Below are 83,357 nucleotides of genomic sequence, written 5' to 3' on the forward strand. Positions count from 1 at the left end.
CTTGGCATCGACCTCGGGCCGGGCGAGGTAGGTGAAGAACTGCGACACTGCCTTGTATTCGGCCGGCGTGCGCTTGGGCGAGGTCATCACCCAGAAGGCGGCGCCGCCGATGATGCTGTTCTTCGGGCCGTCCTTGGCAAATTCCGGCCAGTAGGGCAGCGGAGCGGCACCCCAGGCGAAGGTCGCCTCCTTCAGGATGCGGCTGCGCAGGCCCGACGAGGCGTGGATCATCGCGCATTCGCCCGACGGGAACAGGGCGTCGGGCTTGTTGTCGCGGCCGCCATACTTGAACAGGCCATCCTTCTGCATGTCGATCAGCGTCTGGACATGCTTGACGTAGAGCGGGGCGTCGATCTTCAGCTCGGCGTTCAGGCCGCCGAAGCCGTTGGCCTGGCTGGCGAAGGGCGTGTTGTGGATGGCGCCCAGCTGTTCGAACTGCGCCCACACCGGCCAGGCGGTGGTCAGCGGGCAGGTGGAGCCCGACGCCTTCAGCGTCTTCGTCGCCTCGATCATCTCCGGCCAGGTCGCCGGCGGCTTGTTGGGATCGAGGCCGGCCTTCTGGAAGGCGTCCTTGTTGTAGAACATGATGGTGCTGGAGCTGTTGAACGGCAGCGCCATCATCTTCCCGTCCTTGGACGAGTAGTAACCCTTCACCGCCGGGATGTAGGCGTCGGCGTCGAAGGACGCGCCCGTCTCCTGCATCAGCTGGTAGACCGGCTTCACCGCCGGACCGGCGGCCATCATGGTGGCGGTCCCGACCTCGAACATCTGCACGATGTGCGGCGCGTTGCCGGCGCGGAAGGCGGCGATGGCCGCCTGCATCGTCTCCGGGTAGCTGCCCTTGTAGGAGGCGTTGACCTGGACCGCCTGCTGGCTGTCGTTGAAGTCCTTGGCGATCTGCTCCAGCTGGCCGCCCAGCGGCTGCGGCAGGCCGTGCCAGAAATCGATCACGGTCTTCTGTTGCGCGAGAGCCGAGCCCGGCAGTGCGGCGGCGAACAGCAGGGCGGAGGTGGCGGCGGCGCCCGACAGGAGGGCAAGCTTGCGGCGGGTCAACATGCGGTGGGTCTCCCTATCCCGGTATGGTTCGCGGTTGTCATGAGGGCAACGGGTTGCCGTCCCGCGACGCTTTCGTGAAGTTTTGGTGGCAATCGCAGACGCCGCTGCACACGCCAATGCGCGCGACGTTGTGTGCGATTGCGAAAAAGACCGGCAGCGCGATGATCGCTTTCGAAACTGTTTGGTTGCTCTAACCGTCACACTGCGCACGCATACGCGGGTCTGTCAAGACGCCGCATTACAGTTTTATGACGTGAAAATCGCAGCGATGGAATGTTGCAGAGCGAAAACGCGCAAGTGCGGAACGGCTAACGCGGGCAGACGGCATCCGGACGGCGGACGGACGGTAGGGCCCCCGCCCGTCCGGCCATCAGGCTGCGGCTCAGCAGGCGGCGCAGGGCGGTCGGATCGCAGGGCTTGTGGACCAGGGGAAAGCCGCTGCGGTCGACGCTGCGCAGCCGGTCGGGATCGGTGTCGCCGGTGACGATGACGCCCGGTACCCGCCGGCCGCAACGGGCACGGACCGCCTGGATGGCGTCGATGCCGGTCTCCGGCCCCGACAGGCGCAGGTCGGACAGCACGAGGTCGGGCGCAGCAGCGCCGCCCTCCAGCCCGGCGCAGGCTTCGTCGATGCCGCGGGCGGGGATGACCGCATAGCCCCAGCCACGCAGCAGCAGCCCGATCCCTTCAAGCTGCACCGCGTCGTCCTCGATCACCAGCACCGTGCGGGTTTCCATGGGTGTGGCAGCGGCGAAGGACGACTGGCCGGCCGCCGGCTCCGGTTCGCTGTCGCCGGAGTCGTCGCCCGAGCGGTCGCCGTCATTGCCGGCCAGCGGCACCTCCACCGCGAAGACGGAGCCCTTGCCGAGCCTGGAGCGCACCGTCACCGGATGCCCCAGCACCTGCCCCAGCCGCCGCACGATGGCGAGGCCGAGGCCCAGACCCTGCTTGCGGTCGCGCCCCGGATTGCCGAGCTGGTGGAAATCCTCGAAGATCACGGCATGGTTGGACGGGTCGATGCCGACACCGGTGTCCCACACCTCGATGCGCAGGAACTCGCCGCGCCGCCGCGCCGCCAGCAGGACGCCGCCCTTCAGCGTGTAGCGCAGGGCGTTGGCCATGATCGGCCGCAGCAGCCGCTCCATCAGCGCCGGGTCGCTGGTGATGTGGGCGTCGAACGGGTGGATGTTGAGGCGCAGGCCCTTCGCCTCCGCCTCCGGGCCGAATTCCTCCAGCATCTTGGCGAACAGTTCGTCGACCGGGAAGGTCTCCGGCTTGGCGGTGACCAGCCCGGCCTCCAGTGCCGAGACTTCCAGTAGGGCGCGCAGCAGCGCCTCGCCGCCGAGGATCGCCTGCTCGAGCTTGTTCGCCAGCTCGATGGAGGCCGGATCGGTCAGCCGGCCGCTCAGCAGATGGTGGAACAGGTGCATCGCCTGGAAGGGCTGGCGCAGGTCGTGGCTGGCGGCCGACAGGAATTTGCCCTTGGCGGTGCGGGCGCGCTCGGCATCGGCGCGGGCCTGTGCCGCCTCCGCCCTTGCTTCCGCCAAGGCGGCGGCCCCGGCATCGGCGACAAGAGCCACCGCGCCGGTGCGGCCATCGGCGTCCGGGACGGGCGTCAGCGCCAGCATGCAAGGAAAGCCGGGAAGCGGTCCGGTGGTGGAGGCAGGCGTGCCGGTCGCCATCACCCGCCGCCGCAGCCCGTCGAGCCCTTCGGCCGTTTCGGCCGGCAGCCCGGCCTCCGCCAGCGACAGCCCCTCCACCCCGCCCGGCGCATGGCCGATCAGGGCGGCGAAAGCGGGATTCGCCACCAGCACGCGCCCATCCTCGCCAAGCAGTGCCTGGGGAGAACCGTTGGCCGACAGCAGGGCGTCCAGCCAATCCTCACGCGTCGGAGTTTTTCCAGGGATGAGGGGCATGGCATGTACTCGGCAAAGCTGAAGGGAAGACCGACCGCAGGCAAACGAACATATGAACTGGCGGCAAATGGGAGGCCTACAGACCACCGCGTTACCTCTGCTTTATCTTGTGCCCCGATCGATCGTGTCAAATGTGACCTCAGTCGACCCCATAGGCCGGGATCGTTCGAAAGCCCTAATGCTTTAAGCCGAAATCGGGCCGCGGCACCATTCCGACAAAGGGCGGAGGACGCTTCCGCAGCCGGCGCCGGCCGCGCTATAAGACGGCATGGTGCAACGCCTCCCCGCCCTATTGCGTCGCCGCAAGCGGTCCGCCGCCCGGCCGCCCCAGCCGCCCCGCGCGCTGGAGATATCCGGCCTGCCGATTCCGCTGGAGCTGCGGGAAAGCGCGCGTGCGACCCGCATGACCCTGCGGGTCGATGCCGGGCGCGGGCTGGTCCAGGTGGTGGTGCCGGTCGGCGTGTCGGAAACCGATGCCCGCCAGTTCGTCGGCCGGCATGACGGCTGGCTGCGGGCGCGGCTGGCGGCGATGCCGCCGTCCCTGCCCTTCGCCGACGGCGCCAGCGTGCCCTATCTCGGCATCGAGCATGTCATCCGTCACGACCCTGCCATGCGCGGCCCGACGCGCATCGAGGACGGCGCCCTGCTGGTCGGCGGACAACCGGAACACGTCGCCCGCCGCGTCCGCGATTTCCTGACCGCGGAGGCCAGGCGTGAACTGGCGACCCGCGCCCGGCTGAAGGCCGCGACCATCGGTGCCCGCGTCGCGGCGGTGACGATCCGCGACACCAAAAGCCGCTGGGGCAGTTGTTCGTCCACCGGCCGGCTATCCTTCTCCTGGCGGCTGATCCTGACGCCGGAGCCGGTGCTGGATTATGTGGTCGGGCACGAGGTGGCCCATCTGCGCGAGATGAACCACTCGCCGCGCTTCTGGGCGCTGTGCGCCAGCCTGACCGACGGCAGCGGCGTGGATTGGCCGCGGGCCTGGCTGAAGGCGAACGGCACGCGGCTGCTGCGGTACGGGTGACGCCCGCCACCCGATCCGACGCCCAACCCAACGCCGAGCAAAGCGCCTAGCCCACCGGTTCGGCCACCCGCGGCTCGGCTGCGGCGGCATCGCGCCGGACGAACTCCAGGAAATCCTCGTAGGGCATCGGACGGCCCAGCAGATAGCCCTGGCACTGGTCGCAGCCCATCTCGGCGAGGCAGTCGTACTGCTCCTCCGTCTCCACCCCTTCGGCCAGCGTCTGCATGCGCAAAGACCGCGCCATGCCGATGATCGCCTCGGCGATGGCGCCGCTGTCCGGGTTGCCGGCGCGCAGGCCGCTGACGAAGCTGCGGTCGATCTTCAGCTTGTCGACACGGAAGCGCTTCAGATAGGCCAGCGAGGAATAGCCGGTGCCGAAATCGTCGATGGCGACCGGCACGCCCAGCTCGCGCAGCCGCGCGAAGGTTTCCGACACCACGTCGGACTCGTCCATCAGGACGCTTTCCGTCACCTCCAGCTCCAGGGCCGAGGGCGGGATGCCATAGGCGGACAGCCAGCCGGCCACCCGCTCCGCCAGTCCCGGACGGCGCACCTGCACCGCCGACAGGTTGACGGCGATCAGCAGATCGTGGTGGCGCAGCAGTTCGGCCGCGCGGCGGCAGGCCTCGCCCAGCACCCAATCGCCCAACGGCAGGATCAGGCCGGTATCCTCGGCCACCGGAATGAACTGGCCGGGCATGATCAGCGTGCCGTCGGGCTGGCGCCAGCGCACCAGCGCCTCCGCCCCGATCAGCCGGCGGCCGTCCATGGAGAACTGCGGCTGGAAATGCAGCTCCAGCTCGTTGTTGGCGAGCGCCCGGCGCAGGTTGCTTTCGGTCCACATCCGGTCGGAGGCGCGGCGGTTCAGCTCCGGCGTGAAGAACTGGTAGGTGGCGCGCCCGGCCTCCTTCGCGGCATACATCGCCATGTCGGCGCTTTTCAGCAGCCCGTCGATGCCGGTGCCGTCGTCGGGGTAGATGGCGATGCCGATGGAGGGCGTGACCTGCAACTCGTGCCCGTCGATCAGATAGGGTTCCGACAAGGCGTGCAGAACCTTGCGGGCGACGATGCCGGCGGCGTCGGAGCTGTCCATGTCGCCGATCAGGATGATGAACTCGTCGCCGCCCTGGCGGCTGACGGTGTCGCCCGCCCGCACGGTGGCGGTCAGCCGCCCGGCCACCTCGCGCAGCAGGTCGTCACCGACCTGATGGCCCAGGCTGTCGTTGATCGTCTTGAAGCGGTCGAGATCGACGAACAGCAGCCCGACCCTGGTGCCGTGGCGCCCGGCGGCCAGCATGGCGCGCTCCAGCCGGTCGCGCAGCAGGAAGCGGTTGGGCAGGTCGGTCAGGAAATCGAACTGCGCCAGATGGCGGATACGCTCCTCCTGCGCGCGGGTCGCGGTGATGTCGCTGAAGGCGGCGATGTAGTTGGCGACGGCGCCGTCCTCGTTGCGGACCAGCTTGACGCTCAGCCACTCCGGAAACACCTCGCCGTTCTTGCGGGTGCTCCAGATCTCGCCGGCCCAATGGCCGTTTTCGCGCAGTTGCACCCACAGGTCATCGTAGAATCCCGGCGGGTTGCTGTCGGAGCGCAGGAATTCGGGATTGCGGCCCAGCACCTCGTCCCGATCGTAACCGGTGATGCGGGAAAAGGCGTCGTTGGCGGCGACGATCTGCCGATGTTCGTTGGCGACGAACATGCCCTCCGCCGCGTTGTCGAACACCTTGGCCGACAGGCGCAGCTGCCATTCCGCCCGCTTGCGCTCGCTGATGTCGCGGGCGATGGCCGAGTAATAGACGTCGCCCTCGTAGGTGATCCGGCTGGCGGTGACCTCCAGCTCCAGCGTGCGGCCGTCGGCGGTGCGGTAGGCGGTCTCGTAATGGCTGGCCGCGTCCTCGCCCTCGGCGGCGAAGCGCTTCAGCAGGTCGGCCTGCCCCATCACGAGGTCTTCCAGCGTCCCGCCCAGGGCCTGGCAGCCGAAGGGATTGATGTAGGCGATGTGCAGGCCGGCGTCGGCCAGCACGACGATCTCCGACACATGGTCGATGAAGAAGTTGGCGAGATACAGCTGGCGCGCCCGTTCGCGCAGCATGCTGTCGCTGTGCCTGACCCGCAGCTGATAGCCGCCGACGATGCGCCGGATCCAGCCGGTGACCAGCCATGACACGCCGACCGAGGCGGCCAGCGCCACGGCCAGCACCGCCACCGTGGTCCAGACCCGCTGGTTGACGCCGCGACTGATCTCCGCCCGGCGGACCTCCATCTCCTTGCCGACATCGTCGATGTAGAAGCCGGCGACCAGGATCCAGCCCCAGACGCTGGGGGCCGAGACATAGGCCATCTTCGGCGTCGGCCGCGCGGTGACCGGGTGGATCCAGTCGTAGCGCAGCTCGCCGCCGCCCTGGCGTCCGAGTTCCAGCAGCCGGGTGACGAGGTCGCGCTCGGTCTTCCACGGCAGGTCGCGGGCATTCATCCCCTCCGACGCCGGAGCGGTGGGCGACAGCAGCACCTGCCCGTCCTGGCGCAGCACCCCGACATAGCCGGTTTCCCCGAAGCGGAAGGCGCGCAGACGCTCCAGCGATTCGTGCTGCAAGCGCGCCTCCACCGCCCCCAGCGCGTCGCTGGCGCCGATCACCCAGTCATAGGGTTCGAAGCGGCGGACGAAGGCCAGCTTGTCCACCGCCGATCTGTCGCTAGTTTGAGCCGGATCGTCCGGCATGCGCCAGCGATAGCGGGCGAAGCCGCGCAGGCTGGGATCCTGGACCGCCCGCATCAGCTCGCGCATCACGGCGGCCCCCTGGGGATCGGGGGCGGAGAAGGGAGAGGTCCCCTCCCGCGACGGGTCGACCGGCATCAGCACCGATTCGCCGTTCAGGTCGTTGATGAAGTAATAGCCGCGCCCGCCGGAGAAGCGCAGCGGCCGCAGCGTCTGCTTGATCGATTCCTTCACCGACGCTTCGGGCAGGATGTCCTTTTCCCGGTCATGGACGCTGCGGGCGATGGAATAGGCCTCGTCGACCTGGGCGCGCAGCTGCTCCTTCAGAAGCGGTTCGACGCGGGAGCGCATGTAGGCGAGGTAGGACTGCGCGTTCTCCACCTCCTGCACCAGGGCCTGATGCTGCTCCTCGACATAGCGCGCCTCGCTCTGCTGGAGGTCATGCTCCAGGTCGGCCCAATGCTGCCAGACGAAATAGAGGCCGAGCCCGAGGACGAGCGCCGACACCAGCGCCATCGACGCCAGGAATTGCAGGCGGTAGAGCCGGGCCTCGTCGGACGAGCGCGACGGCGCACGGACCAGCTCGGCGACGGGGTCGGACAAGAAGGGCTCCCTTCGAATGGCCTGTTCGGTGGAACTCGCGGAAACCAGCAGGGCCGGTCCCGACGCGCTGTGCAAGTGTTGCTTAATGCTCGCGCGGATTCAACTGCAAGCAAATCAAATCCACCCGGGCGCGACTCTTTGACTGTTTTCCTCGCGCATGGATGGACGGCGACGTTCGGATCCGCATGTCGACAGGGAATTGACGGAAAGTCCGCCCGCGCAGCGTTAGGCGCGGATTCCCTTAGGCTGGCAAGGATTCGCCCATGAAGATTAATGCCGCCGGCAGCGGAGCGGGCAGGCAAGCCGGTCGGGCGGACGGATCGGGCCATCGCGAGGCTTTAAAACGCCCCCCGGCACCGCTATGGTCGCGCGCGCGTGCCGTCAGACCCGCAGCCGCTCCTTATTCCAGCGCCAGCATCCTCCGGAGAGTGCCGATGATCCCCCGCTATACCCGCCACGAAATGGCCCGCATCTGGGAGCCGGAAAACCGCTTCCGCATCTGGTTCGAGATCGAGGCGCACGCCTGCGACGCGCAGGCCGAGCTGGGCGTGATCCCGAAGGAGGCCGCCAAGGCGGTGTGGGAGCGCGGCAAGTGGGAGATCGACCGCATCGACGAGATCGAGCGCGAGACCCGGCACGACGTCATCGCCTTCCTGACCAACCTCGCCGAGTATGTCGGTCCGGAAGCCCGCTTCGTCCACCAGGGCATGACCTCGTCGGACGTGCTGGACACCTGCCTCGCCGTCCAGCTGACCCAGGCCGCTGACCTGCTGCTGGCCGACATGGACGCCCTGCTGGCGGCGCTGAAGCGCCGGGCCTACGAGCACAAGAACACCGTCACCATCGGCCGCAGCCACGGCATCCATGCCGAGCCGACGACCTTCGGCCTGAAGCTGGCCGGCCACTACGCCGCCTTCGCCCGCGGGCGCGAGCGTCTGGTCCAGGCGCGCCGGGACATCGCCACCTGCGCCATCTCCGGCGCCGTCGGCACCTTCGCCAACATCGACCCGCGGGTGGAGGAGCATGTCGCCGCCAAGCTCGGCCTGTCGGTCGAGCCGGTGTCGACCCAGGTCATCCCGCGCGACCGCCACGCCTTCTTCTTCTCCGTGCTGGGCGTGATCGCGTCGAGCGTCGAGAATCTGGCGACGGAAATCCGCCACCTCCAGCGCACCGAAGTGCGCGAGGCGGAGGAGTATTTCCACCCCGGCCAGAAGGGCTCGTCGGCGATGCCGCACAAGCGCAACCCGGTCCTGTCGGAGAACCTGACCGGCCTGGCCCGCATCGTGCGCTCCGCCGTCGTCCCGGCTCTGGAGAACGTGGCGCTGTGGCACGAGCGCGACATCTCCCACAGCTCGGTCGAGCGGATGATCGGCCCCGACGCCACCGTCACCCTGGACTTCGCCCTGGTGCGCCTGACCGGCATGATGGAAAAGCTGGTGGTCTATCCGGAGCGCATGCAGAAGAACCTGGACGATCTGGGCGGGCTGGTCTTCTCGCAGCGCGTCCTGCTGGCCCTGACCCAGGCCGGCATGAGCCGCGAGGACAGCTACAAGGCGGTCCAGCGCAACGCCATGCAGGTGTGGGAGAAGGGCGGCAACTATCTGGACCTGCTGTCGAACGACGCCGACATCGCCAAGCACATCGGCCGCGACAAGCTGGAGCCGATGTTCGACATGACCTACCACACCAAGCATGTCGACACGGTGTTCAAGCGCGTGTTCGGCGAATAACGGACATTTCCTGTTGAATGAGGGGCGTCCGGGCCGTTACGGCGTCTTCCGCAGGGCGGCAAAGACTTGCCGGTGGATGACAAACGGCCCGGCCGCACCTACTCTATTCCGATAAGCGTGTGCCCGGGCGGGGCAATCCTGAACAGAGCGAGGACAGACCCATGGCGATGGAAGCCGCCACGATCGAAAAGCTCATCAAGGAGGGCATCCCGGACGCGGTCGTGGAGATCGCGGACCTGCGCGGCGATGGCGACCACTATGCCGCGCTCGTCACCTCCGCCGCCTTCAAGGGCAAGAGCCGGGTGCAGCAGCACCAGATGGTCTACGCATCCCTCCAGGGAAAGATGGGCGGCGAACTGCACGCCCTGGCGCTGACCACCGCGGTGCCGGAAGGCGCCTGACGCAAGGTGCCTGAGGGCGCCTGATCAAAGTTGCAACGGACAAGGCCCCGGCGCCGCCGGGCCTTAATCGGAAGGGTTATCAGGTCATGGTCGATCAGAACGTCGTCGAGCGCATCGAGCAGGACATCAAGAACAACGATGTCGTGCTGTACATGAAGGGGACCCCGGTGTTCCCGCAGTGCGGCTTCTCCGCCGCCGTCGTCCAGGTGCTGAGCCACACCGGCGTCAAGTTCAAGGGCGTCAACATCCTGGAGGATCCGGGCCTGCGCCAGGGCCTGAAGGAATACTCGAACTGGCCGACCTTCCCGCAGCTCTACGTCAAGGGCGAGCTGGTCGGCGGCTGCGACATCGTCCGCGAGATGTACGAGTCGGGCGAGTTGCAGACCCTGATGGCCGACAAGGGCGTCGCCACCGCCGCCTGACCGCAGCGCCGGTCCGGTGAAGTACGGAAAAGCCCCGCTCCGGCGGGGCTTTTTCATGCCCGGCGCCTTTTCCAGCCTGGGCACCTTTGCTGCCAGACACCAGGATCACGGGCAGCGATGCCGGCCGCGCAGTCCGGCCATGCCCGGCGGCCTGCTGCCGGATTGCACAAACACTGTGCTAAACGGACGGTATGGCTCAGACCCCGCCGCCCGCCCAGGCCCCGACCTCCACAACCGCCGCGTTCGTCGCGGCGCTTGCCTCCTACCTGATCTGGGGGCTGGTCAACCCGGTCTTCTTCAAATCCCTGGGCGACGTCGGCGCGGTGGAAATCGTCGCCCACCGCGTGGTCTGGACCGTGGTGCTGGTCGGCATCGGCGTGCTGGCGACCCGCGGGCCGGCGGCCGTCGTCGCCGCGGTCGGCAACTGGCGCCGGCTGGGCATTCTGGTGGTCACCACCCTGCTGGTCACCGTCAACTGGACCGTCTTCATCTGGGCGGTGGTGAACAGCCGGCTGGTCGAGGCCAGCCTGGGATATTTCATCAACCCGCTGGTCAATGTGCTGCTGGGCGTGCTGTTCCTGAACGAACGGCTCAGCCGCGGCCGGATGCTGGCGGTCGCCATCGCCGCGGCCGGCGTCGGCAGCCTCGTCGTCAGCTATGGCGCCGTGCCCTGGGTCGCGCTGTCGCTGGCGCTGTCCTTCGGCTTCTACGCCCTGGTGCGCAAGAAGGCGGCGATCGATCCGGTGATCGGCCTGCTGGTGGAAACCGCCCTGCTGCTGCCGGCGGCGCTGGGCTATCTGCTGTGGCTGGGCAGCGACGGCGCTTTCGGCCATGGCTGGGGGGAGAGCACCCTGCTGGTGCTGGCCGGACCGATGACGGCGGTGCCGCTGGTGCTGTTCATGATCGGCGCGAGCCGGCTGACCATGACCACCCTGGGTCTGCTGCAATATGTCGGGCCGACCGGACAGCTTCTGCTGGGCGTGCTGGTCTATGGCGAAGCCTTCACCCACAGCCACGCCATCGCCTTCGCCTGCATCTGGGTGGCCCTGGCCGTCTTCACCGCCGACGCGGTGCACAGCCACCGCGCCACCACCCGCGCAGCAGCAGCAGAGTAGGTCTCAGCGCGGCGTCAGGCCATGGGCGATGGTGTGGGCCAGCGTGCCGACCATCGCGCAGATGCCGGCATCGTCGCGGCCGAACACCACCTGATCGAGGAAACCCAGCCCGAAGCTGAGCGTCGCGATGCCGGCCGCCACATTGGCGAGGTCGGCATCGGCGGCGATGGCGCCGCGCTCGCGATAGCCCTCCAGCCGTTTCATCAGGCAGGGGATGCGGCTCTCCGACAGGGTGCGCGCCATCTCGTCCGCCACCGCCTGATCGACCAGGGCGCGGGCCAGCACGACGCGGGTGAAGTCGCGGCATTTCCAGCTGTGCTTCAGCTGCGCGTGCAGGAAGCGGCCAAGGTCGGTTTCCAGATCGTCGTCCGGCGGCGGCAGGTCGCAGCCGCCCGCTTCCTCGCGCCAATAGCGTTCCACCACCGCCAGCAGCAGCCCGCTCTTTCCTGAGAAATAGCGCTGGATCAGCTGTTCGTTGACCCCGGCCCGCCCGGCGATCTCCCGGGTCGTCGCCGCGTCGAAGCCACGCTCGGCGAACACCACCTTGGCGGCGTCGAGCAGCGCGCTTTCCGTCGCGGCGCGGTCGCGCTTGCGCGCCCCGCCCTCGCAGGCGCCCTCGGTGCCGTTTCCGGGGCAACAGCCGTCGGCGTCATTGCTTGCGTCCAAGACCCGTCCCTCTCCAGTCCGCCCCGCCGCCGTCATGACGGGCCGCTTCACGATAGGCAGCGTCATGGCGGGCGGCCTCATAATAAGTATGCAGATACATACTTGACAAGCGGCAGGTGTCGGTTCAAGTATGTACTCACATACATACAAGCCGATTTGCCCAACAGGGGGTAGTCCAGTCATGCCGCACAGCACCGCCACCCCGGATCTGTTCACCCCGCTGCGCCTCGGCGCAATCGAACTGCCGAACCGCGTCGTCATGGCGCCGATGACCCGCAGCCGCGCCGGCGACGGCAACTGCCCGACCGCGCTTACCGCCGAATATTATGCGCAGCGCGCGTCCGCCGGCCTGATCATCACCGAGGCGACGCAGGTCTGCGACACCGCCCAGGGCTATCCCAACACGCCGGGCATCCACACCGACGCCCAGACCCTGGCATGGCGCGCGGTGGCCGACGCGGTGCACACGGCCGGCGGGCGGATCGTCACCCAGCTCTGGCATGTCGGCCGCATTTCCCACCCGCGCTTCCAGCCGAACGGCGCCGCCCCGGTCGCCCCGTCGGCCATCGCGGCGAAGGGCCAGCTCTACACCGGCGCCGGCATGGAGCCCTTCCCGGTTCCGCGCGCCCTTGAAACCGCCGAGATCCCCGTTCTGGTCCGGCATTTCGCCGATGCCGCCAAGCGCGCCGTCTTCGATGCCGGCCTGGACGGCGTCGAGATCCACGCGGCCAACGGCTATCTGATCGACCAGTTCCTGCGCGACAGCACCAACACCCGCACCGACCGGTATGGCGGGACGGTGGAGAACCGCTGCCGCTTCCTGCTGGAGATTCTGGAGGCCACGGCCCATGCCGTCGGTGCAGACCGCATCGGCGTCCGCCTGTCGCCGACCGGCGTGTTCAACGACATGAAGGACAGCGACCCGCTGCCGCATTTCCTGGCGATCGCCAAGGCGCTGAACCCCTTCAACCTCGCCTATCTGCATGTGATCGAGGGCAAGCCCGGCCACCACATGGCCCCGCCGGAAGGCGCGCCGCACGTGGCGTCCACCCTGCGCGCCGCCTACAAGGGTCCGTTCATCCTGAATGGCGGCTACAGCCGTGGCGATGCCGACGCAGCGCTCGCCAATGGCGAGGCCGATGCGGTCAGCTTCGGCGAGGCCTTCATCTCCAACCCGGACCTGCCCGTGCGCTTCCGTGCCGGCGCCTCGCTGGCCGAACCGGACCGCACCACCTATTACGGCGGCGACGCCAAGGGCTACACCGATTACCCGGCGCTGGAATCCATCGCCGCCTGACAGGTTTGCGGCCCCGAATTCCGCCCCCCGAATCCCCAATCGGGAATCCCCAATCGGGGCCGCAATTCCTCTCGACGTGAGAGAGCGCGTCGTGAGCGCGTCGTGAGACGCAAATCCCCCCTCCCCCCGGCCCGGTTCCCCCCTGGGCCGGGGGGCTTTTTTTGTGGGGCCGCCTTATCGGGCCGGGTCGCTCACGCCGCCCCGCCCTCCAACCCGCGGGCAAGTGCCGCGATGGTGCCGTAGCCGACCTGATCGGCCGGGTCGATCTCCGCCATCTTGGCGAGGATCGCCAGCGCCTTGTCGCGGTTGTGGCGGCGCAGTTCGATGAAGGCCAGCGCCTTCATGGTGAACAGGAAGAAGCGCGCCGGTCCGGCCACCGTCCAGTCGGTGGAGCCGGCGGTCAACTGCGACCAATCGGACGGAAAGCCGCCCTGGAGTGCCGCGGCATCCAGCCCGATGCGGGCCACCCGCTCCGCCTCCCCCAGCTTCTTGCGGTTGAAGTAGAATTTGTAGAGCGCATAGAAGACCGGCAGCACCCGCGGTCCCTTGCGGTGGGCCTCCCACAGCAACGCCTCGCAGGCGTCGGGCACGTCGCGGGCCTTCACCGCCTCCTGCAAAAGCTCGTCGATCTGTTCGGGCACGTCGCCGAAGGCCATGCGGCCGTTCGACATCCGGAGTTCGATCGGTTCGTCGCTCATCGCTTCCCTCGCCTGAATTTTTCCGCTGCTGCAATCAACCATCCGACGCACCGACGACGCCCCCATGGTAGGCGCAGGGGCGCCGGGAAAGACCACATTATTTTTGTGCGGCGAAGTGTCGCGGCTGTCGCGAATCCGACACGCGCCAAACCCGACAAAACCGTTGGCAGGCGAAACATTGTCGGACTTTTGCCATACCGACTCAACCATACAATCCTTTTATTTCAATGGTTTGCAAATCTGGCACACCCCTTGCTTATGTCTCCTCAGATTGGCCGGCACATCCGGCAACGCGGCTTGAGGAGGCGGGACATGGTGACTCTGACGGATGCGGCGGTCTCCACCCTGGAACGGGTCCTGGCGAAGTCCGGCGGTGCGGCCGCCGGCCTGCGGATCGCGGTGACCGACGGCGGCTGCGCCGGCCTGAAATACCAGATGGGCCTGGAGGCGGCGGCCGGCGACGACGACACGGTGCTCAGCTTCGGCCCCGTCACCATCTTCGTCGACGCCAACAGCCAGCCCTTCCTGTCGGGCGTGGTGGTCGATTTCGTCGAGGGCATCGAAGGCTCGGGTTTCAAGTTCGACAACCCGAACGCGACGAGCAGCTGCGGCTGCGGCAAGTCCTTCTCAGCCGGTGAAGGCGGTGGCGGCTCCTGCTCGACCTCCTCGTCCAGCTGCGGATCGTCGGCCCCCTATTCGACCCACTGATCCCGTTTTCAGACAGCTCTTCCCCTAGGCGCGCACCCCACGGAAAGGCAGCAGCGACATGTGGAACTACACCGACAAGGTCAAGGAACACTTCTTCAACCCGAAGAACTCCGGTGTCCTGGACAGCGCCAACGCGGTCGGCGAGGTCGGCTCCATCACCTGCGGCGACGCGCTGCGTCTGATGCTGAAGGTCGATCCCGACACCCAGATCATCCTCGACGCGAAGTTCCAGACCTTCGGCTGCGGATCGGCCATCGCGTCCTCCTCGGCGCTGACCGAGATGATCATCGGCAAGACGGTGGACGAGGCGCTGGTCCTGACCAACCGCGACATCGCCGAGTATCTGGGCGGCCTGCCGCCGGAGAAGATGCACTGCTCCGTCATGGGCGCCGAGGCTCTGCGCGCCGCCATCGCCAACTACAAGGGCGAGGAGTGGGTCGACGACCATGAGGAAGGCGAGCTGATCTGCAAGTGCTTCGGCATCGACGCCGCGATGATCGAGCGCGCGGTGACCGTCAACGGCCTGACCTCCCTGGAGGAGGTCACCCACTACACCAAGGCCGGCGGCTCCTGCCAGACCTGCCACGAGAAGATCGAAGAGGTGCTGGAAGCGGTGATGGCCAAGACCGGCGCGCTGAAACCCGCCGCGAAGCACACCCCCGGCACCGTCGGCCTCGACGCCATCAAGCCGCTGCCGGCCAAGCCGGAACCGGCCGCCGCGCCCAAGCTGACCAACGTGCAGCGCATGCAGGCGATCATGGGTGCGATCGAGGAGATGCGTCCGCAAATCCAGCGCGACGGCGGCGACGTGGAACTGGTCGACATCGACGGCAAGGACATCTACGTCCGGCTGACCGGCGCCTGCTCCGGCTGTTCGCAGTCGGCGGGCACCATGATGGGCGTGCAGATGAAGCTGGTCGAGGCGCTCGGCGAGTTCGTGCGGGTCAAGCCGGCGTCCCTCATGCCGGCCCATGCGGGCTAAGGGGAGGAACCGGCGATGACCATTCCGAACGTGACCATTCCCAACCGGGGCGTCTATCTCGACAACAACGCCACCACCCGCGTCGACCCCGACGTGCTGGCGGAAATGCTGCCGCTCTTCACCGAGCATTTCGGCAACCCGTCCTCGATGCACGCCTTCGGCGCCGCGGTCGGCGGCAAGATCGAATGGGCGCGCAAGCAGGTCCAGGCCCTGCTGGGCGCGGCCCATGACAGCGAGATCATCTTCACCTCGGGCGGCACGGAAAGCGACAACACCGCGATCCTGTCGATCATCGAGGCCTATCCGAAGAAGCGCGAGATCGTCACCAGCGTGGTCGAGCACCCCGCCGTGCTGGCGCTCTGCGACTATCTGGAGAAGAAGCGCGACTACAAGATCCACCGCATCCCGGTGGACAACAAGGGCAACCTCGACATCGACGCCTACCGGGCGGCACTGTCGGATCAGGTCGCCATCGTGTCGATCATGTGGGCCAACAACGAGACCGGGACGATCTTCCCGATCGAGGAGCTGGCGCAAATGGCCAAGGCGGTCGGTGCCGTCTTCCACACCGACGCCGTCCAGGCGGTCGGCAAAATCCCGATGAAGCTCGCCGACAGCGCCGTCGACATGCTGTCGCTGTCCGGCCACAAGCTGCACGCCCCCAAGGGCATCGGCGCGCTGTACGTCAAGCGCGGCCTGCGCTTCCGTCCGATGCTGCGCGGCGGCCACCAGGAACGCTCGCGCCGCGCCGGCACCGAGAACGCGCCGGCCATCGTCGGCCTGGGCGCCGCCGCCCACCTCGCCCTCACCCACATGGGCGAGGAGAACACGCGGGTGAAGGCGCAGCGGGACCGGCTGGAACAGGCGATCCTGGCTGCCGTGCCGGCCTGCTTCGTCACCGGCAACCCGGACCACCGGCTGCCCAACACCTGCAACATCGCCTTCGAGTTCATCGAGGGCGAGGCCATCCTGCTGCTGCTGAACGAACAGGGCATCGCCGCATCCTCCGGATCGGCCTGCACCTCGGGGTCGCTGGAGCCGAGCCACGTCATGCGTGCCATGGGCGTGCCCTACACGGCCGCGCACGGCGCCACCCGCTTCTCGCTGTCGCGCGATACCACCGACGCCGAGATCGACCACGTCATCGCCGTGGTGCCGGGCATCATCGCCAAGCTGCGCAGCCTGTCGCCCTATTGGCAGCAGGACGTCGCCAAGCCCAAAGAGTTCGCACCCGTTTATTCCTAACACCGGAATCGCAGGCCGGGTCGGTGGCCCGTCCCGGCACCCCGCCCGACGACACCCCGTCGGGGCGGGTCCCCGGCCCGGCCTGCGACACTTTTCAAAGGGGACAGGTCTTCCCCGCGCGCGAGGTGCCCCCATGCCCACCACCTTCGCCACCATCAACGACACCACGCTGCGCGACGGCGAGCAGACCGCCGGCGTCGCCTTCACGCTCGACGAGAAGATCGCCATCGCCAAGGCGCTCGACGCCGCCGGCGTGCCGGAGCAGGAGATCGGCATCCCCGCGATGGGCGAGGAGGAGCGCGAGGGCATCCGCGCCGTGGCGTCCTTGGGGCTGAAAGGCCGGCTGATGGTGTGGTGCCGGATGCACGACGCCGACCTGAAGGCGGCACTGTCCTGCAACGTCGGCTTCGTCAACCTGTCGATGCCGGTGTCGGACATCCACATCACGAAGAAGCTGAAGCGCACCCGTTCCTGGGCATTGGCCGAGATCGAGCGCCGGGTCAAACAGGCGCGCGACCATGGGCTGGAGGTCAGCGTCGGCGGCGAGGATTCGTCGCGCGCCGACATGGATTTCCTGATCGCCGCCGCCACTGTGGCACAGGAAGCCGGCGCGCGACGCTTCCGCTTCGCCGACACGCTGGGCGTGCTCGACCCCTTCCAGACGCGCGCCTGCATCGAGCGGCTGCGCCGGGCCACCGACCTGGAGATCGAGATCCACGCCCATGACGATCTGGGCCTCGCCAACGCCAATTCGCTGGCCGCGGTGCTGGGCGGCGCCACCCACGTCAACACCACGGTGAACGGGCTGGGCGAGCGCGCCGGCAATGCCCCGCTGGAGGAGGTGGTGGTGTCGCTGAAGCACCTCTACCACATCGACACCGGCGTCGAGACGCGCTCGCTCGGCACCATCAGCGATCTGGTGGAGCGGGCCTCCAACCGGCCGGTAGCGGTCAACAAATCCATCGTCGGCGCCGCCGTCTTCACCCACGAGGCCGGCATCCATGTCGACGGGCTGCTGCGCGACCGCAGCACCTACCAGAATTTCGACCCGGCCGAGGTCGGGCGCGAACACCGCATCGTGCTGGGCAAGCATTCCGGCACCGCGGCGGTGAAGCTGGCCTATGAGCGGCTGGGCATCGCGTGCGACGACGCCACCGCGCAGGCGGTGCTGCCGCGCGTCCGCGCGCTTGCCACCCGCGCCAAGCGGCCGCCGACGGCAGAGGAACTGCACGCCTTTCTGGAGGCGTCGACATGAGCAAATCCGCCTCCGGTACCGGGATCGTCGCCCTGCTGCGCGAGGATGTCGCCTGCGTCTTCGACCGCGATCCGGCGGCGCGCAACGTCATCGACGTGCTGACCTGCTATCCCGGCATCCATGCGCTGGTGATCCACCGCGTCGCCAACGCGGCCTGGCGACGGGGGCTGCGCTGGCCGGCGCGTTTCCTGTCCTATGTCGCCCGGGCGGTGACCAACATCGACATCCACCCCGGCGCCCGCATCGGCCGCCGTTTCTTCATCGACCATGGCGCCGGCGTGGTGATCGGCGAGACGGCAGAGATCGGCGACGACGTGACGCTCTATCACGGCGTGACGCTGGGCGGCACGTCCTGGACCAAGGGCAAGCGGCACCCGACACTGATGGACGGCGTGCTGGTCGGGGCCGGCGCCAAGATCCTGGGACCGATCACCGTCGGCGCCAACGCGCGGGTCGGTGCCAACTCGGTGGTGACCAAGCCGGTGCCGGAGGGCATGACCGTGGTCGGCATCCCCGGCCGGGTGGTGCGGCCGGAAGCCTATCGCCAGCTGTCCGATCCCCATCTTTCCAATCACGGCATCGACCTGGAACATCACCTGATGCCCGACCCGGTCGGCAAGGCCATCGCCTGCCTGATCGACCACATAAACCGCATCGAAGCCCGGCTGGAGGCCCACACCGCAGCGGAAACGTCACAGTTTCCTGCTAAAAGCATCCGCCTGTCGGAATTTCGCCTGAACGACATACACAGCGATATACGTTTGGACGGAGTGGCCTGCAGTTCCTGCGGCAACATTTGCGACCAGGAGGGGTGCGCCCCCTCGCCTTCCACCCAGCAGCACGCGTGAGGAGCCTTCGACGATGAGCGATTTCACCGACGACCTCGACGATCTGGAAACCGCGGAAGACTTCCTGCGCTTCTTCCACGTCACCTACGACCAGCGTGTTGTGAACGTGAACCGCCTGCACATCCTGCAGCGCTTCCACGATTACCTGTCCGACGACATCGGCATGGAAGGTCTGGACGACGAAGGCACGGCGGCGCGCTACCGTTTCCATCTGGAACGCGCGTACCAGGATTTCGTCGTCTCCAACGCCATCGCGGAGAAGACCTTCAAGGTCCACAAGGAAGAGGCGCGCAAGATGGCCGACCGCTTCGTCCCGCTGGACAGCCTGCTGGGCACGCCGGTCGGCTGACAGCCGGCGCCGTCCGAGCGAACGAGGGGGGCGCGCCTGGCGCGCCCCCTTTGTCGTCAGTGGATTTTGCTCTCGTTCGGGCTGCCGTCGCGCCGGTAGACATGGACGTGGTAGGCCGCCATCGGATTTTCGTCGAGATAGCGGAGCAGCTCCTGCTCCGTTCGCTGCGTGGCGCTGCGGATCAGCACCTGCCACGCGGGCTCCATCGTCGCGCGCATGGTCTCGCTGTGCGGCAGCATGATGAAGCCGGCCCATTCCGGGTCGAAATCGGCCAGATAGCTCTTGGTGTAGTGCTTCATCATCGCCGCGTCGTTGACGTTGACGCTTTCCATGTTTTCGAAACAGACACGCAGATCCATCGCCGGTCTCCTCATGCAAAAAGGTCGCAAACCCGCCGATAGCCCCCGCCCAACAGCCTGCAAGGGACGGGTGCAGGTCCGCGATGCTCGCTCGTGAAAACAGCCGTAACAGTGAGATGGTACGCCGCAGGTGTGAAAAACAAGGGATCGTCGACAGCCCAGGCGACGCTTTTCCACCGTCACCCATGCAAGGGGCGCAGGCTGCACCATTGGTCATAACCCCGCGTTTTCAGGTTCGCCGATTGCACGAGTCCTGTAAAATCGCTGTGACACTCCTTACGCGATCACGATGACCGACCCCTCGCCTGCCTCCGACACTCCCATCCGCATCCTTATCGTCGAAGACGAGAGCCTCGCCGCCATGGCTTTGGAGGAGGTTCTGGGCATGCTCGGCTTCGTCGTCGTCGGGATCGAGGACAATGCGGACGATGCGGTCGCGGCGGCGGAGCGGCTGCGTCCGGACATCGTGATGATGGACATCCGCCTGCTGGGGCCGCGCGACGGGATCGAGGCGGCGGTGGCGATCCGCAAGCGGACCGGCATCCGCTGTATCTTCACCTCCGCCTTCGGCGACCCCGAAACCCGCCACCGCGCCGCCGAATGCGATCCCTTCGGCTTCGTCCGCAAGCCCTACTTCCCGGCAGAACTACAACGGGCGCTGAGTCAGGCGACGGAGACGTTGCAGGGCCAAGTTTAGAAAAGCGTCGGCGCAGGCCTTCTTCCCAAACACAAATCGGCCCCCGCGCGTCGCCGCGCGGAGGCCAACCGGTTCCGGAGGAAGACAACGAAAGACCGGATCAGCCGAACTTGTAGCTGATGCCGTAGCCGCCGCGCGGGTAGTCCCAGGCGATGTTGCCCTTGTCCTGGCAGACGACGCGGCAGGTGCCGCATTCCAGGCAGCCGTCGGTCACCAGCGTCACGCCGCCGGTCTCGTTCTTGCTGTAGCAGGCCGCCGGGCAGCAGAAGGTGCAGGCCTGCCGATCGCAGCTCTTGCACGCCTCCTCGCTCTTGATCTGGATGTGCGGGCGGCTCTCATCGACGATGTAGCGGTTCTGATAGAGCTTCTCTTCGACCTTGACCACAATGCTCATCGCACGGCCCTCACCAGCTTGATTGCGTCACCGACCAGACCCATCACCGAGCGGCGCTTGACGAAGGCCTTCATGATCGCCTTCTCCTTCGTCTTCTTGTCGACGCTGTCGACGGTGAACCAGTTGTGGGCAGCCGCAGTGATCTCGTCGGGGTAGGCGCCGAAGAACTGCTTGTTGCCGTGCATGATGCCGGGCAACTCCCGGTACTTCTTCAGGTCCTTCATGATGAAGCTGTCGTCCAGCTTCTTCTTGTAGGCGGCGAGGTTCGATGCGGTGAAGCCCTTGCCGGCCGCCTTCAGCTCCAGCACCGTCTCCGCCGCCATGCGGCCCGACGCCATGGCGAGGTTGGAGCCCTCGCGGTGGGCGGCATTGTTGAAGTGGGCGGCATCGCCGACCACCATCCAGCCGTCGCCGTAGAGCTGCGGGATCGCCTTGTATCCGCCTTCCGGGATCATGTGGGCGGCGTATTCCTTCATCTCGGCGCCTTCGATCAGCGGCCGGATGACCGGGTGCTTCTTCAGCTCCTCCAGCATCCGGTAGGGCGGGCAGTCGCCGTTCTTGAAGTCGGAGATCAGGCAGCCGATGCCGATCGTCAGCGATTCCTTGTTGGTGTAGAGGAAGGCGGTGCCGACCATCCCCTTGGTCACCTTGCCCATGATCTCGATGACGACGCCTTCGTCCTCCTTGATGCCGAAGCGCTGCTGGATCAGCTCCGGATCGATGAAGAGGATTTCCTTGACCGCCAGCGCCACATTCTCCGGCGCGGCCTCGTCCTGCAACCCGGCGCGCTTGGCGAGCAGGGCGTTGACGCCGTCGGCCATGATGACGACGTCGGCGTGAATCTCGCCGCCTTCGCGGTCGGTGCGAACGCCGATGACCTTGCCCGACGCATCGCGGATCAGTTCGGTCACCGTCGTCTCGCAGATCTGGAGACCGCCGACCTTGCGGATCTGCTCGCCCCACCATTTGTCGATGTTGGCGCGGATGATGGTATAGCGGTTCGGCTTGTCGCTGTTGAAGGCTTCCGAGCGGTAGTTGGTGCCGACGTAATTGTCGTCGCCCAGCAGCCAGACGCGCTGTTCGATGATGTGGCGCTCGGTCGGGCAATCGTCCCGGAAGTCCGGGATGATCTTCTCCAGCTCATGGGCGTACATGATGCCGCCCTGGACGTTCTTGGCGCCGGGATACTCGCCGCGCTCAAGCTGAAGCACTTTCAGCCCCTGCTTGGCCAGCGTGTAGGTCGCGGCGTTGCCGGACGGGCCGGCACCGATGACGATGGCGTCGAACTTTTCGACCATGTCGACAGGCTCCTTTCTCGTCCGGCGGTCAGCCGGCCATGCGGTTTACGGAGAGCCGGCGGCCGAAGGCATCGGTCAGCGCCGGCAGGATCTTCAGTGCGTCGCCGACCAGACCCAGATGGGCGAAGTCGAAGATCGTCGCATTCGGATCGGTGTTGATCGCCAGGATCAGGTCCGACTTCTCCATGCCGACCCGATGCTGGATGGCGCCGGAGATGCCGGCGGCGATGTAGAGCTTCGGCCGCACCGTCTTGCCGGTCTGCCCGACCTGACGGTCGTTGCCGGCCCAACCGGCCTGGACCAGCGGGCGGGTCACCCCGACCTCGGCACCCAGCACCTTGGCGAGGTCGAAGACCAGCTTCATGTTCTCGACCTTGCCCAGCCCCTTGCCGGCCGACACGATGATGTCGGCGAAGGCCAGCTGCGCCTCGTTCTGCTCGCGGTCGGCGATGAAGTTCAGGACCTTGGTGACGATGTCCTCTTCGCGGAGATCCGGCTGGATTTCGATGACGCGGCCGGTGCGGGCGTCGTCGCGCTCCGGCATCGCCATCACGCGCGGACGGACGGTGGCCATCTGCGGCCGGTAGGCCAGCGTCTGGATGGTGCAGAGCAGCGTGCCGCCGAAGGTCGGCCGGGTGGCGGCCAGCGAGCGGTTGTCGGCGTAGATGTCCAGCTCGGTGCAGTCGGCGGTCAGGCCGGTCGCCAGCGTGGTGGCGATGGCGCCGGCCAGATCGCGGCCCAGCGTGGTGGCGCCCAGCAGCACGATCTCCGGCTTGTGCGTGTTCACCACGTCGGTCATCACGCGGCAATAGGGGTCGGTGCGGTAGTCGGTCAGCGCCGGGTCGGTCACCTTGTAGACGATGTCGGCGCCATAGCTGATGGCGTCGCCGCAGATGCGGTTCAGGTCGGGGCTTTCGGCACCCAGCACCACGGCGCCGACCTCCACCCCCAGCTTGTCGGCCAGCTTGCGGGCTTCGCCCAGCAACTCCAGCGACACGGAGTGGACGATGCCGCGCTCCTGCTCCACGATCACCCAGACGTTCTGGTAAACCTTCAGGTGTTCGGGAAGCTGGAACTTGCGGCCCTGGGGCTTGCTCGGTTCGCTCATCGTCGGGTCTCCCGCGGATGGATCGTCAAAGCCCGGCCGCGGCGCGGGCGAGCAGGTCGCCGGCCAGCTTGGGCTGGGCGGCGAAGATGGCGTCGATGGCGGCGGCGGCCATCGCGTCGGGGGTATCGGCATCGGCGACGATCATCTTCGCCTTCTCCGCCCGCGGCTTCGGCACGAACACCTTCGACACCACGGTCGGCGAGCCCTTCAGGCCGACGCGGCCCTCCTCGGCGCCGGTGAAGTCGCGGCTCCAGGTCTTCAGCTCGTAGCGGGCGGCGCGGAACAGATCGTCCATCTTGCCGAAGCGGATGGTGTTGGTCCCCTCCAGCATGGTGATCATGCAGGGCAGCTTGGTCTTGAGCACCTGCACGCCGCCTTCGGAGCGGCGCTGCACCACGATCTCCTTGGACGCGATGTCCAGATCCTCGATCTTGGTGATGTAGGTCAGCTGTTCGAAGCCGAGCCGGGTGGCGATGCCGGGGCCGACCTGGGCGGTGTCGCCGTCCACCGTCTGCTTGCCGCAGAAGACGATGTCGACCGGATCCTCCTCCGCCAGCTTCTGGATGGCCGAGGTCAGGGCGTAGGAGGTCGCCAGCGTGTCGGATCCCGCGAACTTGCGATCGGTCAGCAGCACCGCATCGTCGGCCCCGAGCGACAGCGCCTTGCGCAGCGAGGTCTCCGCCATCGGCGGCCCCATGGTCAGCACGGTGACGCGGGCGCCCACCTTGTCCTTCAGCCGCAGCGCCTCTTCGAGCGAGAACAGATCGAAGGGGTTGATGATGGCGGGCACGCCCTGCCGCATGATGGTGTTGGTGACGGGATGGATGCGGATCTGGGCGCTGTCGGGCACCTGTTTGATACAGACGACGATGTGCATCCCGTTCTCCTTGGCTTCCGCTCTCGCTGTGACGCGCATGTGGGTTTGGGGCCGGCACCGGGCCGGGATACACCCCAGACAGCAAGCAGCGTGCCAGCCGGCAGAGACCGGCCAAGCCACGGGAAACACTGGAGATTTTCAAAAGTCGGAAAGCGCCCTCCCCGTGTCGCAAAGGCGACAAGGGGACGCGCATGTCGGTTTCGCTACAGCCCCGGCGGGTGCGGACTCAGACCGTCTCGATGTGGGCGACGACCCGCTCCAGCTCCACGCCGACGCGGGCGACCATGTCGGCGATGCCGTCCAGCCGGTGGTCGATCACCGCCAGCTCCACCGCATCGGCGGCGGCGGCGAGGTCGCGGGCGCCGACGGTGCGCGAGGAGCCCGCCAGCTTGTGGGCGGCCTGCCGCACCTCGTCCCAGATCTCGCCGGCCAGTGCGTCGACCAGCCAATGGTGCGAGGCGCTGTTGGATGTCACGAACTCGCCAAGCAGATGCCGGACGAACTCGCTGTCGCCGTCGAACAGCGCGGTCAGTGCCTCAAGGTCGAGCGGCGGCAGGTCGGCGATGGCAAGAGCGGGGGCGGGAGTAGGCCGGGGCGAGGGCTGCGATTCCGGTTGCTGCAACCCGCCGGTCGCCGGCTCCTTGTTCTGCAACGGATCGTCCAAATCCTCCCCCTCCCCGGTTTCGCCGTCCGCCGGCGGCAGGAAACGGTCCACCACCCGGCGCAGGTCGGCAAGGCTGACCGGTTTCGCCAGCGTGTCGTCCATGCCCGCGAGAAGGCAAAGCTGGGCCTCGTTCTCCGTCGCGTTGGCGGTGATGGCGACGATGGGCAGGCGAACACCGCTTTCCCCCTCTGCCGCGCGGATGCTGCGGGCCAGTTCCATGCCGTCCATCTCCGGCATCTGGCAGTCGGTCAGCAGCAGGCCGTGGCCGCCGGCCCGCCACAGGGCCAGCGCCTGGGCGCCGTCCTCCGCCGTCTCCATCACATGGCCGAGCAGGGTCAGCTGGCGCTGGATGACCTGGCGATTGGTCGGATGGTCTTCCGCCACCAGGATCAGCCGGCCCCGTGCCCGTGCCTCCTCCACCGTGGGCAGGCGGCGGCGGCCGGCGGCCGGGGCGGCGGGCTCCGGCGCGGGTTGCCGGTCGGCGCGCCCGCCCTCCCCCACCGCCATCCGGCCGGCGGCGGCCAGGACGGCGCGGACCAGCCCGACCCGGCGCACCGGCCGGCCGAGCACCACCGTGCCGGCCCCTGAGGCCCCCAGTTCCGCCGCATCGCCGGAACTCAGCGCGTCGCCGCCGATCACCACGCGCCCGCGCACCCGGCCGCGCGGGTCGCGGTCCAGCGCCGCGGTGTCGCTGCCGAGCGTCGAGACCAGCACATCGCAGGCGGCGGTCGGCAGCAGGGTGCGCAAGGCGGCGGCGGCGTCGGCCGCCTCCACCACCTGGGCTCCGTCGGCGTTCAGGTAGCGGGCGAGAAAGCCGCGCTCCTGCGCATCCGCCGCCAGGAGCAGGACGGTCACCCCCTGCAGCGGGGCCCGCTGCGTCACGGCCAGCTCGTCCACCGCAACCAGATCGGCGGCGAAGGTGAACCAGAAGGTGGAGCCGACATTGACCTCGCTGTTGACGCCGATGTCGCCGCCCATCAGTTCGGCCAGGCGCCGGCAGATCGACAGCCCCAGCCCGGTGCCGCCGAAGCGGCGGGTGGTCGAAGCCTCCGCCTGGGTGAAGGGACGGAACAGGCGGGTCTGGTTTTCCCTGGAGATGCCGATGCCGGTGTCCGTCACCGCGACGCGGATGATGACGCGGTCGCCGTCGAAATGCGCCAGTTCCACCCGCACGGTGACCGAGCCGGACTGGGTGAACTTCACCGCATTGCCGGCGATGTTGAACAGCACCTGCCGGATGCGGACCGGATCGCCGACGACCTCCGCCGGCAGGTCGGGGTCGATGTAGGTGACCAGCGACAGCCCCTTGGCCCTGGCACCCGGCGCCAGCGTGTCGGCCACCCCCTCCACCACATTGGCGAGCGCCACCGGCACCCGTTCCAGATCGAGCCGGCCGGCTTCGATCTTGGAGAAGTCAAGGATGTCGTTGATGATGGTCAGCAGGGCGCCGGCCGATTCCCGCACCACACTGACCAGCTCGCGCTGGTCGCCGGTCAGGCTGGTGTGCTCCAGCAGTTCCAGCATGCCCTGGATGCCGTTCATCGGCGTGCGGATCTCGTGGCTCATGGTCGCCAGGAACAGCGACTTCGCCTGGTTGGCCGCCTCCGCCTCCGACCGCGCCGCCTCCGCCGCCACGCGCGCCGCAACCAGATCCTGCGTGCGCTCCGCCACCTGCCGTTCCAGGCTGCGGTTCAGCTCGGTCAGTTCCTCGTAGAGGTGGACATTGTCGAAACCGATGGCGACCTTGGCGCAGAACACTTCCAGCAGCCGCCGCTCGTCGGCCGTCAGGGCGCGACCATGCCCGAGATAGACCACGGTGTCGTGCCGGCGGGTGGCGGAGCGGAAGACCAGAACGCTGTGCCCGCGCTCATAGCGGTTGCGGCCATCGGCCAGCGCCGCGATCACCGCCTGTGCCGCGTCGGGCGGCAGCGCCAGGAAGAGCGGGATCCCTTCCATCCCGACATGGCAGCCGGCACCGCCCAGCACCAGCGGCTCCGCCGGCCGCGGCCCGTCGCACAGGCGGCTGACCAACGCCACCCCGCCCGCCCCCCCGCCCGAAGTGGGCCCATTGGCGGGCGGACAGACGCCGACGATCTGGGCCACGGCATGGCGGACGAACTCCGCCATCGTCCGCTTGCCCAGCAGGGTGGAGGAGGAATCCAGGATGCGCTCCAGCCCCTCCCGGTGATCCTCGATGGCGGTGATGTCCTGATAGCCGCGCAGCGCGGCGACGACGGAGGTGAACAGCTTCTGCGCCGTCAGCTCGGTCTTCGATTTGTAGTCGTTGATGTCGTAGCTGAGGATGACGTCGCGTTCCGGCGCCTGCCCCGGCTGGCCGGTGCGCAGGATGATGCGCACACGGCGGTTGCTCAGCTCGCTGCGGATGTAGCGGACCAGCCGCAGCCCGGCGTCGTCCGATTCCATCACGACGTCCAGCAGGATCACCGCGATGGCCGGGTTGTCGCGCAGCACCCCGCGCGCCTCCGCCGCGGTGGCGGCCGACAGGAACTGCGCCGGGCGTCCTTCGAAGGTGAAGCCGCGCAGCACCATCTTGGTGGTGGCATGGATGGCCGGGTCGTCGTCGACGATCAGGATCAGCCAGGGTTCGACCGGCTCCGCAGCCTCGGCAACCGCCTCGACGGCGGGCTCCTCTTCCGCGAACAGGAATTCGTCGCTCATCACGGTCCCCCGGCGAACTTGCCGCGCTTTTTCCACCCCGACGCGCAGCCCAAAGCGCTGGCGACCTTAGCATAGGTCGGGGAATGACCGCCAGTCGGCCCCCCTCCGGCCGCCATCGGGTGGCCATCGGGCGGAAACGGTGGATTTGCCCGGCGGCAGCCGCCATGGTGGCGCCGTTTTCCATCGCGCATGTGCCGTCATGAACCTGCTTGCCTGCATCCACGACAAGGCCCCGCTGATCGAGGCGCGGGATCCCGACCTGGGCGACCTGTTCCCGCCCGGCTTTCTCGACCTGTACGAGGTGCACAGCTACCGCAACGCCGCGCGCATCCTGGCCCATGCCTGCACGGCCGAGTTCCGCGAGATCACCGAACGGCTGATGGAATTCCGCATCCGCACCGAGGACATCGTGGCGTCCGGCGGCAACAAATCGCAGATCGCCAAGACGATGGAGCGGATGCTGAACCCGCTGGGCTGGAACGAGACGCGCATCCGCGGCGACCTGTTCATCACCAAGATGATCGTGACGCACGAGGAGAAGCGCCGCGTCGCCGGCAAGAACCGCGGCCAGACCGTCACCGAACAGCGCCAGCGCGAGGAGCTGTACAAGGTCAACGGCTTCATCGACGGGCACAAGATCGACTTCGTGAAGGGGCGGGTGTCCTTCGACCTGGAATGGAACAGCAAGGACCAGACCTTCGACCGCGACCTCTACGCCGCCCGCACTTTCTACGAATGCGGCATCGTCAATGCCGGCGTCCTGCTGACCCGCAGCGCCGAGTTGATCCCGCTGTTCACCGAGGTGGCGCGGCGGGTCGAGATGAAGAACTTCCAGAACAAGTACGGTGCCAGCACCACCTGGATGAAGAAGCTGCTCTACCGCCTGGACGCCGGCCGCGGCGGCGGCTGCCCGGTGCTGGCGCTCGGCATCCGTCCGGCGCTGGTGTCGGATTTCGACGAATGGAAGGACAGCCACCCGGTGGTGCGGCAGACGGCAACCTTCGACGTCGACACCGGGGCGGAGGACGAGGACGATCTGTGGTGAGGACGCCGGGGAGCGCTGACCAGGGCCCTCACCGGCCTTCTCACGCGAACTTGCGGTCGGTCAGCAGCAGCCGCACCGCGAACCCCAGGAACAGCACGCCGGCGATGCCGTCCAGCGCCGTGCGGACGCGCGGGCTGGACAGGACGCGCCGCGCGGCGCCGGCACTGAGCGCGGCGATGCCGACCAGATAGAGACCGCCCAGCACCGAGATGATGTTGCCGAGGATGAAGGTCTGCAACGCCACATGACCCAGCTCGGGGGCGATGAACTGGGGCACGAAGGCCAACTGGAACAGTATGATCTTCGGATTCAGCAGGTTGGTCAGCAGCGCCTGGACGAAGACGCGGCCCGTGCCCGCCGGGGCCGGGGCCTCGATGGACGGGGCGGGCTCGGCACCGCGGCTGGCCCAGACGCTCCACAGCGACCGCAGGCCGATCCAGGCGAGATAGGTGCCGCCGGCATAGCGCAGCAGGTCGAACAGCGACGCCGACGCCGCGATCAGGGCGGAGATGCCGGCGGCGGCCAGCAGCGAATGCACGGTGTTGCCGACGCAGATCCCGATGGTGGCCACCACGCCCGCCTGCCGGCCATCGGCGATGCTGCGGGTCAGCACCAGAAGCGAATCCGGTCCCGGTGCCAGGACCAGCACACAGACGGCGACCATATAGAGTTGCAGCAGATGGAGGTCGAGCGGCAGGGTCATCGCGGGACGGGCCTTCGGGCAAGAGGCTTGATCGAGCGGGCTCAGGCAGGGGGCTTGGGGTGCTCAGTCGGGCCAGCGGCGGTGGATCCACAGCCATTGCGCCGGCTTGTCGCGGATCCAATCCTCCAACAGACGGTTCAGCCTTTCCATAAGAATTCGCGCATCCGCATTGCGGTCGCCGCTGGTCGGGTATTCCTCCGGCGGCAGGACGGTGAGGCGGAAATTGGCACCCTCCAGCCGCTCGGTCCGTGTGGGGCAAAGCGGCAGGTTCAGCTTGATGCCCAGGACGGCCGCCGCCGGAGCGGTCATCGCGTCGCGGCCGAAGAAGGGCACCGGGATGCCGTCGTTCATCTTCTGGTCGATCAGCATGCCGACATGGCCGCCCCTGGTCAGATGGCGCAGCAGCATGCGCGCGCCGTCCGGTCCCTTGGGGATCTGGGGTCCCGACGCCACTCCGCGCAGCTTCAGCAGCAGCTCGGCGACGATCGGGTTGTTTGGGGCGCGGTAAACCGCACCGACCTCCAGCCCATGCAGGCGGGCGGCGACCGGCTGCACCTCCCAGTTCGCCAGATGGCCGGTAACGATGATGCCGGCCTTGCCGTCCTCGCGCAGCCTGTCGACGTGTTCCGCGCCGACCACCTCGACCCGCTCACGGCCGATCTGCTCCAGATGCGGGTATTCGGCGATGGTGCGGCCGAGATTGTCCCACATCCCGCGAACGATCGCCTCGATCTCCGCCCTGCCCTTCTCCGGAAAGGCGCGGGTCAGATTGCGCCGGGCACGGCCGCTGTTGGGCAGCCACGGCCCCACCGTCCGTCCGATCCAGCCGCCGAGCGCCGACGCGCGGTCGAGCGGCAGCGCCCGGAACAGCCGGCAGATGCCGTGGACCAGCATTCCCTCCACCGGGTAGCCGATCCGGCGCGTCAGCCATTTCTGCAACGGGCTACGCGGCTTGGCCATCGGGGCTTCCTTTCAGCGAAACAGGAGTCAGCAACGCGGCGAGCGCGCTCTCGTCCGCCCAGCGCACCGACACCGGCAGGACGGCGATCTTCGCCCGCAACTCCGGCGGCAGGCGGACGGCGTCCTTGGCAGTGGTGACGGGCAAGGCGCCCAGCGCCGCGGCGCGGTCGATCAGCGCCGCCACCTCGGCCGGGCGGTAGGGATGGTGGTCGGCGAAGGGCACGCGCTCCGCGATGCGGGCGCCGAGCGCCTCCAGCGTCGCGAAGAATTTCTCCGGCCGGCCGATGCCGGCGAAGGCCAGCACGTCGCGGCCAACCAGACGCGCGGCGGCCTCCGGATCGGGCTCCAGCCGGGCCGCCAGCACCGGGCGTCCGCCGGCCAGCGCGGCAAGGCCGTGGCGGTCCTCGCCCAGGATCACCAGCGCATCGGCGCGGGCGAGGCCGTCGGCCACCCGTTCCCGCAGCGGCCCCGCCGGCACCAGCCGGCCGTTGCCGAAGCCGACCGCACCATCGGCCACGATCAGCGACAGATCCTTGTGCAGGGCCGGGTTCTGGAACCCGTCATCCATGACGATTGCCCCGGCACCGGCGGCAACCGCGCGCTCCGCCCCGGCCAGCCGGTCGCGCGCCACCCAGCAGGGCGCCGCCCCGGCCAGCAGCAGCGCCTCGTCACCGACATCGGCGGCGGCGTGGCGGCCGGGATCGACCGCCAGCGGACCGGCCTCCCGCCCGCCATGGCCGCGGGTCAGCGCATGGGCGGCGACGCCGCGGGCCTGCAAGGCCGCGATCACGGCCAGCCCGACCGGCGTCTTGCCGGCGCCGCCCGCCACCAGATTGCCGACGCAGACCACCGGAACGCCGACCCGGCGCGGAACGGTCCCGGCGATGCGCCGCCGCCCGGCCAGCCCATAGAGCGCCCCCAGCGGAGCCAGCAGGGTGGAGGCGAGGCCGGGCGGCCGGTACCAGAAGGCGGGGGTCTTCACGGCGGCGCGTCCCCTCAGGCAGCCGTCCGGATGCCGGCCGCGCCCAGCACCGGAGCCAGCGCCGCCAGCGCCCGGTCGATGATCCGCCGGTTGTCCGCGGTCACCCGTGCCGCACCCGCGACGATGCGCTCGCGCGCCCGGTCATCGGTCAGCAGCCGGCGCGCCTCGCGGGTCAGCGCCTCGCCATCCGCCACCGGCAGGGCGCCGCCGGCAGCCTCCAGCATGTGGGTGATCTCGCCGAAATTGAACATGTGCGGGCCATACAGAACGGCACAGCCGAGCTGCGCCGGCTCCACCGGGTTCTGTCCGCCATGGGGGATGAAGGACCCGCCCATGCACACCACCGGTGCCGCACGGTAGAACAGCCCAAGCTCGCCCATGGTGTCGGCGACATAGACGGCATGCTCGGGCCCCGGCAGGAGATGCCCGGAGGTCCGTTGAAGAACCGGCAGGCCGCGCGCCCGCATCAGCTCCGCGATGGCGTCGCCGCGATGGGCATGGCGCGGGGCGATCACCGTCAGCAGGCCGGGCAGCAGCGGGGCCAGCGCGGCATGGACCGCCGCGGCGATTTCATCCTCTCCGGGGTGAGAGCTGGCGAGCAGCCAGACCGGCCGGCCGGCCAGGGATGCCCGCAGCGGCTCCATCGAATCGGCGACGGCGGGGGGAGGCTCGGCGGAGAATTTCAGGTTGCCGACGCTGGCGACGCCGGAAGCGCCGAGCCGGCGCAGCCGTTCCGCATCGCCTTCGGTCTGGGCCAGCGTGACCTGGAAGGTCGACAGCAGGCCGCCGATCAGCCCCGGCGCGTTGCGCCAGCGCGAAAAGCTGCGTTCGGACATGCGGGCATTGACCAGCGCCGCCGGGATGGAGCGGGCGCGGATGCCGGCCAGCAGGTTCGGCCAGATCTCCGATTCCGTCCACAGCACCGCGTCGGGCCGCCAATGGTCGAGGAAACGCTCGACCGCCCCCGGCAGATCGACCGGCACATACTGGTGGATCGCGCGCTGCGGAAGCCGCCGGCCCATCAGCTCGGCCGAGGTGACGGTGCCGGTGGTCATCAGCACGGTCAGGTCGGACGCGCCGTCCAGCAGCCGGCCAACCAGCACGAGGACCGAGTTCGCCTCCCCCACGCTGGCCGCGTGGATCCAGACCAGCGGACCGGCCGGCCGGGCTTGCGATGCCACGCCGAACCGCTCCGCCTGGCGCACGGGGTCTTCCTTGCCGGCGGCACGGCGCCGGTCGAGATAGAGGCGCACCGCCGGCCCGGCAACGGTCGTCAGGCCACGGTAGAGGGAATGCAGCATCAAGGTCCGGAACAGGAAACGTACGACAACGGGCGCGTTGCCGGCACCCCTGATACGGACCACCGGCGACGCGCCCGGCGGCACCTTAGCACGCGGCAACGGTTCCGTAACAGGGGCCGGTGCGACGCAGCCCCCTGACCGCCACACACCCCGTTCAGGCAAACGGCCGCAGGTTCGACAGGAACTGTTCGGCCGAGCGGCGCCAGGAATAGCCCAGCGCATAGTCGCGGCAGGTCTGCGCCGGGATCGCCAGCGCCCCTTCGACCGCGCGTTTCAGATCCTCGTCCAGGCAGCCGGCGCCGGAGCCGTTCACCACGTCCAGCGGTCCGGGCACCGGATAGGCCGCCACCGGCACGCCGGATGCCAGCGCCTCCAGCAGCACCAGCCCGAAGGTGTCGGTGCGGGACGGGAAGACGAAGACGTCGGCGGCGGCGTAATGCCTCGCCAGATCCTCGCCATGCTTGGCGCCGACCCAATGGACGGCCGGATACTTGCGCTGCAACTCCTCCCGCGCCGGGCCGTCGCCCACCACCACCTTGGTGCCGGGCAGGTCAAGACGCAGGAAATCCTCCAGGTTCTTTTCCACCGCCACGCGCCCGACATACATCGACACCGGACGCGGCAGATCGAGGAAGTCCTTGTCGCGGGGCCGGAACAGCTCGGTGTCGACGCCGCGGGTCCAGCGGCGGATGTTGGCGAAGCCGCGGGTCGTCAGCGCGTCCTCGATGGTCTGGGTCGCCACCATCACCGCCGAGGACGGCTTGTGGAAGCGGCGCACCACCGCATAGGACAGCGCCAGCGGGATCGGCGCGCGGTCGCGCACATATTCGGGAAAGCGGGTGTGGTAGGCGGTGGTGAAGGGCTTGCCATGCTTCAGGCAATAGGAGCGCGCGGCAAAGCCGAGCGGCCCTTCGGTGGCGATGTGGATGCAGTCGGGCCGCAGGCCGTCGATCATCGCCCACAAGCGCCGCTTCGCCCCAAGCGCCAGCCGGATTTCCGGATATGTCGGCATCGGCAGGGTGCGGAAGCGGTCGGGGCCGATCACCTCGACGCTGTGGCCCATCGCCTCCAACTCCCCGCGCACGGTGCCGATGGTGCGCACGACGCCGTTCACCTGCGGGTGCCAGGCATCGCTGACGATCAGGATGTTCACGCCGCTTCCCGTTCCTTCGCCGTGAGTTCCTTCGCCTTGATCTTGCCGCCGGTGGGGCTGCTGCTGGGGCCGGTGGTGGCAAGCCGCTGCGCCATGACCTCCGTCCAGTGGATGATTTCCAGCGCGCCACTGTCGTGCTCGACCAAGGCGGTGCAGGACTCGACCCAATCGCCGTCGTTGCAATAGAGGATTCCTTCGATGTCGCGCATCTCGGCGGTGTGGATGTGGCCGCAGACGACACCGTCGACCTTGCGGCGGCGGGCTTCCTCGCCCAGGGCTTCTTCGTATTTGCCGATGAATTCGACCGCTGTCTTCGCCTTGTGCTTCAGGTAGGCCGACAGTGACCAGTAATTGAAGCCGAGCTTGCGGCGCACCCAGTTGAACAGGGTGTTGACGTGCAGCAGCGTGACGTAGGCGTGGTCGCCGAGCAGGGCCAGCCACTTGGCGTAGCGCACAACCGCGTCGAACTTGTCGCCGTGGGTGATCAGCAGGCGGCGGCCGTCGGCGGTGGTGTGGACCCATTCATCCACCACATGCACGCCGCCGAATTGCAGCCCGACATAATCGCGCGCCGCCTCGTCGTGGTTGCCGGGGATGTAATAGACCTCCACCCCCTTGCGGGCGCGGCGCATGATCTTCTGCACAACGTCGTTGTGGGCCTGCGGCCAGTGCCAGCTTTTCTTCAGCCGCCAGCCATCGACGATGTCGCCGACCAGGAACAGGTGATCCGATTCGGTGTGCTTCAGGAAATCGAGAAGCAGTTCCGCCTGACAGCCGCGCGTTCCAAGATGAACGTCGGATATCCAAATGCTGCGGTAACGCTTGACCGCTGGGACGGCGTCCATCTTCCGCTCCGTCGTCGCCATGGCCGATGGCCATCAAGACAACTGCCGTATAAAGGAAAGAGGCATGCCTTGACAACGATTTGAAACAGCCGCACCTATTCGACACAAAGATTTGGGCTATCGTCATACCGTCGCAGTTTTACTGTAATGGAACCGCCGCAAGCCCTTCACTGTTCTGCAACAGAAGGCGCCTCTGGCGCCGGTCGAGGAGAGCGAATCGGTGCGCGACACGGTTCTGGTGGGCGAAAGCCCGGCGGTTGGCACGGGCAGCGGCGAGGATGCGGCCATCGACGTGCGGCGGCTGCTGATGATCCACAACCCGACCGCCGGCGGCCGGCGGGCACGGCGGCTTCGCGCGGTGGTCGCCCGGCTGGAGGCGCACGGCATCGGCGTCACCGTCAGGCCGACCGGCAGGCGCGGCGATGCGGAAGAGTTCGCCCGCGCGGCCGATCCCGCCGATGTGGATGCGGTGGTGGCGGCCGGCGGCGACGGCACCATCAACGAGGTCATCAACGGGCTGGCCGCCCATGCCGAGGCGGGCCGGCCGCTGCCGCTCGGCATCGTGCCGATGGGCACCGCCAATGTGCTGGCGGCCGAACTGGGCCTGACGATGGATGCGGAGCGCATCGCGACGGCGATTGCCGGCGGGCGGCTGACGATGATCTGGCCGGCCCAGGCGAACGGGCGGGTGTTCTCGCTGATGGCCGGGGTCGGGCTGGACGCGCGGGTGGTGGAGCGGGTCGACCCCAGGGTGAAGCGGCTGATCGGCAAGGGCGCCTATGTCGCCGAGACGCTGGTGCAGCTGGCGACGCGGCCCGATCACCGCTATCGGGTCACTCTGGACGACGGGGAGGCACAGGAACTGGCGTCGGTCATCGTCGCCAAGGGGCATTTCTACGGCGGCCGCTTCATCTGCGCGCCCGATGCGCGGCTGACGGAGCCGGAGCTGCATGTCTGCCTGTTCCCGCGCGGCGGGCGGCTGAACGCGCTGCGCTATGTCTGGGGCGTCACCGCCGGGCGGCTGTCGCGCTTTCCGGACTATCGGGTGGTGACGGCCAGGCGCGTGCGGATCGAGGGGCCGGCCGGCGACGGGCTGTTCGCCGACGCGGTGCAGGGCGATGGCGACGTGCTGGCGCGGCTGCCGGTGGAGATCACGCTGACGGGGTGGCGGTTGCCGGTGCTGGCAGGGTGAGGGTTTCCGATCACTTTCCGATCACCGGGACGGCGGCAGGCCCCGCGCCGCCCGCGCCTGCTCCTGCAACGCCACGTAATGGTGCCAGACCAGCCGCGCCGCCAGCGAGCGATGGGGCCGCCACGGCTCCGCCACCTCGATCAGCTGCCTGGCATTCGGCTTGTCCGCCCAGCACTTCAGCCGCTGGACGCCCAGCTGGATCGCCAGGTCGCCGATGGGCCAGATGTCCGGCCGGCCGAGCGTGGTCATCAGATAGACCTCCGCACTCCAGCGCCCGATGCCTTTCAGCGCGACGAGTTGGGCAATCGCCTCCTCGTCGGGCAGGTCATGGATGATGTTGAAATCGAGCCGGCCACTCGCCACCGCCTCGGCAAGGCCGCGGGCGTAGCCGATCTTCTGGCGGGAGAACCCGCAGGCGCGCAAGCTGTCGTCGTCGAGCGCCAGGATGGCGTCGGGGGTGACGGTGCCGCCCAGCCGGTCCCGCAGCTTGGCCCAGAGCGCCAGCGCCACCGTGGTGGAGAGCTGCTGCTCCATCACCATGCGCAGCAGGCCGACGAAGCCGGTCGGCCGGGTGAAGTCGCGGATCACCGGACCGCCGACGCGCAGGCATTCGGCGAAAATGGGGTCGAGCGCGGCCAGATGTTCAACGCTCATCTGCCGCGCTCCACTCCAGCAAACCGCTCAATCGAGGCTGACGGCGGATCAGGCCACCAGCTCGATGGCGTAGTCCTCGATCACGGTGTTGGCGAGCAGCTTGCTGCACATCGCCTCGACCTCTTTGCGGGCGGTCGCCTCGTCGGTGCTCTTGAGCTGCAGCTCGATCACCTTGCCGGCGCGGACGTCCTCGACGCCGTCGAAGCCCAGCGTGTGCAGCGCGTGCGCAATGGCCTTGCCCTGGGGGTCGAGAACGCCGCGCTTGAGGGTGACGTGAACCTTGGCCTTCATCGGATGTCCGCTCGCTTTACGGTGTTGGGTGGAGGGGTGGTTACTGAATGGCGGTCACTGGATCGTCTTGGGACCCTTGACGTCGCTCGGGCCGCCTTCCGGCAGGATGCCGAGGCGCCGCGCGACCTCCTGATAGGCTTCCTCGACACGGCCCAGATCCTGGCGGAACCGGTCCTTGTCCAGCTTCTCGTTGGTCTTGACGTCCCACAGGCGGCAGTTGTCGGGGCTGATCTCGTCCGCCAGGACGATCCGCATCTCCTCGTTCTCCCACAGCCGGCCGAACTCCAGCTTGAAGTCGACCAGCTTGAGCCCGATGCCGAGGAAGAGGCCGGACAGATAATCGTTCACGCGCAAGCTGAGCGCGACCATGTCATCGAGATCCTGAGGAGCCGCCCAGCCGAAGGCGGTGATGTGCTCCTCCGAGACCATCGGGTGGTTCAGCTCGTCCGACTTGTAGTAGTATTCGATGATCGACCGCGGCAGCGGCGTGCCTTCGGGAATCCCGAAGCGGCGCGACAGGCTGCCGGCGGCGACGTTGCGGACGACGACCTCGATCGGGATGATCTCCACCTCGCGCACCAGCTGCTCGCGCATGTTCAGGCGGCGCATGAAGTGCGTGGGCACGCCGATCTCGGACAGACGGCTCATCAGATACTCGGAGATGCGGTTGTTCAGCACCCCCTTGCCGGTGATGACGCCCTTCTTCTGGTTGTTGAAGGCGGTGGCATCGTCCTTGAAGTACTGCACCAGGGTGCCCGGCTCCGGCCCTTCGAAGAGTACCTTGGCCTTGCCTTCGTAGATGCGCCGGCGTCGTGTCATCGCGTCTTCGTCCAAATACGTAAGGACCGGTCAAGCGAGCTTGCCGGCCCAGGAATGTGCCTGAGTGATATAGCAAGCCGGGTGCGCGAACACAACGACGGGGGCTGGAGGGCAGGATTGTGCAGTCGCGGATCCTGTGGGGTGCAGCGGCGTGGGACAAGATCTCCACGGATTTCACGGATGCGAACACGGATTTCACGGATGTGGCGTTCCGAGCTCATGGCTTTCGGAAAGGCCGAGATCTCGGCAAGCTCAGGAAAATCCGTGTAATCCGTGTTTAAATCCGTGACATCCGTGTCAATCTTGCCCGACGGCACGCAACCGACCCAGCAATCGAACCCCTTTCACAGCTCCACCGGCGCATAGTCCACCGCATGCGGCCGGCCGGGGGCGAAGTGCCAGATCGGATTCAGGTCGGGACGCTCCACCTGCGGCACTGCCAGCAACGAGCTGGACGAGGTTCCGAAGCCGCTGGGCAGCAGGAAATCCATGGCGCCGCGCTCGTCCGGCGTGCCCTCCCAGATGCGGCTGCCCATCAGCTCCGGCCAGCCGCCCCAGGTGAAGGTCTCCGCATCGAGCGCGTCGAGGGTCGGCGGAATGGCATGCTCGAACAGCGGGCGGTAGAAGGCGCTGCGCGGGTCCTGCGGGTCGTCCAGCTCGAAGGCGGTCAGCATGTGGACGCCGGCGGGAATCGACGACACCTCCGGCCGGTGGCGCGGGTTGGCGCCGCGGTGGACGACCAGGAAAGCGTCGCGGTTGTCGGCGATCACCAGATTGAACGGGCGATAGGCGCGGATGTCGAGGTCGGCGAAGCTGCGCGCCGCATCGGCGGCGTCGGCATGGTCGAGCGCATCCAGCACCAGTTCGCCGCGCGACCGCTTGCCAGCCTCCGGCCCCAGCGTGCCGAAGCGGTTGAGGATGACCGCCACCACCCCCTCGTCGTTCAGCCCCATCCAGGAGCCGCCCGCCAGCTCGTCCAGCCCGGCGACCACGTTGGGGCGGTCGGGCCAGTGGCGGGCCGGCGGGAGCCAGGGGCGCCCCACCATCTCGTCACGGTTCCCGGCGACGACCAGCGGCCATGTTGCATCGGGTCGCCGCAGGAGGATCACACTGCACATGCCTTGCCCTGTCTTCGGTTGCGTCTGTGGGGGGGTGCATCTCTGGGGGTTGCATCTCTGGGGATGCCGGTCTTCGGCGTCTTCGGTATTCGGCGGTGACAGCCTTGGATGTCGCTTGGGGGTATCCCGCCATCCGGGGAGGCCCCGCAGAATATCCGCGGGTGCGACGCGGCGGGACAGTGACGACAGCCGCCTTCGGGCTATATTATCCTCATATAAGGGAGCGAAACCAATAAAGGAGCCTGGGTCCCCATGACGACCTTCGACGACCGCGAAAAGGCCTTCGAGAACAAGTTCCAGCACGACGAGGACCTGCTCTTCCGCATCCGCGCCCGGCGCGACCGGCTGGCCGGCGAATGGGCCGCCGACCTGATGGGGCTGTCCGGTGCCGACGCCGAGGCCTATGCCCGCCAGATCGTGGACACCGACATCGCAACCCCCGGCCCGCACGACATCCGGGACAAGCTGAGCGCCGACCTGCATGCCCGCGGGGTCGACATCTCCGACCACCGTGTCGAAAAGCAGATGGCGCATTTCCTGGACATCGCGCGCCAGCAGGTCACGCAGTCCTGAATGCAAGGGGCCTGAGTGGAAAAGGCCTAAAACGGTCTTCGCAGCCCCGCCGAGCCGATCCCGGCGGGGCTCTCACTCCGCTGCGCGGTGCAGGACGCGCTGGCCGGCATAGTCGGCGATGCGCCGTATCAGCGTGTCGATGTCGCCCTTCAACCGGACGAAGCCGTCATGACGCTCCAGCGTCTCCTCGTTCATGTAGAGGCGCCGGTTGATCTCCAATTGGATCGAATGGCGGCCGCGCGCCGGCTCGCCATAGCGCGCCAGCAGTTCCACGCCCTTGTAGGGATCGTTGATCGCCACCCGATGGCCGAGGCCACGCAGGGTGTCCGCCACCAGCCGGACGAAACCCGGCTCGCTGGTGGTGCCGTCGCGGTCGCCGATGACGAAATCCACCGCCAGCGGATCGCGCCCGTCCGGCCGCAGCGACGACGGCATGGAATGGCAGTTGACGTGCCACGCTGCCCCGAACCGCTCCGCCAGACCATCCAGCGCCATCCGCATCTGGGCGTGGTAGGGGCGGTAATAACGGTCGATGCGGTCGGCAACCACCGACGCCGGCAGCTTCCCGTCATAGAGCGGCACGCCCGGCCGCAGCATGGCCCGGATCAGCCCCATGCCCAGCGTGCTGCGCGGTGTCGGACGCAGCCGCAGCGGCAGGTCGCCGTCGATCATCGCCGGGTCGATGTCGTCGACGGCGCGGTTCACGTCTATGCAGGTCCGCGGGAACAGCGCGCACAGCAGGGTGGCGCCATGGTCGGGTGCCGTGGCGAACAGCTCCTCGACATGGGTGTCCTCGGCTTGGCGCAGCAGCGGATGCGGGCAGATCACCCGGAAATCGTCGGGATAGACGCTGCCGCTGTGCGGCGAATCGAACAGCACCGGAAGGCGCCGGCCGACCGGATCGTTGCGGACCAGAACGTCATCGATCACGAAGCTCATCGACCGGTCCCGACCAGACAATCCCTAATCAGATAGCCCCCAACCGGATAGTCCGCGTGGAGCAACCGCCAGTTCAATTGCCGCAACGTCCACCGCCGCCCTTATCGATCCGGCGGATCCTATAACCCATGCGTCAACCCGCAGTCGACGGCCATTCGTCATGATGCTGCCATGCCGCCGCAACATTGCGCCAGGCGCATCAGCCAAAAAAACCGCGGCGGCGCACCGGCCCGCACTGGCGTGGAGTCGCTTGGTTCGCCATACTGTTCGGAGCGCCCACCGCTGGCGAGCTTGCCGCTTGACCGACCCGCTCTTCGCCCCCGTAGAACTCGCGCCGCCGGACATCGCGCCCTACCGGCGCGGCAACACCGGCATCGACCACGTCACCAGCCTGTCGGCGGCAGAGCCCGGGCCGCATGTGGTGCTGAACGCGCTCGTCCACGGCAACGAGCTGTGCGGCGCCATAGCGCTGGACGCCCTGCTGCGCATGGGATTGCGGCCGACGCGCGGGCGGCTGACCTTCGTCTTCGCCAACACCGCGGCCTACGCCACCTTCGACCGCCAGAACCCCTACGCGTCGCGCTATCTGGACGAGGATTTCAACCGGCTGTGGTCGCCGGAGCATCTCGACGGCCGGCGCGACAGCATCGAACTTCGGCGCGCCCGTGCCCTGCGGCCGGTCTATGAATCGGCGGACCTGCTTCTCGATCTCCATTCGATGACGGCGGACACGGCACCGCTGACCCTGTGCGGACGGACCACGCGCGGGCGCGATCTGGCGCTCGGCCTCGGCTATCCGGCCTGGGTGGTGGCGGACGGCGGTCATGCCGGGGGCAAAAGGCTGATCGATTACGGCAACTTCGCCAAGCCCGAGGGGTCGCACACCGCCATCCTGACCGAATGCGGCCAGCATTGGCGGACGGAGACCGCGACGGTGGCGCTGGAAAGCTGCCTGCGCCTGCTTCTCGGGCTGGAGATGATAGACCAGCCGGCGAACGGCCCGCGCATGCGCCCGCGAACCGATCCGCAGCGGGTGGTCGAGGTCACCGAGGCCATCACCGCCGCCAGCGAGCGCTTCCGCTTCACCGCCCCCTTCGTCGGGATGGAGGTGATCGGCCGCGCCGGCACCGTCATCGGCTGGGACGACGCCCGCGCGATCAAGACCCCTTACGACGACTGCGTTCTCATCATGCCCGCCCGCCGCGTGAAATCCGGCCAGACGGCCGTGCGGCTGGGGCGGATCCTCGGGTGAGGCTGGTCGATCCTTGCTGCGTCCTGCGGAGGCCGGCAAGACTGACACGGATTACACGGATTGGAGCACGGATTACACGGATATGGCGTCCCAAACCTCAGGCTTCCAAGACAAGCAGTGGCGTCCGCAAGATCAGAAAAAATCCGTGTAATCCGTGTCTAAATCCGTGACATCCGTGTCAATGTTGCTCCCGGATCAGAGCCCTGCCAAGTCGCCGGAAACCACTCACTTCACGGCCGGCTTGCCCTTCGTCCAGGTCGCATTCGCGCTGAACAGCGGCACGGTGGAGATCGAGGTCTTCGCCGAGGCGTCCTTCACCTGTCGGCTGTAAACCACATAAACCAGCGTGTCGTTCGGCCGGTCATAGATGCGGCGGATGGCGATCGACTTGAAGATCAGGCTTTTCCGTTCGGAGAAGACCTCCTCCCCCTTCTGCGACAGGTCGATGTCGCCGACGGTGACCGCCCCGGTCTGGCGGCAGGCGATGGAGGCGTTGGACGGGTCCTCGAACCAGTTGCCCTTGCTCAGCCGGTCGATCAGGCTGCGGTCGAAATCGACCAGATGGCAGGTAATGCCCTTCACCTTGGGGTCCTCGATCGCCTGGACCTGCAGGCCGTTGCCGGTCCAGTCGTTGGAGAAGCGGCCGATCACGTCGTCTGCCGCCGCCGGTGACGGCAGCGTCAGCCCGGCAGTCAACAGGCCCAGAACCAAAAGGCCGGCGGAAACGTTCATCAGGGGAAACGGGCTGCGCATCGCGACTGGGTCTCCGGCAAGGACGGGCGGGGACCGCGGGCCGCGCGGTCCGGCAAAACACTCCCCTAGATCGGAGGATCGGGCGCCACCGTCAAGCGCCCACCTTCGGAGGTCCGGCCACCGCGATGACAGACCGCAGCCAGTTCGCCTCGATTCCCCCTGCGCATCCCCCCGCGCCGGAGGCGCCGCTCCCCGGCACGCCGGAACCGGCGACCGAGCCCCTGCCCCCGCCCGGTCATCGCCGCAATCCGCAAACCATCGCCACCGTCGGCCTGTTCGTCATCGCCGTGCTGTTCGCGCTGTATTTCGGGCGCGACGTTCTGCTGCCGATCATGCTGGCGCTGATCCTGAGTTTCCTGCTGCGGCCGCTGGTCCGCGCCCTCTACCGCGTCCGCGTGCCGGAGGGCATCGGCGCCGCCATCATGGTGGTATCGCTGTTCGGCGGCGTGCTGCTGGCGGTCTACACCCTGTCGGGCCCGGCGGCGGAGTGGGTCAACCGCATGCCCCGGGTCATGCACGAGTTGGAGTTCAAGCTGGGCGACATCCGTGCCGGCATCGACCGCGCCCGGGAAGCCTCGCGCCAGATCGAGCAGATCGCCAAGGAGACCGGCAACCCGTCCGGACCGGTGCGCGAGGTGGTGGTGCGCGGTCCGACGCTGATGGAGCAGGCGGTCAGCCAGGTCGAAACGGTGCTGGCCAATGTCGTGATCCTGCTGGTGCTGCTCTACTTCTTCCTCGCCCGCGGCCGGCATTCGCTGGAGGCGCTGATCGGCACGATGCGCAACGTCGACGACCGCGTGCATTACGCGATGGTCGCGGCGACGCTGCAGCAGAACATCGCCGCCTATCTGCTGACCATCACCGTCATCAACGCGATCCTGGGTCTGGCGACCGGGCTGGTGATGTGGCTGTGGGGGCTGCCCAATCCGGCGCTGTGGGGGGTGATGGTGGCGCTGGCCAACTACATCCCCTTCATCGGCCCGGCGGTGATGACCGGCGTGCTCTTCCTGGTGTCGGTCCTGACATTCGACAGCCTCGGCACCATCATCCTGCCGCCGCTGTCCTTCGTGGCGCTGACGACGATCGAGGGCAATTTCCTCACCCCGATGATCGTCGGCCGCCGGCTGTCGCTGAACCCCATCGCGGTGTTCGTGTCGATCCTGTTCTGGGGCTGGCTGTGGGGTATCCCGGGCGCGCTGCTGGCTGTGCCGATCCTGGCGATCCTGAAGATCCTGTTCGACGCGCACGAGCCGCTGAAGCCGGTCGGGGCCCTGCTGGGCGATTGAGGGGAGCCAAGGCCCCCCTCAAACCCCTCTCACGCCACCGAGGCCAGCGGCAGGTTGACCAGCAAATTCTGCGGCTTCAGCTTCAGCCGCCGCGCTTCCGTCATCGCCAGCCCCAGATAGACCGGCCGGCCGGCGAGGTCGGGGCGCATGACGGCGGGATCGGCAAAGTCCAGGCGGAACAAAGCGAGGATGCGGGCCAGCCGCTCCTCCCCCACCTCGACCCCATTGTACAGGTCGTTGAGGATCGCGGTGGCGGCGCTGTCCAGCCCGACATGCCAGACCCAACGGTCGTCGCGGATGTTCTGCACCGGCTGGATGCTGACGGTCACGCCGAGGAAATGCCCGACCCAGGCCTCCAGCACGCGGGCCAGCGCGTCCAGCCCGGCGGCGGCGAAGGTGATGTCCAGCACCGTGTCGTGCCGGCCGTCGCGGCCCCAGTAGAGCGGGTGGTTGGTCTCGTCCAGGATGTCCAGCTCGACGCTGCGCGGAGCCGTGCCGGCCTCCACGACGAGACGGCCGAGCGAGCCGAAGCCGCCGGACGCCGCCATCGTCTCCACGATCTCGGCATCGGCGACACGGACGCGGCCATCCTCCACCGACACCGTCTGCTCGCGGAAGAACAGCTCCCCCGCCCGCGCCCGCAGACCGGACGGCGTTTCGTCGAGGATGCCGCGCAGGATGGCGTGGACCAGCTGGTCGATGAACAGGCCGGGCACGCCGCGGGCACCCTCGCGGAACAGGCGGATGTAGCAGCCCTCCAGCGTCCCGGCGGCGAGCAGCCGGTCGCGGAAGGCCAGCCAGACCTGGAAATTCTCCCGTGCGTCCGCATCGGCGATAGCGTCGATCAGCGGCGCCGGCACGACGCGCGCCGGATCGTCCAGCAGGGCGGCGTGCAGCGTACGCTCGGCGTCGCAGGCCTCCTCCGGCGGGCGCATCTCGGGCCGGAGCAGGTAGGCGCGCAGGAAATCGGGCGTCACCGCCAGATGGTTGTCGGCGTCGCGGGTCAACAGGTGGAAACCGGACGCCGTCCAGAAATCGGTCATGCTGCTGGGCACCTTTGGTCCTGAAGGCGCCTATCCGACGACAGAGCCGCCGGCCGGCGCAAGTGTCTTGTGCTCGGCCCCGGTGCCGAGGGTCCTGTCGAGAAAGGCGTCGATGTCCGCCCACACCCGATCGCGGACGGCGTCGCCTTCCATCAGCAGCTCGTGCCGCGCGCCGGGATAGCCGACGAGATGGGCGTTGCCGAGCCGGGCGGCCACCATGCCGTGGGCTTCCGCCCGCACCACCCGGTCCTCCGGCGCGCTCAGCAGCAGCACCGGCGTGCGCACCCGTTCCAGCGGCAGGACGTGGCGCAGCGCATCCTCCGCATCCAGGGCGGCGGCGACCCAGGCGAAGCTGACACCGCCGACGCGCAGTTCCGGCCGCTCGGCATAGGGGGTGTGAAAGGCGGCGTAGCGCCGCGGGTCGGTCGTGATCTTGTTGTCCGGACCGAAGCGCCCCTCCGCCGGGTCGTAATCGCCCTGCCCCAGCGCATAGCGGGCCCCCCAGCCACAGGCTAGCCCGAGGCTGGCCAGCACCCGCACCAGCCAGCGCGGCAGCGGTCCGCTGTGGATGGCGTACATCGGCGCCACCAGCAGAACGGCGGCGTAACGGTCCGGATCGTCGTCGGCATGGCGAGCCAGCGCCAGCGTCGCCACCAGCCCGCCCATCGAATGGGCCAGCACGATCACCGGGCCGCCCGTCTCCGCCGCGACCGGCGCCACGACCTGCCGATGGATTTCGTCGAGATCGTCCACCAGCGTCGCGAAATCGGTCAGGTGATGAATCTGCCGGTTGGGCAAGGGCCGGTCGGACAGGCCCTGGTTGCGCCAGTCGAACGCCACGACGCGGAAGCCGCGGGCGGTCAGCGCCTCCGCGGTTTCGGCATATTTCTCGATGAACTCCGCCCGGCCGGTCAGCACCAGCGCCGTGCCGCGAGCCCGCTCCGGCACCGGCCAGACGGCGACGCGCAGCCGAACCCCATCGGGCATCGCCACATGACGCATCTCAGCCGGGGCGGAAGCACCATTGGAGATGTGATCCGCCGCAAATTCGGATGCAGTCCAGGCGGCATCGTCGGCCATGCTTTCTCCCCTGACCGTTGTGTTGCTGACCGGAAGGGCAGCCCCAGGGGCAACCCACTCCGAATTCGTCAAGATATTAGAAACCAGAAATAGTGGCGATGTCTTGTCTCAACCCTGCGAGGGAACTCTTTTCCTTGAATGGCGTTGGTCCGCCGTTGGAGGTGTACCGATGAAGACAACACGCATCATCGTCCTGGCGCTGACCGCCGCGACCCTGAGCGGGACTGCCGTCCCGGTGCTGGCGAATGGGAGGGCCAAGGTTCCGCCCGTGCATGTAGAGCATGAGGATGGCGAGGAGATCCTCGTCCACAAGGGGGAAGCGTCCTTCTACAGCCAGAAGTTCCACGGCCGCACCACGGCGAGCGGCGAAACGATGAACCAGAACAAGCCGACCGCCGCCTCGCGCACCCTGCCGCTGGGCGCCAAGGCCACCGTCACCAATCAGGACAACGGCAAGAGCGTCGACGTCATCGTCAACGACCGCGGCCCCTATGTCGACGGCCGCGTGATCGACCTGTCGCGCTCCGCCGCCCGGAAGCTGGACATGATCGAGGACGGCACCGCCCCGGTGAAGGTCGAGGTCAAGCCGTCGGAACAGCCGACCGACACCGCCCGCGAAAAGGTGGAGGAGAAGGTCGACCAGCTGACCCCCGGCAACCAGGTTGCCCAGGGCGACGGCAACCGGAACAGCGGAAATTCCGGCGGGAGCAGAAGCGACACAGTGTCGCACTCCGGCTCCGGCAAGTAATGCTGCGGCGCGGCGAAAAGGGCTTCCGATTCGCCGCGCCCGCCGCCCCATTTTTATTGCATCGCCGAACCAACAGTCACCATACGGTCAAACCGTTGAAAAGAACGGGACTTCTCCATCGGCACCCCAGCCGGTGGCAAAACAGTCGCACCCATGGCGCCATATCGGCCGGAGCGGCCCAAGCTTTTGCGATAAGCCCATGATCCGCCGCGATTTCTCCTGAAATACCTCGGCTGGTAAGTAATCCCTTACCGACATGCCGGCTTCCATTGCGGCAAAGCCTGCCGGACGGAGCGGCCGGCCTCCTCGCCGACTTGTACGGGACGTTAGAGATTTTTTTGCATTTTTGGAGGAGACGTGGTGCCATTCCCATCGCTGCGGTGCACACGACGCATTGCAGCGAACGGCACGGCGCCCACGCGTCAGATGCCGGAACAGGCACCGAGAGAAAGAGGAATTGCTGCGATGGACGACGTGCGTCAGGTCCGCAAGGATACCGAGGGCTACTGCATCGAAGACCTGTCCGTCGGCATGACGGCCAGCTTCGCCAAGACGGTGACGGAGGCCGACATCGTCCTGTTCGCGGGAATTTCCGGCGACACCAACCCGGTTCACATCAACCAGGAATATGCCGCCACCACCATGTTCCAGGGCCGCATCGCCCACGGCATGCTGACGGTCGGCTTCATCTCGGCCGTTCTGGGCACCAAGCTGCCGGGGCCGGGCTGCATCTACATGAGCCAGACCCTGAAGTTCAAGGCGCCGGTCCGCGCCGGCGACACCGTCACCGCCCGCGCCACCATCACCGAGCTGATCCCGGAAAAGCGCCGCTGCGTCATCAAGACGGTGTGCACCGTCGGCGAGACCGTGGTGGTCGAAGGCGAAGCGCTGCTGATGGTTCCGTCCCGCGGCTGATCGCATACGGCCAATCGCCCTGCTTGCGAGCGCAAAACACGCCGGCGCGTTTACCCCGCGCCGGCGTCGGTCTATATAGACGCCCGAGCAAGCGGACCCGCCGGGGTCCGCCCACAGCACCGGGGCGCGCATGCGACTGTACAGACACACCGCCGACCTGCCGGCCGAAGAGCGGGGCGCCGTCGTGGCGCTCGGCAATTTCGACGGCGTCCATCGCGGGCATCAGACGGTCATCGGCACCGCCCAGCGCCTTGCCGCGGAACTGGGGGCGCCGTCCGCCGTCGTCACCTTCGAACCGCACCCGCGCAGCGTCTTCCGTCCCGACGACCCGCCCTTTCGCCTGACGCCGTTCCGCGTCAAGACCCGCCACATCGAGGCGCTGGGCGTCGACCAGCTGATCGTCTGCCATTTCGACGACGGCTTCCGCCACAAGACCGCGCAGGCCTTCGTCGACGAAATCCTGGTCGGCGGGCTGGGCGTGCGGCATGTCGTCTGCGGCTACGACTTCCTGTTCGGGCACAAGCGGTCGGGCGACCCCGCCTTCCTGCTGCAAGCCGGACGCGCCCAGGGCTTCGGCGTGACCGAGGTCGGGCCGGTCTCCGACGAACAGGGTGGCATCTATTCCTCCACCCGCGTGCGCGACGCGCTGACCGCCGGCCGGCCGCGCGAGGCCGCCCATGTGCTTGGCCATCCGTGGGAGATCGAGGGGCGCGTCGTCCATGGCGACCAGCGCGGCCGCACCATCGGCTTCCCCACCGCCAACATCGAGCTGGGCGAGTATCTGCGCCCGGCCTTCGGCGTCTATGCGGTGCGCGCCGGCATCGACCGCGCCGGCGAGACGGTCTGGCTGCCGGGTGTCGCCAATCTCGGCGCCCGCCCCACGGTGGACGGCACGGTCGCCCGACTGGAGGCCCATCTGTTCGATGTCGATCTCGACCTGTACGATTTGCATCTGCGCGTCCAGATGATCGACTTCCTGCGGCCGGAGATGAAGTTCCCCAGCTTCGATGCGCTGAAGGACCAGATCGTGCAGGATGCCGCCGCCGCCCGCGCCGTGCTGGCGGCCGGCTGACGGGAGGGGAATCGGAATGGGCCAAGGGGTGGAACGTGTCCTGATGCTGCTGTTCATGCTGAACCAGGGCGGCCCGACCACGCTGGAGTTCGCCAGCATGGAGCAGTGCAAGGCGGCCGAGCCGATCATCATCCAGAATTACCGCGAGATGACCGGCAACACCGTGCTGTCGCGCTGCATCCGCATGACGCTGCCGCCCAACTGACCGGGCTGAACGCGCGACAGCCTTGAGCCGGCAGCCGGCGATCCCCGCTGGCGGCGGTGGTTTCCTCTGATACAGTGCCGCCCCGTCCCCGCTTCGCTCCAAAGTCACCGATGCCCCGCCCCGACTCCCTGCCCATCCGCATCCTGCTGACGGCGCTGGTCGCCTTCGGCCCGCTGTCCACCGACCTCTATCTGCCGTCGCTGCCGACGCTGGTGCGGGTGTTCGGCACCGACGTCGCCACGGTGCAGCTGACCCTGTCGATCTTCCTGGTAGGCTTCGCGGTGTCGCAGCTGGTCTATGGGCCGATGTCGGACCGGTTCGGCCGGCGCCCGACCCTGCTGGTGGGGGTGACGATCTATCTGGCGGCCAGCGCCGTCTGCGCCATGACCAGCAGCATCGATGCGCTGATCGCCGCCCGCTTCTTCCAGGCGCTGGGCGCCTGTTGCGGTCCTGTGGTGGCGCGCGCGGTGGTGCGCGACGTGTTCGGGCGCGACCGCGCGGCGACGGTGCTGGCCTATATGTCGATGGCGATGGCGCTGGCCCCGGCGGTGGGGCCGATGCTGGGCGGCGTGCTGACGGAATGGTTCGGCTGGCGCGCCAACTTCGTGCTGCTGACAATCTTCGCCTGCGGCATCCTGGCCGCCGTGTGGTCGATGCTGGGCGAGACCAACGCGCATCGCGACGAGGACGCCCTGAGGCCAAGCCGGCTGGCGGCGAACTATCTGCTTTTGCTGCGCAACCGCGGCTTCCTCGGCTATGTGCTGGTGGTCGCCTTCTCCTACAGCGGCATCTTCTCCTTCATCTCCGGCTCCTCCTTCGTGCTGATCGAGCAGATGCACCTGACGCCGGCCCAGTATGGCGCCAGCTTCGGCGCGGTGGTGCTGGGCTACATGCTCGGCACCTTCCTGGCCGGGCGGCTGACGCCGCGGCTGGGCGGGCCAAGGATGATCCGGATGGGCACGCTGCTGTCGATGGGCGGCGGGCTGGCCGGCGGGGTGCTGGCGCTGGCCGGGGTGCTGCACCTGCTGGCCATCGTGGTGCCGGTCTTCCTGTTCATCCTGGGCACCGGGCTGACCCTGCCGAACGCCAGCGCCAACGCCGTCGGTCCCTACGCCACCATGGCCGGGCTGGCCTCCTCGCTGCTGGGCTTCGCGCAGATGGCCATTGCCGCGGTCATCGGCATCGTCGTCGGCCACATGAACGACGGCACCGCCCTGCCGATGATGGGGGCCATCGGTCTGGTCTCCCTGGGTGCCCTGCTGGCGCACCGGCTGCTGGTCATTCCCGCGGCGACGAGCGGGCGATCCGCCTGATCCCGCCCTGCTGGGAGGCGTGACGGGAGGAATGGCGGGACGTGCCGCGGCGCTTCCGGGGTTTCCCGGCATCGTCGCCGTCCTCTTTGCCCAACTGCGGGAAGCGATCCAGCAGAAAGGTGAACAGGATGGTCACGATCAGGCAGAGGCCCAGCGTCATCCCCGCCAGCATGTAGTATCCGGCGCCGCAGGCGATCCCCAGCGCGCCGGCCACCCAGATCACCGCCGCGGTGGTCGCCCCGCGCACGGTGTCGCCCGAGCGGAACATCACGCCGGCGCTGATGAAGCCGACCGCCTGGGCCACGCCCTGGATGACGCGGACGGGATCGCTCGGCCGCTCGTCCCCCGTCGCCTGCAGCCCGGCGTAAAGTTCCAATGCGACCAGCGTGGTCAGCGCACAGCTGATGGATATCAGCGTATGCGTGCGCAACCCCGCCGCTTTGCCCCGCATCTCGCGGTCGAGTCCAAGCAAAGCTCCGCACAAGGCCGCCGCCAGCAGCCGCAGCCCGATTTCCCCGGAAGTCAGAACACTGGTCAAGCCCATGAAATTGCTCCGGTTTTTCCGCCCTCCAAACGGTCTGCCACTTTTTTGGGGCAGACGGCATTTTTCACTTTGCAATCGTTCGCGTTGGATCTATGTAACGCGAACTCGCAAGCGCACGTGCCGCTGGCCCGCCCCTCGGCGTCTCCGAGATGTGGTTATGCAACGACGTAACGCGTGATCCCCGACCGTCCCTTAAACAAGGCGGCGACTTGGAGGTTACGATGGTTGATGTTGTTGTGGGTGGGCGCGTGCTCACCCGTCTCCGAAATTTGCCGCTCCTGGACCATACGGACAGAACAGGGTTCTGTACGGGGAAATCCAGTATTGGCGGCTTGAGCGCCTGATCAGCTTTTTCAGTTGCTGATCGGCCCGCTCGGCCGCTCCGTCCCCCCGACTTCACCCTTTCCGTTCCATCATCTTGCGTCCCAGGAGACCTCGATGACCCAGAAGATTGCGCGCTTTTTCGAAGAGCAGCGCCCGCAGACCCCTTGCCTCGTCATCGATCTGGATGTCGTCGAGCAGAACTACAACGATCTGCACGACGCCCTGCCCGACGCCCGCATCTTCTATGCGGTGAAGGCGAACCCGGCCGCGGAAATCCTCAGCCTGCTGGCCCGTCTCGGCTCTGCCTTCGACTGCGCCTCGGTCCCGGAAATCCAGATGGCGCTGGCCGCCGGTGCCACCCCGGACCGCATCTCCTTCGGCAACACCATCAAGAAGGAGAGCGACGTGCGCCGCGCCTTCGAGCTGGGCGTGCGCCTGTTCGCCTTCGACAGCGAGCCGGAACTGGAGAAGATCGAGCGCGCCGCCCCCGGGGCCCGCGTGTTCTGCCGCATCCTGACCTCGGGCGAGGGTGCCGAATGGCCGCTGTCTCGCAAGTTCGGCTGCGACCTGAAGATGGCGCGCGAGCTGCTGCTGAAGGCACGCGACATGAACGTGCAGCCCTATGGCGTGTCGTTCCATGTCGGCTCGCAGCAGAAGGATCTGATGCAGTGGGACCATGCCATCTTCCAGGTGGCGCAGCTGTTCCGTGAGCTTGAGGTGCTGGGCGTCGACCTGGGCATGATCAACCTGGGCGGCGGCTTCCCCACCCGCTACCGCACCGACGTGCCGGAATGCACCGCCTACGGCCAGGCGATCTTCGACTCGCTGCGCAATCACTTCGGCAACCACCTGCCGGAGACCATCGTGGAGCCCGGCCGCGGCATGGTCGGCAGCGCCGGCATCATCGAGAGCGAAGTGGTCCTGGTGTCGCGCAAGTCGGCCGAGGATCCGAAGCGCTGGGTCTATCTCGACATCGGCAAGTTCGGCGGCCTGGCCGAGACGATGGACGAAGCGATCCAGTATCCGATCGAGGTGCTGGGCGATGATCTGGAGAGCGACCGCGAGGCGGTGATCCTGGCCGGACCGACCTGCGACAGCGCCGACGTGCTGTACGAGCGTGCCGACTACAAGATGCCGGTGGACCTGAAGTGCGGCGACCGCGTGCGCATCCACGCCACCGGCGCCTACACCACGACCTATTCGGCCGTCTGCTTCAACGGCTTCGAGCCGCTCAAGCACTACTGCATCTGAGGATGAGAGGGGCGGGGCGGTGCCCTGCCCGTCTTCGGTCCGCCAAGAGAAAGCCCGCCTGCCGGTTCACCCGGCGGCGGGTTTTCTCTTTTCCGGCCGGCTGTTTTTTGTGCAGCCTATTTCTTAAGCAGACTCAAGTATCGGACAAAGAAAAAGGCCGCCTCCGATCAACGGAAGCGGCCTTTCTCAGTGCGTTCGCCGGCCGGCGTACAGGCGCTCATTCGCGCCAGAACGGCTTCGACATCTCGCGCTCGGCATCCAGGCGGCTGAAGCCGATGTCCTGGAGCATACGGTCGTCCAGATAGCCCAGCTCGCGGCGGGTGACGACGCGCTGGCGCCACAGGCCCAGCAGATTCGAAGCGATTTCGACGACATGGCCGAAGGTGGTGTTGGCGTGGCCGGTCTCGGCGGAGTGAAGAAGGGTTGCCATGATGGAGATTCCTGAGATGTCTTGTTTTGGAGGGTCCGCCGGTCGGCGATCACGTCCTCCTTGTGTGGAAATATAATTATGCTTCTTTGAGCCATGTTGCCACCCCCGACGGCAACATGCCCGCTTTGCAGGCAGCGAAGAACTCGCCATGGAATGTCACCGATCTGTGGCAAAATCGTCATTGCGGATACTTACGGTTCGCCGGACTGACAATAAACAACCCCCACATCGGCTCCCTCTGGACAAGGCAGGCTGACTTGGGCGATTTATTGTTTTACTTACGGATCAATATCGCGGACCAGTGGACAGGCTTATGAGCAGCATCCCCGGAACCGCCGGCACCCCCGCCGGCCAGCAGTTCGAGACCATCGGCTTCGATGGCGACGACACGCTCTGGCACAATGAATCGCTGTTTTCGATGACGCAGGACCGCTTCCGCGCCCTGCTGGCCCACGCCGCCGACCCGACAGACCTGGACCGCCGCCTGCTGGAGGCGGAACGGGCGAACCTCAGCGTCTATGGCTACGGCATCAAGGGCTTCGTGCTGTCGATGATCGAGACGGCGATTGCCGTCACCGACGGCCATGTCCCCGCCCGCGACCTGCAAAGCCTGATCGACTTCGGCAAGGCGATGCTGGAGCATCCGGTGGAGCTTCTGCCCGGCGTGAAGGAGGTGGTGGAGACGCTGGCCGGCCGTCGTCACCGGCTGGTGCTGATCACCAAGGGCGACCTGTTCGACCAGGAAAGCAAGATTGCGCGCTCCGGCCTGTCGGACCTCTTCCACGCGGTGGAAATCGTCAGCGAGAAGGACCCGGCCACCTACCGCCGGGTGATGGACCGCCACGGCATCGACCCGGCCCGCTTCCTGATGGTCGGCAACTCGGTGCGTTCCGACATCCTGCCGGTGCTGGCGACCGGCGCCCATGCCGTCCATATCCCCTATGCCATCACCTGGGCGCATGAGGAGGCCGAGGTGCCCGATGAGCATTACCGCCGTCTGGAGTCGGTCCGCGACTTGCCGGCATTGCTGGCCAACTGGTGAGGAACCCTGACGATGACCCTGTCCACTCCCCTGTCGCTCCTGGCCGAGCTCGACGGCATCACGCCCGAAGCGGGCGCACCGGCGGCCGAGCGCATCCTGTCGGGCGCGCCGGTCTTCACCAGCTGGAACGGCTACGAATCGCCCGACGGCAAGCGGTTCGCCGGCACTTGGCGCTCGACGCCCGGCTCCTGGCGCATCGTCTATGACGAGTGGGAGTATTGCGAGATTCTGGAGGGCGAAAGCATCGTCGCCCATGACGATGGCCGGTCATGGACCCTGAAGGCCGGGGACCGTTTCGTCATCGAACCGGGATTCCAGGGGAGCTGGACGGTGGTCGCGGCCACCACCAAGCGCTATGTGGTGGTCCTGCCCTGACCGACCGGCCTAACCGGTGATCTCGACGGACTGCTGGGCGGTGTTGTGGCTGAGGATGGTGACGGCCTTGCGCCCGATCTCCACCGCCAGCACGCCCAGGACGAGGATCGAGGCGACCAGCATCAGGCGGGCGATGTCGCGGGACCAGCTGCGCTTGCGGGCATTGGCCCGGCGATGTGCGCGGATCACCGCCTGAGCGGCACGGCCGGGCAAACGCTGTCCCATCCAGGCGGTGGCGGCCATGATGCGCTCCCTCACCATTCCCAACAATCGATATGCTTTTATATAAAATTTTATCTTGTTTGGCAAGGAGCGAGTCCCGCAGCGGATTGCCGCAGGACTCGCTCAAGAAAGGCGGCGCCTACTCCTTGAAGGCCACCTCGCGCTGGCGGCGGAAGGCCGGCAGCAGGATCAGGGCCAGCAGGCCGGCGGCCACCGCCATCAGGCCGGCGCTGATCGGCCGGGAGACGAAGATGCCCAGGTCGCCATGCGACAGCAGCATCGCCCGGCTCAGATTCTCCTCCAGCAGCGGGCCGAGGACGAAGCCGAGCAGCAGCGGCGCCGGTTCGCAGTCCAGCTTTTTCAGCACATAGCCGAACAGGCCGAAGCCGGCCATCATCACCACGTCGAAGACGTCGTTGCGCAGGCTGTAGGTGCCGATGCAGCAGAAGACCAGGATGGCCGGGAACAGGTAGGCGTAGGGAACGCGCAGCAGCCGCACCCAGATGCCGATCAGCGGCAGGTTCAGCACCACCAGCATGATGTTGCCGACCAGCATGCTGGCGATCATGCCCCAGAACAGGTCGGGCTGCTTGGTCATGATCTGCGGGCCCGGCGTGATGCCGTGGATCATCATCGCGCCGATCATCAGCGCCATCACCGCGTTGGACGGAATGCCGAGGCTGAGCATCGGGATGAAGCTGGCCTGGGCGCCGGCGTTGTTGGCGGCCTCCGGCCCGGCGACGCCCTGGATGGCGCCCTTGCCGAAGGCGGACGGATCGCGCGCCACCTTCTTTTCCAGCGCGTAGGAGGAAAAGGCGCTCAACGTCGCCCCGCCACCCGGCAGGATGCCGAGGAAGGCGCCGAGAGCCGTGCCGCGCACGGCGGCCGGCCAGGCGTCCTTGAAGTCCTGCCAGCTCGGCCACAGCCGATGGATCGGCGACGGTTCGATGCCGCGTCCCTCGGTTTCCTCCAGATTGATGATGATGTCGGCCAGCCCGAACAGCCCCATGGCGAGCGGCACGAAGTCCAGCCCGTCATAAAGCTGCGGGATGTCGAAGGTGAAGCGCATCTGGCCGGAATTGACGTCGGTGCCGACCATGGAGAGCAGCAGCCCGATCAGGATCATCGCCACCGCCTTGACGACGGATCCATGGGCGAGGATCACCGCGCCGATCAGGCCGACCAGCATCAGCGCCACATATTCCGACGGACCGAAGGCCAGCGCCACCCCGGCCAGCGGCGGTCCGGCGACGGCGATGACCAGAGTTGTCACGATACCGGCGAACAGCGAGGCCAGCGCCGCGGTCGCCAGCGCCACGCCGCCGCGGCCCTGGCGCGCCATCGCGTTGCCGTCGAGACAGGTCATGACGGACGAGGATTCGCCCGGCAGCTTCACCAGGATGGCGGTGGTCGAGCCGCCATACTGGGCACCGTAGAAGATACCGGCCAGCATGATCAGCGCGCCGACCGGCGGCAGGTAGAAGGTGATCGGCAGCAGCAGCGCCACCGTCGCCGTCGGCCCCAGCCCCGGCAGAACGCCGATCAGCGTGCCGATCAGCGCGCCGAGGAAGCAATAGAGCAGGTTCATCGGCTCGACCGACACGCCCAGCCCGAGCCAGAGATTGGCGAAGACGTCCATCATGGCCAGATCTGGAGCGGCAGGCCCAGTCCCCAGGAGAAGATGGCGACGCAAGTGGAAGCCAGCGTGGCCCACAGCGCGGTGAAGGGACCCGGACGCAGCGGCCGGCCGGCCAGTCCGCCGATGCCGATCAGCGCCAGGATGGCGAGCACCAGCCCCAGCTTGTCGAGCAGGGCGGCGAAGGCCACCACAGCGACGGTGATGGCGACCGACGGCCGCCATGCCCAGGCCAGCGCCGCCGGCGCATCGGCGGTCAGGGCGCGAAACATCGTCGCGAGCCCGGACGCCAGCAGGAAATAGCAGACGAGCCGCGGGAAGAAGCCGGCCTGCATCATGGCCAGCGACCCGGCCTCCCAATTGCGCGCCAGCCACAGCCCGCCGAGTGCGATGGCCGCGAGCAGCAGCCCGGCCGCAAGGTCCTGGGGCGATCTCAGCCGGAAGGCAGCCGGCCGTGGCGATCTCAGGGTATGTGTCATTGGATGGATGTCCGCTCTCTCAGGCACGCGACGGCGAGTAGGCCGGATTCAGCGCTCTCGCTTCGTGGAACGAGTTCATCGGACGAGGGGCACGGGAGGAAGCGGGTCCGCCCCCAACCGGGCGCAGTCCACACTGGCCGTTCCGAACCCTCGGCACCCGAATCCGCGGGTTGCATTATCTCCGCGCGCCGCATCTCCGTCGAGTGTCATATGCATGCTGTTGCGCGCTTTAATTCGCGGCATAAGGGAATTTTCAAACTTTATCCGCTGCACTTTGCGCCGGCACACCCTTTCCGATATCGATAAATTTAGACAATGCACGCATAAGCGACGGTGTGTGGGCCAAGGCGAGCGGGGCCGGACGCATCGGCACGACAGCAAGGGATGGAACGATGACAGCAGCGACCCGATTTCTGCGCATGGCCGGTGGCCGCGCCGCATTCCTTCTCGGCACGGCACTGGCGGCGCTGGTTCTGTGCACCGCGGCCGGCCCGATGGCGCAGGCCGCCTATCCTGAGAAGCCGATCACCATGATCGTGGCCTATGGGGCCGGCGGATCGACCGACGTGACGGCCCGCATGCTGGCGCCCTACATCGAGCGGTATCTGGGGGGCGCCCGGATCGTCATCCTGAACCGTCCCGGCGCCGGCGGGGAGATCGGCTTCGCCGCCATCGCCGACGCCGTGCCCGACGGCTACACCATCGGCTTCATCAACACGCCGAACCTCATCACCATCCCGATCGAACGGCAGGCGCGCTATGGCCTCGACCGGCTGGACCCGCTGGTGAACATCGTCGACGATCCCGGTGTGATGACCGTCAGCGCCGACAGCCCCTTCCGCTCGGTCGCGGACGTCGTCGCCAATGCCAAGGCCAATCCACGCGTTCTCACCGTCGGTTCGACCGGCATCGGCTCCGACGACCATCTCGCCATGCTTCTGCTGGAACGGCAGGCCGGGGTTCACCTCACCCATGTGCCCTTTCCCGGCAGCGCCGAGAATTACCGGGCGATGCTGGGCCGGCACATCCAGATCTGCGACCAGAACCTGGGCGAGGGGCTGCGCGGAATCGCCGGTGGCGACCCGGTGCGGATGCTGGGCGTGATGAGCCGCTCGCGCTGGGACATGGCGCCCGACCTGCCGACCTTCCGCGAGCAGGGCTATGCCATCGACATGGTGTCGATGCGCGGCATCGGTGCTCCGAAAGGCCTGCCGCCGGAGATCCGCCGCACCCTGATCGAGGCGGTCACCAAGGCCGCCATGGATCCGGAATTCCAGGCCAAGGCGCGCGAGACCTTCCAGCCGCTGCGCATCGTCGGCCCCGACGCCTTCGCCGCCGAACTGAAGCAGCTGGACGGCGAGTTCCGCAGCCTGTGGACCGAGATGCCGTGGAAGTGACGGCCTGGATATAAGAACCGATTGCGAAACGATCCCGTCCGTTACGCCTTCGTTCCGGTATCGTAACGAATTGGGTCGGTCATTCCGGCTTCGGAAAAGCCCTTGAGACGCAGCAGGCAGCTGTCACAGGCGCCGCAGGACAGCCCCTCCGGCGTCGGGTCGTAGCAGGAGTGGGTGAGGCTGTAGTCCACCCCCAGTTCCAGCCCCCGGCGGACGATGGCGGCCTTGTCCAGCATCATCAGCGGCGCATGGATCTTGAAGCGGCTGGTGCCTTCGACCCCGGCCTTGGTGGCGAGGTTGGCGAGTGTTTCGAAGGCCGCGATGTATTCGGGGCGGCAGTCGGGATAGCCGGAGTAATCCAGCGCATTGACGCCGATGAACAGGTCGGATGACCCCAGCGTTTCCGCCCAGGCCAGCGCGAAGGACAGGAAGACGGTGTTGCGCGCCGGGACATAGGTGACGGGGATGCCCTCGCCCAGCCCGGCCTGCAAGCCGGCGGCGCTGTCGTGCTTCGGCACGGCGATGGAGTCGGTCAGGGCCGAACCGCCGAAGGCGCGCAGGTCGATGTCGGCGATCACATGCCGCTCCACCCCCATCGCCGAGACCACCCGCCGCGCCGCTTCCAGCTCCACCGAATGGCGCTGGCCGTAGCGGAAGCTCAGCGCATTGACCCGATAGCCCTCGGCCTTGGCGATGGCGAGCACCGTCGTCGAGTCGAGCCCGCCGCTGACCAGCACCACCGCGTCCCTGACACCGTTCCGATCCGCCATCGCACACCTCTGCCTTTCCGAAGCCGTCCGCCCGACAGGGCGGACATCCCGCGACAGCTTCTGGCACATCCGGGCGGCACAGGCCAGATCAGGACATCGACGCCAGCAACTCCGCGATGGTCATGATGCGCGACGGCGGCAGCCGGATGGTGGCGGTACAGCCCTGCCCCGGCGCACTGTCCAACGTCAGCGTGCCGCCATGCGCCTCGACCAGACGCAACGCCAGCGGCAGGCCGAGACCGATGCCTTCGTGACGGCGGGTGACGGTCTGGTCGATCTGGCCGAAGGGGGTGAGCGCCTGCGCGACGTCCTCCTGCCGCATGCCGACGCCGCGGTCGCGCACCGACAGCTCCACCCAGCCATCGGCGGCGAGCCCGGCGGACAGGCTGACCGGACCACCCGGATGGCTGAACTTGATGGCGTTCGACAGCAGGTTCCTCAAAGCCTGCCCAAGGCGGCGGTCGTCGCCGCGGATCGGCGGCAGATTGCCGTCGGCCACCACCTCGACCGTCACGCCCTGACGGGTCGCATGGAAGCGCAGATCCGCCACCACGCGCTCGATCAACGCCGACAGGTTCACCGATCCTTCGACCAGCGAGAACCCGCCGGCATCGACGCGCGCCATGTCGAGGATGTCGTCGATGATCGCAAGAAGCTGTTCGCCGGCCTGCCGGATCGCCCCGACGCAGTCAGCCACCAAGTCATGTTGCCGCCCACCGGTGGCGTTGGTCCCGGCTTGCGTCTCCAACAGCTGGGAGAAGCCGATCACCGCGTTCAACGGGGTGCGCAACTCGTGGCTCATCGTCGCGATGAAGGTCGATTTCGCCTGGTTGCCGGCCTCCGCCGCCTCCTTGGCGGCCAGAAGCTCGGCCTCGGCCCGCCGGCGCTCGGTCACGTCGCGAAGAATGGCGGTGTAGATCCGCCGCCCCTCCACCTCGCTGGCGCTGACCGACAGCTCGACCGGAAAGCGGGTGCCGTCGGCACGCTCCGCCTCAGCCGCACGGTCGCGGGCGACCAGGGCGGTGGTCTGGCCGGGAGCGAACTCCAGCCGGATGCCGCCCTCCTCCCGCAAATCGGCCAGCGGGATCAGGCGGTCGAGCGGGCGCCACAGCAGGTCGCCCGCCGCAACGCCGAACATCGCCTCCGCCGCACGGTTGAAGCTGAGCAGCACGCCCGCCTCGTCGACGGTCAGGATGGCGTCGGCGGCGGTGTCGAGAACCGCCTCGTTGCGCGCCTCCGACAGGCGGAGCGCGTTGGCGGTGAGCACATATTCGCTGACGTCGGTGATGGTGGCGATGATGCCGCCATCCTCCAGGCGGATGCGCTGGCACAGCACCCGGCGGTCGGCACCCGTGCCGTCGGGATCGTGGAAGCGGAAATCGGTCGCCGCGGCATCGCAGCCCGAGTCCAGCCGCCAATCCGCCGCCACCCGCTCGCGGTCCTCCGGATGCACAGCATCGAGCCAGCCCCTGCCGAGCAGCCGGTCGGGCTCCAACCCGGTGATCCCGGCCAGACGGGCATTGGCGAACTGCACCTGCCCGGCGGCATCGGCCTGCAATATGCCGACCGGCACCGCCTCCGCCAGGGTGCGGTAACGCGCCTCGCTGGCGCGCAGCCGCTCCGACAGGGCGATGTGGTCGCTGATGTCGCGGATGTTCAACACCAGCCCGCCGATGGCCGGATCGGCCAGCGCGTTGCGGGTGGTGACCTCCAGCCAGCGCCAGCCGCCATCGGCATGGCGGAAGCGGAAGACGGCGCGGCCGCTGCTGCCCGCGGGAGCGTTCACGCGGAGTTGCAGCCGGCGCCGCGCCTCTTCCACATCGTCGGGATGGATAAAGTCGCCGAGCGACGCGCCGGTCAGCGCCTCCGGCGCATAGCCCAGCAGATCGCCCGCGGACTCGCCGATGCGGCGTACGCGCCCGTCCGGCGACAGCACCGCGGCAAGCTCGTGGCGATCCTGGAACAGGCCGCCGATCCTGAGTTCCCTGGACAGGCCATCCTGCAAGACGACACTCCCGACCCTGATGCGGACGGCGGGATTGCGCTCGATCCCGCCATCCGCAGGGTAATCGGAGGGCGTTAACGGTTCATGTCAGGATCAACCCGACTCCGGGTGCATGATTGCTGGGTTGAAAGCGCTATCCCCGCCGCAGGGACAGGAAGGATGCCAACGCTTCCAGCACCGCATCGGGGGACTCGGTCATCACCATATGCCCGGTCTGCGGCAGGACGACGACCTGCGATGTCTTGACGCGGGCGGCCAGCGACCGTCCGGCCTTCGCCGGAGTCATCTTGTCGAGCGCGCCCAGCAGGAACAGCGCCGGACAGCCGACCATCGCAGCGGTATCGGCCCCCTGCCCATAGTCGTTGCAGGCGGCGAGATCGACGCCCAGCACGCCCGGACGCACCGAAGCCATCAGCCGGCGTCCGCCGGGGATCAGCGCCAGCCCCGGCGTCGGGCAGCCGCCGCCCTGGGCGCCGCCATGGCCGCGCGGGCCGGAGCCCCAGCCGATCACCATCTCGATGGCCGACTGCTCCCCGGCATGGGCCGCGGCCAACAGGTCCGGATGGACCGGCATCCGCTCCGCCACGCCCAGCAGCGCGACCGCCTCCACCCGCCCCTCATGGCGGGCGGCGGCGTCCAGCGCCACCAGCGCACCCATGGAGTGGCCGACCAGCGCCGCCCGCTCCAGCCCGGCGGCGTCCAGCAGGGCGATCACCCAGTCGGCGATGGCGGCGATGCTGTCCAGCGGCTCGCCGCCGGAACGGCCATGGCCGGGCAGATCGACCGCCAGGACGGAGCGGCCGTGGTGGGCGAGATAGCGGCTTTGCAGGCTCCACACGCTGTGGTCCATGCCGGCGCCGTGGATCAGCACGACAGCCGGACGGGCGGGGTCGATGTCCCGGCCGCCGGTATGGATGAAGACGGGGTTTCCGTTGACGGTCAGCTGCATGGCGCGGCCCTCAGCCCTTGGTGGCGGCGCGCAGCGCCTGCTTCAGATCGTCGATCAGGTCTTCGCAATCCTCCAGCCCGATGGACAGGCGGATCATGTCCTCCCCCACCCCGGAGGCGGCGAGCGCCTCGGCATTGAGCTGGGCGTGGGTGGTGCTGGCCGGATGGATCACCAGCGACTTGGCGTCGCCGACATTGGCAAGGTGCGAGAACAGGGTCAGCGACTCGATGAAACGCCGTCCGGCCTCGCGGCCGCTGCCCTGCGCACCGGCCCGGATGCCGAAGGAGATGATCGAACCGGCGCCATGCGGCAGCAGCCGGGCGGCCAGCGCATGGTCGGGATGGTCGACAAGCTCCGGATAGGAGACCCAGGCGACCGCACCCTTCTCCGAATTCAGCTCCCCTTCCAGGAAGCAGACGACCTTGCGGGCGTTGTGGATGTGGCACTTCATCCGCAGCGGCAGCGTCTCCACGCCCTGCAGGATCTGGAAAGCGTTCATCGGGCTCATGCAGGCGCCGAAATCGCGCAGACCCTCGGCACGGGCACGGGCGATGAAGGCGGCCGGGCCGTATTCCTCGGCGAAATCGATGCCGTGATAGCCGGCATAGGGCTCGGTCAGGGTCGGGAACTTGCCCGACGCCTCCCAGTCGAAGCGGCCGCCGTCGATCACCACGCCGCCGATGGCGGTGCCGTGCCCGCTCAGCCACTTGGTGCAGGAATGCATGACCAGATCGGCGCCATGCTCGAACGGCCGGCAGAGATAGGGGGTGGTGAAGGTCGAGTCGATCAGCAGCGGAATCCCGGCCTCATGGGCGATGGCCGCCACCTTCGGCACGTCCAGCACCTCCAGCCCGGGATTGCCCAGCACCTCGCCGAAGACCAGCCGGGTCTCATCACGGATCGCGGCGCGGATGCCGTCGAAGTCACGCGGATGGACGAAGGTCGTGGTGATGCCGAAGCGCGGCAAGGTATAGGCCAGGAGGTTGCGGCTGCCGCCATAGATGGAAGAGGAGGCGACGATGTGTCCGCCCGCCCCCATCAGCGTCATGATGGAGAGCGTCAGCGCCGCCTGTCCGCTGGCGGTGCAGACCGCGCCCACCCCGCCTTCCAGCGTCGCCAGCCGCTCCTCCAGCACCGCGACGGTCGGATTGGAGATGCGCGAATAGATGTGGCCGGGCCGCTCCAGGTTGAACAGGGCTGCCGCCTGATCGACGTCGCTGAAGACGTAGGAGGAGGTCAGGTGGATCGGAACCGCCCGCGCCCCGGTGGCCGGATCGGGCTTCTGCCCCGCATGCAGGCTCTGCGTATCGAACTTCAGGAACTTGGCGCCAGCCATGCTCCCCCTCCCCTCGAAGTTGGCACCGAAAATTAAAAGAGGGCCGCTTGATATCGAGCGGCCCTCTCTGCTTTTCAGCGTCTTATTTGCCAGCCCTGTTCAACCCGCATTCCTGCGGCATCGACGGTGCGGAAGCGTATGGAGACGTGACGCGCGCGTCAAGGCGGTTGGATCGACGAAAAAGCCAGTCGTTGGACAAGTTTACGCGAATGAGAACAAGTTGCAACAAGTGCCGGGAGGGACTAAAAGGCGGCGATGGCTCTGCCCACCGGGCCTGGCCCCCAAAGCCCGGCCTGTCCGAAGAAGAGGTTGGAATGAAGATCTCCCGCTCCCGGTTCGTCCGGTCGCTCGCCCTCGCCTCCGCTCTCGCCGCGCTGCCGGTCGTGGCCCTCACCGGCACCGCCTCCGCCCAGGCGACGCCGAGTGCCGACGGCATCACGGTCTACAACGCCCAGCACGCCAGCCTGACCAAGGAGTGGGTGGAACGCTTCACCCGCGAGACCGGCATCAAGGTGACGGTGCGCAACGGCAGCGACATGGAGCTGGGGAATCAGATCGTGCAGGAGGGCGCCGCCTCCCCCGCCGACGTTTTCCTGACGGAGAACTCCCCGGCGATGGCCCTGGTCGACAATGCCGGACTGTTCGCGCCGCTCGGCGCCGAGACGCTGGCCCCGGTGCCCGAGAGCTTCCGCCCGGCCAACGGCCATTGGGTCGGCATCGCCGCCCGCTCCACCGTCTTCGCCTACAACACCGGCAAGCTGACGCAGGACAAGCTGCCGAAGTCGCTGCTCGACCTCGCCAACCCGGACTGGAAGGGCCGCTGGGCCGCCTCGCCCGCCGGGGCCGATTTCCAGGCCATCGTCGGCGCGCTCCTCCAGTTGAAGGGCGAGGCGGCGACCGCCTCCTGGCTGAAGGCGATGAAGGAGAATGCCAAGCCCTACCGCGGCAACAGCGTCGCCATGAAGGCGGTGAATGCCGGCGAGGTCGAGGGCGCGGTGATCTACCATTATTATTACATCGGCGATCAGGCCCGCACCGGCGGCGAGAACAGCAAGAACGTCGCCCTGCACTATTTCCGCAACGGCGATCCCGGCGCGTTCGTCAGCATCTCCGGCGCCGGCATGCTGGCATCCAGCAAGAACAAGCGCGAGGCCGAAGCCTTCGTGAAGTTCCTGACCGGCAAAGGCGGGCAGGAAGTGCTGCGCGACGGCGATTCCTATGAATACGCCGTCGGCGGCGGCATCGCCTCCAATGCGAAGCTGGAGCCGCTCGACAAGCTGCAGGCGCCGAAGGTCAAGCCGGAGGCCCTCAACAATAAGGCCGTCACCGACTTGATGACTGCGGCAGGCCTGCTGTAATCCAATCTGCCGGCGCCTGTGGCATCCACGCCGCGGGCGCCGGCAGTTCAGGCCCGTCCATCCGGACGGACCCGGAGCCGGTTCCGGAGTTCACCGTCATCGCTCTTCACCCGCACTCTTCCCAGCCGCAGGCGGATCGCGACCACCCCACGCTCCACGCCGCGGCCTCCCTCGTCACCGCACGCCGTCCCAAGCAGGCGGCATTGCCTGTCCTGGCCGTCACCTCGGTGGTCGCGGCGCTTGCGCTGATGCCGCTCGCCTTCGTCGTCTGGATCACCATCCAGACCGGATGGGACACGGTGGTCGAGCTGGTGTTCCGCCGCCGGGTCGGCGAACTGCTGGTGAACACCCTGCTGCTGGTGCTGCTGACCCTGCCGCTTTCCATTCTGGTGGCGGTCACGCTGGCCTGGCTGACCGAGCGGTCCGACCTGCCGGGACGGCGGTTCTGGGCCTGGCTGGCGGTGGCGCCGCTGGCGGTCCCTGCCTTCGTTCACAGCTATGCCTGGGTCACCGTAGCGCCCGGCCTGCATGGGCTGGCGGCGGCGGTTCTGGTCTCGGTGCTCGCCTATTCCCCGTTCCTGTATCTGCCGGTGGCCGCCCAACTGCGCCGACTCGATCCGACGATGGAGGATGTCGCCGCCTCGCTCGGCCACGGACCGTGGCGGGTGTTCTTGACGGTGGTGCTGCCGCAGCTGCGGCTGGCCGTCTGCGGCGGCTCGCTGCTGATCGGCCTGCATCTGCTGGCCGAATACGGCCTCTACGTCATGATCCAGTTCGACACCTTCACCACCGCCATCGTCGACCAGTTCCAGTCGGCCTACAACGGCCCGGCGGCGAACATGCTGGCCGGTGTGCTCGTGCTGCTCTGCATGGGGCTGATGGGCGGCGAGGTGCTGCTGCGCGGTCAGGAACGCTATGCGCGCGTCGGCAGCGGTGCCGCAAGGCGGGCGGCACCGGCAGAACTCGGCCGCACCACCCTGCCTTGCCTGCTGATTCCGCTGCTGTTCGCCGCACTCTCGCTCGGCGTCCCGCTGCTGACGCTCGGCCGCTGGCTCGCCATCGGCGGTTCCCGCATCTGGCAGGGTGCCGACATCGGCGGCGCCATCGTCCAGACCGTCGCCCTGGCGCTGGCCGGGGCGCTGCTGACCACGCTGGCCGCCGCACCGATGGCCTGGCTGTCGGTGCGTGCCCCCGGCCGGCTCCAGCGGGTTCTGGAAGCCTGCCATTACTATGTCGGCTCGCTGCCGGGTGTTGTGGTCGCGCTGTCGCTGGTGACGATCACCGTGCGGGTCGCGCTGCCGCTCTACCAGACGGTCGGCACGGTGCTGCTGGCCTACCTGCTGCTGTTCCTGCCGCGGGCCCTGGTCGGGCTGCGGGCCAGCCTCGCCCAGGCGCCGGTCGAGCTGGAGCGTGCGGCCATGGCGCTGGGCCGGACGCCGTTGCAGGCGGTGCGCCAGATCACCTTCCGGCTCGCCGCGCCCGGTGCGGCGGCCAGCATGGCGATGGTGGCGCTCGGCATCACCAACGAGCTGACGGCGACCCTGATGCTCGCCCCCAGCGGGACGCGCACGCTGGCCACCGAATTCTGGTCGCTGACCAGCGAGATCGACTATGCGGGGGCCGCCCCCTACGCGGTGATGATGGTCGCCGCGTCGCTGCCGATGACGATCCTTCTCCACATCCAATCGAAACGGGCCGCCGGACGATGAGCTTCCTTCAGGTTCAGGGACTGGGAAAACGGTATGGCGACGCGGTTGCGCTGGAGGATGTCGACCTCTCGGTGCATGCCGGCAGCCGCACCGCCATCGTCGGCCGCTCCGGCTCGGGGAAGACCACGCTCCTGCGCATCGTCGCCGGCTTCGAGTCGGCCGACAGCGGCCGGATCCTGCTCGACGGGCGGCCGCTGGTGGACGGCGCCGGAATCGTGCCGGCCCACCGCCGCGGCATCGGCTATGTGCCGCAGGACGGCGCGCTGTTCCCCCATCTCAGCATCGCCGACAACATCGGCTTCGGGCTGGAGCGCGGCGATGCCGGCCGGCGGAGCCGCATCCTGGAATTGCTGGATGCGGTGGAGCTCGATCCGCAGATGCTGGAACGCCGGCCGCACGAACTGTCGGGCGGCCAGCAGCAGCGCGTCGCGCTCGCCCGCGCGCTCGCCCGCAAACCGGCCCTGATGCTGCTGGACGAGCCCTTCTCGGCGCTCGACACCGGCCTGCGCGACTCCCTGCGCCGCACCGTCGCCCGGGTGCTCTGCGAAGCCGGCATCGCGACGATCCTCGTCACCCACGACCAGGCCGAGGCGCTGTCCTTCGCCGATCAGGTGGCGGTGATGCGCGAAGGCCGCCTGACGCAGGTCGGCTCCCCCCAGGAGCTGTACCGGCGGCCGCGCGACCGCGAGACGGCGGCGTTCCTCGGCGATGCGATCATCCTGCCGGCGGACGTCGAAAATGGCTGGGCGAGTTGCAGTCTCGGCCGGCTGCCGGTGACCGCCGGCCCCCGGCGCGGCACGGGCGAGATCATGCTGCGCCCCGAGCAACTCCGGCTGGTGGTCGACGACCGCGACATCCCGCCGAACGCCGGAGAGAGCGCTGCCGAAAGCTGGGGCCGGGTCATCGACGTCGAGTTCGGCGGCTCCGTCTGCAAGGTCGCGGTGGCACTCGGCAATGTGCCGGGGCAGCGCAACCCGCTGCTCCTGCGCCATTCCAGCCTGGATCTGCCGAGGATCGGCAGCCGCGTCCGCATCCATGTCGAGGGCGAGGCGCATCTCTTCGACACGCCCCTGCGCTGAGAGCTTGTTGGCGTGTCAGGTGGAGACGCCGGTCGGTGAGGGCTCGCCCCGCACCCCCACCATCGTCTCCTCCGCCAGCCAGTCCACCACCCGGCGCAGCGCCTCGTCCTCGCTGGCACCATCGGCGAGCGCCGCCTGGAAGATCTCGATCTGCCGGTGCGCGCTGGTTCCGCGCCTGAGGATGTCGCGGGCCCGCCCGACCTCGGCGGTGCAGCCGAAATATTCGGCATCCTCGCGGGTCAGGTCGATGATCTCGTCCAGCAGGTCGGCATAGGGCACGATCCGGCCCTGGCCGAAATCGACCAGCCCGCTGTCCAGGCCGTAACGCTGGGCGCGCCAGCGGTTTTCCTCGATCAGCAGGTTCTTGTAGGGCCGCCACGTCACATTGCGCAGCTTCAGCCGCCACAGCATGCGCAGCAGGCAGCGATACAGCGCCGCCACCGTCACCGCATCGTCCAGCCGGGTGCAGATGTCGGTGATGCGCATCTCCAGCGTCGGGAAGCGCGAGGACGGGCGGATGTCCCACCACAGCTTGCTGGCATCCTCGATCACTCCGGCATTCACCAGCACCGCGACATGGCTCTGATACTCGCCATAGCTCTGGAAGCCGGCGGGCATGCCGGTGCGCGGCAGCTCGTGCCAGACGCTCAGCCTGTAGGAGCGGCGCTCCATGTCGCGCCCGCGCCAGAAGGGCGAGGAGGTCGACAGCGCCAGCAGATGCGGCAGGAAATAGCGGACCTGGTTCATCAGGTCGATGCGCAGATCGTCATCCTCGATCCCGACATGGACATGCATGCCGCAAATCATCAACCGGCGGGCCGGCGCACCGAGGTCGCGGGCCAGCATGTTGTAGCGGTCGCGGTTGGTGTGCTTCTGCGGCTCCCACGCGGCGAAGGGATGGGTCGAGGCGGCGATTGGCGCCAGCCCGTAGCGGTCGGCCACCCCGGCCACCGTGCCGCGCAGCGCCGCCAGTTCGGCCCGCGCCTCGTCCAGCGTCTTGCAGACCGGTGTTCCCACCTCGATCTGGCAGCGCAGGAATTCCGGATGGATGCGGCCGGGCGCCTGTTCCTGGCAGGCTTCCAGCATCTCGTCCGGCGGGCTGGGCACGATGTCGCGCGTGCCGCGGTCGACCAGCAGATATTCCTCTTCCAGGCCGAGGGTGAAGGACGGTTCGGTCACGGTGCTTTCCATGCGGTGTCAGGCCCGGGGATACTGGTGGACGACCGTCAGCGACGGCAGGGAGAGCAGCGGTTCTAGCGCATCGCCGATCACCTGCGCCCAGAGATCGGCGCCCTCCGGCGTTGCGATCAGATCCTGCCGCACCTCCAGCAGGACATTGGGGTAGCCGGCGGGGGTCGCATGGGTCTCCACCGTGCCGCCCAGCGTGCCGCGGCCGGAATAGGGCTCGTTGTCGCCGACGCACCAGCGCCCATCGGCCTCCAGCGCCTCGATCAGCGGCACCGGCAGGCGCGGATCGTTGTCCCACAGCACGCCGATGTGCCAGGGCCGCGCCACCCCGCGCATGGCCGGGGTGAAGCTGTGCACGGACACCAGCACCGGCACCTGCCCGCGGGCACGGATCGACGCCACTGCCGCCGCAACCGCGGCGTGGTAGGGCTTGAACAGCGCCTCCACCCGCTGCGCCTGGGCCTCGGCATCGAGCGCGCGGTTGCCGGGGATCACCACGTCGTCGCTGACCACCGGGATGGCGGTCGGATCCTCAAGCGCCCGGTTGGGATCGATCACCAGCCGGGAGAATCCGGAAAGCACCGCGGTGGCGCCGAACCGCTCCGCCAGCCGCCGCGTCACCTCCGCCGCGCCGATGTCGTAGGCGATGTGGCGGCAGAGCTGCTCTTCCGGCAGACCGAGGTCGTTCAGCGACCGCGGAATCGCGCGGGAGGCGTGGTCGCACAGCAGCAGCAGCGATCCGCCTGCATCCGGGTTCAGCGTGGTCGCCGGCGGGGGATCGTCCGGTCCCAGCAGCGGAGTGGCGCCGCGCGGCGCCGGTGCGGGCGCGGTGACGGGCTGGCGATGTTCGGAAGGTGATGTGGCCATATGCCACACTAACGCAACCGCCACGCCGGGCGGAAGCGCGGCCGATGGTGGTAGCCCGAACGGCAAGCTGTTAGGCTGTCCTTCCCTCTCCCGCGCGAACCCACCCGGAAGACGACCCGCATGCTTCGCCTGCTTTCCCTCTGCCTTGCCGTGATGGCGCTGCTCAGCGCTTGCGGACCCGTTTACGAGACGCAGTACAGCCTCGTCCCGCCAAGCTCGGCCGAAGGCCGGCTCTGCGTCAACCAATGCCAGCAGAACCGCAACTATTGCCGCCAGAATTGCGGCATGTCGCAGCAGGCCTGCGTGAACGAGGCGCGGTCGCGCGCCCTCTACGACTATCAGGCCTACGTCAACCGCCAGCAGGCGGAGAAGAAGCCGATCAAGAAGTCGGTCAGCGATTTCGACCGCTCCTATTCCTGCGGCAACAGCAGCTGCGAAGCGCGCTGCGAGTCCGACTATCGTGACTGCTTCGGCGGAAGCTGCGGCGGGCAGGTGATCGCCAGGAGCGTCTGCACCGCCTTCTGCGACCAGGAAAAGCCGGCCGCCGCGGCCCCCAGGCTGACCCCAATGCCACAGGGCGGCGTCCAGGCGCCGATGATGCAGGCGCCGATGGGTGCCGCTCCGATGACGAACGACGGTGGCTATGCCGCCGGCTCGTCGCTGTGCCAACCCGGCATGCGGGTGTCGGTGGAATGGAAGGGCGATTGGTACCCCGCCACTGTGAAGGGCAACCCTCGCCAAGACGGCCGCTGCCCAGTCCATTACGACGATTTCGGCTCGGAAGATGACGAATCAGTCTCTCTGCGCCGCATCCGTCCGCGCTGATCAGCCGTTTTCCTGCTTTTCGGCAGCCTCCAGGAGAATCCCGGAGGCGCACGGCAGCCATGACTTGCGTCCCGCTGGCCCGGCAACCGGGCCGCCGGTATAAGCGGTCCATGCCAGACGCCAGTGCCTTCCCCGTCGATCATGCGTACCGGACCCAGCGCATCGCCCTGATCGCGCTGCTGGTCGGCGCCCTGGGCATTGCCTTCGCCCCCATCTTCGTCCGGTTGTCGGAAGTCGGACCGGTCGCCACCGGCTTCTGGCGGACCGCACTGGCGATGCCGGCGCTGGGTCTGTGGATGGCCGCCGAGTCGCGGCAGCGGAGCGGGCGCTCCAGCCGCCGCCCCTCCTCCGTCTCCGACTATGCCCGCCTGTCGCTGGCCGGCCTGTTCTTCGCCGGCGACCTCGCGATCTGGCACACCTCGATTCGCTACACCTCGGTCGCCAACTCCACGCTGCTGGCGAACTTCGCCCCGCTCTACGTGGCGCCGGCCGCGTGGTTCCTGTTCAAGGAGCGGATCACCCGCCGCTTCGTCATGGGCATGCTGCTGGCGTTGGCCGGGGCCATCGTGCTGATGGGCGAGAGCTTCCAACTCGACGCCGACCATCTGTTCGGCGACGGGCTGGCCCTGCTGACCGCCGCCTTCTATGCCGGCTACATCCTGTCGGTCGGGCGGCTGCGCGCGGAATTCTCCACCGCCACCATCATGACCTGGAGCGGCGCGATATCCGCCTTGGTGCTGTTGCCGATCGGCCTGTATGACGGCGAGGCGATGCTGCCGGCGAGCGTGTCCGGCTGGGCGGTGCTGGCGGGCCTTGCCCTGTTCAGCCATGCCTGCGGCCAGAGCCTGATCGCCTACGCCCTGGCGCATCTGCCGGCGTCCTTCTCGTCGGTCAGCCTGCTGCTTCAGCCGGCGGCGGCGGCCATCCTCGCCTGGATTCTCCTGAGCGAGCCGCTGGGCCCCTTGCAGGCGCTGGGCGCCGCGGTGATCCTGGTCGGCATCCTGCTGGCCCGTCCCGGCGGCCGCTGACGTCCAGGTCCGGGCGGTTGCCCATCGCCATCGTCGCTATAGTTTTCCATCCCGTGGGCAAGGCGCCGCAGCGCGGCGGTCGGGCATTGACCGCACCCGCCAGGACCGTTACCGGTATGACCACTCAGTAATGAACCGCCTTCCGACCAAAGGGGAACAACCCGTGCCCGGCACCGACGACAGCGCTCACGTCCCCTCCTCTTCCCAGCGCATTTCGGAATGGGTGGCCCAACAGCTCCTCGACCGCATTGCGCGTGGCGAGCTGGTGCCGGGGGAACGTCTGCCGGGCGAGCGCCAGCTGGCGGAACAGCTGCATGTCAGCCGGGTCTCCGTCCGCGCTGCTCTGCAGAAGCTGAAGACGCAAGGCTTCCTGACCGCCGTCCAGGGCGGTGGCACCCGTGTCGTGTCATCGGCCGGCATGATGGACGGCGCGCTGACGGCGATGGTGCGCAGCACCCACCAAAACCTGTGCGACCTCGTCGAAATCCGCATGGCGCTGGAGAGCTGGGCCGCCCGCCGTGCCGCGGAACGCGCGACACCGGAACAGATCGACACCATCGGCCGCATCCTGGCGGCCATGAGCGAGACCAATCGCGATGGCGGACGTGCGGCGGATGACATGGATTTCCATGTCGCGGTCGCCCAGGCATCCGGCAGCCCGGTCTACCTCCATCTGCTGTCGACCATCCGCGACATTCTCGGCAACATGGTCGAGATGAAGCACACCGAGCCCTTCATGGAAAACCATGAGGCGCTGATGATCGAGCATCACCGCGCCATCCATCAGGCGCTCGCACGCCGTGACCCGGATGGCGCCGCGAGCGCCGTCACCGCCCATCTCGGCTGGATCCTGGCGCGCTACCGCACGATGTCCGACCATTCCACCGGCGGCACCGACAGCGCGACCGACGCCTCGCCCTCCCCCAGTGCCGGCTGAAGCCGGCGGCCCGATAACAGGCCGGTAAAAAGAAAAGGCCGCAACCTCCGAACGGAGACTGCGGCCTTGTCCAATCCGACCGATGGCGATCCTCAGCTGGCGAGAATCGTCCCGATCTGTTTGGTAACCTCATCGATGTCGGCCATGCCGTCCACCACCTTCAGCACGCCGCGGCCCTGGTAATAGGGCAGGATCGGCGCGGTCTGCTGGTGGTACTGGCCCAGGCGGGTGGTCACCGTCTCCGCATTGTCGTCGGCGCGCCGCTTGAACTCGGTGCTGCCGCAGACATCGCAGACGCCCTCGACCTTCGGCTTCTCGAAGCTGTCGTGATAGCCCTTGCCACACTTGGCGCAGGTGTAACGGCCGGTGATGCGGTCCACCAGCACGTCGTCGACAACCCGCATCTCGATCACGTGATCGAGCTTCAGGCCCTTCTCGTCCAGCATCCGATCCAGCGCCTCGGCCTGAGCGACCGTGCGCGGGAACCCGTCGAGGATGAAGCCGTTCTTCACGTCGGGCTTCGAAATGCGTTCGGCGATCATGCTGACCATCAGCTCGTCCGGCATCAGCTTGCCGGCGGCCATGATCTCCTTCGCCTGCTGCCCGAGCGGCCCGCCTTCCGCCACCATGGCGCGGAGCATGTCGCCGGTCGACAACTGCACCAGACCACGAGTGTCTTCCAGACGGCGCGCCTGGGTCCCCTTCCCGGCGCCCGGCGGACCGAGCAGTATGAGGTTCATTACTTTCTCCCCCGAAGCTTCGATTTCTTGATCAATCCCTCATACTGGTGGGCCAGCAGGTGGGAATGAATCTGCGCAACCGTGTCCATCGTGACGGTGACCACGATCAGCAGGCTGGTGCCGCCAAAATAAAACGGAACCGAGTGCTGGGATATCAGGATTTCGGGGAGGAGACAAACCGCCACAAGGTAGGCGGAGCCGATGACCGTCAGCCGCGTCAGCACATAGTCGATGTGGTCGGCGGTGTTCTTGCCCGGACGGATGCCGGGGATGAAGCCGCCATACTTACGCAGGTTGTCGGCCGTCTCCGTCGGGTTGAAGACGATGGCGGTGTAGAAGAAGCAGAAAAACACGATCAACGAGGCGTACAGCAGCATATAGAGCGGCGTGCCATGCGCGACGTAGCGCGACACCGCCTGCAACCACTCCGGCCCTTCGCCGCCGGCGAAACCGACCGCGGTCAGCGGCAGCAGCAGCAGCGACGACGCGAAGATCGGCGGAATGACGCCGGCCGTGTTCATCTTCAGCGGCAGGTGCGACGCTTCGCCGCCGAACACGCGGTTGCCGACCTGACGCTTCGGGTACTGCACCAGCAGGCGCCGCTGGGCGCGTTCCATGAAGACGATGAAGAACACGACACCGACCGCCATCACCAGCATCAGGATGATGAAGACGGTGGACAGCGCGCCCTGGCGGCCGAGTTCCAGCGTGTTGACCAGCGCGCGCGGCAGTTCCGCGACGATGCCGGCGAAGATGATCAGCGAGGTGCCGTTGCCAATGCCACGGGCGGTGATCTGTTCGCCCAGCCACATCAGGAACATGGTGCCGCCGACCAGCGTGATGACCGTGGCGATGCGGAAGAACAGGCCGGGGTCGATGACCGCCGCGCCGGTGGAACCGCGCATCGACTCAAGCCCGACCGCAAGGCCGTAGGCCTGGACGGTGGCGAGAACGACGGTGCCGAATCGGGTGTACTGGTTCAGCTTCTTGCGCCCGGCCTCGCCTTCCTTCTTCATGGCCTCCATCTGCGGCGACACGGCGGTCAGCAACTGCACGATGATGGACGCCGAGATGTACGGCATGATGTTGAGCGCGAAGATGGTCATGCGGTGGAGCGCACCGCCGGCCAGCATGTCGAACATCCCGAGGATGCCGCTGCCCTGCTGCTTGAAGACGTCCTGCAGGATGTGCGGATCGATGCCCGGAATCGGGATGTAAGTGCCCAGCCGATAGACGATCAGGGCCGCCAAGGTGAACCAAATCCGCTTTTTCAGCTCGGTCGCCTTGGAGAAAGCCCCGAAATTGATGTTGGCGGCAAGCTGCTCGGCCGCTGATGCCATGGTCCAATCCCTGTCCCGTAAGCGCGAACGGGGCGGCACTGCATGACGCAGGCCGCCCCTCGCGACTTCGCTTTTTGTAGTGCCCCGAAAGCCCGCGCGCAAGCACGGGCTTGTCGTGGAACTTTACTCGGCGGCTTCGGCGGCGGTAGCGGTCAGCGTGACGCTGCCACCCGCCTTCTCGACGGCTTCGATCGCCGACTTGGACGCGCCGGCGACCGTGAAGGAAACCTTCGCGGTCAGCTCGCCCTTGCCCAGCAGACGGACACCGTCCTTCTTCACCTTGCCGGTGACGCCGGCGGCGTTGAGCGCCGCGGCATCGATGGTCTCGGCGGCGTTCAGCTTGCCCAGGTCGATGGCCTTCTGGACCATGCCCAGGTTAACCACCGAGTATTCCTTGGCGAAGATGTTCCGGAAACCGCGCTTCGGCAGGCGGCGGTGTAGAGGCATCTGCCCGCCTTCGAAGCCGTTGATCGCCACGCCGGTGCGCGAGGTCTGACCCTTCACGCCGCGGCCAGCGGTCTTGCCCTTGCCCGAACCGATACCGCGACCGACGCGCATGCGCGCCTTCCGAGCACCGGCGTTGTCACGCAGGTCATTAAGCTTGGTCATGATCTCAGCCCTCGTTCTCGACGCGGACCAGGTGCGCGACCTTGGCGATCATGCCCCGCACGGCCGGAGTATCCTCCAGCTCGCGGGTCCGGTGCAGCTTGTTGAGACCCAGACCGACCAGCGTTTCGCGCTGGTCGTGCTTGCGGCCGATCGGGCTGCCGATCTGGGTCACGACGACGGTCTTCTTATCGCTCATGATCAGGCCTCCTGACCGGCGCCGGCCTCGCGACGACCGAGGATGTCGCTCACGCGACGACCACGGCGCGCCGCGACGGACCGCGGGCTGGTGACCTGGGTCAAGGCGTCGAAGGTCGCCTTGATCATGTTGTGCGGGTTCGACGTGCCGATCGACTTGGTCACGACGTCAGCGACGCCGAGAGCCTCGAAGATCGCGCGCATCGGACCACCGGCGATGATGCCGGTACCGGCCGGAGCGGCCCGCAGCACGACCTTGCCGGCACCGAAGTGGCCGTTGGTGTCATGATGCAGCGTACGGCCTTCGCGCAGCGGGACGCGGATCATGCCGCGCTTGGCCTGATCGGTCGCCTTGCGAATGGCTTCCGGGACCTCGCGGGCCTTGCCCGAGCCGACGCCGACACGACCCTTGCCATCGCCAACGACGACCAGAGCGGCGAAGCCGAAGCGACGACCACCCTTGACCACCTTGGCAACGCGGTTGATGCCGACGAGCTTTTCGATCAGCTCGCTTTCTTCCCGCTCGCGCGGCTGCCGGTCGCGGTTGTCCCGCTCCCCACGTTCACGTGCCATATCCGGGCCTCCTTAGAACGACAGCCCGCCCTCGCGGGCGGCGTCGGCCAGGGCCTTGACCCGGCCATGGTAAATGTAACCACCGCGGTCGAACACGACCTCGGTAATCCCAGCGGCCTTGGCGCGCTCGGCGATCAGCTCGCCGATCCGCTTGGCAGCATCGACGTTGCCGCCGTGCTTGAGCTGCTCGCGCAGCTCCTTCTCGAGCGACGAGGCAGACGCAAGCGTCTGGCCGTTCACGTCGTCGATGATCTGGGCGTAGATGTGCAGATTGGACCGGAAGACCGAGAGGCGAACACGCCCGCCGGCCTTCTTGGCAATCTGCGCGCGCACGCGCTGCTTGCGGCGCTCGTGGAGTTGCTTTGGCTTCAGCATGGCGGTTACTTCTTCTTACCTTCCTTGCGCAGGACGGTTTCGGTCTCGTACTTGATGCCCTTGCCCTTGTAGGGCTCCGGCTTCTTCCAACCGCGGATCTCGGCGGCAACCTGGCCGACCTTGTGCTTGTCGTAGCCGCTGACCGAGATGGCCGTCGGCTTGTCGCACTTGATCGTGATGCCTTCCGGGATCGGGTACTTCACGTCGTGCGAGAAGCCGAGCTGGAGAACCAGCTCCTTGCCCTGCACGGCCGCGCGGTAACCGACGCCGTTGATTTCCAGGTTGATCGTGTAGCCCTGGCTGACACCGGTGACCATGTTGTTGATCAGGGTGCGCGAGGTCGCCCACATGACGCGGGCGCGCTTGCTGTCGTTTGCCGGCTTCACCACCACCTTGCCGTCTTCCAGCGAGGCGGTGATGTCGTCGATCAGGGTCAGGCTGAGTTGCCCCAGCTTGCCCTTGGCCGTGACCTGCTGACCGTCGACCTTTACGTCGACGCCAGCCGGGACCGGCACGGGATGCTTGCCAATGCGCGACATCTGCCAATCCCCCTTAGAACACGCGGCAGAGGACTTCACCGCCAACGTTGGCGGAGCGGGCCTCATTGTCCGACATCACGCCGCGCGGGGTCGACAGGATCGACAGACCGAGCCCGTTATAGACACGGGGCAGGTCGGCGATCTTCGAGTAGACGCGACGGCCGGGCTTCGACACACGGGCGATCTGCTTAATGACAGGCTCGCCTTCGTGATACTTCAGCTCGATCTTCAGGTTCTTGACGCCCGGACGCAGTTCTTCCTCGGACCAGCCGCGGATGAAGCCTTCACGCTTCAGAACTTCCAGGACGTTGACGCGCAGCTTAGACGCCGGGGAAACCACAACGGACATGCGGGCGTGCTGACCGTTGCGGATGCGGGTCAGCATATCGCCGAGCGGATCGCTCAAAGACATTCTCGGACCCTCCTTACCAGCTCGACTTCGTCATGCCCGGAATCTGGCCGGTCGAGGCCAGTTCGCGGAGCGTGACGCGGGACAGCTTGAACTTGCGATAGAACGCGCGCGGACGCCCGGTCATTTCGCAGCGGTTCCGGATGCGCACCTTCGAGGAGTTGCGCGGCAGTTCGGCCAGCTTGAGGCGGGCAGCGAATTGCTCTTCCGGCGGGAGGGCCTTGTCGTTCGCGATTGCCTTCAGGCGCGCACGCTTGTTCGCGTACTGCTTGGCCAGCTTGGCGCGACGCTTGTTCTTTTCGATGGCACTGGTCTTAGCCATGGTCGTGCTCCAGCCTCAGCTCACGAACGGCATGTCGAAGCCCTTCAGGAGAGCCTTGGCTTCCTGATCGGTCTTCGCCGAAGTGACGATGATGATGTCCATGCCGCGGATCTGATCGATCTTGTCGTAATCGATCTCCGGGAAAATGATCTGCTCCTTGACACCCATGGCGTAGTTGCCACGGCCGTCAAAGCTGTCACCCGGGATACCGCGGAAGTCACGGACGCGCGGCAACGCAATCGTCACCAGGCGATCCAGGAACTCGTACATGCGGTCGCGACGGAGCGTGACCTTGCAGCCGATCGCCATGCCTTCGCGCAGCTTGAACTGGGCGATAGACTTGCGCGACTTGGTCACCACCGGCCGCTGGCCGGTGATGGCGGCCATCTCGGCCACGGCGAGCTGGATCTTCTTGGAGTCGGCGACAGCCTCGCCGACACCCATGTTGACCACGATCTTCTCGATCCGCGGAACTTCCAGGTCGTTCTTGTAGCCGAATTCCGACTTCAGAGCGGCGCGGATCTTGGAATCGTAAACTTCTTTCAAACGTGCGGTCATGCCCGGGTCCTCACAGGTCAATGACTTCGCCGGACCGCTTGGCGACACGCACCTTGCGGCCATCCTCAAGGATCTTGAAACCGACGCGGGTCGGCTTGCCATCCTTGGGATCGACGTGAGCGAGATTGGAAACGTTGATCGGCGCCTCCATCTCGATGATGCCACCCTGCGAGCGGGCGCTGGCACGCTGGTGCTTCTTCACCACGTTCACGCCCTGCACAACGGCACGGTTCTCCTTGGGGAAAACCTTCAACACCTCGCCGGTCTTGCCTTTGTCGCGGCCGGTCAGGACAACGACCTTGTCCTTGGTCTTGATCTTGGCGGCCATTACAGCACCTCCGGCGCCAGCGAGATGATCTTCATGAACTTCTTGCCGCGCAGCTCGCGAGTGACCGGCCCGAAAATACGGGTGCCGATCGGCTCGCCCTGCTTGTTGATCAGCACGGCGGCATTCCGGTCGAAACGGATCGCAGACCCGTCCTCCCGACGCAGTTCCTTCGCGGTGCGGACGATGACGGCGCGATGCACGTCACCCTTCTTGACGCGGCCCTTCGGAATGGCCTCCTTGACCGAGACGACGATGACGTCGCCCACGGTCGCGACCTTCCGCTTGGACCCGCCAAGCACCTTGATGCACTGCACCCGGCGCGCCCCGCTGTTATCGGCGACTTCCAGGTTGGTTTGCATCTGGATCATTGTTTACGACCTTTCGTTATCACGCGGCGCCGCTGTCGGCGGCGGACTCCGTCACGACCGTCCAACGCTTGGACTTCGAGATCGGGCGGCATTCGATGATCGAAACGGTATCGCCGACCTTGAACAGGTTGCCCTCGTCGTGGGCGGCGTACTTCTTCGACTGACGAATGAACTTCTTGTACACGGGGTGCATGACACGGCGCTCGACAAGAACCGTAACGGTCTTGTCGCACTTGTCGCTGACCACCGTGCCCTGCAGAACGCGGCGAGGCATGGATGATCCCCCTTACTTGCCGGCGTCGGCGGAGCGGGCACGCTCGCCGAGGATGGTCTTGATGCGGGCGATGTCGCGGCGCACCGTGTTCACCCGCGCGGTGTTCTCCAACTGGCCGGAGGCCCTCTGGAAACGCAGGTTGAACTGTTCCTTCTTGAGCTGGATGAGCTGATCGTTCAGCTCATCCGCGCTCTTCGTACGAATGTCTACGGCCTTCATGCCGCGGTCTCCTCGACACCGCCCAGGCGGGTCACCAGCTTCACCTTGATCGGCAGCTTCGCGGCCGCCAGAGCGAAGGCGGTTTTTGCCACATCTGCCGGCACGCCGTCCAGCTCAAACAGGATGCGGCCCGGCTTCACGCGAGCCGCCCAGTACTCCGGCGAGCCCTTACCGGAACCCATGCGGACTTCGGCAGGCTTGGTGGAGACGGGGAGGTCCGGGAAAATGCGGATCCAGACGCGGCCCTGACGCTTCATCGCGCGGGTGATCGCGCGGCGGGCCGCCTCGATCTGCCGGGCGGTGATGCGCTCCGGCTCCAGGGCCTTGAGGCCGAAGGAGCCGAAGTTCAGGGCGGTGCCGCCCTTGGCGTTGCCGTGGATGCGGCCCTTGTGGGCCTTACGGAATTTCGTGCGCTTGGGAGAAAGCATCGCTCGGCCCCTTTACTCGCGTTCGGAGCGCTCGGAGCGCTCGCGACGGTCGCGGCGATCGTGCCGATCACGGCGCGGCTCGCCGTCGGTCGACACCGGCTCAGTACCCATGCGCTTGTCCTGCGCCATCGGGTCATGAGCCATGACCTCGCCCTTGAACACCCACACCTTGACACCGCAGGTGCCGTAGGTGGTCTTGGCGGTGCCCACACCGTAATCGATGTCGGCGCGCAGGGTGTGCAGCGGAACGCGGCCTTCGCGGTACCACTCCATGCGGGCGATTTCCGCACCGCCGAGACGGCCCGAGCAGTTGATCCGGATGCCCTGGGCGCCCAGACGCATGGCGGACTGCACGGCGCGCTTCATGGCGCGACGAAATGCCACACGACGCTCGAGCTGGCTGGCGATGTTCTCGGCGATGAGGCGAGCGTCGATTTCCGGCTTGCGGATCTCGACGATGTTCAGGCTCACCTCGCTGCCGGTCATCTTCGACAGCTCAAGACGCAGCTTCTCGATGTCCGCGCCCTTCTTGCCGATCACCACGCCCGGACGAGCCGAGTGAATGGTGATGCGGGCCTTCTTGGCCGGACGTTCGATGACGACGCGCGAGCAACCGGCCTGCTGCAGGCGACCCTGCAGATAGCCGCGCAGCTTCAGGTCCTGGTGCAGCAGATTGGCGTAGTCGCGCTTGGCGAACCAACGGCTGTCCCAGGTCCGGTTGATGCCGAGGCGCAGCCCGATCGGATTGATTTTCTGACCCATTACTCGGCCCCCTCGGCAACGGCGGCGTCACGCTCGCGGACGATGATCGTCAGGTTGCTGAACAGCTTCTCGACCCGGGCGCCACGACCGCGGGCACGGGCGTGGAAGCGCTTCATCACCAGAGCGCGACCGACCGTCGCCGACGACACGTACAGACGGTCGACGTCGAGCTGGTGGTTGTTCTCGGCGTTCGCGATCGCGGCCTGCAGGACCTTCTTCACTTCGCCGGCGATGCGGCGCTTGGAGAAGGTCAGCTCGGCCACGGCACGGCTGGCATCCATGTTCCGGATGAGCTGGGCGACGAGGTTGAGCTTCCGCGGGCTGGTGCGGATCATCGGATTGCGGGCCAGAGCCTCGTTCTCCGCGATCCGGCTGGGATTGGCAGACTTGCCCATGGCTTACTTCCTCTTCGCCTTCTTGTCCGCCGCGTGGCCATAGAAGGTCCGCGTCGGAGCGAACTCGCCGAACTTGTGACCGATCATGTGCTCGGTAACCAGAACCGGCAGGAACTTGTGGCCGTTGTAGACGCCGAACGTCAGACCGACGAACTGCGGCAGGATGGTCGAACGACGCGACCAGATCTTGATGATCTCGTTGCGGCCCGAAGCCCGGCTCTTGTCCGCCTTCTTCAGCAGATAGCCGTCGACGAACGGGCCCTTCCAAACGGAGCGTGCCATCGTTCGACCTCCTTACTTCGAATGACGGCGGCGCAGGATCAGGCCATCCGTCTTCTTGTTGTGACGAGTCTTCTTGCCCTTGGTCGGCTTGCCCCACGGCGTGACCGGATGACGGCCGCCCGAGGTGCGACCCTCACCACCACCGTGCGGGTGGTCGATCGGGTTCATGGCGACGCCACGGACCGACGGACGCTTGCCCAGCCAGCGGTTGCGACCGGCCTTGCCAAGGTTGGTGTTCATCTGGTCCGGGTTGGACACGGCACCCAGGGTGGCCATGCACTCGCCACGAACCATACGCAGCTCGCCGGACGGCAGCTTCAGCTGGGCGTAGCCGCCGTCGCGGCCGACCAGCTGCAGGTAGGTGCCGGCGGAACGAGCCACCTGACCACCCTTGCCGGCCTTCAGCTCGACGTTGTGCACGATCGAACCGACCGGAATGTTCTTCAGCGGCATCGCGTTGCCGGGCTTCACGTCGGTGCGCTCGCCGGAGATCACGGTGTCGCCGACCTTCAGGCGCTGCGGCGCCAGAATGTAGGACAGCGTCCCATCCTGGTACTTGATCAGCGCAATGAAGGCCGTGCGGTTCGGATCGTATTCCAGCCGCTCGACGGTGGCCGGAACGTCGAACTTGCGACGCTTGAAGTCCACCAGACGGTAGGTACGCTTGTGACCGCCACCCATGCGGCGCGCAGTGATGCGGCCGGTGTTGTTGCGGCCACCAGACTTGGTCAGGCCCTCGGTGAGGGTCTTGACCGGCTTGCCCTTCCACAGCTCCGAGCGGTCGACAATGACCAGCTGGCGGAGCGAGGGAGTAATCGGGCGGTATTGCTTCAGAGCCATCGGATCACACTCCCGCTCAGATGCCCGTGGTCACGTCGATCTTGTTACCCTCGGCGAGGGTGACGACGGCCTTCTTGAAGTCCGAGCGACGGCCGATGGTGCCGCGGAACCGCTTGGTCTTGCCCTTGGAAACCAGGGTGTTGACCGCGGTCACCTTGACGTTGAAGAGACCTTCAACGGCGGCCTTGATCTCCGGCTTGGAGGCCGTGAGCGGCACGCGGAACGTGACCTGGTTATGCTCCGACACCAACGTCGACTTCTCGGTGATGACGGGAGCAAGGATCAGGTCGTACATCCGCTCCTGGCTCACCGCAGGTTTCGACTGCTTGCTCATTTCAGGCGAGCCTCCAGTTGCTCGACCGCGTTGCGGGTCAGGACCAGCGTGTCGCGGCGGAGAATGTCGTAGACGTTCGCACCCTGCTCCGGCAGCACGTCGATCAGCGGGATGTTGCGCGAAGCCTTGGCGAAGTTGTCGTCCAGGTTCGAGCCATCGATGATCAGCGCCGAAGTCAGGCCGAGGGTGGCGAGACGGGCCGCCAGTTCCTTGGTCTTGTGCGTCTCGGCGGCCGCGGCCTCCAGGACGATCAGCTTGCCCTCGGCGGCCTTGGCCGACAGGGCGGTCTTGAGCGCCAGCTTGCGGACCTTCTTGGTCAGGTCGTGGGCATGCGAACGCACCACCGGCCCGAAGATGGTCGCACCGCCGCGGAACTGCGGCGAACGGATGGAGCCCTGACGAGCGCGGCCGGTGCCCTTCTGCCCATAAGGCTTCTTGGTCGTGCCGCTGATCTCGCTGATGCCCTTGGTCTTGTGGTTGCCGGAGCGGCGCTTGGCCAGCTGCCAGTTCACCATGCGGGCCAGCAGGTCGTTGCGGGTCGGCAGACCGAACACGGCGTCCGACAGCTCGATCTCGCCGACGGCTTCGTTGTTCAGATTCTTGATCGTGGCCTTCATGGCGCTCACTCCTGCGTCTCGGCCGGGGCTTCCGCCGCCGGAGCAGTCTTGATGCCGGCCGGGAAGGGCAGGCCTTCCGGAGCCTTCTTCTTGACGGCGTCACGGATGCGCAGCCAACCGCCCTCGGCGCCGGGGACGGCACCCTTGAGCAGGATCAGACCACGGGCTTCGTCGACAGACACGACCTGAAGGTTCAGGACCGTGACCCGCTCGTCACCGAGATGACCGGCCATCTTCTTGTTCTTGAAGACCTTGCCGGGATCCTGACGGTTACCAGTCGAACCGTGCGAGCGGTGCGACACCGACACGCCGTGCGTGGCGCGCAGACCACCGAAGTTCCAGCGCTTCATCGCACCGGCAAAGCCCTTGCCGATGGAGGTGCCGGTGACGTCGACGAACTGGCCGGCGACGAAGTGCGACACCGACAGCTCGGCACCGACCTCGATCAGGGCATCGGCATCGACGCGGAACTCGACAAGCTTGCGCTTGGGCTCCACACGCGCCTTGGCGAAATGCCCGCGCTCAGGCTTGTTGACGTTCTTGACCTTGATGGCGCCCGCGCCGAGCTGGACGGCGGTATAGCCATCCTTTTCCTCGGTGCGAACGGCGACGACCTGGCAGCTGTCGACTTTCAGCACAGTGACCGGAACATGCTGGCCGTCGTCCGTGAAGACGCGGGTCATGCCGACCTTCTGCGCGATCAAACCGGATCGCATTGTTCTTTATCTCCTGACCAGGGACATCCGATTACCGGAGAGGTCCCTTACCAACCAAAATCAGAGCTTGATCTCGACGTCGACACCGGCGGCGAGGTCGAGCTTCATGAGCGCATCCACGGTCTGCGGCGTCGGATCGACGATGTCGAGCAGGCGCTTGTGGGTGCGGATCTCGAACTGCTCGCGCGACTTCTTGTCGATGTGCGGCGAACGGTTCACGGTGAACTTTTCGATGTGCGTCGGCAGGGGGATCGGGCCCCGCACGCGCGCGCCGGTCCGCTTGGCGGTGTTGACGATCTCGCTGGTCGACTGGTCGAGCACGCGATGATCGAACGCCTTCAGACGGATGCGGATGTTCTGGCTGTCCATGTCCAAACGTCCCTTGCACCTTCTATCGATGACGCGGACGCGTCACCGGAACTCCACGAGCTTGCTTCGGGGCATCGCCGACAGCGCAAGGCCGCGCGCCGAACCACCGAAACGGGGGCCGACGGGCGACACTGTGACCGATGCGACGGGCCGATACGAAAAAGAACATCCCCTGCGCGGGAAGCGCGGAGGGGATGTTCCGATCAGCAGACGGCGCGCCTCCCATGGAGGCGCGCCGTGCCGTTCGTCTCGGGCTGCGTCTAGGCCGAAGCTGCCTACCACCAACCCAAAATCCAGAGGGCGTATTCTCTAGGCGTTCAGCGCCTGCGTGTCAATCCTGAATCTCCCCCCGGATCGGAGGAAGCTGGGTTGACAGGCCGACGGGTCCGAACACCGACGCCCGATGGCTAGAACCGGGCGGGCCGTCACTCCTGCTCGCGCGGGGAAGACGGCCCGTCTCTTACATCCGGCGGTCGGATCGCTCCGACCGCCCTACCCGTCCCTCTCCGGCGACCGCCTCGCGGCGGCTGCCGGATGGGTCATCACTCGACGATCTTGGCAACGACGCCGGCGCCGACGGTGCGGCCACCCTCGCGGATGGCGAAGCGCAGGCCTTCGTCCATGGCGATCGGGGCGATCAGCGTCACTTCCATGGCGACGTT

General features: G+C 67.4%; 93 protein-coding genes (1 of these 93 only partly in view). 33 read left to right on the forward strand and 60 right to left on the reverse strand.

Going from position 1 to position 83,357, the window contains the following annotated elements:
• Window positions 1-1,056, reverse strand: the 5' portion of a protein-coding gene (gene ugpB, locus CRT60_RS31905) for a sn-glycerol-3-phosphate ABC transporter substrate-binding protein UgpB (protein WP_098740425.1). 300 nt of this gene lie to the left of the window's left edge; only the first 1,056 of its 1,356 coding nucleotides appear in the window; the start codon lies at window positions 1,054-1,056; the stop codon falls past the left edge of the window.
• Window positions 1,057-1,364: 308 nt separating this feature from the next.
• Complete coding sequence (locus tag CRT60_RS31910; RefSeq protein WP_098740426.1) at window positions 1,365-2,972, reverse strand: hybrid sensor histidine kinase/response regulator; 1,608 nt, start codon at window positions 2,970-2,972, stop codon at window positions 1,365-1,367.
• 268 nt (window positions 2,973-3,240) lie between these two features.
• Between CRT60_RS31910 and CRT60_RS31915 the strand changes: the two genes are divergently transcribed.
• Window positions 3,241-3,999, forward strand: a complete 759-nt coding sequence (locus CRT60_RS31915) for a M48 family metallopeptidase (protein ID WP_098740427.1) — start codon at window positions 3,241-3,243, stop codon at window positions 3,997-3,999.
• 46 nt (window positions 4,000-4,045) lie between these two features.
• On the opposite strand, the gene CRT60_RS37655 is transcribed toward CRT60_RS31915, so the two are convergent.
• On the reverse strand, window positions 4,046-7,318 hold the full coding sequence (locus CRT60_RS37655; RefSeq protein WP_098740428.1) for a bifunctional diguanylate cyclase/phosphodiesterase: 3,273 nt from the start codon (window positions 7,316-7,318) through the stop codon (window positions 4,046-4,048).
• A gap of 434 nt (window positions 7,319-7,752) precedes the next feature.
• Here CRT60_RS37655 and purB point away from each other — a divergent pair, with 434 nt between their 5' ends.
• From purB to rarD, 4 genes are all read left to right on the forward strand, one after another.
• Window positions 7,753-9,048 carry an adenylosuccinate lyase gene (gene purB / locus CRT60_RS31925; RefSeq protein WP_098740429.1) on the forward strand — a complete coding sequence of 432 codons (1,296 nt, stop codon included), beginning with the start codon at window positions 7,753-7,755 and terminating at the stop codon, window positions 9,046-9,048.
• 161 nt (window positions 9,049-9,209) lie between these two features.
• The gene (locus tag CRT60_RS31930; RefSeq protein WP_012973287.1) at window positions 9,210-9,449 is read left to right on the forward strand and encodes a BolA family protein; all 240 of its coding nucleotides are present in this window, start codon (window positions 9,210-9,212) and stop codon (window positions 9,447-9,449) included.
• Window positions 9,450-9,535: 86 nt separating this feature from the next.
• Complete coding sequence (gene grxD, locus CRT60_RS31935; protein ID WP_085088255.1) at window positions 9,536-9,871, forward strand: Grx4 family monothiol glutaredoxin; 336 nt, start codon at window positions 9,536-9,538, stop codon at window positions 9,869-9,871.
• A 191-nt stretch (window positions 9,872-10,062) separates the two neighbouring features.
• The gene (gene rarD, locus CRT60_RS31940) at window positions 10,063-10,986 is read left to right on the forward strand and encodes an EamA family transporter RarD (RefSeq protein ID WP_098740430.1); all 924 of its coding nucleotides are present in this window, start codon (window positions 10,063-10,065) and stop codon (window positions 10,984-10,986) included.
• A 3-nt stretch (window positions 10,987-10,989) separates the two neighbouring features.
• Here the strand turns inward: rarD and CRT60_RS31945 are convergent, their stop codons facing one another.
• Window positions 10,990-11,652, reverse strand: coding sequence for a TetR/AcrR family transcriptional regulator (locus CRT60_RS31945; RefSeq protein WP_098740431.1), 663 nt, complete (start codon window positions 11,650-11,652; stop codon window positions 10,990-10,992).
• A 181-nt stretch (window positions 11,653-11,833) separates the two neighbouring features.
• Here CRT60_RS31945 and CRT60_RS31950 point away from each other — a divergent pair, with 181 nt between their 5' ends.
• Entirely contained in the window at window positions 11,834-12,949 is a 1,116-nt protein-coding gene (locus CRT60_RS31950; RefSeq protein WP_098740432.1) for an alkene reductase, read from the forward strand.
• A gap of 191 nt (window positions 12,950-13,140) precedes the next feature.
• Here the strand turns inward: CRT60_RS31950 and CRT60_RS31955 are convergent, their stop codons facing one another.
• Window positions 13,141-13,647: a hypothetical protein gene (locus tag CRT60_RS31955; RefSeq protein WP_098740433.1), complete on the reverse strand. Its 507-nt coding sequence runs from the start codon at window positions 13,645-13,647 to the stop codon at window positions 13,141-13,143.
• A gap of 312 nt (window positions 13,648-13,959) precedes the next feature.
• Here CRT60_RS31955 and CRT60_RS31960 point away from each other — a divergent pair, with 312 nt between their 5' ends.
• The 6 genes from CRT60_RS31960 to nifW all read left to right on the forward strand — a co-directional run bounded on the left by CRT60_RS31960 (window position 13,960) and on the right by nifW (window position 19,034).
• A complete protein-coding gene (locus CRT60_RS31960; protein WP_098740434.1) occupies window positions 13,960-14,355 on the forward strand; it encodes a HesB/IscA family protein in 396 nt (131 codons plus the stop codon).
• A 58-nt stretch (window positions 14,356-14,413) separates the two neighbouring features.
• Entirely contained in the window at window positions 14,414-15,337 is a 924-nt protein-coding gene (gene nifU, locus CRT60_RS31965; protein ID WP_098740435.1) for a Fe-S cluster assembly protein NifU, read from the forward strand.
• 15 nt (window positions 15,338-15,352) lie between these two features.
• Window positions 15,353-16,582 carry a cysteine desulfurase NifS gene (gene nifS, locus CRT60_RS31970; protein ID WP_098740436.1) on the forward strand — a complete coding sequence of 410 codons (1,230 nt, stop codon included), beginning with the start codon at window positions 15,353-15,355 and terminating at the stop codon, window positions 16,580-16,582.
• A 133-nt stretch (window positions 16,583-16,715) separates the two neighbouring features.
• The gene (nifV, locus tag CRT60_RS31975; protein WP_098740437.1) at window positions 16,716-17,837 is read left to right on the forward strand and encodes a homocitrate synthase; all 1,122 of its coding nucleotides are present in this window, start codon (window positions 16,716-16,718) and stop codon (window positions 17,835-17,837) included.
• A complete protein-coding gene (cysE, locus tag CRT60_RS31980) occupies window positions 17,834-18,685 on the forward strand; it encodes a serine O-acetyltransferase (protein WP_098740438.1) in 852 nt (283 codons plus the stop codon). Before nifV ends, cysE begins: the two co-directional genes overlap by 4 nt.
• Window positions 18,686-18,698: 13 nt before the next feature.
• Window positions 18,699-19,034, forward strand: coding sequence for a nitrogenase-stabilizing/protective protein NifW (gene nifW, locus CRT60_RS31985; RefSeq protein ID WP_098740439.1), 336 nt, complete (start codon window positions 18,699-18,701; stop codon window positions 19,032-19,034).
• 56 nt (window positions 19,035-19,090) lie between these two features.
• Here the strand turns inward: nifW and CRT60_RS31990 are convergent, their stop codons facing one another.
• A complete protein-coding gene (locus tag CRT60_RS31990; RefSeq protein WP_098740440.1) occupies window positions 19,091-19,393 on the reverse strand; it encodes a hypothetical protein in 303 nt (100 codons plus the stop codon).
• Between the two features lie 289 nt (window positions 19,394-19,682).
• Here CRT60_RS31990 and CRT60_RS31995 point away from each other — a divergent pair, with 289 nt between their 5' ends.
• Window positions 19,683-20,090 (forward strand): response regulator, encoded by a 408-nt coding sequence (locus tag CRT60_RS31995; protein WP_098740441.1) that lies wholly within the window; start codon window positions 19,683-19,685, stop codon window positions 20,088-20,090.
• Between the two features lie 100 nt (window positions 20,091-20,190).
• Here CRT60_RS31995 and CRT60_RS32000 read toward each other — a convergent pair whose 3' ends face one another.
• The 5 genes from CRT60_RS32000 to CRT60_RS32020 form a co-directional block, all read right to left on the reverse strand.
• Window positions 20,191-20,484 (reverse strand): ferredoxin family protein, encoded by a 294-nt coding sequence (locus CRT60_RS32000; protein WP_098740442.1) that lies wholly within the window; start codon window positions 20,482-20,484, stop codon window positions 20,191-20,193.
• On the reverse strand, window positions 20,481-21,782 hold the full coding sequence (locus CRT60_RS32005; RefSeq protein WP_098740443.1) for an FAD-dependent monooxygenase: 1,302 nt from the start codon (window positions 21,780-21,782) through the stop codon (window positions 20,481-20,483). Before CRT60_RS32005 ends, CRT60_RS32000 begins: the two co-directional genes overlap by 4 nt.
• Window positions 21,783-21,810: 28 nt before the next feature.
• Complete coding sequence (locus CRT60_RS32010) at window positions 21,811-22,890, reverse strand: electron transfer flavoprotein subunit alpha/FixB family protein (protein ID WP_098740444.1); 1,080 nt, start codon at window positions 22,888-22,890, stop codon at window positions 21,811-21,813.
• A 25-nt stretch (window positions 22,891-22,915) separates the two neighbouring features.
• A complete protein-coding gene (locus CRT60_RS32015; protein WP_098740445.1) occupies window positions 22,916-23,767 on the reverse strand; it encodes an electron transfer flavoprotein subunit beta/FixA family protein in 852 nt (283 codons plus the stop codon).
• A gap of 226 nt (window positions 23,768-23,993) precedes the next feature.
• Window positions 23,994-27,110, reverse strand: a complete 3,117-nt coding sequence (locus CRT60_RS32020; RefSeq protein ID WP_098740446.1) for a response regulator — start codon at window positions 27,108-27,110, stop codon at window positions 23,994-23,996.
• A gap of 199 nt (window positions 27,111-27,309) precedes the next feature.
• On the opposite strand from CRT60_RS32020, the gene CRT60_RS32025 reads away from it, so the two are divergent.
• A complete protein-coding gene (locus tag CRT60_RS32025) occupies window positions 27,310-28,155 on the forward strand; it encodes a BglII/BstYI family type II restriction endonuclease (protein WP_098741135.1) in 846 nt (281 codons plus the stop codon).
• Between the two features lie 40 nt (window positions 28,156-28,195).
• Here the strand turns inward: CRT60_RS32025 and CRT60_RS32030 are convergent, their stop codons facing one another.
• From CRT60_RS32030 to CRT60_RS32055, 6 genes are all read right to left on the reverse strand, one after another.
• Entirely contained in the window at window positions 28,196-28,858 is a 663-nt protein-coding gene (locus CRT60_RS32030) for a LysE family translocator (RefSeq protein WP_098740447.1), read from the reverse strand.
• Window positions 28,859-28,921: 63 nt separating this feature from the next.
• The gene (locus CRT60_RS32035; protein ID WP_098740448.1) at window positions 28,922-29,818 is read right to left on the reverse strand and encodes an LpxL/LpxP family acyltransferase; all 897 of its coding nucleotides are present in this window, start codon (window positions 29,816-29,818) and stop codon (window positions 28,922-28,924) included.
• The gene (gene lpxK / locus CRT60_RS32040) at window positions 29,802-30,800 is read right to left on the reverse strand and encodes a tetraacyldisaccharide 4'-kinase (RefSeq protein ID WP_098740449.1); all 999 of its coding nucleotides are present in this window, start codon (window positions 30,798-30,800) and stop codon (window positions 29,802-29,804) included. The genes CRT60_RS32035 and lpxK overlap by 17 nt, the downstream gene beginning before the upstream one ends.
• Window positions 30,801-30,814: 14 nt before the next feature.
• Window positions 30,815-32,101, reverse strand: a complete 1,287-nt coding sequence (locus CRT60_RS32045; protein ID WP_098741136.1) for a 3-deoxy-D-manno-octulosonic acid transferase — start codon at window positions 32,099-32,101, stop codon at window positions 30,815-30,817.
• Between the two features lie 154 nt (window positions 32,102-32,255).
• Complete coding sequence (locus CRT60_RS32050) at window positions 32,256-33,254, reverse strand: glycosyltransferase family 4 protein (protein ID WP_098740450.1); 999 nt, start codon at window positions 33,252-33,254, stop codon at window positions 32,256-32,258.
• A complete protein-coding gene (locus tag CRT60_RS32055) occupies window positions 33,251-34,099 on the reverse strand; it encodes a UDP-2,3-diacylglucosamine diphosphatase (RefSeq protein ID WP_098741137.1) in 849 nt (282 codons plus the stop codon). The genes CRT60_RS32050 and CRT60_RS32055 overlap by 4 nt, the downstream gene beginning before the upstream one ends.
• 220 nt (window positions 34,100-34,319) lie before the next feature.
• Here CRT60_RS32055 and CRT60_RS32060 point away from each other — a divergent pair, with 220 nt between their 5' ends.
• A complete protein-coding gene (locus tag CRT60_RS32060) occupies window positions 34,320-35,291 on the forward strand; it encodes a diacylglycerol/lipid kinase family protein (RefSeq protein ID WP_098740451.1) in 972 nt (323 codons plus the stop codon).
• A 21-nt stretch (window positions 35,292-35,312) separates the two neighbouring features.
• Here CRT60_RS32060 and CRT60_RS32065 read toward each other — a convergent pair whose 3' ends face one another.
• The 4 genes from CRT60_RS32065 to CRT60_RS32080 all read right to left on the reverse strand — a co-directional run bounded on the left by CRT60_RS32065 (window position 35,313) and on the right by CRT60_RS32080 (window position 38,173).
• Entirely contained in the window at window positions 35,313-35,945 is a 633-nt protein-coding gene (locus CRT60_RS32065) for a DNA-3-methyladenine glycosylase family protein (RefSeq protein ID WP_098740452.1), read from the reverse strand.
• Window positions 35,946-35,993: 48 nt separating this feature from the next.
• Window positions 35,994-36,236 (reverse strand): phosphoribosylformylglycinamidine synthase subunit PurS, encoded by a 243-nt coding sequence (gene purS / locus CRT60_RS32070; RefSeq protein ID WP_014246942.1) that lies wholly within the window; start codon window positions 36,234-36,236, stop codon window positions 35,994-35,996.
• Window positions 36,237-36,290: 54 nt separating this feature from the next.
• The gene (gene purC / locus CRT60_RS32075) at window positions 36,291-37,055 is read right to left on the reverse strand and encodes a phosphoribosylaminoimidazolesuccinocarboxamide synthase (RefSeq protein ID WP_098740453.1); all 765 of its coding nucleotides are present in this window, start codon (window positions 37,053-37,055) and stop codon (window positions 36,291-36,293) included.
• Window positions 37,056-37,399: 344 nt separating this feature from the next.
• Window positions 37,400-38,173, reverse strand: coding sequence for an NRDE family protein (locus tag CRT60_RS32080; protein WP_098740454.1), 774 nt, complete (start codon window positions 38,171-38,173; stop codon window positions 37,400-37,402).
• Window positions 38,174-38,425: 252 nt separating this feature from the next.
• Between CRT60_RS32080 and CRT60_RS32085 the strand changes: the two genes are divergently transcribed.
• Window positions 38,426-38,746: a DUF1476 domain-containing protein gene (locus CRT60_RS32085; RefSeq protein WP_098740455.1), complete on the forward strand. Its 321-nt coding sequence runs from the start codon at window positions 38,426-38,428 to the stop codon at window positions 38,744-38,746.
• A 72-nt stretch (window positions 38,747-38,818) separates the two neighbouring features.
• Here CRT60_RS32085 and CRT60_RS32090 read toward each other — a convergent pair whose 3' ends face one another.
• The gene (locus CRT60_RS32090; protein ID WP_098740456.1) at window positions 38,819-39,685 is read right to left on the reverse strand and encodes an N-formylglutamate amidohydrolase; all 867 of its coding nucleotides are present in this window, start codon (window positions 39,683-39,685) and stop codon (window positions 38,819-38,821) included.
• A gap of 298 nt (window positions 39,686-39,983) precedes the next feature.
• On the opposite strand from CRT60_RS32090, the gene CRT60_RS32095 reads away from it, so the two are divergent.
• A complete protein-coding gene (locus tag CRT60_RS32095) occupies window positions 39,984-40,937 on the forward strand; it encodes a M14 family metallopeptidase (RefSeq protein ID WP_098740457.1) in 954 nt (317 codons plus the stop codon).
• Between the two features lie 225 nt (window positions 40,938-41,162).
• Here CRT60_RS32095 and CRT60_RS32100 read toward each other — a convergent pair whose 3' ends face one another.
• A complete protein-coding gene (locus CRT60_RS32100; protein WP_098740458.1) occupies window positions 41,163-41,690 on the reverse strand; it encodes a CreA family protein in 528 nt (175 codons plus the stop codon).
• Between the two features lie 125 nt (window positions 41,691-41,815).
• Here CRT60_RS32100 and CRT60_RS32105 point away from each other — a divergent pair, with 125 nt between their 5' ends.
• Window positions 41,816-42,976, forward strand: coding sequence for an AI-2E family transporter (locus tag CRT60_RS32105; RefSeq protein ID WP_244592869.1), 1,161 nt, complete (start codon window positions 41,816-41,818; stop codon window positions 42,974-42,976).
• 29 nt (window positions 42,977-43,005) lie between these two features.
• On the opposite strand, the gene CRT60_RS32110 is transcribed toward CRT60_RS32105, so the two are convergent.
• Both CRT60_RS32110 and CRT60_RS32115 read right to left on the reverse strand, forming a co-directional pair.
• On the reverse strand, window positions 43,006-44,019 hold the full coding sequence (locus tag CRT60_RS32110; RefSeq protein WP_098740459.1) for a DUF6352 family protein: 1,014 nt from the start codon (window positions 44,017-44,019) through the stop codon (window positions 43,006-43,008).
• A gap of 30 nt (window positions 44,020-44,049) precedes the next feature.
• The gene (locus tag CRT60_RS32115) at window positions 44,050-45,099 is read right to left on the reverse strand and encodes an alpha/beta hydrolase (protein WP_098740460.1); all 1,050 of its coding nucleotides are present in this window, start codon (window positions 45,097-45,099) and stop codon (window positions 44,050-44,052) included.
• Between the two features lie 169 nt (window positions 45,100-45,268).
• Between CRT60_RS32115 and CRT60_RS32120 the strand changes: the two genes are divergently transcribed.
• From CRT60_RS32120 to CRT60_RS32140, 5 genes are all read left to right on the forward strand, one after another.
• Window positions 45,269-45,847, forward strand: coding sequence for a septal ring lytic transglycosylase RlpA family protein (locus tag CRT60_RS32120; protein ID WP_098740461.1), 579 nt, complete (start codon window positions 45,269-45,271; stop codon window positions 45,845-45,847).
• Window positions 45,848-46,312: 465 nt separating this feature from the next.
• Window positions 46,313-46,762, forward strand: a complete 450-nt coding sequence (locus tag CRT60_RS32125; protein ID WP_012973248.1) for a MaoC family dehydratase — start codon at window positions 46,313-46,315, stop codon at window positions 46,760-46,762.
• 130 nt (window positions 46,763-46,892) lie between these two features.
• Window positions 46,893-47,834, forward strand: coding sequence for a bifunctional riboflavin kinase/FAD synthetase (locus tag CRT60_RS32130; protein ID WP_098740462.1), 942 nt, complete (start codon window positions 46,893-46,895; stop codon window positions 47,832-47,834).
• Window positions 47,835-47,862: 28 nt separating this feature from the next.
• Window positions 47,863-48,039, forward strand: a complete 177-nt coding sequence (locus tag CRT60_RS36570; RefSeq protein ID WP_167421849.1) for a hypothetical protein — start codon at window positions 47,863-47,865, stop codon at window positions 48,037-48,039.
• Window positions 48,040-48,149: 110 nt separating this feature from the next.
• Window positions 48,150-49,352, forward strand: a complete 1,203-nt coding sequence (locus CRT60_RS32140) for a multidrug effflux MFS transporter (protein ID WP_098740464.1) — start codon at window positions 48,150-48,152, stop codon at window positions 49,350-49,352.
• On the opposite strand, the gene CRT60_RS32145 is transcribed toward CRT60_RS32140, so the two are convergent.
• A complete protein-coding gene (locus CRT60_RS32145) occupies window positions 49,318-49,896 on the reverse strand; it encodes an MgtC/SapB family protein (protein ID WP_098740465.1) in 579 nt (192 codons plus the stop codon). The two genes, CRT60_RS32140 and CRT60_RS32145, sit on opposite strands and share 35 nt — an antisense overlap.
• A 438-nt stretch (window positions 49,897-50,334) precedes the next feature.
• Here CRT60_RS32145 and CRT60_RS32150 point away from each other — a divergent pair, with 438 nt between their 5' ends.
• Complete coding sequence (locus tag CRT60_RS32150) at window positions 50,335-51,471, forward strand: type III PLP-dependent enzyme (protein ID WP_098740466.1); 1,137 nt, start codon at window positions 50,335-50,337, stop codon at window positions 51,469-51,471.
• Window positions 51,472-51,688: 217 nt separating this feature from the next.
• On the opposite strand, the gene CRT60_RS32155 is transcribed toward CRT60_RS32150, so the two are convergent.
• On the reverse strand, window positions 51,689-51,901 hold the full coding sequence (locus tag CRT60_RS32155; protein ID WP_098740467.1) for a DUF1127 domain-containing protein: 213 nt from the start codon (window positions 51,899-51,901) through the stop codon (window positions 51,689-51,691).
• A 313-nt stretch (window positions 51,902-52,214) separates the two neighbouring features.
• Here CRT60_RS32155 and CRT60_RS32160 point away from each other — a divergent pair, with 313 nt between their 5' ends.
• Window positions 52,215-52,943 carry an HAD family hydrolase gene (locus CRT60_RS32160; protein ID WP_098740468.1) on the forward strand — a complete coding sequence of 243 codons (729 nt, stop codon included), beginning with the start codon at window positions 52,215-52,217 and terminating at the stop codon, window positions 52,941-52,943.
• Window positions 52,944-52,955: 12 nt separating this feature from the next.
• Window positions 52,956-53,318, forward strand: a complete 363-nt coding sequence (locus CRT60_RS32165) for a cupin domain-containing protein (protein ID WP_098740469.1) — start codon at window positions 52,956-52,958, stop codon at window positions 53,316-53,318.
• 9 nt (window positions 53,319-53,327) lie between these two features.
• On the opposite strand, the gene CRT60_RS32170 is transcribed toward CRT60_RS32165, so the two are convergent.
• From CRT60_RS32170 to CRT60_RS32180, 3 genes are all read right to left on the reverse strand, one after another.
• Entirely contained in the window at window positions 53,328-53,561 is a 234-nt protein-coding gene (locus tag CRT60_RS32170) for a hypothetical protein (protein ID WP_098740470.1), read from the reverse strand.
• 118 nt (window positions 53,562-53,679) lie between these two features.
• Complete coding sequence (locus CRT60_RS32175) at window positions 53,680-55,182, reverse strand: tripartite tricarboxylate transporter permease (RefSeq protein WP_098740471.1); 1,503 nt, start codon at window positions 55,180-55,182, stop codon at window positions 53,680-53,682.
• Window positions 55,179-55,655, reverse strand: a complete 477-nt coding sequence (locus tag CRT60_RS32180; RefSeq protein ID WP_098740472.1) for a tripartite tricarboxylate transporter TctB family protein — start codon at window positions 55,653-55,655, stop codon at window positions 55,179-55,181. The genes CRT60_RS32175 and CRT60_RS32180 overlap by 4 nt, the downstream gene beginning before the upstream one ends.
• Before the next feature lie 392 nt (window positions 55,656-56,047).
• On the opposite strand from CRT60_RS32180, the gene CRT60_RS32185 reads away from it, so the two are divergent.
• Window positions 56,048-57,052 carry a Bug family tripartite tricarboxylate transporter substrate binding protein gene (locus CRT60_RS32185; protein ID WP_244592870.1) on the forward strand — a complete coding sequence of 335 codons (1,005 nt, stop codon included), beginning with the start codon at window positions 56,048-56,050 and terminating at the stop codon, window positions 57,050-57,052.
• A 41-nt stretch (window positions 57,053-57,093) separates the two neighbouring features.
• On the opposite strand, the gene queC is transcribed toward CRT60_RS32185, so the two are convergent.
• The 4 genes from queC to CRT60_RS32205 all read right to left on the reverse strand — a co-directional run bounded on the left by queC (window position 57,094) and on the right by CRT60_RS32205 (window position 62,112).
• Entirely contained in the window at window positions 57,094-57,822 is a 729-nt protein-coding gene (gene queC / locus CRT60_RS32190) for a 7-cyano-7-deazaguanine synthase QueC (RefSeq protein WP_098740474.1), read from the reverse strand.
• Window positions 57,823-57,910: 88 nt separating this feature from the next.
• Complete coding sequence (locus tag CRT60_RS32195) at window positions 57,911-59,827, reverse strand: PAS domain-containing hybrid sensor histidine kinase/response regulator (RefSeq protein WP_244592871.1); 1,917 nt, start codon at window positions 59,825-59,827, stop codon at window positions 57,911-57,913.
• A 133-nt stretch (window positions 59,828-59,960) separates the two neighbouring features.
• Entirely contained in the window at window positions 59,961-60,776 is an 816-nt protein-coding gene (locus CRT60_RS32200) for an alpha/beta fold hydrolase (protein ID WP_098740475.1), read from the reverse strand.
• 10 nt (window positions 60,777-60,786) lie between these two features.
• Window positions 60,787-62,112, reverse strand: a complete 1,326-nt coding sequence (locus tag CRT60_RS32205; RefSeq protein ID WP_098740476.1) for an O-acetylhomoserine aminocarboxypropyltransferase — start codon at window positions 62,110-62,112, stop codon at window positions 60,787-60,789.
• Between the two features lie 314 nt (window positions 62,113-62,426).
• Between CRT60_RS32205 and CRT60_RS32210 the strand changes: the two genes are divergently transcribed.
• The 3 genes from CRT60_RS32210 (at window position 62,427) to CRT60_RS32220 (ending at window position 66,258) form a co-directional block, all read left to right on the forward strand.
• Window positions 62,427-63,470, forward strand: coding sequence for an iron ABC transporter substrate-binding protein (locus CRT60_RS32210; protein ID WP_098740477.1), 1,044 nt, complete (start codon window positions 62,427-62,429; stop codon window positions 63,468-63,470).
• Window positions 63,471-63,673: 203 nt separating this feature from the next.
• On the forward strand, window positions 63,674-65,179 hold the full coding sequence (locus CRT60_RS32215) for an ABC transporter permease (RefSeq protein WP_244592872.1): 1,506 nt from the start codon (window positions 63,674-63,676) through the stop codon (window positions 65,177-65,179).
• Window positions 65,176-66,258 (forward strand): ABC transporter ATP-binding protein, encoded by a 1,083-nt coding sequence (locus CRT60_RS32220; protein WP_098740478.1) that lies wholly within the window; start codon window positions 65,176-65,178, stop codon window positions 66,256-66,258. The genes CRT60_RS32215 and CRT60_RS32220 overlap by 4 nt, the downstream gene beginning before the upstream one ends.
• Before the next feature lie 15 nt (window positions 66,259-66,273).
• On the opposite strand, the gene CRT60_RS32225 is transcribed toward CRT60_RS32220, so the two are convergent.
• Window positions 66,274-67,437 (reverse strand): carboxylate-amine ligase, encoded by a 1,164-nt coding sequence (locus CRT60_RS32225; protein ID WP_161958139.1) that lies wholly within the window; start codon window positions 67,435-67,437, stop codon window positions 66,274-66,276.
• Between the two features lie 18 nt (window positions 67,438-67,455).
• On the reverse strand, window positions 67,456-68,313 hold the full coding sequence (locus tag CRT60_RS32230; protein WP_244592873.1) for an N-formylglutamate amidohydrolase: 858 nt from the start codon (window positions 68,311-68,313) through the stop codon (window positions 67,456-67,458).
• Window positions 68,314-68,433: 120 nt separating this feature from the next.
• Between CRT60_RS32230 and CRT60_RS32235 the strand changes: the two genes are divergently transcribed.
• The 3 genes from CRT60_RS32235 to CRT60_RS32245 all read left to right on the forward strand — a co-directional run bounded on the left by CRT60_RS32235 (window position 68,434) and on the right by CRT60_RS32245 (window position 71,103).
• Window positions 68,434-69,138, forward strand: a complete 705-nt coding sequence (locus tag CRT60_RS32235; protein WP_098740481.1) for a tudor domain-containing protein — start codon at window positions 68,434-68,436, stop codon at window positions 69,136-69,138.
• A 110-nt stretch (window positions 69,139-69,248) separates the two neighbouring features.
• Window positions 69,249-70,166 (forward strand): DMT family transporter, encoded by a 918-nt coding sequence (locus CRT60_RS32240; protein WP_098741141.1) that lies wholly within the window; start codon window positions 69,249-69,251, stop codon window positions 70,164-70,166.
• A 163-nt stretch (window positions 70,167-70,329) separates the two neighbouring features.
• Window positions 70,330-71,103 carry a FadR/GntR family transcriptional regulator gene (locus CRT60_RS32245; protein ID WP_098740482.1) on the forward strand — a complete coding sequence of 258 codons (774 nt, stop codon included), beginning with the start codon at window positions 70,330-70,332 and terminating at the stop codon, window positions 71,101-71,103.
• 92 nt (window positions 71,104-71,195) lie between these two features.
• Here CRT60_RS32245 and CRT60_RS32250 read toward each other — a convergent pair whose 3' ends face one another.
• The 24 genes from CRT60_RS32250 to CRT60_RS32365 all read right to left on the reverse strand — a co-directional run.
• Window positions 71,196-71,843: an adenylate kinase gene (locus CRT60_RS32250; RefSeq protein ID WP_098740483.1), complete on the reverse strand. Its 648-nt coding sequence runs from the start codon at window positions 71,841-71,843 to the stop codon at window positions 71,196-71,198.
• On the reverse strand, window positions 71,843-73,183 hold the full coding sequence (secY, locus tag CRT60_RS32255) for a preprotein translocase subunit SecY (RefSeq protein WP_098740484.1): 1,341 nt from the start codon (window positions 73,181-73,183) through the stop codon (window positions 71,843-71,845). Before secY ends, CRT60_RS32250 begins: the two co-directional genes overlap by 1 nt.
• Window positions 73,184-73,306: 123 nt before the next feature.
• Window positions 73,307-73,792: a 50S ribosomal protein L15 gene (gene rplO / locus CRT60_RS32260; protein ID WP_098740485.1), complete on the reverse strand. Its 486-nt coding sequence runs from the start codon at window positions 73,790-73,792 to the stop codon at window positions 73,307-73,309.
• 4 nt (window positions 73,793-73,796) lie between these two features.
• Entirely contained in the window at window positions 73,797-73,988 is a 192-nt protein-coding gene (gene rpmD, locus CRT60_RS32265) for a 50S ribosomal protein L30 (RefSeq protein ID WP_098740486.1), read from the reverse strand.
• Window positions 73,989-73,990: 2 nt separating this feature from the next.
• Entirely contained in the window at window positions 73,991-74,560 is a 570-nt protein-coding gene (rpsE, locus tag CRT60_RS32270) for a 30S ribosomal protein S5 (RefSeq protein ID WP_014246902.1), read from the reverse strand.
• A gap of 12 nt (window positions 74,561-74,572) precedes the next feature.
• Complete coding sequence (gene rplR / locus CRT60_RS32275; RefSeq protein WP_098740487.1) at window positions 74,573-74,935, reverse strand: 50S ribosomal protein L18; 363 nt, start codon at window positions 74,933-74,935, stop codon at window positions 74,573-74,575.
• A gap of 5 nt (window positions 74,936-74,940) precedes the next feature.
• Complete coding sequence (rplF, locus tag CRT60_RS32280; RefSeq protein ID WP_063633869.1) at window positions 74,941-75,474, reverse strand: 50S ribosomal protein L6; 534 nt, start codon at window positions 75,472-75,474, stop codon at window positions 74,941-74,943.
• A gap of 13 nt (window positions 75,475-75,487) precedes the next feature.
• Complete coding sequence (gene rpsH / locus CRT60_RS32285; RefSeq protein ID WP_085088120.1) at window positions 75,488-75,886, reverse strand: 30S ribosomal protein S8; 399 nt, start codon at window positions 75,884-75,886, stop codon at window positions 75,488-75,490.
• Window positions 75,887-75,899: 13 nt separating this feature from the next.
• Window positions 75,900-76,205 (reverse strand): 30S ribosomal protein S14, encoded by a 306-nt coding sequence (gene rpsN / locus CRT60_RS32290; RefSeq protein ID WP_098740488.1) that lies wholly within the window; start codon window positions 76,203-76,205, stop codon window positions 75,900-75,902.
• A gap of 15 nt (window positions 76,206-76,220) precedes the next feature.
• Entirely contained in the window at window positions 76,221-76,763 is a 543-nt protein-coding gene (gene rplE / locus CRT60_RS32295) for a 50S ribosomal protein L5 (RefSeq protein WP_098740489.1), read from the reverse strand.
• Between the two features lie 10 nt (window positions 76,764-76,773).
• The gene (rplX, locus tag CRT60_RS32300) at window positions 76,774-77,091 is read right to left on the reverse strand and encodes a 50S ribosomal protein L24 (RefSeq protein WP_014246896.1); all 318 of its coding nucleotides are present in this window, start codon (window positions 77,089-77,091) and stop codon (window positions 76,774-76,776) included.
• Window positions 77,091-77,459 carry a 50S ribosomal protein L14 gene (gene rplN / locus CRT60_RS32305; RefSeq protein WP_012973215.1) on the reverse strand — a complete coding sequence of 123 codons (369 nt, stop codon included), beginning with the start codon at window positions 77,457-77,459 and terminating at the stop codon, window positions 77,091-77,093. Before rplN ends, rplX begins: the two co-directional genes overlap by 1 nt.
• A gap of 19 nt (window positions 77,460-77,478) precedes the next feature.
• The gene (gene rpsQ, locus CRT60_RS32310; protein WP_014246895.1) at window positions 77,479-77,733 is read right to left on the reverse strand and encodes a 30S ribosomal protein S17; all 255 of its coding nucleotides are present in this window, start codon (window positions 77,731-77,733) and stop codon (window positions 77,479-77,481) included.
• Between the two features lie 12 nt (window positions 77,734-77,745).
• The gene (rpmC, locus tag CRT60_RS32315) at window positions 77,746-77,952 is read right to left on the reverse strand and encodes a 50S ribosomal protein L29 (RefSeq protein ID WP_098740490.1); all 207 of its coding nucleotides are present in this window, start codon (window positions 77,950-77,952) and stop codon (window positions 77,746-77,748) included.
• On the reverse strand, window positions 77,949-78,380 hold the full coding sequence (gene rplP / locus CRT60_RS32320) for a 50S ribosomal protein L16 (protein WP_014246894.1): 432 nt from the start codon (window positions 78,378-78,380) through the stop codon (window positions 77,949-77,951). The genes rpmC and rplP overlap by 4 nt, the downstream gene beginning before the upstream one ends.
• Before the next feature lie 12 nt (window positions 78,381-78,392).
• Complete coding sequence (gene rpsC / locus CRT60_RS32325) at window positions 78,393-79,142, reverse strand: 30S ribosomal protein S3 (protein WP_098740491.1); 750 nt, start codon at window positions 79,140-79,142, stop codon at window positions 78,393-78,395.
• On the reverse strand, window positions 79,142-79,537 hold the full coding sequence (gene rplV, locus CRT60_RS32330) for a 50S ribosomal protein L22 (RefSeq protein ID WP_014246892.1): 396 nt from the start codon (window positions 79,535-79,537) through the stop codon (window positions 79,142-79,144). The genes rpsC and rplV overlap by 1 nt, the downstream gene beginning before the upstream one ends.
• Window positions 79,538-79,540: 3 nt before the next feature.
• Window positions 79,541-79,819: a 30S ribosomal protein S19 gene (gene rpsS / locus CRT60_RS32335; protein ID WP_012973209.1), complete on the reverse strand. Its 279-nt coding sequence runs from the start codon at window positions 79,817-79,819 to the stop codon at window positions 79,541-79,543.
• 12 nt (window positions 79,820-79,831) lie between these two features.
• Window positions 79,832-80,659, reverse strand: a complete 828-nt coding sequence (gene rplB / locus CRT60_RS32340) for a 50S ribosomal protein L2 (protein WP_098740492.1) — start codon at window positions 80,657-80,659, stop codon at window positions 79,832-79,834.
• A 16-nt stretch (window positions 80,660-80,675) separates the two neighbouring features.
• The gene (locus tag CRT60_RS32345; RefSeq protein ID WP_012973207.1) at window positions 80,676-80,993 is read right to left on the reverse strand and encodes a 50S ribosomal protein L23; all 318 of its coding nucleotides are present in this window, start codon (window positions 80,991-80,993) and stop codon (window positions 80,676-80,678) included.
• Window positions 80,990-81,610: a 50S ribosomal protein L4 gene (gene rplD, locus CRT60_RS32350; RefSeq protein ID WP_098740493.1), complete on the reverse strand. Its 621-nt coding sequence runs from the start codon at window positions 81,608-81,610 to the stop codon at window positions 80,990-80,992. The genes CRT60_RS32345 and rplD overlap by 4 nt, the downstream gene beginning before the upstream one ends.
• Before the next feature lie 5 nt (window positions 81,611-81,615).
• Complete coding sequence (gene rplC, locus CRT60_RS32355) at window positions 81,616-82,326, reverse strand: 50S ribosomal protein L3 (RefSeq protein WP_098740494.1); 711 nt, start codon at window positions 82,324-82,326, stop codon at window positions 81,616-81,618.
• A 60-nt stretch (window positions 82,327-82,386) separates the two neighbouring features.
• Window positions 82,387-82,695: a 30S ribosomal protein S10 gene (rpsJ, locus tag CRT60_RS32360; protein WP_012973204.1), complete on the reverse strand. Its 309-nt coding sequence runs from the start codon at window positions 82,693-82,695 to the stop codon at window positions 82,387-82,389.
• A 542-nt stretch (window positions 82,696-83,237) separates the two neighbouring features.
• Window positions 83,238-83,357, reverse strand: a 120-nt coding sequence (locus tag CRT60_RS32365) for an EF-Tu C-terminal domain-related protein (RefSeq protein ID WP_475369097.1), incomplete at its 5' end; no start/stop codon positions are given.

The sequence above is a fragment of the Azospirillum palustre genome (genome assembly GCF_002573965.1).
GTDB classification, from domain to species: domain Bacteria; phylum Pseudomonadota; class Alphaproteobacteria; order Azospirillales; family Azospirillaceae; genus Azospirillum; species Azospirillum palustre.

Coding starts and splice junctions, on each gene's coding strand:
- CRT60_RS32025 (WP_098741135.1), top strand. CDS start 27,310: ATGAACCTGCTTGCCTGCATCCACGACAAGGCCCCGCTGATCGAGGCG.
- rpmD (WP_098740486.1), bottom strand. CDS start 73,988: ATGAGCGATAAGAAGACCGTCGTCGTGACCCAGATCGGCAGCCCGATC.
- rplC (WP_098740494.1), bottom strand. CDS start 82,326: ATGCGATCCGGTTTGATCGCGCAGAAGGTCGGCATGACCCGCGTCTTC.
- CRT60_RS32090 (WP_098740456.1), bottom strand. CDS start 39,685: ATGAGCTTCGTGATCGATGACGTTCTGGTCCGCAACGATCCGGTCGGC.
- purB (WP_098740429.1), top strand. CDS start 7,753: ATGATCCCCCGCTATACCCGCCACGAAATGGCCCGCATCTGGGAGCCG.
- CRT60_RS32055 (WP_098741137.1), bottom strand. CDS start 34,099: ATGGACGCCGTCCCAGCGGTCAAGCGTTACCGCAGCATTTGGATATCC.
- CRT60_RS32180 (WP_098740472.1), bottom strand. CDS start 55,655: ATGACACATACCCTGAGATCGCCACGGCCGGCTGCCTTCCGGCTGAGA.
- rpsJ (WP_012973204.1), bottom strand. CDS start 82,695: ATGGACAGCCAGAACATCCGCATCCGTCTGAAGGCGTTCGATCATCGC.
- CRT60_RS32240 (WP_098741141.1), top strand. CDS start 69,249: ATGCCAGACGCCAGTGCCTTCCCCGTCGATCATGCGTACCGGACCCAG.
- rplE (WP_098740489.1), bottom strand. CDS start 76,763: ATGACCGCACGTTTGAAAGAAGTTTACGATTCCAAGATCCGCGCCGCT.
- rpsC (WP_098740491.1), bottom strand. CDS start 79,142: ATGGGTCAGAAAATCAATCCGATCGGGCTGCGCCTCGGCATCAACCGG.
- rplN (WP_012973215.1), bottom strand. CDS start 77,459: ATGATCCAGATGCAAACCAACCTGGAAGTCGCCGATAACAGCGGGGCG.
- rpmC (WP_098740490.1), bottom strand. CDS start 77,952: ATGAAGGCCGTAGACATTCGTACGAAGAGCGCGGATGAGCTGAACGAT.
- rarD (WP_098740430.1), top strand. CDS start 10,063: ATGGCTCAGACCCCGCCGCCCGCCCAGGCCCCGACCTCCACAACCGCC.
- CRT60_RS32145 (WP_098740465.1), bottom strand. CDS start 49,896: ATGGGCTTGACCAGTGTTCTGACTTCCGGGGAAATCGGGCTGCGGCTG.
- CRT60_RS32150 (WP_098740466.1), top strand. CDS start 50,335: ATGACCCAGAAGATTGCGCGCTTTTTCGAAGAGCAGCGCCCGCAGACC.
- CRT60_RS31995 (WP_098740441.1), top strand. CDS start 19,683: ATGACCGACCCCTCGCCTGCCTCCGACACTCCCATCCGCATCCTTATC.
- purC (WP_098740453.1), bottom strand. CDS start 37,055: ATGACACGACGCCGGCGCATCTACGAAGGCAAGGCCAAGGTACTCTTC.
- CRT60_RS32035 (WP_098740448.1), bottom strand. CDS start 29,818: ATGGCCAAGCCGCGTAGCCCGTTGCAGAAATGGCTGACGCGCCGGATC.
- rplD (WP_098740493.1), bottom strand. CDS start 81,610: ATGAAGGCCACGATCAAGAATCTGAACAACGAAGCCGTCGGCGAGATC.
- CRT60_RS32175 (WP_098740471.1), bottom strand. CDS start 55,182: ATGATGGACGTCTTCGCCAATCTCTGGCTCGGGCTGGGCGTGTCGGTC.
- CRT60_RS31960 (WP_098740434.1), top strand. CDS start 13,960: ATGGTGACTCTGACGGATGCGGCGGTCTCCACCCTGGAACGGGTCCTG.
- CRT60_RS32080 (WP_098740454.1), bottom strand. CDS start 38,173: ATGTGCAGTGTGATCCTCCTGCGGCGACCCGATGCAACATGGCCGCTG.
- rpsE (WP_014246902.1), bottom strand. CDS start 74,560: ATGGCACGTGAACGTGGGGAGCGGGACAACCGCGACCGGCAGCCGCGC.
- grxD (WP_085088255.1), top strand. CDS start 9,536: ATGGTCGATCAGAACGTCGTCGAGCGCATCGAGCAGGACATCAAGAAC.
- queC (WP_098740474.1), bottom strand. CDS start 57,822: ATGGCGGATCGGAACGGTGTCAGGGACGCGGTGGTGCTGGTCAGCGGC.
- CRT60_RS32250 (WP_098740483.1), bottom strand. CDS start 71,843: ATGAACCTCATACTGCTCGGTCCGCCGGGCGCCGGGAAGGGGACCCAG.
- CRT60_RS32015 (WP_098740445.1), bottom strand. CDS start 23,767: ATGCACATCGTCGTCTGTATCAAACAGGTGCCCGACAGCGCCCAGATC.
- rplF (WP_063633869.1), bottom strand. CDS start 75,474: ATGTCGCGCATTGGCAAGCATCCCGTGCCGGTCCCGGCTGGCGTCGAC.
- CRT60_RS32105 (WP_244592869.1), top strand. CDS start 41,816: ATGACAGACCGCAGCCAGTTCGCCTCGATTCCCCCTGCGCATCCCCCC.
- CRT60_RS32085 (WP_098740455.1), top strand. CDS start 38,426: ATGACGACCTTCGACGACCGCGAAAAGGCCTTCGAGAACAAGTTCCAG.
- CRT60_RS32045 (WP_098741136.1), bottom strand. CDS start 32,101: ATGCTGCATTCCCTCTACCGTGGCCTGACGACCGTTGCCGGGCCGGCG.
- nifV (WP_098740437.1), top strand. CDS start 16,716: ATGCCCACCACCTTCGCCACCATCAACGACACCACGCTGCGCGACGGC.
- rpsN (WP_098740488.1), bottom strand. CDS start 76,205: ATGGCTAAGACCAGTGCCATCGAAAAGAACAAGCGTCGCGCCAAGCTG.
- cysE (WP_098740438.1), top strand. CDS start 17,834: ATGAGCAAATCCGCCTCCGGTACCGGGATCGTCGCCCTGCTGCGCGAG.
- CRT60_RS31930 (WP_012973287.1), top strand. CDS start 9,210: ATGGCGATGGAAGCCGCCACGATCGAAAAGCTCATCAAGGAGGGCATC.
- CRT60_RS32100 (WP_098740458.1), bottom strand. CDS start 41,690: ATGCGCAGCCCGTTTCCCCTGATGAACGTTTCCGCCGGCCTTTTGGTT.
- nifW (WP_098740439.1), top strand. CDS start 18,699: ATGAGCGATTTCACCGACGACCTCGACGATCTGGAAACCGCGGAAGAC.
- CRT60_RS32345 (WP_012973207.1), bottom strand. CDS start 80,993: ATGAGCAAGCAGTCGAAACCTGCGGTGAGCCAGGAGCGGATGTACGAC.
- CRT60_RS32120 (WP_098740461.1), top strand. CDS start 45,269: ATGAAGACAACACGCATCATCGTCCTGGCGCTGACCGCCGCGACCCTG.
- CRT60_RS31915 (WP_098740427.1), top strand. CDS start 3,241: ATGGTGCAACGCCTCCCCGCCCTATTGCGTCGCCGCAAGCGGTCCGCC.
- CRT60_RS32130 (WP_098740462.1), top strand. CDS start 46,893: ATGCGACTGTACAGACACACCGCCGACCTGCCGGCCGAAGAGCGGGGC.
- CRT60_RS32185 (WP_244592870.1), top strand. CDS start 56,048: ATGACAGCAGCGACCCGATTTCTGCGCATGGCCGGTGGCCGCGCCGCA.
- rplO (WP_098740485.1), bottom strand. CDS start 73,792: ATGACCAAGCTTAATGACCTGCGTGACAACGCCGGTGCTCGGAAGGCG.
- CRT60_RS32210 (WP_098740477.1), top strand. CDS start 62,427: ATGAAGATCTCCCGCTCCCGGTTCGTCCGGTCGCTCGCCCTCGCCTCC.
- CRT60_RS32125 (WP_012973248.1), top strand. CDS start 46,313: ATGGACGACGTGCGTCAGGTCCGCAAGGATACCGAGGGCTACTGCATC.
- CRT60_RS32155 (WP_098740467.1), bottom strand. CDS start 51,901: ATGGCAACCCTTCTTCACTCCGCCGAGACCGGCCACGCCAACACCACC.
- CRT60_RS32115 (WP_098740460.1), bottom strand. CDS start 45,099: ATGGCCGACGATGCCGCCTGGACTGCATCCGAATTTGCGGCGGATCAC.
- CRT60_RS32230 (WP_244592873.1), bottom strand. CDS start 68,313: ATGGCCACATCACCTTCCGAACATCGCCAGCCCGTCACCGCGCCCGCA.
- rplP (WP_014246894.1), bottom strand. CDS start 78,380: ATGCTTTCTCCCAAGCGCACGAAATTCCGTAAGGCCCACAAGGGCCGC.
- rplX (WP_014246896.1), bottom strand. CDS start 77,091: ATGGCCGCCAAGATCAAGACCAAGGACAAGGTCGTTGTCCTGACCGGC.
- CRT60_RS32065 (WP_098740452.1), bottom strand. CDS start 35,945: ATGAGCGTTGAACATCTGGCCGCGCTCGACCCCATTTTCGCCGAATGC.
- secY (WP_098740484.1), bottom strand. CDS start 73,183: ATGGCATCAGCGGCCGAGCAGCTTGCCGCCAACATCAATTTCGGGGCT.
- CRT60_RS32205 (WP_098740476.1), bottom strand. CDS start 62,112: ATGGCTGGCGCCAAGTTCCTGAAGTTCGATACGCAGAGCCTGCATGCG.
- CRT60_RS32170 (WP_098740470.1), bottom strand. CDS start 53,561: ATGGCCGCCACCGCCTGGATGGGACAGCGTTTGCCCGGCCGTGCCGCT.
- CRT60_RS32160 (WP_098740468.1), top strand. CDS start 52,215: ATGAGCAGCATCCCCGGAACCGCCGGCACCCCCGCCGGCCAGCAGTTC.
- nifS (WP_098740436.1), top strand. CDS start 15,353: ATGACCATTCCGAACGTGACCATTCCCAACCGGGGCGTCTATCTCGAC.
- CRT60_RS31990 (WP_098740440.1), bottom strand. CDS start 19,393: ATGGATCTGCGTGTCTGTTTCGAAAACATGGAAAGCGTCAACGTCAAC.
- CRT60_RS32110 (WP_098740459.1), bottom strand. CDS start 44,019: ATGACCGATTTCTGGACGGCGTCCGGTTTCCACCTGTTGACCCGCGAC.
- CRT60_RS32235 (WP_098740481.1), top strand. CDS start 68,434: ATGCTTCGCCTGCTTTCCCTCTGCCTTGCCGTGATGGCGCTGCTCAGC.
- rpsH (WP_085088120.1), bottom strand. CDS start 75,886: ATGTCTTTGAGCGATCCGCTCGGCGATATGCTGACCCGCATCCGCAAC.
- rplV (WP_014246892.1), bottom strand. CDS start 79,537: ATGGGCAAGTCTGCCAATCCCAGCCGGATCGCGGAGAACGAGGCTCTG.
- CRT60_RS32000 (WP_098740442.1), bottom strand. CDS start 20,484: ATGAGCATTGTGGTCAAGGTCGAAGAGAAGCTCTATCAGAACCGCTAC.
- CRT60_RS32220 (WP_098740478.1), top strand. CDS start 65,176: ATGAGCTTCCTTCAGGTTCAGGGACTGGGAAAACGGTATGGCGACGCG.
- CRT60_RS31910 (WP_098740426.1), bottom strand. CDS start 2,972: ATGCCCCTCATCCCTGGAAAAACTCCGACGCGTGAGGATTGGCTGGAC.
- CRT60_RS32030 (WP_098740447.1), bottom strand. CDS start 28,858: ATGACCCTGCCGCTCGACCTCCATCTGCTGCAACTCTATATGGTCGCC.
- CRT60_RS32010 (WP_098740444.1), bottom strand. CDS start 22,890: ATGAGCGAACCGAGCAAGCCCCAGGGCCGCAAGTTCCAGCTTCCCGAA.
- CRT60_RS32165 (WP_098740469.1), top strand. CDS start 52,956: ATGACCCTGTCCACTCCCCTGTCGCTCCTGGCCGAGCTCGACGGCATC.
- CRT60_RS31955 (WP_098740433.1), bottom strand. CDS start 13,647: ATGAGCGACGAACCGATCGAACTCCGGATGTCGAACGGCCGCATGGCC.
- CRT60_RS32020 (WP_098740446.1), bottom strand. CDS start 27,110: ATGAGCGACGAATTCCTGTTCGCGGAAGAGGAGCCCGCCGTCGAGGCG.
- purS (WP_014246942.1), bottom strand. CDS start 36,236: ATGAAGGCCAAGGTTCACGTCACCCTCAAGCGCGGCGTTCTCGACCCC.
- CRT60_RS32140 (WP_098740464.1), top strand. CDS start 48,150: ATGCCCCGCCCCGACTCCCTGCCCATCCGCATCCTGCTGACGGCGCTG.
- rpsQ (WP_014246895.1), bottom strand. CDS start 77,733: ATGCCTCGCCGCGTTCTGCAGGGCACGGTGGTCAGCGACAAGTGCGAC.
- rplB (WP_098740492.1), bottom strand. CDS start 80,659: ATGGCTCTGAAGCAATACCGCCCGATTACTCCCTCGCTCCGCCAGCTG.
- rpsS (WP_012973209.1), bottom strand. CDS start 79,819: ATGGCACGCTCCGTTTGGAAGGGCCCGTTCGTCGACGGCTATCTGCTG.
- CRT60_RS31950 (WP_098740432.1), top strand. CDS start 11,834: ATGCCGCACAGCACCGCCACCCCGGATCTGTTCACCCCGCTGCGCCTC.
- CRT60_RS32005 (WP_098740443.1), bottom strand. CDS start 21,782: ATGGTCGAAAAGTTCGACGCCATCGTCATCGGTGCCGGCCCGTCCGGC.
- nifU (WP_098740435.1), top strand. CDS start 14,414: ATGTGGAACTACACCGACAAGGTCAAGGAACACTTCTTCAACCCGAAG.
- CRT60_RS32200 (WP_098740475.1), bottom strand. CDS start 60,776: ATGCAGCTGACCGTCAACGGAAACCCCGTCTTCATCCATACCGGCGGC.
- rplR (WP_098740487.1), bottom strand. CDS start 74,935: ATGCTGAAGCCAAAGCAACTCCACGAGCGCCGCAAGCAGCGCGTGCGC.